A 113406-nucleotide genomic window follows, 5' to 3' on the forward strand; every position below is an offset into this window, starting at 1 on the left:
GGTGGCCGTACTCAGGAGATCAGCCGCTTGATCGGGCGTTCTCTTCGTGCGTGTATCGACTTGTCGGCATTGGGGGAGAACACCATTGCCATCGATTGTGATGTGCTGCAGGCCGACGGCGGGACTCGCACCGCCGCGATAACCGGTGCGTATGTAGCGCTCGCCGATGCGGTGACGTACCTGGCCGCGCACGGCAAGCTCGCCGATGATGAGCCACTGTCGTGTGCGATCGCCGCCGTGAGTGTTGGCGTGGTGGACGGCCGGGTGCGCGTAGACCTTCCCTACGAAGAGGATTCGCGCGCCGAGGTGGACATGAACGTGGTGGCCACCGACACCGGTACGTTGGTGGAGGTTCAGGGCACCGGTGAGGGCGCCACCTTCCCGCGTACGACGCTGGACAAGCTGCTTGACGCCGCCGTCGGTGCCGCCGAGGAACTGTTCGTTCTGCAGAAGGAAGCGCTGGCCCTGCCGTATCCGGGTGTCCTGCCGGAGGCGCCACAGAAGAAGGCGTTCGGTTCGAAGTAGGCGGGGGCCATGAAAATACTTGTCGCCAGCCGTAACCCGAAGAAGCTCGCGGAGTTACATCGGGTGCTCGAGTCGTCAGGGATTACCGGGGTCGAACTGGTTTCGCTCGCCGACGTGCCCGAATACGAGGAAGTGCCAGAGACGGGCGCCAGCTTTGAGGACAACGCGCTCATCAAGGCGCGTGAGGGCGCACAACAGACCGGATTGGCCTGCGTCGCTGACGATTCCGGGCTTGCGGTAGATGCGCTGAACTGGATGCCCGGTGTGCTGTCTGCGCGCTGGGCGGGGCGGCACGGAGATGACGCTGCCAACACCGCACTGTTGCTCGCGCAGCTCTCCGATGTGCCTGACGAGCGCCGCGGTGCGGCATTCGTATCGGCGTGTGCGCTGGTGACTCCGGACGGCGAAGAGGTCGTCGTAGAGGGGCGCTGGAAGGGCTCGGTCGCGCGCGAACCCGCAGGGCAGAACGGCTTCGGCTACGACCCGATCTTCGTGCCGCGCGGCGGTCTGCGGACCGCAGCGGAAATGACGCCCGAAGAGAAGGATGCGGTATCGCATCGCGGACGGGCGCTGGCGGCGCTGCTCCCGATGCTGCGCAACCTGGTCAACCTCGGCCGGACCGCGCCGTAGCCTCCCCGGGGAGCAGCCCCCGCATTAGGGGGCTGCTCGCGGGGGTCAGGGCAGCAGGATGACCTTTCCGCGGGCATGGCCCGTCTGGACGTACTCATGGGCCTGGCGCGCTTCGGCCAACGGATAGGTGCGATCGATGGTGACCTTGAGTTCGCCGTTGCCCGCAAGGCGAATCAGCTCAGGGCGGGCGGCCAGACGGATCTCCGTGCCCGCATCGGCACCGGGGCCACCGCCCAGTGCTTTGAAGCCATCGGTTGCGGCACGGCCGAATCCGGCGATCGTGGCGATACGGTCCTTGTCGGCAACGAGTGCCAACGAAACGTCGGCGGCTTCATCGGTGCCGACCAGATCGAGTGCTGCGTCGACGGAGCCGACTGCGCTGACACGGTCTTGCAGTCCGGGGCCGTATTCGACCGGGATCGCTCCGTAGCCACGAAGCTGTTCGTGGCGGGCCGCACTGGCGGTGGCGATCACGGTTGCACCGCGGGCCTTGGCGAGCTGGGTGGCCAACAGTCCCACGCCGCCCGCGGCACCGTGAATCAGAACGGTGTCCCCTTCGGTGACATTGGTGGCTTCCAATAGGTGCACCGCGGTCTGCCCGGTGAGCAGGAATCCGGCGGCCTCGTTGAAGGACAGACTCGCGGGCTTCTTGAACACCTGGTCTGCGGTGGTAACGATCTGGTTGGCGTAGCCACCGATCTGCCCGGCGGCGATGACGTCATCACCGGGTTGGAACTCGTCGACACCCGGGCCGACGGCGGCGACAGTTCCGGAGATCTCGAGGCCGAGGCGCATGGGGATTGCGGCCGGGTCGGTGCCGAAGGCTCCCGAATACAGCTTCCAGTCGATGGGATTAACGCCGGCGGCTTTGACGTCGATGAGCACTTGGCCGTCGGCGGGGCCATCGATCGGCACCTCGCGGAACTCGAGTACATCGGATGCGCCATAGGCCGTGGCGACAACTGCATGTGTGGTGGTCATACCGCTATCAAAGTCGCATCATCATGTCAGTATTCCTGACATTGGAGATTTCTTTCGGCTAGATGCCGAACTGCTTTTTGACCTGCTTGGTGCGGTAATGCTCGACGATGAAACCGAGCAGCGGGATCGTGCCCGCGAGCAGCGTGCCGGCGGTGCGCGGCCACGGCCAGCGCACCTTGATGGCCAGATCGGTGGTGAAGATCAGGTACACGAAGTAGATCCACCCGTGCACGATGCCGATCCAGCTCGGCGGATGCGGCACGTGCTCAATGTATTTGAGCCACATCTCCCAGCAGAGGGCGATCAGCCACACACCGGTGGTCCAGGCCAGGATCCGGTAGCGCCACAGCGCGCCACGGATTTTCTCGACCGGCGTGGTCACGGCGGGCGTCTGGGGTGTGGCTTCGGGCTCGGTCACGGGGCAGGCTTCCTATCTTCTTCGGCCAGAGCGGCGAGGTAGGCGTTGTAGTCGGTCAGTGTGCGGTCGGCGGGATCCGGCTTCGCGGCGGCGGGGCGCTCGGGAAGCAGGCCCTCCGGTATTTCGGTCACCCGGTCGCTGGGCGGCGGGGGCGGCCCCTCGTCCTCGTACTGCACGAAGCGGCGATAAGCCCAAATCACGAACGCCGCGAAAAGCGGCCACTGCAGGGCGTAGCCGAGGTTCTGGCCATCGCCGGTCACCGACTCGAATCGCTGGAACTGCCAGTAGGCCAGACCCAGGAACGCGAGCGCACTGACGCCGACCAGCACGATGAGTGCCGGTCTCCGACGCCGTGTAGTGGACACCTTCTGACGGTACCGCGTGAGGTGGGGGCGGGTGCCAACGCCCCTGGTCAGCGCTTCGGTCCGATGAACTCGTCGAGACGCGCGGTGGCGGCTTTGCGGTAGACGGAGATGACGTAAGCGGTCGATCGAGTCCAGGGGATGTCGAGGCTGTCGAGGGCTGCGGTGAAGAGGCCGAGGATGTCTTCCGAGCGGTTGGTGAAGTGATAGCGGATGCTGGCGACTCCGCGATCGTTGGCGACCACCCGACAGCCGTCGCTGTGAATCAGACCTCGGGCGAAATCCTCGGTGGCGTGATCGACGAGGTCCTGCTGCCAGGGCTCGAGGGCGATCTTGCGACTGTGCTTGCGGCCGGGGCCATGCTGAGGAAAGAGACAGGGCCAGTGTTTGGAGTACAGCGAAACATCGGCGCAACTGCCAACGCGGTCGACGATCGCCGCGTGCTGGCCGGGTATAAGTGCCTCTATTGCACTCCGGCACTCGGCGATTATCTCGGGGTATTTGGTGTCGCATGTGACTCTGAGGCGCCATGTTCGCGGTGAACGTGAGATGTAGCCGTCGCCGAGATACATGCCCAGGAGGTAGGCGTAGGGGCGCGCAGGGAGTGTGCTGTAGTCGTGCCTAGTGCATTCGTCGGAGCGTCGTACCTGTCGCGGGCCGCGACGCCACTGGCACACCGTGCGGCGCGGAATTCCTGTCTGCCGCGATATCGCGCAGTCGTTGAGTCCTGCCTCGATCAGGTGCTGTACCGACTGGTATTGCTGATGTGATCGCGTCATGTTGCCTCCCCGATTGCGGTTCAACTTATCGGCCACCACCGACAGAGTTAGGAGCCAATCTGACCTGTAGGATTGCTCTGCCACGCGGGCGTGATGAAATTGGCAGACATGCTGGCTTTAGGTGCCAGTGCTCGAAAGAGCGTGTGGGTTCGAGTCCCTCCGCCCGCACCAGAGATTCAGTGGGACCCGGTGCGCTCTCCGCGCGCCCGTAGACTTGAAATCGTGGTTCGCGCTGACGGTTTGCTTGATATCGACGATTGTCTGAATGCCGACGGAAACGTCGAACTGCCGCCCGGCACCACGTTGATATCCCTCATCGAGCGCAACATCAGGAACGTCGGGGACACCGTCGCCTATCGCTATCTGGACTTCACCACCTCCGAGGACGGCGCCCGTATCGAGCTCACGTGGTCGCAGCTCGGGGTGCGTCTGAACGCGGTAGCCGCGACGCTGCAGCGCCACATCGAACGTGGTGATCGGGTCGCCATTCTGGCTCCACAGGGTCTGGACTATGTCGTCGGATTCTTCTCGGCGATCAAGGCCGGCGCCATCGCGGTGCCGCTCTTCGCTCCCGAGTTGCCCGGCCACGCCGAGCGTCTGGATACCGCCCTCACGGACTGCAGGCCCACGGTGGTCCTGACGACCGCCAGCGCGCGCACGGTTGTCGAAGACTTCCTCAAGGAACAGGACACTCGCATCCTCGTCATCGACGAGATCCCCGATGAAGCGGGCGAGACCTTCGAGTACGTGCATCTTGTGGATGACGACATCTCGCATTTGCAGTACACCTCGGGTGCAACTCGACCTCCGGTCGGCGTGGAAATCACGCACCGCGCCGTCGGTGTCAATCTGACGCAGATGATCCTGTCGATCGATCTGCTGGATCGAAACACGCACGGCTGCAGCTGGTTACCGCTCTATCACGATATGGGCTTGTCCATGATCGGCTTTCCGACGGTCTATGGTGGTCACTCCACCCTCATGTCGCCGACGGCCTTCATCCGTCGGCCGCAACGCTGGATCAAGGCGCTCTCCGACGGCTGCAAGGAAGGCCGCGTCATCACCGCCGCCCCCAATTTCGCGTACGAGTACACCGCACAGCGCGGTGTGCCGAAGGACGGTGCGGACATCGACCTGGGCAACGTGGTGATGATCATCGGTTCCGAGCCGGTCAGCATCGATGCCATTCGCACCTTTGAAAAGGCCTTTGCGCCCTTCGGATTACCGTCGACCGCGTTCAAGCCCTCCTATGGCATTGCCGAGGCGGTCCTGTTTATTTCCAACATCGCGCCGGATGCCGAACCCTCCGTCGTGTACCTCGACCGTGCGCAGCTCGCCGAGGGCCGCGCGGTATCGACCGCTCCCGATGCGCCCAACACCACTGTCCATGTGTCCTGTGGCCAACTCGCCCGCAGCCTGTCGGGTGTGATCGTCGATCCAGAGACGAGGAACGAGCTTCCGGACGGTCATGTCGGCGAAATCTGGTTGCAGGGCAACAATGTTGGCCGCGGGTATTGGGGACGTCCGGAGGACAGTGCGAGGACGTTCCACGCCCGGCTCGGTGAGACGCTCGCCAAAAGCCATGCTGACAAGTCCAATGTGGACGGCGACTGGTTGCGCACCGGCGATATGGGTTTCTATCTCGACGGTGAGTTGTACGTCACCGGGCGCATGGTCGACCACGTCACTATCGATGGCCGGTCCTATTACCCGCAGGATATCGAGGCCACCGTCGCGGACGCGTCGCCCATCGTGCGCCGCGGATACGTCACCGCCTTCACCACCGACGATGGTCTGGTGGTTGTCGCCGAGCGTGCCTCGCGGACGGCCAAGGCTGACCCGCAGGAAGCCGCCGACGCGGTCCGCGAGGCGGTCCGCAGCCACTACGGCCTGGAGCTCTGCGACGTGCGCCTGCTCCCGGCGGGAGCCATCCCGCGCACCACCAGCGGAAAACTGGCGCGACGGGCTTGCCGCCGCCAGTACCTGGACGGCACCCTGGGTGTTCACGGGGATCTCAGCTAACTCATTTGCCTCATTTGTCCCACGTCAGCGAGCCCATTCGCCACGCCTTCGTCGGCCCGGTAGGTTTTCCGGGCCGGTGGCTACGACAGCTACTGGGCCAGGGGACACGCGCTAGCAATGTGATGGAGGTGTGCGATGACTGACCTGACGATCGAAGAGCTGTTCGCGCACAACGACGACGTGCAGAAATCCCGGGCGGTCAGGCTATTGGCCGCTAAGAATCTGGCGCCGTACATCACGCTCATGGAGCGCCACCTGGACCGCAGTGCGAAGGTTTCCGAACCCCAGCTGGTGGCCAAACTGGACCGGGATCTTCACGCGGTCGGCCTGGGGGAGCAGTCTGGACTCGCCCTCATCAAGAGCTGGGCAAGTGACGGCTGGTTGCACCGCGCGTCGGATGGCGCCGGTCCCGACGCCGAGAACGTCTGCTCGTTGACCGAGGACGCACGCAGTGCGCTGGCCTTCGTCCGGCGACTGCGTCGTGCCGACAGCGTCGCCACCGGCGGGTCCATCGCGGGCATCGCGGCGGGCCTCAAGCGGGTCGCGACTCAACTGGATGGCGACCCGTCGCGGCTGCGTGCCGATATCGAGGCTCAGATCGCCGAATTGCAGAGCTACGTGCACGCGATCGACGACGGATACCGTCCCGAGCCGGACATCGTTGATCTCGAGGATGAAACCCGTGCCATCGCCTATCAGATGGAGCAGGTGATCACCGACATCGTGCGCTACGGCAGCATGCAGAACGAGATCACCGCCGGACTCATCGACGCGGCGGAGGACTCCGATTCCGGGTTCCGCGACCGTGCACGACGGATGTTCGCCGACTACGACGCTCTGTTTGACTCCCGCGAACGCGCCTCGTACGCCGCCTTTACACGCACCATCCAGGACCCAGACCAACGTGCCGCCCTGCGCAGCGATATCGCCTGTGTCGCTGAGGGATTACCTGAGCTAGACCCGGGTTTGCGTGATGTCATGAAGAACTTCTTCAAGCTGGTTTCCCAGCAGATCGCGGAAGTCTCCCGCATCGAGCAGCGCTGTGCGCAACGTATCCGGCGATTCTTCGCCGCCGGCACCACGGAGCAGGCGCGTGGCCGTGCGCGGCAGCTCAACGATGCCCTGGCCTCCGGGCACGCGCTGCTCAAGGTGTCCACCGCGGATTCCCCGATTGACGCCGAACTACCAATTGGCCGCTCTGCGGCGGCGTCCATCGGTGCCCTGTCGTTCACCATCAAGGACACGGCGCCGCCGGTGCTGGCCCAGGAAGCGCCATCGGGCCCCTTGGACTTAAGTGGATTCTCGGCATTGGCGACCCAGGTGGACATGGCCGCACTGGCCGAGACGGTGAACAGAGCTGTTATCGGTGGCCCAGTTTCCCTGCCCGACATGATTTCTCATGTCGACGCACCGTATCTGGGTGACGTGATCGTGCTGTGGTCGCTGGCACTCAAGCAGGACAACACCCTTGATCGCGAGTCGGTCAAGGTGAAGTTCCGGTCCCTGGATGGACAAGACCGGGTGATGGAGGTACCTCAGTTGATGTTCCGTGAACCGGTGTTGGCAACCCTCGAAGAGGAGGGGGCGGCACTGTGACGACAACGCCCCTGGGAAACATCAACTTTGACGATCTGCCGGGTGTCGAGCCGGATGCCTCGGCACCCAGAACCGTCAAGGGACCACGGTTCGATGGCGACACCAGCGAGCTGACCGACAAGGCATGCTGGGCGTTGCAGAACCTGGTGGCCCGGCGCTATCTGAGCAAGGACGGCCAGCCGGAGTTGTGGGCATCGATGATGGAGCACCGCAAGGTGCTGGCCTCGCGTTTGTCCGAATTGGATCTGCGGCTACGAGTTTTCGACGATCTTGAGGTCGCCTACGCCGAACCGGCGCCCTTGGAGAACCCCAGCGCGTACGGCGCCCGGGTGTTGCGCCGCGAACCCCTGGGCACGTATGCCTCGATCGTTGCGCTGCACCTGGCCAAGATCGCGAGGACCGCGCACGACGAGCAGGTGCTGGTCAGCCGCGACGATATCCATGAGCTGTTCGCCAATGTCAGCCACGACATCGACCGCGATGAAGCGATGCTGCGCGACCGCGTCGACGAAGCCATCAAACGCCTGTCGAAGGCCGAGATCCTGCAGCGCACTCGCGATGACGAGCACAGCTACACCATCAGCCCCGTCATCAACGCGCTGATGTCCGCGCAGATGATCGAGGCGTTGCAACGCCAATACGAGCAGCTGCAGCGTGGCGGTACCGCCCCAGAAGACTCCACCGACGACGAAGAAGATGGCGACACCGATGACGATGAATGAGGGCCTGCCCGGCAGGCCGGGTGATGCAGCCACCCAGCAGTTTTGGCTGTCCCGATTGCAGGTCATCAACTGGGGTGTCTTCGACGGGTACCACACCATCGAGTTCAGCCGCCGCGGCACACTGATCACCGGCTCCTCCGGAAGCGGTAAATCTTCACTGCTGGACGCGATTTCGCTGGCGTTTCTGTCCTCGAACCGCCGTAACTTCAACGCGTCAAGCGATACCACTGCGGCCGGCTCGAGTATGGGCAAGCGCACCGTCGACAAGTATGTGCGCGGTCTGTGGGGTGAGCTGAAGAACCCGGGGGAGCGGCCAACGCAGATGTTCCTGCGCGGTAAGGGTGCGGCATGGTCGGCGATCGCGGTCACCTATTCAGGCACCGATGGTCGCGTGATCACCGGCCTCGTCCTCAAATGGCTTGCGCCGGGCTCAGATTCGGATTCCTCGAGCCGCTATTACCTGATCGACGCCGATGCCGATATTCGTGACCTGTGTAATGCCTGGGCGAGTAAGGGATATTCGGCCGCGGTTTTCGATGGCGCGGGCTGGCGTGGACACAAGAGCGAACGCTGGTATTTGGAACAGCTCTACGCCGCCGTTGGCATCCAAGGTTCCTCGGCAGCCCAGCAGCTCTTGGGTAAGGCAAAGTCGCTCAAAAGCGTTGGTGGCCTGGAACAGTTCGTCCGCGAGTACATGCTCGACGAGCCCGAGTCCATGGCCGCGATCTCCGAGGCCCTGGGGCAGATCACCCCGTTGGTGGACGCGCGTGCCGCACTGGCGGTCGCGCAGCGCCAGCGTCAGACGCTGGGCGATATCGAACAGATTCAGCAGACGTACGCCAGCGACGCGGCGCAGCTGGCCACCGTCGACGTGGTGGATCACCACACCGTCCGCGACTACGTTGATCAGCAGCGGCTGGCGCTGGCCGGTCCGGAGATCGATCTGTTGGACACTGAGATCACCCGGCTCGGCGGCGAATGCGACGAAATCCAGTCGCGCCAGGATATTCTCACCGGCGAGCGGGACAAGCTGCTCGGCCGGATCGCCGCCGCCGACAGTAATCTCGCACCGCTCAAGAGTGAACTCGCACATGCGCGGGCCCGGGCCGAGGAGGTGTCGCGCCGCCGTACCGCGTACGACAGCGCCCTGTGGGACCTCGGCCACGACGAAGACGTCGAATCCGCTGAGGAATTCGAAGCCATGCGGGTCGAGAGCCTGCGCGCAGTCACCCGGATCAATGCGGAACTCGAGGCGGGTCATGACGCCTATGTGATGGCGGCCGGCGCCTTGTCGACAGCGCGCGATCAGCTGCGGGCTGCTTCCTCCGAGCTCAAGCGCGTTGAACATGTCGGTACTTCGGTGCCTCCTGACGAGGACCGCATGCGTGGGGAAATCGCGGCGGCGCTGGGCCTTACCGCCAAGGAGCTGCCCTACGTCTGCGAATTGATGGATCTGCGCCCAGGCCAGGAACGGTGGCGCAGATCGGTGGAGAAGGTGCTGCGGTCTACCGGTCTGTGCCTGCTGGTGCCCGATCAGCACCACCGGCAGGTGCTGCGATACGTCAACGAGAACCCGATGCGCGGTTACCTGCAGATGGAGCGGGTGATCCCTTCCGGCGCGCCGCGGCGTGCCGAGCCGGGCACCCTCGCCGACTGTCTGCGCCTGACCAACCCCAATCACGAATGCGCCAGTGCTGCCATGAATCTGGTGGCGGCTGTGGGCGATTACGTGCTGGTTGATTCACCCGACGAGTTCAGCAAGCACCGCCGGGCGGTCACCGATCAGGGCCTGCGCAAGGACGGCGACCGGCGCGCGGTCAAGGATGACAGGCGCGAGCTGCGTGCCTCCCAGTACATCTATCAGGGCAACGCAGGCGATAAGCGGGCCGCGCTCTCCGATGATGTGGTCGAGGCGCAGCAGGCCGTTGGTGACGCCGAGAAGTTCATTGGCGAGATGGACACCAAGCGTGAGGAACTGCGCTCGGAGGTGGTGCGGTGGTCCAAGCTGCACAGCCAATACGAGTACTGGAGCCAGATCGATACCGATTCGGCCGAAGCCGCCGTGGCACGGCTTCAGGACCAGTACGACGCGATGCTGGAGGCCAACCCCGACCTCACCGGACTGCAGCAGCAGGCCGATTCCTATCTCGATGAGATCAAGAAACTCTCCGAACGTATCGGTGCGCTCAGAAGGCAAGAATCCGAACATGATTCGCGCCGCACGAGACTACTGGATCTGTTGGACAATTTGAACCCGCGCGAGGTGGGCGGGCACACCCGATCCGGTATCGAAGCCTATGTTCCGCAGCTGTCGTCAAGCCTGGATGTGCTGGAGCCGGACACCTACCGGTTGGAGCTGTGGCGTCAGATCGAGAAGGACCAGTCGGTGCTGCGGGAAAGTGTCACCCGTTCACGCAACGAGCTGAACCGGATCCTCAACGCCTACGACCGGGACTTCCCGGATTCGATTCCCAACGACAGTGAGAACTTCGACGAGAAGATCCACGATTACGTCGCCTTGTGCCGCCGAATCGACGAGCGCGACCTACCGGCTGCCTACGAACAGATGCTGCGACTCATCACCGAGCAGGCGCCCACCGCAGTCCTGCGGTTGCATCAGCTCGCCGAGGAGGAGGCGCACCGCATCACCGACCAGATCGACCGGGTCAATAGCGGTTTGGGCTCGGTGGAGTTCAACAGGGGAACCCGGTTGACCTTGCGTGCCGAGCCCAAGGCGCTTGAGGCGGTGGGCGAGCTCAACGAGCGGGCCCGGCGGATTTCGGGACGGGCCGTTGCGGTTTCCATGGGAGACGAGAAGGCCATCCACGACCAGTATCAGGACATCCTGCAACTGCGGAATCTACTGGCGGCGGAGACTCCCGAGGCCAGGCAATGGACGCGCGACGCGTTGGATGTGCGCAACCGCTTCGTGTTGTACTGCGAGGAGCGCGACGCCGCCACCGGCGAGGCGATTCGCACCTACAGCAATGCGGGTGCGAATTCCGGTGGCGAGCAAGAGAAGCTGATGGCGTTCTGCCTCGCCGGTGCGCTGAGCTTCAACCTCGCCAACCCCGAAACCGGGGACAATCGGCCGGTCTTTGCGCAGCTGATGCTCGACGAGGCATTCTCGAAGTCCGATCCGCAGTTCGCGCAGCAGGCGCTATCGGCGTTCCGTAAGTTCGGGTTCCAGTTGGTGATCGTTGCGACCGTGCAGAACACGACCACTATCCAGCCCTACATCGACAGCGTGGTCATGGTGTCCAAGCCCGACGGCCCGGGAGTTCGGCCGGTCGCCTCGACGCGCACGGTGCCTATCGGGGAGCTCGGTGACGTGCGGAAGGCAGTCAACGCCCGCTGATCGGTGGATCTTCAGCGGCCCACGAACTCGGCGGTGGTTCGGGTCAGGAAGGCCTGCACGCCTAGCGCCGCGTCCTCGGTGGTGAAGAGTTCCCGGATGGTGGGCACCAGCTGCGTCTCGGCAGCGGCTTCGCCCTCGCGTATCGCCGAGCGGGCGTTGCGCAGGGTGGCCTGCACTCCCAGCGGTGCCTGTCGCGAGATCGTCTGCGCGATGGCGATCGCCTTATCGACGTGCGCGCCGGCAGCCACGACCTCCTGCACGATTCCGATGCGGTGAGCCTCGGCGGCGTCGAAGGTGTCGGCCGTCAACATCCATCGCATCGCGTTACCCCAGCCAGCGGCTCGCGGGAAACGAATAGTGGCACCGCCGAACGGGTAAATCCCTCGATTGATTTCGAGCTGCGCGAAGGTCGCTGTCTCATCCGCGATCACAATATCGCCGGCGAGTGCGAGCTCGATGCCCAGTGTGAGGACCTTGCCATGTACCGCGACAACCAATGGCTTGGATAGTTGCGTGCCATCGACCTGCCATGGATTGATCCCGCCCTCGGGTGTCAGGGAGGCACCGCTTTGAATCTCTGCGGCCACACTCGCCAGGTCCAGACCGGCGGTGAACATCGTGCCCTCGCCGTACAGGACGGCAGCCCGTAGCTCCGCATCCGTCTCGAACTCGCCGAATGCCAGAGACAACTCCTGGAGCATGGTCTTATCGAACGCGTTGCGCTTGGCCGACCGGTTCAGGCCGATGACCAGGACATATCCGTCGCGACGGATGCTCAGGGTTTCGTACTCAGACATTGACTTCTCCGTGTCGGTAGCGGATTATGTAGAGCAGCATACATAGACCTGTGCGCCCCGGGAAGGACGATGATTGAGCACCCCGCGTGAACGAATGGTCGCCTCGGCCGCCCTGCTGATTCGTGAGCGCGGGGCACACGCGACGGCCATCTCCGATGTACTCGAACACAGCGGGGCGCCGCGCGGCTCGGCGTATCACTACTTTCCCGGCGGTCGCACTCAATTGCTGGGCGAAGCAGTGGATCTGGCGGGGGAGTACATCGCCGGGATGATCGACGCCACACCCTCAGGGGTGGAGGCCCTGGACAGGCTTGTCACGTCCTATCGGAAGCAATTGGTGCGCAGTGATTTCCGGGCTGGGTGTCCCGTTGTGGCAGTCGCGGTAGAGGCCGGAGACCCGGAGAGCCCTGCCAGTAATCAAAAGCTCATCGAACACTCGGCTGCGGTCTTCCAGCGTTGGATCGGCCTCATCGCCGAAAAGCTCGCCGCCGCCGGAGTTCCCCGCGAACGAGCCGACGAGCTGGCCATGCTGATGACAACCTCTTTGGAGGGGGCAATCATCGTCGCGCGATCCACTCACGACATCACACCAATCGATGTGGTGCATAAGCAATTACGCACGCTTATCGAGGAGGCTTTGTCATGAACACCACCAATTGGTTACCCACCGCCTGCATCCTGTGTGAGTGCAACTGCGGCATTGTGGTGCAGACCGAGGGGCGCACACTTGCCAAGATTCGCGGCGACAAGGACCACCCCGCGAGCAAGGGATACACCTGCAACAAGGCATTGCGCCTGGATCACTACCAGAACAATGCCGATCGACTGACCTCACCGATGCGCCGCCGACCCGACGGTACCTATGAGGAAATCGATTGGGATACGGCCATTGTCGAGATCGCCGAGGGCTTCAAGCACATCCGTGACAGCTATGGCGGAGACAAGATCTTTTATTACGGTGGGGGCGGTCAGGGCAATCACCTGGGTGGGGCCTATAGCGGTGCCTTCCTGAAGGCCATCGGATCCAAGTACCGCTCTAACGCGCTGGCACAGGAGAAGACGGGCGAGGCCTGGATCGACAAGAACTTGTACGGCGGGCACACCCGCGGTGAATTCGAGCACGCCGAGGTGTCAGTCTTCGTTGGTAAGAACCCCTGGATGTCGCAGAGCTTCCCGCGGGCGCGGGTGGTGCTCAACGAGATCGCCAAGGATCCGCAACGGTCGATGATCGTCATCGACCCGGTCATCACCGACACCGCCAAGATGGCCGACTTCCACCTGCGAGTGCGCCCCGGCGCCGACGCCTGGTGCCTTGCGGCACTGGCCGCGGTACTGGTGCAGGAAAATCTCTGTGACGAAGCTTTTCTCGCGGCACATGTCAACGGCACCGGGGAGGTTCGGGATGCCTTGCGTGCGGTACCGATCGACGACTATGCGCAGCGCTGCGGCGTGGCGGCAGACCTCATTCGCGCGGCGGCGCGCCGGATAGCCGCTGCCGAGAGCGTGGCGGTCTTCGAAGACCTCGGGATTCAGCAGGCGCCCAACAGCACGCTCAGTTCCTATCTGAACAAGATGCTATGGATCCTCACCGGGAGCTTCGCCAAACGCGGCGGACAACATCTGCACTCGTGGATGGCGCCGCTCATGGGTGGTTTCTTCGGCAACACCCCGGTGACAGGAGCTCGCATCATCGGGGGCCTGGTGCCGTCCAACGTCATTCCCGACGAGATCCTCACCGATCACCCTGACCGGTTCCGTGCGATGGTTGTTGAGAGCAGCAATCCCGCGCATTCCCTTGCAGATTCGGCCCGATGCAAGGAGGCCTTCCAGGCATTGGAGCTGCTCGTCGTCGTCGACGTGGCGATGACCGAAACGGCCCGCCTCGCTCACTATGTGCTGCCTGCCGCCACCCAGTTCGAGAAGGTGGAAGCAACATTCTTCAACCTGGAGTTCCCGCACAACACTTTTCAGCTGCGGCACCCGCTGCTGGAGCCCGAGCCAGGAACCCTGCCCGAGCCGGAGATCTGGGCGCGCTTGGTCCGGGCATTGGGAGTGGTCGACGACGCGGACTTGCAGCCGCTGCGTGATGCTGCCGCACAGGGTCGGGATGCCTATCTGCAGGCGTTCTTCGCGGTGCTGGCCAATCCGGTGCTCGGTCCGCTGGCTCCGTACGTCCTGTATGAAACCCTCGGCCCGACCCTGCCCAAGGGGCTGGAGGGTGCCGCCGCGCTGTGGGGTCTGGCGCAGAAGGCGATGATGACGTATCCGCAGGCGGTGGCACGGGCGGGCCACTCGGACGGCAACGCGCTCTTCGATGCCATATTGAACAGCCCATCGGGCGTGACCTTCACCGTTCACGAGTACGAAGATGACTTCGCGCTGATCACGCATGCGGATCGCAAGATTGCCCTCGCGATCCCCGAAATGCTGGACGAAATTAGAGGATTGGCCTCGCGGCCGGCGCAGCTGACCACTGCGGAGTTTCCGATTGTGTTGTCGGCGGGCGAGCGGCGGGCGTACACGGCCAACGACATCCTGCGTAATCCGTCCTGGCGTAAACGTGATCAACAGGGCGCACTGCGGATAAGCCAGGAGGATGCCCAACAGCTCGGCATAGCCGACGGTGACCGGGTGCGCATCTCCACCGCGGCGGGTAGCGCGGAGGCCACCGTCGAGATCAGCGACATGATGCAGGCAGGCCATGCCTCACTCCCGAACGGATTCGGCCTCGACTACACCGACGAGTCCGGTGAAACGCACGTGCCGGGTGTGGCACCGAACGTACTGACATCCTCTGCCTGGCGGGACGAGTACGCGGGAACCCCGTGGCATAAGCATGTTCCGGCGCGTTTGGAGACACTGACCGCTGCCCTCTAACGCACCCGAGTGAGATACCTCCGGACGGTCTCCTCGGATTCGGTCATGACGCCGATGTATCCGTCTGGGCGCACCAGGATGAAGGTCGACGCGGTGATGTCGTAATCGGCCGACGGCGTGATGAGCGCGACTCGCACGTCAGGGATATCGATGGCCCGGCCCTCCGCCGTGAGGAGGGTGAAGTGTGTACCTCGGAGCACGTCGAAGAGCCGATGGCCTTCCGGCAGTAGTGCATCGGGGGCCCGATCGCCGGCCCGTAACGCCCCGGGTGCGCGACGATCGTCGACGGCCAGTGAACTCTGCCGATACGCGATATCCATCTGATGGAGCTGTGGTGCAGGGTTATTCGACGGTTCGAAGTTGCGACGATGCAGATCGGTGCTCATCCCCAGTACCGATGCGGCTACCGGCATCCGCTCCTCTTCGTACGTGTCCAGCAGATGTTCGGGGGCGCCCGCGATGACTGCCGCCAGCTTCCAGCCCAAGTTGTAGGCATCCTGCACGCTGGTGTTCAGACCCTGGCCGCCCGCCGAGGAGTGCACATGAGCGGCATCACCGGCCAGAAACACCCGGCCCTCCCGGAACCTGTCCACCATCCGCGTATTTACCCGATACAGCGATATCCACCGGAGATCATGCAGCACAATGTCTTCGCGTCCGGACCGCTCGACCAGGAGAGCCTGCACCGCCTCAAGGGTCGGCGGGGGAACGTCGTCGGTGGCCATGCTCGCGACAAACTGGTAATGGTCACTGTTCGGCAGATTCCATAGCGAGAAGCGTTCCGATACCTGACCGCCCCGTGTGAGTACGTGACAGAACTCGCCGTCTAAGCCGTCGGCACGGACATCACCGATCAGTGTCCGTTCGCTTTCGAAGGTTTCTCCGGCGAAACCGACGCCGAGAACCTTGCGTACCGTGCTCCGCCCGCCGTCGGTACCGATGAGGTAAGAGGATCGTATCCGGTCGGGAGTCCCGTCCCGCATTACCGTGACTGTGACCCCGTCAATATTCTGGTCGAAGCCTGTTACTTCACAGTTGAATTCGACATCGCCGCCGAGTTCACGCAATCGGTTGAGCAGGATCTCATCGGTGCGCCATTGCGGCACCAACCAGAAGCCCGGATAGGGAATCCCCGGTCCCGACGAAATGTCCGAGCCCAGCATCTCCATCAGCGTGCGCTCGGCCACTATCTCGTGCCCGGCATAGATACGGAATGACGGCATCTTCATGCCACCGGACTGGATCGCATCGGCAACTCCCAGGTCGTCGAACACCTCCTGGGTGCGCGGCGACAAACCCTTGCCGCGAGAGCCCGGAAACAGGCCGGGCGCCTTCTCCAACACTCGGCACCCAATGCCGCGTCGCGATAACTCGCAGGCCAGCGTCAGGCCCGTGGGGCCCGCCCCTGCAATCACCACGGTCATGAAACTCCGCCCCGAACAAGCACGATCAGCACATCGTCGACGAGTCGACCGATGAAGGTGTCGTCCACCGTCGCTCTCATGGTCAGCCGATGTGTGAGCATTGCCTCGGCGACATCGTGGATCAGCTCGCGGTCGACATCGGCGCGCGCCTCGCCCCGCGAAACGGCTCGGGACAATGGCGCATCGAAAGGGGACAGGCCCGGATCGGTCAGGTGCCTGTTGATGGCGTCGGCCAACTCCGCGTCATGCTCCATGGCACGCATCAGGTCGGAGTACAGGGTCGGCGGTATCGACGCGGTCTTGCGGCGCAGCATGTCCAATGTTGCAATGAGGTCGCCCCGCAGCGAGCCGGTGTCGGGAACCTGGTCGTTGCAGTTCGCGTCGTGAGCATCGAGTGCGGATTTGACCAGTTCGGCCTTGTTGTTCCATCTGCGATAGATGGTCGTCTTGCTGGCATGCGCCTGTGCGGCAACGGAATCGATGGTGAAACGTTCGTATCCGTCAGCTACCAGCACCCGCAGGGCGGTATCGAGTATCGCTGCGGTGCGCGCTTCGCCTCGTGGCACCATGACATTAAGTGTACGTCAAGCGTACACTTAATGTCATTCCTTTAAGACTGCCTCGAAGGCCACTCGGTCACCCCGGAAGAGTGAGCGCACGCATTCGATCGGTCGTCCGTCGGTGTCGAGCGTGCGTCGGTGCAGAAGGAGCATGGGCATAGCTGTCGAGGTGTCCAGAAGTGATGCCTCGCGTGGTGATGCGAGCACCGTTTCGATGCGTTCGACGGCACTGCCGAACCCGACTCCCAGTTCGCGTATCGCCTCGTACAGCGAGGTGCCGGGATCGAAAGTGTTGCGCAATGAGCTGAACCGCGATTTGGGTAGATAGGTGCTCTCCAGTCCGAGCTTGGCACCATCGGCAAGCAGGACGCGTTCCAGGTGCATCACCGTCGAGGAGTTCCGGATGCCGAGATCCCGGCACAGGTCCGGGTCTCCGGTGATGTCCTCCCAGGTGACCAGCAGTCGCCCGGGAGTTCGGCCCTGGCTCTGGGCGCCCTCGGTGTATGACCGTAACGATAACGGCTGCATCAGCTTCGGTGCAGATACCACGGTTCCGCGGCCGCGCCGCTCGATGCGCCCTTCCACGAGCAGCTCGTGCAGCGCTTGACGGACGGTCTCGCGTGACACCTCGAATCGTTCGGCGAGATCGCGCTCGGGCGGAACCGAATCTCCTTCGTTCAGTGTCGAGAGAATGTGGTCGAGTTCGGTGCGTACGCGGTAGTGCTTGGGAAGTCGCACGTCAGAAGTCATACCGTGTCACCACCTTTCGGGCCAGTGCGAGTACGTGGGGAATGGAAAGCCCATTGGCTCCGGGAATCTTCGCTCCATCGTCGAACCGGCGCAGCCGGAGTGCATCGGGCCACCACGGGTGCTCACTCCATCGGCTATCTGCGCCGGCTCCGCCCTGGCTGGCCAGCGATGCCACGGATGCGGCGGACAGATGCGACGCGTAGTCGGAATCGGTCAGCGCGAGGTACCGCTTGGCCGCGACGTGCGAACCGGCAAGCCATCCAACCCGTTTCCCGAGGCGAGGGGTAAGCCATTCACGTGCGACAGAATCGTGTCGGTGGTCGCAGGCGGGGCCGAGGAGCGGGCTGTGCCCGATATCGTGCAGAACCGATGCGAGCAGCAGCTCATCGTCCGCGCGGTCGGCATGGGCGAGGTATCCGGCTTGCAGGGCATGGTCGAGCTCGTCGACGGCCTCCTCGTCCCATATCCCGCGCAGTGACATCAGCACTGCTTCGAGTTCGTCGACGGTGTCCACGGACTGAGCGTACGCCAAATTGGTCTATACCAATTGTTCATACGGTGTTCGCCTCCATGTTCTTGATTGGTCTAGACCAATGTAAGACGCTGGTGACATGCGAGTGGTTGTTATTGGTGGCGGGATTCTGGGAACGGCCCACGCGTGGGCTGCGGTTGAGCGTGGACACCACGTGGTGCAGCTGGAACGTGAACCCGAAGCCCGTGGGGCCACCGTCCGGAATTTCGGCCTGGTGTGGGTTTCCGGCAGGTCGCACCGAGAGCTGGAGGTCGCGCAACGGTCTCGGGATCTCTGGCAGGGGATTGCGAAATCGGTTCCGGGTACCGGCTTCCGGGCAATTGGATCGCTCACCTTGCTGCAGACCCAGGAAGAGGTGGCTGTCGCCGAAGAGGTGATGGCGCGCTCCGATGCCGGTGCGCGTGGATTCGCACTGCTCGACCCTGAGGCTGCCCAGCGACGTAACCCCGCACTGCGCGGAAAGTTCCTCGCCGGGCTGCATTGCGCTCGGGACGCTGCCGTCGAGTCGCGAGTGGCTCTACCGGCCATGCGGTTGCACCTCAAGGAGACGGGTCGGTACTCCTTCCTGTCCGGCGCGGAGGCCCGGTCGGTCGACACCACATCCGGCGGAGTCTCGGTTCGTGCTGATGACGGCGAGGTGCACCGCGCGGATGCGGCTGTCATGTGTGCCGGGGCGGCTCACGGCGGACTGGTGCGAGAGTTACTGGGTGACTTCCCGGTTCGCCGGGTACGGTTGCAGATGATGCAGACCGCCTCACTCGGTGAGGAGCTGACCACGGCGATCGCGGACGGGGACAGCCTGCGTTATTACCCTGCATTCGCCGGTGATGCGCTCGACGTCCTGAATGCCGTGCAGCTCCAGGAACCGACGGCCGCCGAGTACAAGATGCAGCTGCTGTGCGTACAAAGACTGCACGGCGGACTGACGATCGGGGACACCCACGAGTACACCGAACCCTTCGGCTTCGACGTTGACGAGGCTCCGTACCGGCACCTCATCAACAGGACCGAGGAACTGTTGGGGCGCAAGCTCCCTCCGGTGGTACGGCGGTGGGCGGGTGTCTACTCCCAATGCGCCGACCCAACCGAGATCGTCTACCGGCGCGAGGCGGCGCCGGGGTTGTGGGTGGTGACCGGCCCCGGCGGGCGCGGAATGACCCTCGGTCCGGCTATCGGTGCGGACACAGCTGACCTGATGAACCTTTAGTACAGACGACCCCAGGAGAGGGAAAACGATGTCCGATATTCCTATTCGTCTTGCGGTGCTCGACATGGCCGGCACTACGGTCGCCGATGGCGGATTGGTGCTCAAGGCATTCGAGACGGCCGCTACCGCCGGTGGTATCGAGGAGGTGGGTCCTGAACGTGATCGCGCCCGTCAGTACGTCATCGACACCATGGGGCAATCGAAGATCGCCGTATTCCGCCACCTACTCGGCGACGAGGAAAGGGCTCAACATGCGAACCGTACCTTCGAGGACGCGTACGACGGGCTCATCGGCGACGGTCATGCCAGGCCGATTGACGGTGCGGTGGAGGCCATTTCGACGCTCAGAAAAGCCGGCGTCAAAGTCGCGCTCACAACCGGCTTCAGCGCCTCTACCAAGGAGAAGCTACTTGCGGCGCTGGGATGGGCCGACATCGCAGACTTGACACTGGCGCCTTCGGAGGCCGGGAGGGGCAGGCCCTACCCGGACCTGGTGTTGACGTCGGTGCTTCGCCTGGAGGTCAATGATGTTCGCGAGGTCGCGGTCCTGGGTGACACCTCGAGCGATGTGTTGGCTGGTCATCGCGCCGGCGCACAGATTGTCGCCGGGACACTGACCGGCGCTCATGATGCCGCCCAGCTCAGTACCGCGCAGCCCACGCACATCGTGCACTCGGTGGGAGAGTTTGCCGACATCGTCCTGCATCGAATCTGAAAGAGCAGGACATGAAACATCTCCCGCTGATGCGGGTGCTGAGGTTCGTATCGACCGTGACAGTTGCCCTGACGGTAAGCGGCTGCGGCGGCACCGGTGGTGGGACTGGTCCGAACTCGGTCACCGTGTACAGCGCGGACGGGCTCGGCTCGTGGTACGAGATTCAATTCGAGAAATTCACCCAAAGTACGGGAATATCCGTGAATCTCGTGGAAGCCGGCTCTGCTGAGGTGGTTTCACGGGTCGCCAAGGAGAAGGCCAACCCGCAGGCCGACCTGCTGGTGACGTTGCCGCCCTTCATCCAGAAGGCGGCAAGAAGTGATCTACTCGTTGGCGCCGGGGTTGACGTCTCCGCGGTAGCCGAGAACAACCGAGACGCCGATGGTAGATACGTCGCGATTGTCGACAACTGTCTGACGTTCATCGCGAACCCTGCCGCGGACCTGAAAGATGCGCGGTGGAGCGACTTTCTGAGTCCTAGGTTCAAGGGCAAACTTCAGTATTCGACACCCGGGCAGGCCGGGGACGGGACCGCCATGTTGGTACTCCTGCAGCACCTCATGGGAGAGCAGGGCGCCGTCGACTATCTCAGAAAGCTGCAGCACAACAACGTCGGACCGTCCAGCTCCACAGGCAAGCTTCAGCCCAAGGTTAGTAATGCGGAACTTTGGGTGGCGAACGGGGACGTTCAGATGAACCTCGCATCGATCCGCGAAGACCGCTCGAACTTCTCCGTGTTCATCCCCGCGACCGATGATGGTTCCCGCTCAACGGTTTCCCTTCCGTATGTTGCCGGAATCACCAGGGGTGCCCCGCGACTGGAGAACGCGAAAAAGCTGCTCGACTACTTGCTGTCCGTGGGCGTTCAGCAGACCGTCTCTGGTGAGGCATTGGGGATGCCGGTACGTGCCGACGTACGACCCGAGACGGGACCCAACACGCCGGCGGAAGTCCTGGAGGGAGTGAACATCTGGCATCCGGACTGGAATCAGGTGCTCGACACCCTCGATGCGTCATTCATTGCCTACCAGAAAGCGACCGGGAGCTGATATGGACCGCAGTGCCGAATTCTCCTCGCCTAAAAGGTTTGTCGGCGATGTCCTCGCCGGGACTCCAGTCGAACCTGCCCCGCGTTCTGGCGCTGCCGCGGACGCACCGGCGATCGTCTTCGACCATGTCACCGTCACCTATGGCCGCGGTAAGAAGAGGTCCGAAGCGTTGCGAAACTTCAACCTGCGTATCGCCCGCGGTGAAACGGTGGCCCTTCTTGGACCCAGTGGATCGGGAAAGTCCACCGCGCTCAAGGCACTCGCCGGCTTCGTGCGGCCAACCTTCGGCACGGTCAGGTTGGATGGGCACGACGTGACGGACCTACCGCCCGCGAAACGAGGAATCGGCGTAGTTGTGCAGTCCTATGCACTGTTTCCTCACATGCGCGTGCGAGACAACGTTGCCTTCGGTTTGCGGGCACGTAGAACCAAATCCGGCCACATCGCGGCGCGTGTCGACGAGGCGCTGGCGATGGTGAGCATGTCCAGGTATGCCGACCGTTATCCCCGCGAGTTGTCCGGCGGTCAGCAGCAGCGCGTGGCCATTGCACGCGCGCTGGCAATCCGTCCCCGGGTGCTGCTTCTGGATGAACCGCTTGCCGCCCTGGATGCTCAGTTGCGTCAGTCGATGGTCGCCGAGCTGCAGCAGCTGCAAAAGACCTTGTCGGATACCGCCATGCTGTACGTCACCCACGACCAAAGCGAGGCATTGGCGTTGGCAGACCGGATTGCCGTCATGCGCAACGCGGAGCTTGTCGATGTCGATACCGCGCGCAACCTGTGGACCCGGCCGCCCTCCGATTTCACCGCGAACTTCCTCGGTGGCGCGAACCTGATCCCCTGCACCGTCGGACGGGTGTCGGGTGAGTCGGCATTGGTCTCGGTGGGGGACAAGGTGCTGAGCGCCACCGCACCAAAACCCGAGGTTGGCCGTGACCCCTGGGCGCCCGGAGCCAATGCGATGGTGTGCATACGCCCACACACACTTTCCGTGGTGGCCGCGGGCGAACCCGGTGCACTGCACGCACGCGTGGCCGCGCAGGTGTGGCGCGGAGCATCGACCAGGCTGTCGCTCGCGGTGAATGGATTTCCCGACCAGCTCATTGATGTGGACGTGCCGGGGCATGGCGACTTTCCACCGGATTCGGCTGTCGGCGTGAAGTTCCCGGAGCCGGCCGGAGTTCTCGTCACCATTCCGGGGGCGGCGAAATGACCGCGGTTCTGGAACGTGCCAATCCCACGGACGCAGCACCCGGTAGGGAGCCGCGACGGACCGTGCCCATGCTCTCGGCGCTGCCGCCGCTTCTCGTCATGATCGTCATCATCGTGTACCCGTTGCTGCGAGTGTTGTCGAATTCCGCTGACGGAGAGGGGAACAGCACGTGGATGGCGGTGCTGACCTCAACGCTGTTCCAGCGTGCTCTGGTGAGCACGGCGCAGATCGCGGTGCTCACCACCATCGGTTGCCTGGTGCTGGGGACTTTTATTGCCATCGTGCTGTCTTTCGTACCGTTTCCGGGGTCGGAACTGGTCGGACGACTGATCGACACCGTCCTGGCGCTTCCGTCCTTTCTGATCACCCTCGCCTTCACCTTTCTGTACGGCACCGCGGGTGCGGTCAACGCTGTCGTCGCGGGTATCTCCGGAGGAGCGCGTCCGCTGGATTTCCTATCCAGTCCCACCGGAGTGATCCTGGCCGAGATCACCTTCTTCACGCCGTTTGTGGTGCGCCCCTTGCTGGCCGCTTTCGCGACAGTCCCACGTGAACAGTTGGATGTTGCCGCGAGCCTCGGGGCATCACCGTGGCGGGTGCTGCGCACGGTACTGATGCCCGAAGCCTGGCCGGCCCTGATGGCAGGCGGCAGCTTGGTGCTACTTCTGGCGCTCAATGAGTTCGGGATCGTCCTATTCACAGGTGCCAAGGAAGTCGTGACACTGCCGGTCCTGATCTACACCCGGGGCATCGTCACCTTCGATCTGCCGGGCGCGGCAGTCATCGCGACCGTTCAGGTAGCGCTGTCACTTGCGTTGTACGGCCTCTACCGGATCATCTTCTCGCGCATGGTTTCCGGGCGGACTGCGCTTCATCCCAAGGGGGCATGACATGCTGCTGTGGACCAAGCGGAGCAGGATTATCCTGTGGGCGGTCTTCGTTGCCGCGGTCACCGTGATCTTCCTGGCGCCGATTGCTACCGTGGTGCTTGCCGGATTCGCCGGCGCGTGGACTGGCCCGTTACCCTCGCAGCTCGGGTTAGAGCGATTCGGGAAGGCGCTCGGCGGTGACGATCTCGCCAGTTTGGCCGTCAGTCTGCAGACGGCCCTTATCGCGAGTGCATTCGCGTTGGTGCTCGGAACCTGGGCCGCATTGAGTGTGCGTGAGGTGCCCCCATGGTTTCGGAGAGCCATGGATGTCGTCTTCCACCTACCGATAGCAATTCCCTCAGTGGCCATCGGTCTGGGATTGCTGATTGCTTTCAACGAACGCCCCTTCTTGCTCGGGGGAACGAAATGGATTGTGATCCTTGCGCATACCGCACTTGTGTTGGCCTTTGCCTTCAGTTCTGTTGCGGCGGCGCTGGAACGTCTTGATCCGGCCTACCGCCAAGTGGCGGAGTCGTTGGGCGCGGGGCCAGGCCGGGTACTGGCGAAGGTGACGCTGCCGCTGCTGATGCCGTCACTGAGTGCTGCTGCCGGACTGGCGATCGCGCTGTCCATGGGGGAGTTGGGCGCCACGGTGATGGTGTACCCGGCCACATGGCGAACCCTGCCGGTGACCATCTTCGGTCTCTCGGACCGTGGACAAGTGTTCTCGGCGGCTGCATCCACGACGCTGCTGCTGCTGGTGACGCTGCTTGCGTTGCTCGTGGTCGGCCGGATCCGCGGGAAAGTGACGCGGGTTGAGTGATCGCACGCGCGCTAATAACGCACAGTTTGTGCGGTAATATGCTCGGGTGCGGTGGCCGGGCATTTGTCTGGGGAGTGCCCGACCACCGTTCACCGCCGAAGGGGGGAGGGTGGACGGGCACGCACGTTCTGCGGCCACCAGAACCAGCGTCCCATCAGTGCGGCTATGGCCGGCGTCATGAACGAGCGCACTATCAAGGTGTCGAAGAGCAGGCCGAGCCCGATGGTGGTACCGACCTGGGCCATGACCCGTAGGTCACTGATCGCGAATGACATCATCGTGAAGGCGAACACCAGACCGGCGGAGGTCACCACGCTGCCGGTGCCGCCCATCGACCGGATGATGCCTGTCTTCAACCCCGCCGCACGTTCCTCAAGGAAGCGGGACACCAGAAGCAGGTTGTAGTCAGATCCCACCGCCAACAGGATGATCACCGACATCCCTAGGATCATCCAATGTAGTTCGAGCCCAATGACGTGTTGCCACAGCAGGACCGACAGTCCGAATGATGCGGCGAGTGAAAGCAAGACGGTGCCCACGATCACCAAGGCGGCCATGGCTGCGCGCGTGATGATCAGCATGATGATGAAGATCAGGCAGAGCGCTGAAACGGCGGCGATGATTAGGTCGTAGGTCGAGCCTTCCTTCATGTCTTTGTAGGTTGCCGCGGTGCCCCCTAAGTAGATCTTCGAGGTTTCCAGCGGTGTGCCCTTGATGGCTTCGAAGGCGGCGTCCTTGATCTGGGAGATGCGTGAGATGCCCTCGGGGGTGGCGGGGTCGCCTTGGTGGGAGATAATGAAGCGCACGGCTGTGCCGTCGGGTGAGACGAACATTTTCAGGCCCCGTTTGAATTCAGGATTGTCGAACACCTCGGGCGGTAGGTAGAACGAGTCGTCATTCTTGGATTCGTCGAATGCGCGGCCCATCGCGTTCGAGTTCTGTTGTTGGGCGTCCTGCAGTTGCTGTTGCCCCCTTTGGGTTGCGTAGTTGGTCAGCGCTCGTTCGAGATCTGCTTGCTGGCTGGGTATTTGAGGGGGAGTCAGCGCATCCAGCTGGCGCTGAACGGCATTGAGCTTGTCCATGCTGGCCGTGATGCCCCCCATCTGGTCGGTGAGATCGTCGATACTGTCGATGGCATCGAATAGTCCTCGAAGTGCGGCGCAAAAGGGGATGTCGAAACAGTGTGGCTCCCAATAGAAGTAGTTGCGTATTGGTCGCAGAATGTCGTCGAGGTTGGCGATCTTGTCACGCAGACCGTTCATTAGCGGCGTCATCGCGGCATAAGCTTTGTTCTGCTCGGCCTGCGTGGCAGCGGTCTGCTGCTGAAGTGCCACCTGTTGGCGCAGACGGTCGATTCCCTGGGAGATGCCATCGGCCTGGGCCAGGAGGTCTGCAGTGCGGTCCTTCGAATATGACCGAGTCAGCTGTTCGCTGCCTTGGTTGCCGAGCTGGTACGGAATCGAAGTGTGCTCGATCGGGGTGCCCAGTGGCCGGGTGATGGTCTGCACCCGGGCGATGCCCGGCAGATGGAACACGGCTCTCGCGATCCGTTCGACGATGAGCATGTCCGCAGAGTTACGCAGGTCGCGATTCGCTTGTACCATCAGTAATTCCGGATTCAAGCGGGCAGGGGACATGTGACGTTCTATCGCGGCGTAACCCGCGTTAGCTTCCATATCGGTCGGCATGTACTTGCGGTCGTCATAGCTGGTCTTGTAGGTAGGTAGCGCCAGCAACCCGATCAGTGCCACCACGATGGACACCGCCAGGATCGGGCCGGGCCAGCGCACGATGGCAGTACCCACTCGGCGCCAGCCGTGAGTGCTCAACGTGCGCTTGGGGTCCAGCAGTCCGAAGCGGCTTGCCGCCGCGATCACCGCCGGCGCCAAGGTGAGCGCGGCCATGGTGACCGCGAGCATCCCGATCGCCAAGGGCACACCCATGGTCTGGAAATAGGGCAAGCGAGTGAAACTGAGGCAGAGTGTCGCTCCGGCAACGGTCAGGCCCGAGCCCAGGATTACGTGCGAGGTGCCCCGGTACATGGTGTAGAAGGCGGTTTCGCGGTCCTCGCCGGCTTGACGCGCTTCGTGGTAACGCCCAAGGAGGAAGATCACGTAGTCGGTGGCCGCGGCGATCGCGAGCAGGGTGAGCAGATTGACCGCGAAGGTCGAGAGCCCGATCACGCCGTGGTAGCCGAGGAACGCCACTATGCCTCGCGCGGCGGCCAGCTCGAGTAGGACCAACACAATGGTGGTGGCAACGGCGACGATCGAGCGGTACACGAGGAGCAACGTCACCACGATGACCCCAATGGTCACCGCGGTGACCAGCTGCAGGCTCTTGTCGCCGACGCGCTGCTGATCGGAGAGTAGCGCCGCCTGCCCGGTGACATAAACCTTCAATCCGGCTGGCGGAGAAGCGGCTGCCACTGCGTCTTTCACCGCCTGAGCCGACTCGTTGGCCAACGCCTCGCCCTGGTTGCCGGCAAGATAAAGCTGCACATAGGCAGCCTTGCCATCTGCACTCTGCACACCGGCGGACGTCAGGGGATCGCCCCAGAAGTTCTGCACGTGCTGGACATGCTTGGTGTCTGCTTCGAGTTTCGTGACCAGACCGTCGTAATACTTATGGGCCTCGATCCCGAGGGGGTTGTCCCCCTCCAGGACAATCATTGCCGAGCTGTTGGAGTCCGACTCTTTGAAGACGTTGCCGATGAGCTTCATGGCTTGAAGTGACGGCGCGTCGTCGGGAGTCAGGGACACCGACTGCTTTTCGCCGACCACTTCCAATTGGGGCACAACGACGTTCAGGATGACGGTCAATGCCAGCCAGCCCAGCAGCACCGGCACACAGAATACGCGGAGGATCCGGGGAATGACCGGGTGTCTATCGGTCTGGTGGTCGCTCATGCGGACTTCACTAGGCAGAAGGTCTGGGCGTTTACACCCTGAGATGTGTTCTCCGCCTTGACCTGGTCGTTGACAACGACGCGGCAGCTGATGTTGTCCCCGTCCCCTTGCGCCACCACGGTGGCGGTAGCCGATGTGGCGGTGGTTGTGAGCCTGACAGACCAGGGAAGTGGGGCGTCGCGAACAATCTGTGGGTTGGCCTGAAGGTCGAGGTAGTTGATGGTCGCCACGGCGCCTTCCTTTCCGAAGACCTCGTAGGTAACGGTTTTGGGATTGAACGGCTCAGCGTCTTCGGCCAGGCCCGCGCCCGGCCTGGTGATCTCGTTGTTCGTGCCGAAGATTCCGCGTGCCCGATAGACCACCAACCCTCCCAGTGCGAGAACGACCACGATGAGGAGAGGAATCCATGCCCGCCGCAGTACCAGGCCCGCGCCCTTGGTCAGCACGCTCGTACCGCCCGCGACATCAGATTCTTCCGGCATGAAATCCCAAGGCCACCAGTCGCAATCGCCAACGATGCCCATCTCCTTTTTGATACGTCGATGATCCCAATCCCTTCGTCTGGCGAGCGAAGCCGTGAGGCTCGAAAATAACGCAGAGCCTGTGCGTTATTGCAACGTACAGGCTGCCGGGTGGACACGCAACACACAGGCTGTGCGTTATCCGACGGCTTGGCGTTATGGTCGAGCGGTGTCCAAGACGTCGTTTCAGCGTGCGCGCAGCGAGGAGCAGAAGCAGGAACGTGCATCTGCGCTGCTTGACGCCGCGAGGTCGTTGGCATCCGAGACCGGTGTCGCGTCGGTGACGTTGACGGCGATGGCTGACCGGGCGGGTATCCACCACTCGGCGGTGCGCCGCTATTACACCTCGTTCAAGGAGGTGCTTCTCTTACTGGGAGAGGAAGGCTGGCGACGTTGGGCGACAGGGGTTTGCGATTCGCTGGACGCGACCGATCAAGTGCCTCCGGCGCAGATCGCGACGATCATGGCAGAGCATTTCGCCCGCGATCCATTGTTCTGCGATCTCCAGGTGAATCTGCCGCTGCACTTGGAACGCGAGGTTGAGGTGGAGCAGGTCGCCGCGTTCAGACGGGTCGCGTACGAGTCGGTCCGCTCGGTGGCACAGGCGATTCAGCGGGCATGTCGGCTATTCGACGAGGAGTCGGCTTTTGACGCTATCGCCGCCGCATGTTCCCTTGCGGCCATGTTTTGGCAAAATGCCCACCCCCCAAAGAAAGTCGCCGAAGCCATCGGGGACGATGTCTTGTCGCCCAACTGGAATATGGATTTCCTGCCAGCATTGACTCGAGTGCTGGCGGCCACATGTGTCGGGCTGGCGATTCGCGCGGTCGACGGTCGTTAACGAGGGAGCTCCTCTGAGGCATGGCGTTACGGATCCAGATACATGTGGCGAGGTCATAGTCAGCATGCGCGCGCTGTTCGGGTCGATCGACATCCTCGAATTGGCGGGTGCCGTCTCAAACAACTCGACCGGCGGGAACTGACCCGCTGGTCTCAGGGGCCGGTCAGTCCTTCGCTGTTCGTCGCATGGTGAAAGCCCATGCCGTGCATGATCGTTGTCACCTCATCCTCGAACAGCGTGTCAACGTCCTTGACGAGCTGGCCCAACGTTCCGAAGATCTCGCTGGTTAGGAACCCAGTGAGGGAGGTCCATGCTGTTAGGACGACTCCGACCATGACCGGGTCTGCCGCGTCCGCGTTGGTGTAGAGCTTTAGTAGCAGCGGGCCGGGGGCCACTGGGCGTATTGCGGTTTGAGCCGTTGTGGCTGCTCCAGCTTCAATGGCCTGGAGGTAGGCGGCGCTGAATATCAGGATCGGGCGTACTGCGGCGGGCCCGGTATCAAGCGGCTCGGCCCGATAGCCCGGGATAGGAGTTCCGGCAATGAGTGCAAAGTCTCCGGAATGAGCTAAAGCCCACTGGCGATAGGCTTCGCAGACCGCGCGTGTCTGCGCCCGAGGGTCAGTGGAGACGTACTCCTGTGCTTGCATCATCGAATCCGCGAGCTCATTGAACGCGTCGATGCATAGTGCAGTGATCAACGCCGACTGTGTCTCGAAGTAACGAAAGAGTGCACCTGGCGCCATCCCCATCTGCCTGGCAATTCCGCGCAGAGACAGCCCTCCGGTCCCAGAGCTAGCTAGCTGTTGCCGGGCTAGAGATTTGATTTCGTCGAGCGTCTGCTGACGCAGCCGAGCGCGCCTAGTCGCAGGAGGGTTCGCGCTTCTTGGCGGCGTCGAACTCATTGGTCATACCCCAACTGATGTGGAGAGTGCGTCGCAAGCAGTGCGAGCGCCGAAGAAGTCAGCTTGATAAATCCTATTCGGGCCCTAGTGCGCTCCAGAGCCCTCTCCCCCTGCGATATCACAGAGACGTCGTATACATCAGCCGCCGTCACGTGCCTCAGGATCGTGTCCAGCATTAACGTTTTGGCCCGCTTGGCAGCCACCACCGCGATATCTGGCGACAACTCACGGAGGTCCAGCATACCCGTGAGCAGGGACGGTTCTGGACTCTTGCTCCTGCGGCACTGAAGGTTGCGGGCTCAAAGCCATATCTCCACAGCGGTTTGGCCACCTTTGATGCGTCCCTGTATGGCGTAACAGACATCACAGTGCACGCATATCTATTTATGAGTGATAGTTCTTATGTGAACAGTGATCACCTAAATCAGGGGGCAGTCGACTATGTACTGACGACCACGCGTGTGGTCCGAAAAAGACTCGACCTCGACCGTCCGGTCGGCCGGGAAATCATCGAGGATGCCATCAGCGTTGCGGTGCAGGCCCCTACTGCCGATGACCTGCCCCGCTGGCACTGGTATGTCGTCGATGACCCCGAGGTCAAAGTCCGGCTCAAAAAGGTTCAGCAAGAAGAGGAACTGCAGTCTGCGTCGCCCAAGTATCGCGGTGACGCTGTGGCTGCCTATCGCGAGATGGTTGAATCGATCGGCGCGACGAGCAGGCTAGAGACCAGGATCTCTGGCGTGCAGCGCCTGGTAGAGAACCTCGACCGAATCCCAGTCATCGTCGTTGTGGCACTTCAGAATCCAGTCCCACTGGACGAGATTCCCGACACCGAAATCAACGGCCCAACTATGCTGCTCAGTTCGATCCTGCCTGCGGCGTGGAGCTTCCATCTCGCCCTGCGCGCTCGAGGGCTTGTCTCGGCCTGGACGTCATACTTGCTCAACACCCCAGAGTGCGTCGCGCGGGTTCGCGACTTGCTAGGCATGGCCCCCGACCACCACCCCGTGGGCACTTTCCCCGTGGGTTATCCCCTTGGTGGCACCGACTTTCCCTCCGCCGGACGCGGCACCGATGGCGTCATCCACTGGAACACACATGGCCCCGCACGATAAACCTGCACCTTGCTGAAGCAGCGTAGTGATCCGTATCTCGTTCTATGACAGAAAGATTGGTTGTGAAAAACGACCTCAACGAGGTAAGGCGCACCCGCGGTGCGACGAATTTTCCGTCAACTGACCAACTTTTTTAAGGAGTATTGTGACGACACCTGATTTTCGGCGTCTCGGAGGCTTGGAATGGACGAGACGAACGCGAGGTACCTTGACGCGTGCAGAGCGCTTCAAGCTCAGCATCGCCGTCATGCGACAAACAGCCCAAGTTGTCGCGGGACGGATGCGGTTGGCGCAGGGCAAGCTGCCGGCGGGCGCCGAGGATATTGATGTGCGCGAGTTCGTGCCACCAGATTCGCGGCTCGCACGCGAGGTGGAGGCGGCGTGCGCCGAGCAGCCCGAGCTGCTTATCGGCCATTCATATCGGGCCTGGATTTATGGCCTCGCGCTGGCTGCGGTAGACCGCGCCCCGCTTGACCGCGAGTTGTTTTACTGCGCTGCTCTGGTACACGACTGGGGTATCGCGGTTCCTGTGCCAGGGGAGGACTTCGTTATCCGAGGAGCGGACCGCGCGTTGGAGTGCGCCCGGAACGCTGAGCTAGATCCCCTTTCGGCGGACCTGATCGCCGATGGAATCTGCGGGCATGAAACGCCTGGAGCGACGATCGAACATGACGGCGCGATTGCCTATTACGTGCAACACGGAGCGATGGTTGATGTCGTGGGAATACGCGCGTGGGACATCGCGCCCCGCAACATCGAGAACGTTTTGCAGCGCCACCCGCGTGAAGCCGACTTCAAACGCCAAGCCCAAAAGCTGGTGAAGAACGAAGCTATCGCAGTTCCCAAGGGCCGTTTCGGATTACTCGACCGCTACGGGATGACCCGCTCAATTGCGTTGGCGCCGTTCGAAAGCTGACCGGTGATGCCGCGTTCATAGGCCATAACGCCGTAGGCGCTCCGCGGTAACGGTCACAGAGCAGGCAGCGACGCGGGACAGCGAAGCTATCGCGACGCAACCGTCTGGTTTGTTCTGCCACTAAACGATGGGGCCTGATTCACGGAGTGGAGTTTTCAGTCGACTGAGGTGCTCGGCGCCGCGATGCGTGCGGGTGAGGTGACATCAATAGAACTGGTCGAAGAGGCGATCGCCCTTATTGGGCGGGACGGCAAAGTGATCAACTCGGTCTGTATTCCAGATTTTGACTACGGCGCTACCAACAACCCATGGGACTACGACCGCATGGCTCTGGCCGAAGCCATCGGGGACGATGTCTTGTCGCCCAACTGGAATATGGATTTCCTGCCGGCATTGACTCGAGTGCTGGCGGCCACATGTGTCGGGCTGGCGATTCGCGCGGTCGACGGTTTGTGAAAACCAGTGCAGGCGTGACTACTGGTACAGGTAAACGCTTTCGGCGGCGCAGGGCGGCCGGTCCTTGCCGTCGATCTCGTACTTGATGCCATACGTCGCCTCGACGGTGCCCTTATCGCGCAACTTGGCTGACAGTAACGTGACATGGCCGCGCACCCGTGCTCCCACGTGCAGGGGCGCGGGGAACCGCACTTTGTTCACGCCGTAGTTGAGCACGGCGTCATATGACGCGATCTCAAGCACCTCGTCCAGGAATGCCGGGGCGAGTGCGAGCGTGAGGTATCCGTGCACGATGGTCCCGCCGAACGGGCCGGCCTTGGCGCGTTCGGTATCGGTGTGAATCCACTGCCTGTCACCTGTCGCATCCGCGAACTCGTTGACCTGCTCCTGGGTGATCTGAACCCAACTGCTGGTACCCAATTCGACTCTGCCCAGGGACAGCAGCTCCTGTGGTGTCGCCAGCTTGGTGGACATACCGCGCACTCCTTTTCGGGTCGTGGTGCCTGATCGCATTACCGACTTCTCATGCCGGCTGGACCCTTCTTACCCGAGATCGCATGCCTGCCACGGGACAATGCCGAAATCCGGCAGCTCGGTACATGCGGGTAATGTTTGCCGACATGAGGTGGTCGGTGCCGCTGGTGGTCGCGTTGCTGCTCGGGGTGGTGGCCTGCCAACGTGGGGTCGACGGCGAGGCGACGGCCGATCGGGCATCTGTATCGGCGGGACCCATCCAGCCCGCTCAGCTCGATCAGCTGCTCACTCCCGCGCAATCGTTGAGCGTGACGCCGGGAAAGCCGCTGTTCGAGACCGATATGCAGTCGGTTCTGTGGATCGGTGCCGATCCTGCCGAATGCCAGGGGGTCGTCGGATATGGCCGCCATCCGCTTTTCCCCACGAACTACACGGGGCGCGAAGCGCGGACGCAGACCGATAACCAGTACCCGAACCAGCACCAACTCCTCGAGGTGTCGGCTACCTACCCCGGTGATTTCCAGGCGTCGAGATTCCTCGAGTCGGTGCGCACCACCGTCTCCAAATGTCAGCTTTCGGTCGCTGCCTGGGGGGATGATCAGAAACGCAGTACGGTCACGCCCGGCCCGGTGGTCGCTGGTTCGCCGGACATGGTCCGCTGGTCGACGAATCTGGATGGCGATCAATGGATTTGCGAGTTCACCGTGATCGCCAAGGCGAACGTGATCTCGCAGCTGGTCACCTGCTCAGCGGATCGATCGATCGACAACAAGGCGTTGTCGGACGAGCGACTCCAGAAGATCGAGGAGCTGCTCAACTCGAAGGTCTGAGCGCCGATCAGGACGCTTCGCGCGCCGCGATGTCCTGGGCGAGCAAGTTCTCGGCCCGTTCGATGATGGCATCGACGGTGAAGTCGAAGTTGGCGTCAGAGATCGTCGCGATCGAATGCCCGCGGGATGCCAGATCATGCAGGGTGGGGGCCAGCGAGGCGTTGGGCACCACGCTGCGAGCCTCGCCGGATGCGGGCATGACAGTGTCCATGTGCTCAAGCACCACGATGCCCCGGATATGCAGCGACAACGAGAAGTACACATCTAACGCGTTATCCGGGCTGAATCCGACGCCGATCAGGGTTTGGACAAGCGATTCCAGGTTTTGAATGCTGGCCTGCAATGCCTCTGCGCTGAGCTCGCTGGTGCGCATCAAGATGAGCTCGACGAGCACCGGACGTTCCCGGAACGCCTGCCGCATTCGGCGGGTATGACTGCGCAGGGCGTCCTGCCAGGTTTCGTCGCCAACGAAGGGTGCGGCGAAGTGATACTGCTTGGTGGCGCGGTCGGTCATCGCGTCGAGAAGCTCGCCCTTTTTGCGGAAGTACCAGTAGATACTGGTCACACCGACATCGAGATGCTTCGCTAGCAGCGGCATGCTCAGCCCACAGATCCCAATTTCCTCGGCAAGCTCGAATGCTCCGGCGATGATGTCCTCGGCGGTGATGGAGCCGCGGCGCCGTCGTTCCCGCTTAGGGCTTTGGGTGCTGGTCGTCCTGGCCTCGCGGCCGACACCGGCATGTCGCATGTGTAATCCTCGTCGTGCCCCCGTTGCGTCGATCTGCCCCGCCCTACGGACAAACGCCCTGATAGCAAGTTGGCAGGATACCGCAGAGACCTGGGTGGGCGGTCGGCTCCCCGTCGTGCACAGTTCGCTGAGGCAGGGACGGCCGATCCGCCTCAGAGATTTGCGCGGGGGAGTTTCCGGTGGTGGTGGCGCCGCGCAGTGCGACCGCGACGTGTCGCCGATCTGGTAATACCTCTGTGCGGTACGGCGACGTGCAGGCACCATTGACATTCGCAGCTGGCGGCATCGAGAAGGGTGTGGCGATGGCAATCGACAGGGATATCGACAGCGATATCGAAGAGGAACCGGCGGTGGAGGAGACCGCTGTGCAGAAGCCAGGGAAGAGGCACTGGTGGGCGCGGCAGTACACCTTCACCGGTACCGCAGTGGGCCTGGTCTTTCTCTGGCTGTCTATGACTCCTTCGTTGCTTCCGCGTGGACCGCTGTTCCAGGCGCTGGTCAGTGGGGGCTCGGGTGCTATCGGGTACGCGCTGGGTGTGCTGGCGGTGTGGTTGGTGCGGTACATGCGGTCGCAGGATTCGAGTCCTAAGGCGCCGCGCATCGCGTGGTGGATTCTCATCGTCGTGGGGATCATCGGTACCGCCCTGATGATCGTGTGGTTCCACTTTTGGCAGGACCGCGTGCGCGACCTCATGGGTGTGCCGCGGCTGAGTTTCTGGGCGCACCCGCAGACCGCTGCGATGTCCATCCTCGTTTTGTTCATCCTGGTCGAGATTGGCCAGCAGATCCGCCATCTGATTCTGTTTCTCATCGAACGGCTCAATCGTGTGGCCCCCAAACGTGTCTCGGCTGTGGTTGCGGTCACACTGGTTGTTGTTCTTGCGATGGCACTCATCAACGGAGTCGTCGTCAGGGTCGCGATGGATTTCTTGAACAACACCTTCTCGGCGGTGAACAACGAGGAGAACCCGGACAATCCGGCGCCCACGACGGCGTTGCGCTCGGGTGGGCCGGGCTCGTTGGTTTCCTGGGCTTCGCTGGGTAACCAGGGGCGTGCCTTCATCGGAGGCGGTGCCACCACACAAGAGCTCTCGGCGTTCAACAAGGCTCCGGCCACCGAGCCGATCCGGGCATATGCGGGTATGGAATCGGCCGACAGCATCAAGGCCACGGCCGAGCTGGCGGCCAGTGAGCTGGAACGTGAGGGAGGCCTGCACCGCAAGGTGGTCGCGGTGGCTACCACCACAGGAACCGGCTGGATCAATGAAGCCGAGGCAGACGCCCTCGAGTACATGTACAACGGCGACACCGCCATCGTCAGCATGCAGTACTCGTTTCTGCCCAGCTGGCTCTCGTTCCTGGTGGACAAGGAGAACGCGCGCCAGGCGGGACAAGCGTTGTTCGAAGCCGTCTCGGCACGGGTCCGCGCGATGCCAGAGGGGATGCGGCCCAAGCTCGTGGTGTTCGGGGAGAGCCTCGGGTCGTTCGGCGGTGAGGCACCGTTCCTGTCGGTCAACAACATCGTGGCCCGCACCGACGGTGCGCTGTTCTCCGGCCCGACCTTCAACAACACGATGTGGCTGGAAGCCACCCACAACCGCGACGACGGCTCTCCGGAAGTGCTACCCATTTACGACAACGGAAGAAACGTCCGATTCGCTTCGCGCCCAGAAGATCTCAAACGGCCCGCCGATCTGTGGGGTCGCCCGCGCATTGTCTATCTGCAGCACGCGTCGGATCCGATCGCGTGGTGGAACTCCGACCTCATCCTGAGCAAGCCCGACTGGCTGCGCGAACCTCGCGGCTACGACGTGTTGCCCAGCATGGAGTGGATTCCGTTTGTCACCTTCTTGCAGGTGTCCGCCGATATGGCCGTGGCGGTCGATGTTCCCGACGGGCATGGCCATGTCTACGTCAGAGCCGTGGCCGATGCCTGGGCGGCGATTCTGCAGCCTCCGGGCTGGACGCCGGAGAAGACCGAACGGCTGCGGCCGCTGTTGCGCTCGGGGGAGTAGCGGACCGCGCCTGGGCGGCGGCTGTTCCGTACGGTGGGCTGGGTGAGCCACACCCTGGGGTCGAGCAACTACGTGAGCACCGCCGACGGGCGTGCGTTGCATTACATGGTCGCCGGAACCGGTGACCCGACAGTGGTCTTCGAGTCGGGAATGGGATTTTCGCGGTCGGCATGGGGGCTTGTGCAACCCCTTGTCGCCCAGCGTTTTCGGTCAGTGGTGTATGACCGTGCGAACTTGGGGCGCAGCGACGACGATGATCAACCGCGCACACTGGAGCGCATCACCGGGGACCTGGATGCACTGCTGACGGCGCTCGGTTCGGGTCCGTACATCCTGGTCGGCCACAGTTACGGCGGAACCATCGCACTGGCGTCGACCGCTGCCGATCCGTCACGCATCGCGGGGATCATTCTCGTCGATCACTCCGACGAGAACCTGGATTCGTACTTCCGGCCGACCTCACTCGGCCTCCAGATCCTCGGCACCATGCATCGCGCGGCGCTCGATGCGCTGGGGCGGGTGGGTCTGCTGTCGCACATCGTCCGCCGCATGATGCCGCGGATGCCGCGCGATGTCGTCGACGATATGACGGCCGAAGATCTCACGTGGCGGGCCGGGCGGGCCGCCAACGAGGAGGACCGGCGCTTTGTGGCAGGGCTGACGGGGTTGCGTGATAACCCGCCGATGGTCAACGGCATCCCTGTCACCGTCATATCGGGAGCCCGCGCCGAGTTTCTCAACGAGGAGACGCGGTCGGAGCTGAACGCTGCCCACCAATTAACCGCGCATCGGCTGGGAGCGCGCCACGTCGTGGCCCGCAAATCCGGGCATCAGATAGTCCTCACCGAACCGCGATTGATCGCCGACGAGGTATTTCGGATGGCGGGGGCATAGACCCTCTGTGTCGTATGTGACAAGCGTGGCTGCCGTGTTTGTTGAGGTAGCTGTCGTAATCTGAGGCTTGAGTTCTTCAAAGTTCTCGGAACGGCCTTGCGAGGTAACAGTGGTGTCCATATCCCGTAGGGATGTCCTCAAATACGCCGCGGTCATGCCGGCCGCAGTGGCGCTGGGTGGTGCCGCCTCGGCCGTGGCCGTCCCCCGCGCGAATGCGGCTTCACTGGGAACACTCATCGATTACGCCGGCGGTGTCCCGACTCCCGAATCGATCAAGGCAGCCGGGCACTTGGGTGCTATTCGGTACGTATCAGATCCGCGCAGCCCGGGGCTTTCAGCGGGCAAACCCATCAAGCTCGCCGAGGCCCGCGATCTCTATCGGGCCGGCTTGAAGATCGTCTCCAACTACCAGTACGGAAAGCAGGACACCGCCGACTGGCTGGGCGGCCAGGAGGCCGGGATCAAGCACGCGCAGCGTGGTTGGCAGCTGCACGTCGCGGCCGGCGGCTCCTACAACGTGCCGATATACGTCTCCATCGACGACAACCCGACGCCCGAGCAGTACAAGAATCAGGTGGCGCCGTATCTGAGGGCCTGGGAATCAGTGGTCGGCCATGCCCGCACCGGGCTGTATGGCAACTCCAAGACCATTGATTGGGCGCTGCAGGACGGGCTGTGCTCGTATTTCTGGCAGCACAACTGGGGAAGTCCCAAGGGCTTCGTTCACCCTGAGGCGCACCTGCATCAGTTCGAGATCGACAAGCGACAAGTTGGTGGAATCGGTGTCGATCTCAACGACATTCTCAAGCCCAGTTTCGGGCAGTGGGTCTGAGCGCATACCGCATCAGGGGCGGGCGCGTGGATGGTCGTGCCCTGCGGGCCATGGCGTGTACATGTCGGGACACCAGGCACTGCTACGAGGTCGGTCATGACGGGAGACATCGCGCCGTGAGCAGCGGGGATGATTGCGTTTCTTGATGTTTCGGCTACAGCCTCGCGGTTGAGCACGCCGATGCCCCGCACGACTGCCTAGTTGATCGAGGGCTCGGGGCACCCGATGAAGTGGTCGGGTGCCCCGATTTCCCGATATGCCCACGGTGTGCGCCGCCCTCGGCCGTTCGGGTCGGCTCGATGCCATGGACCGTAGATTTCAGCCCATGGCGCGCGGGGTGGGCCGTGCGCTGGCGAGGCAGATGCCGACGGATCGGCGGCCTCCCGCACGCCCGCATGTGGCATGGCTTCGGGTGTGTGGATGCGTAGCTGGACAAACATCACCAGTCTCACCCGTCACAGAAGTCGGCGCTGCGCCGCAATGCCAGCAAACTTGTGGCACGTGTCCTGTATTTCTGAGGCCACGACGACCTCTTTGTGGCCGTGGTGCGCGACACGCGCGAACACGTTCGGCGGTATCGGAATCTAACATAACGATTCGATAACAATCGATGTCTGATCTGCGATGTTATACCTACTCGACCGTAACCACCTGCATGCAGCGCGTTTGATTCGGCGGTCAGTAGCCAGCGTGCGGCCTGCTGTTACGTAAGCGGTGGTTACTCTCGCGTAGAACTCGGCAGTAACTATTACGCCAGAAGAAATCGTCACCCCTCTTATGACACTCTTAAATCCAGACCTGCGGTGATGGTGCCTATGAACGTGCCTCAACGCTCCCGATCGACAAGGACGACGACACGGGCGCGGCTGGATTCATGACTGATGGAAAGACGGGTAGCGGCGACGTGACGATCAACGAATACGACAAGGTGACCAGCTCTGAGGACCCCGACGCGAACAGTGCGGTCGATCCCGGTCCCAGCGCGGGTCCCGCGCTGATCGACCGCCTGGAGTCCGGTGAGCCCTACGCAGTGGCCTTCGGCGGCCAGGGCAGCGACTGGCTGGACTCGCTCGCGGAGCTGGCGGCCTCGGCCGGTATCGAATCGGAGCTCGCCACCCTTGCCGGCGAGGCCGAGCTGCGCCTGGAGCCCGTCGCCAAGGAACTCGTGGTGGTGCGCCCGGTCGGCTTCACGCCGCTGACCTGGGTGCGTGCGCTGACCGCTGAGGAGCCGGTACCCGCCGCTGCCCAGCTGACCTCGGCCGCGGTCTCCATGCCCGGCGTGCTGCTGGCCCAGCTTGCCGCCGTCCGCGCGCTGAAGATCCAGGGCCTGGATGTGGCCCAGCTTCCGCCTGTCGCCGTCATCGGGCACTCGCAGGGCGTGCTCGCCGTCGAGGCGCTCAAGGCGCACGGCGATCGCGATGTCGAGCTGCTGGCCATCGCCCAGCTCGTGGGTGCCGCGGCCACCTTGGTCGCGCGCCGCCGCGGCATTGTGGTGCGCGGTAACCGCACCCCGATGGTGTCGGTGACCAATGTCGACCCCGAGCGCATCAAGGCGCTCCTCGACGAGTTCGCCCAGGATGTCCGTACCGTTCAGCCGCCCGCGCTGTCCATCCGCAACGGTCGCCGCTCCGTTGTCATCACCGGCACCCCCGATCAGCTGTCGCGTTTCGAGCTCTACTGCGAGCAGATCGCCGATCGCGAGGCCGCTGAGCGTAAGGACAAGGTGCGCGGAGGCGCGGTGTTCAGCCCTGTCTTCGACCCGGTCAACGTGGAGGTGGGCTTCCACACTCCGCGTCTGGCCGACGGTGTCGAGATCGCCGGCCGCTGGGCGGCCGCCGCGGGACTGGACGTCGAGCTGACCAAGGCACTGACCGAGGCCATTCTCGTCACCCCGGTGGACTGGGTGAACGAGGTGAACCACGTCGCCGACGCCGGCGCCCGTTGGATCCTGGATCTTGGTCCCGGAGACCTGCTGACCCGGCTGACCGCGCCGGTGATCCGTGGCCTGGGGATCGGGATTGTGCCCACCGCCACGCGCGGGGGTCAGCGCAACCTGTTCATGCACGGCGCGGTTCCCGAGGTTGCCCGGGCCTGGACCAGCTTCGCGCCCACGGTGGTGTCGCTGCCCGATGGTTCGGTCAAGCTTTCCACTAAGTTCACCCGTCTCACCGGACGTTCGCCCATCCTGTTGGCGGGCATGACGCCGACAACGGTTGACGCCAAAATTGTTGCGGCCGCCGCGAACGCGGGTCACTGGTCCGAGCTTGCCGGTGGTGGGCAGGTCACCGAGGAGATCTTCAGCGGCCGCATCGAAGAGCTGACCTCCCTGCTCGAACCCGGTCGCCAGATCCAGTTCAATTCACTGTTCCTGGATCCCTACCTGTGGAAGTTGCAGGTGGGCTCGAAGCGCTTGGTGCAGAAGGCCCGTCAGGCCGGTGCCCCGATCGACGGTGTCGTGGTGACCGCAGGCATTCCCGAGCTGGAAGAAGCCGTCGCACTCATCGACGAACTCACCGACATCGGCTTCGCCCATATCGTGTTCAAGCCGGGCACGGTTGAGCAGATCCGCTCGGTGGTGCGTATCGCCGCCGAGGTGCCCACCCGACCGATCATCATGCACGTCGAGGGTGGCCGCGCCGGAGGGCACCACTCCTGGGAAGACCTGGATGACCTGCTGCTGGCCACGTATTCGGAGCTGCGCTCGCGTTCCAACATCACCGTCTGTGTCGGTGGTGGAATCGGAACTCCCGAGCAAGCTGCCGAATACCTCAGTGGCCGTTGGGCGTTGAAGTTCGGTTTCCCGTTGATGCCGGTCGACGGCATTCTCGTCGGTACTGCGGCCATGGCCACGCTGGAGGCCACCACCTCGCCGTCGGTCAAGCAGATGCTTGTCGAGACCCAGGGCACACCTGAATGGGTTCCCGCCGGAAAAGCCCAGGGCGGCATGGCCTCCGGGCGCAGCCAGCTGGGCGCCGACATCCACGAGATCGACAACGCGGCCTCGCGCTGCGGCCGCCTACTCGACGATGTTGCCGGTGATGCCGACGCGGTGGCCAAGCGTCGCGACGAGATCATCGCCGCGATGGAGCTGACTGCCAAGCAGTACTTCGGCGATGCGGCCGAAATGACGTATGCGCAGTGGCTGAACCGCTATGTGGAGCTGTCCATCGGTGACGGCGACAGCACCGCCGATACCGCCGTGGCGCACTCGCCGTGGCTGGACATCACGTGGCGCGATCGCTTCGAGCAGATGCTCAAGCGCGCAGAGGCGCGGTTGCACCCCAAGGAATCCGGTCCCGTCGAGACGCTGTTCGCCGACGAGGCGCTGCTGGAACGCCCTGCCGATGCCATCGCGGCACTGCTGCGGCGCTACCCCGAGGCGGCGGGCATCAAGCTGCACCCGGCTGACGTCCCCTTCTTCGTCGCGCTGTGCAAGACACTGGGTAAGCCCGTCAACTTCGTACCCGTCATCGACAAGGATGTGCGTCGTTGGTGGCGCAGCGACTCCCTGTGGCAGGCCCACGACGCGCGCTACACCGCTGAGCAGGTATGCATCATCCCCGGCACCGCTGCGGTGGCCGGGATCACCCGGGTCGACGAGCCGGTGGGCGAGCTGCTCAACCGTTTCGAGCAGACCGCGATCGACGAGGTCGTGGCAACCGGTGCCGAACCGTTGCCGGTGCGCTCGCGGCTGCGTCGCCGCTGGGATGTCGAGGGCCCATTGGCGACCGTCCTGGATGCCCCAGATGTGCTGTGGTCCGGGCGAATTGCCGTCAACCCGGTGCATCGGATCGCCCCGGATGGTGCCTGGCAGGTCTTCGAGGACCGCACCGCGTCGCACCCGTCGACCGGTGCACGCCTGGAGGTCACCGGCGACGACTCGGTGCGTCTGAGCGTGCCGCTGTCCGGCATCTGGGTCGACATCGATCTGACCTTGCCTGCCACCACTCGCGACGGTGGTACCCCGGTGGTCACCACTGAAGCTGCGGGCGCCGCCATGCGGACCGTGCTCGCGGTTGCCGCCGGTGCCGAGGATCCGGCCGGCCTTCCGCTGGTGGAAAACGGCACGGCACATGTTGTCGCACAGTGGGATCCGGAGCGCGTTGCCGACCACACCGGCGTTACCGCCGTCCTTCCGGCGCCGCTGGCGCCCGGGTCGTCGACCGTGCCCGACGCGCTGGTTGGCCTGTGCTGGCCCGCGGTGTTCGCCGTGATCGGTGATGCCAAGACCGCGGACGGTACGGGCGTCATCGAGGGTCTGCTCTCGCTGGTGCACCTGGACCATGCCGCCCACCTGATCGCCGCTCTCCCCGCTGAAGCAGCCGAACTGTCTGTTACTGCAACGGCTTCTGTGGCGACCGACACCGAGGTCGGCCGGGTTGTACCGGTTGACGTGACCGTGGCGGCAGCAGATGGCACCGTGTTGGCGACGCTGCAGGAGCGCTTTGCGATTCTGGGCCGCAACGGGGCGGCCGAACTCACCGACCCGGTCCGTGCCGGTGGTGCGCTCTCCGAGCACGAGGCGGACACCACTCGTCGCCGCCGTCGTGACGCAAAGATTTTCGCGCCCACCGACATGCGGGCGTTCGCGGTGGTTTCGGGCGACCACAACCCGATCCATACCGATAAGTCGGCCGCGCTGCTGGCCGGACTGGGATCACCGATCGTGCATGGCATGTGGCTTTCGGCCGCCGCGCAGCACGTGGTCACCTCGGCCGACGGCTCCAGCACTCCGCCGCGCACGCTGGTCGGTTGGACCTCGCGGTTCCTGGGGATGGTGCAGCCGGGAGACGAGGTTGACGTTCGGGTTGACCGTGTCGGAATCGATTCCGGCGCAGAGGTTGTAGAGATCCAAGCCAAGGTCGGCAGCGACCTGGTGATGTCTGCGACCGCTCGGCTCGCAGCCCCCAAGACGGTGTACGCCTTCCCGGGGCAGGGCATCCAGCACAAGGGCATGGGTATGGACGTGCGTTCACGTTCCAAGGCCGCCCGCAAGGTCTGGGACAACGCCGACAAGTTCACCCGCGAGCGTCTCGGCTTCTCCGTGCTGCATGTGGTCAAGGACAACCCGACGAGCCTCATCGCCGGTGGCGTTCACTACCAGCACCCCGAGGGCGTGCTGTACCTGACGCAGTTCACCCAGGTGGCGATGGCCACTCTGGCCACCGCGCAGATCGCCGAGATGAAGGAATCCGGTTCGTTCGTCGAGGATGCGATCACGTGTGGTCACTCCGTCGGCGAGTACACCGCGCTGGCGACCGTCAGTGGCGTCATTCCGCAGGATGGTCTGCTCGAGGTGGTGTTCCACCGCGGGTCGGCGATGCACGACATCGTGCCGCGAGATGAGCAGGGGCGCAGCAACTACCGCCTCGCCGCGATCCGCCCGTCGCAGATCGGGCTGGAGGACGCCGATGTCAGCGCGTTCGTCGCGGGGATCGCCGAACACAGCGGAGAATTCCTGCAGATCGTGAACTTCAACCTGCGTGGCTCGCAGTACGCCATCGCCGGAACAGTGCGCGGCCTGGAGCTGCTGGAGGCCGAGGTCGAGAAGCGTCGCGAAGAGTTCGGTGGCCGGCGCTCCTTCATCATGGTGCCGGGCATCGACGTGCCGTTCCACTCCGAGGTGCTGCGGGTCGGCGTTGCCGAATTCCGCCGTTCGCTGGAGCGGGTGCTGCCCATGGACGGCGACCCGAACCTGATCATCGGGAAGTACATCCCGAACCTGGTGCCCAAACCGTTCACCCTGGATCGTGAATTCATCCAGGAGATCCGGGATCTGGTTCCCGCCGAACCGCTCGACGAGGTGCTGGCCGATTACGACACCTGGCGCAACGAGAAGCCGGTGTTGTTGTGCCGCAAGGTGCTTATCGAGCTGCTCGCCTGGCAGTTCGCCAGCCCGGTGCGGTGGATCGAGACCCAGGATCTGCTCTTCACCGAGGAGGCCGCCGGCGGCCTTGGTGTGGAGCGCTTCGTTGAGGTGGGCGTGAAGTCCATGCCGACCGTCGCCGGTCTGGCCAACAACACCCTGAAACTGCCCGAGTACAGCCACAGTTCGATCGAGGTGCTCAACGTCGAGCGCGATCACGCGGTGCTGTTCGGAACGGACAGCGATCCCGAGCCCGAGCCTGAAATCGAGGAGCCCGCGGAAAGCACCGCGGCCGCGGCGTCTGCCGAGGCTGCACCGGCCGCAGCGCCTGCCGCTCCTGCGGCGCCGTCGGGCGGCCCGCGTCCGGAGGACATCGGCTTCGACGCCTCCGATGCGACGCTTGCGTTGATCGCGCTCTCGACGAAGATGCGCATCGATCAGATCGAGCCGGTGGACTCCATCGAGAGCCTCACCGACGGTGCGTCCTCGCGTCGTAACCAGCTGCTGGTCGACCTGGGCTCCGAGCTGAACCTGAGCGCTATCGACGGTGCCGCCGAGGCGGACCTGTCCGGATTGCGGGTACAGGTCACCAAACTGGCGCGTACCTACAAGCCGTTCGGCCCGGTGCTTTCGGACTCGATCAACGATCAGCTCAAGACGGTCTTCGGCCCCTCGGGTAAGCGTCCGGCCGCCATCGCCGAGCGGATCACCAAGACTTGGGAACTGGGTCCGGGCTGGGTCAAGCACGTGACGGTCGAGTTGGCGCTGGGCACCCGTGAGGGCACCAGCGTCCGTGGTGGCGACCTCGGCGGCCTGGCACCGAGCACGCTGGCGGACGGTAATGCCGTCGATGCCGCGATCGACGCCGGTGTTGCGGCAGTGGCCGCGCGCCGTGGCGTCGGGGTATCTCTGCCCTCGGCCGGTGGAGGCGGCGGTGCGACCGTCGACGCTGCCGCGCTGAGCGAGTTCACCGACCAGATCACCGGTCGCGACGGCGTTCTCGCCTCGGCTGCACGTCTGGTGCTCGACCAGCTGGGTCTGTCGGCCCCGATCGCCACCTCGGACGGTGCGACCGATACCGAGCTCATCGAGCTGGTTTCGGCCGAATTGGGTTCGGACTGGCCGCGTTTGGTGGCACCGAGCTTCGACGGCAAGAAGGCCGTGGTGTTCGACGACCGCTGGGCCAGCGCCCGCGAGGATCTGGCGCGCCTGTGGATCACCGAGGAAGGTGAGATCGACAGCCAGTGGGCACAGTTGGCCGAAAGCTTCGAAGGTGCCGGGCATGCCGTTGGCGCTCAGGCCAATTGGTGGCAGGGCAAGTCGCTGGCACAGGGCCGTAACGTGCACGCTTCGCTGTACGGGCGGATCGCCGCCGGCGCCGAGAGCCCCGAGCAGGGCAAGTGGGGCGGCGAGGTCGCGGTGGTGACGGGTGCTTCCAAGGGCTCGATCGCGGCATCCGTGGTCGCGGCGCTGCTGTCCGGTGGCGCGACGGTCGTCGCCACCACCTCGCGTCTTGACGAGGACCGGCTGGCGTTCTACCGCAACCTGTACCGCGAAAGCGCGCGGTTCGGCGCCAAGCTGTGGGTGGTACCGGCCAACATGGCCTCGTACGCCGATATCGACGCGTTGGTGCAGTGGGTGGGCACCGAGCAGTCCGAAAGCCTTGGGCCGATGTCGATCCACCTCAAGGACGCGCAGACCCCGACGCTGTTGTTCCCGTTCGCCGCACCGAAGGTGGTCGGGGACCTGTCGGAAGCCGGTTCGCGTGCCGAGATGGAGATGAAGGTGCTGTTGTGGGCCGGGCAGCGGCTCATCGGTGGCTTGTCGGCCATTGGCGCGGAGCGCGATATCGCCTCGCGTCTGCATGTGGTGCTGCCGGGTTCGCCGAACCGCGGCATGTTCGGTGGCGACGGCGCATACGGCGAGTCCAAGGCGGCGCTCGATGCACTGGTCACCCGCTGGAAGGCGGAGTCGTCGTGGGCGTCGCGAGTCAGCCTGGCGCACGCGCTGATCGGCTGGACCCGGGGCACCGGGCTGATGGGTCACAACGACGCCATCGTCACCGCCGTCGAAGAGGCGGGTGTCACCACGTACTCCACCGCGGACATGGCATCCATGCTGCTGGCGCTGTGCTCACCTGAAGCACGCGTGCAGGCCGCACAGACACCGGTCGAGAAGGACCTCACCGGTGGGCTGGCCGAGGTCGAACTCGACATGGCCGAGCTAGCCGCCAAGGCCCGCGAGGACATGGAGGCCAAGGCGAAGGCCGAGGCCGCCGCGTCCGCCGAGGAGGAGGACGACCCGAACCTCATTGCGGCACTGCCGTCTCCGCCGCGCGGTTACACCTCGACGCTGCCTCCGGAATGGGCCGACCTCGATGTCGACCCGGCCGATCTGGTGGTCATCGTCGGCGGTGGCGAGCTGGGCCCGCTGGGCTCCTCGCGTACCCGCTACGAGATGGAGGTCGACGACGAACTGTCGGCCGCCGGCGTGCTGGAACTCGCGTGGACCACCGGACTGGTCAAGTGGGAGGACGATCCCGAGGCCGGTTGGTACGACACCGAATCCGGTGAACTGGTGCCGGAATCGGAGTTGGTGGAGCGTTACCACGACAAGGTGGTCGCCAACATCGGTGTCCGCGAGTTCGTCGACGACGGCGCGATCGACCCCGATCACGCTTCGCCACTGCTGGTTTCGGTGTTCCTGGACAAGGACTTCACCTTCACGGTGTCGACCGAGGCCGAGGCTCGCGAGTTCGTGAAGTGGGACCCCGAGCACACGGTGATCGAGCCGTTGGCGGATGGCAGCGACTGGCAGGTGACCCGCAAGTCGGGTACCGAGGTTCGGGTGCCGCGCAAGACCAAGCTGTCGCGGACCGTGGGTGCCCAGATTCCGACCGGTTTCGATCCCACCGTCTGGGGCATCACCCCGGACATGGTCAGTTCCATCGACCGGGTGGCGCTGTGGAACATGGTCGCGACGGTGGATGCGTTCTTGTCGGCGGGCTTCACCCCGACCGAGCTGATGCGCTGGGTGCACCCGAGCCAGGTGGCCAACACCCAGGGCACCGGTATGGGCGGCATGACCTCGATGCAGACCATGTACCACGGAAACCTGCTGGGCCGTAACAAGCCGAACGACATCCTGCAGGAAGTGCTGCCGAACGTCGTTGCCGCGCATGTGGTGCAGTCCTACGTCGGTTCCTACGGCTCGATGATCCACCCGGTGGCCGCGTGCGCCACCGCGGCGGTGTCCGTCGAGGAAGGCGTCGACAAGATCCGCCTCGGCAAGGCACATCTGGCACTGGCCGGTGGGTTCGATGACCTGACGCTGGAGGCCATCATCGGCTTCGGCGACATGGCCGCGACCGCCGACACCGAGATGATGCGGGCCAAGGGCATTGCGGACAAGCGGTTCTCGCGGGCCAATGACCGTCGTCGCCTCGGGTTCGTCGAGGCGCAGGGCGGCGGCAGCGTGCTGCTGGCACGCGGTGATCTGGCGCTCAAGATGGGTCTGCCGGTGCTCGCGGTGGTCGCGTACGCGCAGTCGTTCGGTGACGGTGTGCACACCTCCATCCCGGCTCCGGGTCTGGGCGCGCTCGCGGCCGGACGCGGTGGCAGGGATTCGGATCTGGCGCGCTCGCTGAACAAGCTGGGCGTCACCGCCGATGACATCGCCGTGATCTCCAAGCACGACACGTCAACGCTCGCCAACGATCCCAACGAGACCGAGCTGCATGAGCGGCTCGCCGCCTCGCTGGGGCGCTCGGATGGTGCGCCGCTGTTCGTCATCTCGCAGAAGAACCTGACCGGCCACGCCAAGGGCGGCGCTGCGGTGTTCCAGATGCTTGGCCTGTGCCAGGTGCTGCGCGACGGCGTCATTCCGCCGAACCGCAGCCTGGACTGTGTGGACGATGAACTGGCCACCAGCCAGCACTTCGTGTGGCTGCGCGAGTCGCTGCCGCTCAAGGAGAAGCTGCCGTTGAAGGCGGGTCTGGTGACAAGCCTGGGCTTCGGTCACGTGTCGGGTCTGGTCGCGCTGGTGCATCCGCAGGCGTTCATCGCCTCGCTGCGTCCGGAGGATCGTGAAGACTACGAGAAGCGCTCGCGTGGGCGTGTTCTCGCCGGACAGCGTCGCCTGGCCTCCGCCATGGCCGGCGGCCGCCCGATGTACGAGCGGCCGGACGGACGTCGCTTCGACCATGACCACGATGAGTCGGAGAAGCGCCAGGAAGCGTCGATGCTGCTTGATCCAGGTTCGCGCCTGAGTGAGGACGAGGTCTACCACCGGTGATTGTCGGTATCGGGATCGACCTGGTCACCATCTCCGAGTTCGGAGAGCAACTAGCGAGTCCCGGAACGGCTTTCGGGTCCGCGTTCACGCCGGGGGAGCGGCGCGACGCGGCCTCGAAGACTGGTGGAGAGGCGCGCTACTTGGCTGCCCGCTGGGCCGCTAAGGAAGCCGTCATCAAGGCGTGGTCGGGGTCGCGGTACTCGCAGCGGCCGGTGTTACCGGAGAACATCCACCGGGACATCGAGGTCGTGACGGACACCTGGGGCCGCCCCCGTATACGGCTTTCCGGGGCGATCGCCGAGTACCTCGCGGATATGACGGTGCATGTGACTCTGACGCATGACGGCGACACCGCGGCGGCATTCGTCGTTCTGGAACAGGAAGGCGAATCGCCTTCCTAGCGTCGAGTGTGCGGATACAGCTGGTTTTCGCGCAGATATCGACTTGATTCGCACACTCGCCCCGGCCGGATATGGATTCGGTCTGTTAAGAAGTGCCTATGCCGGTTCCGGAATTCGTCATCGAGTTGCGTCGACACATCGGACATGCGCCGCTGTGGTTACCGGGCGTGACCGCTGTGGTCATTCGGGATGAACAAGTGCTGCTGGTCAAGCGGGCCGACAATGGCGCCTGGACGGCGGTAACCGGAATCGTCGACCCCGGCGAGAATCCGGCCGACTGCGCCGTCCGGGAAGTGCTGGAAGAGGCGGGCATTCGCGCGATACCCCGGCGGCTGGTGTGGGTGCATGTGACCCGGCCGATGGTTCATGTCAATGGGGATCACGCTCAGTACTTGGACCACGTGTTCCGAATGGACTGGGTTGCCGGATCACCCTTTCCCGCGGACGGCGAGAACGATGCCGCGCAGTGGTTCGATATCGCCGCGATGCCGGACATGACGGTGGATATGCGCCGCCGGATCGAACTCGCGGCGGACACCGACAGCGCCGCCACGGTTTTCGATATCACTGACCCGCAGGACTAGGAGAGCGGTGCATGCTCTGTTGAGGCGGCCGGGGCGATGAGAAATGTCGCGGCAAGTCCCAGCGCGAGGAACGCCGCGGCTAGGTAACTGCCCAACTCGACTCCATGGGCCATCGCCTGGCGCGCGGCATCGGCGACGGCCTCGGTGTGGGGTTGACGCGCGAACCCGTCGATGGCAGCACCCGCACTGCGGACGACCGCACGGGTGAGCGCATCGGATTGATCGGCTGGCACCCCGGTGGACGCGAGAGTGCTGCTGAGCCGTGCGCTGATAGCGCTGAAGAAGGCCGTCGTCAGCACGGCGATCCCGAGGGCCGAGCCCAGCTGCCGGAACACGCTTTGCATGCCGGAGCCTTGACCGGAGCTACGTTCGGGTACATCGGCGAGCACCACGTTGGTCACCTGAGCGGTGGCGAATCCGATGCCGATCCCATACACGAACAGCGCCGCAGCGATGGCCCACCAGGTGCTGTCGGGCCGGGCGATGTAGCCGAGCGCCGCCAACCCCACTGCCTCCAGCGCCAGCCCGATGCGCACCAATCCCAACGCCGAGATACGTGACGTCATAGCGAAACTGGCGCCGCTGGCGACGAAACTGCCGAGTGCAATGGGTACCAAAGCCAATCCCGCCTCAACGGCGCTGTATCCCAACGCGAACTGCAGCCACAGCGGAAGGACGGCCACGATGCCGAATTCGCCCATCCCGATGATCAGCGTGGCGATATTGCCGTTGCGGAACGAGCCGATGGAGAAGAGCCGCACGTCCATCAGTGCGGTGGTCGGCTGCGCGGGATCGATATCGCGGGTCAGAGTGACCTGGCGGATGACAAAGGCGATGAGGGACAACGCTGCCAGGACGAGTGCGACGAAAACCGGTGATACGTCGAGCGTCCAGCGCATGCCGAGCACCTCGAAGGGTTCGGTGCTGCGGACCCACCCGTAGGTGCGACCGTCAATCAGACCGAAGGCGAGCAACCCCAGCCCGAGGATCGAGAACACCGCCCCGGCGACATCCACGCGTGCCTGAGTGCGCGGTGAGCGTGGGATGAACGCCAGTGCGCCGATACAGATCACCGCGACAAGCGGGATATTGATGCCGAAAGCCCAACGCCACGAGGCGTGTTCGGCGAGCCATCCGCCGAGCAGCGGACCCAGGGCCGTCGCGGCTCCGATGGTCGACCCCCAGACGGCGAACGCCTGGCCCCGGGCCTTTCCGGTGAACTGCGCATTGAGCAGTGCAAGCGACGTCGGCAGGATCAGCGCGGCCCCGGCACCTTGCAGGAAGCGGGCCAGTATCAACCAGCTTCCGGTGGTGGCCATACCGGCCAGCAAGCTCGTCACACCGAAAATCACTACCCCGGTAAGGAAGACGCGGCGGGCGCCGAGAATGTCAGAGAATCGTCCGACAAGCAGCAGCAGCGCCGCGAAGACGATTGCGTATGACTCCTGTACCCACTGCGCCTGTGCCGACGTGACGCCGAGGTCGCGCACGATCGAGGGGATGATGACGTTGACAATCGTCGTATCGACGACGATCAGCGCCACTCCCAATGCGATGGCGGCCAAGCCCAGCCACTTGCGGGCACCCTCTGGCACGGACGTCCTCAACGGCCTGAGGCTTCAGAATCGCTCTGATCCCATGCCGCAACGGGCAAGGTCAGATAGACGCCGGCAGTCTGTTCGTCCTCGATGACGTTTCGTACCGCGTCGTGGATTGCCTCGGCGCGACGCTGACGGTCCTGCGCTCGGTCGCTGAACCACTTCGACTTCACCTCGACGAGTACGTCGATGTCGAAACGGTCGAAGGGGCCGACCTCATGGAACCGGATCAGGACGTCACCGGGTTGTAGATGGTGGTCATAAGGTTCGTCCGTGCATTGCACCGCCAATGAGACCGCGTCGGGAAGGACTTCGGCGAGCCGTGCGCGAGTGCCATCTGTGACTGCGCGACCGCAGGTGATGTCGATCAGTGGCATCTGGTCTACACGGAGAGGTCGCGGCGCAGCTTCGCGACGTGTCCGGTGGCTTTCACGTTGTACTGCGCCACCTCGATCTTGCCCTTTTCGTCCACGACGAAGGTGGATCGGATGACGCCCTCGACGATCTTTCCGTACAGCTTCTTCTCGCCGAAGGCGCCGTATGCGGTCAGCGTCGTCTTATCGGGGTCGGACAACAGCGGGAAGTTCACGGCATCGCGTTCGCGGAACTTGGCGAGTTTCTCGGGCTTGTCGGGGGAGATGCCGATGACGTCGAGGCCCGCCTCGTTGAGCTGGGCGAGGCTGTCACGGAAGTCGCAGGCCTGTTTGGTGCAGCCGGGCGTCATGGCGGCCGGGTAGAAGTAGATGATGACCTTGCGGCCCTTGTAGGAGGACAGCGACACCTTCTTGCCATCGGCGTCGAGCAAGGTGAACGCCGGGGCCTTGTCGCCAACTTCGAGCCGCTTGGTTTCCGCCATGACCGATGCCTTTCTGTTGACCCGTACAGTTGTTGCCCTAGGGTAGTTGCTTGAGTTTCAACCGCGGACGTGGAGGAGTACACGTGGCCAGGGATCCCGAGGCAATCAAGGCCGATATCGATAAGGCCCGCGATCAGCTCGCGGCGACTGTCGACACCCTGAGTGACCGCGCAAATCCGCAGCGTCTGGCCGAAGACGCCAAGGCCTCGGTGCTGGCGACTCTCAATAAGCCAGCCATCAAATTCACCATTCTCGGTGTCGGCGCAGTAGTTGCCGCACTGGTGGCGCGCAAGGTTGTGCGCAAGTTCCGTCGCGACTGATTGCGCCCCACTCAGGCCGTAAAGCTGGCTCCGTCAATCACGAACCGGTACCGCACATCGCTCTTGAGGACCCGCGCGTAAGCCTCGTTGATCTGGGGTGCCTCGATCTTCTCGACCAGCGCCGCGATGCCCTTGTCTGCGCAGAAATCGAGCATTTCCTGGGTCTCGGAGATTCCGCCGATTGGTGAGCCCGCCCAGCGACGGCGTCCGAAGACCAGCGGTGAAGGCTTGAAGTTGATCGGATCCTCTGGCAAGCCCAGCTGTACCAGCGTCCCGTCCTTGTCGAGGAGCCACAGGAGGCCTTCGACATCGATCCCGTCGGAGACCGTGTTGAGGATCAGATCGAACGAAGACGCGAGCTTTGTGAAGGTGGCCGGGTCGCTAGTCGCGTAGTAATGGTCTGCGCCGAGGCTCAGGCCGTCCGCCTGTTTGCGCAGTGACTGGCTCAGCACCGTCACTTCAGCGCCTAGCGCGTGGGCGATCTGCACACCCATATGGCCGAGGCCACCAAGGCCAATGATGCCGACACGAGTTCCGGGTCCGGCCCTCCAATGATGTAGCGGGGAGTACATGGTGATTCCGGCGCACAGCAGCGGGGCGGCCTGATCGAGGGGAAGGGCATCCGGGATCTTCAATGCGAACCCTTCATCCACCACGATGAGATCGCTGTACCCGCCGTAGGTCGGCCGGCCGTCCTTGCCCACCGCGTTGTACGTGCCGATGAAGCCGCCCTCGCCGTTGCAGAACTGCTCTTCGCCTGATTTACAGTTGGCGCACTCACCGCAGGAGCCGACCATGCAGCCGACACCGGCGCGGTCGCCAACCTTGAACTTCTCGACCTCCGGGCCGACCTGGGTCACCACGCCGGCGATCTCGTGTCCGGGTACCACCGGGAAGCTGGCGGGACCCCAATGATTACTTACCGTGTGGATGTCACTGTGGCAGATTCCGGCCCAAACGATATCGATGACAATGTCTTTCGGGCCGGGTTCGCGCCGTTCGACCACAGTCGGGCGGAGTGGCTCCGTCGGCGAGTAGGCGGCGTAGGCAGGCACAGACAAAGTCACGAGGGGCTCCTCAAATCATGGTTCTGTGTGAATATGAGAAGCCTAGGAACTGGAGTGCACTCCAGGTCAAGCCGAAGGCGCGCAGGCTTAGAACTCGAAACGCAGGATGCGCGCGGAACGTCTCATCGACGGGCTGTATCGCGCCAGCCGTGACGATATCTGCAGCCACTTCGGAAAGAGTTCCACCTCGGGGGCGTCCACCAGGCTGAACTCTTCAACGAACCGCAGCTTCGGGTTCCAGCGCTCCGGGGTACGCGGATCGTCATAACCTTCGAACCCGCGCAGCTGATTGACCTTCTTGAACATCTTCTGTGGAAACAGCTTTGAGATCCACACGCCCACCACCATGCGGCCGTAGTCGTTGAATGCGAGCTGTCCGCTGGGAAAGTGATCGGTGACGGCTCGCATCGTGGCGATGATCTGCTCCTTGGTCAGGAACGCGAAGAACCCGTCGGCGACCACCATCGCCGGACGGTCCGAGGGTATTGCCTCGATCCACGTCGGGTCGTTGACCGACACCCCGATGGTGTGCTCACCGGTCCCCGGGGGCATGACTTCATCACGCAGCCTGGCCATCCCGGGCAGATCGACGCTGTACCAATCGACGGTAGGTGGCGGTTGGATGCGTCGATATCCGTCGTCGAGACCCGCTCCGAGATCGACCACCACCGCGTTGGGGTGCTTGACGATGAACCTCCGCACGCGATCATCGAGAAGTTTTGCGCGTAAAGAGGATTGGCATACCACGGGGGCTATTACCCCCAGTGCATCGAAGTCGTAGTCGATCGCGGCGACAGCGGCTGTCGCTCCCGGATCCGGAAGGATCGGTCGCTGCCAGCCGTCATTGACGGCCCGTGCCTTCAGGGTGAGAAAGGCGGTCTCTTCCTCCGGGGTGATTCCGCTGGTGTCGATGCCCATGCCGTCGACTATACAAGCGTGTAGCCAATTGTCCAGCCGTGTAATATGCGGCGATGGAGACCGTGGACCCCGACGACCTCACAGCCCGTGCCCGCATCCGTGATGCCGCGCTGCATGAGTTCGGTGAGAGGGGGTACGACGGTGCGACCATTCGAGGCATCGCCGCGCGAGCGGGGGTCTCCTCCGGGTTGTTGCGGCATCACTTCGGGTCCAAGCAGGAACTGCGCGAGGCATGCGATGAATACCTCGTCAAGACGATGCGGAACATCAACGAGCAGGTCCGGACAAACGTGGAACACGGTGATGTGCACTATGTTTCGGCGCGCATTCCGATCGGCCAATACCAGGACTACATCACCAGGGCTTTGGTCGACGGCTCCGCGGGCCAGGTGTTCGACGAGATGGTCGCAATGACCGAGGGCTGGCTGGCCAGTGCCGACCAGAATCGTGTGTTTCCGGCCGATATCGACGTCAAGTCCCGTGCCACCGTCATCACCGCGATGGCCCTGGCGGTGCCACTGCTTCAGCAACATGTTTCGCGTGGGCTTGGTGTTGATGTCGGTTCGCCCGAGGGCGAGCTGAAAATGGCGGCCACGCTCGTCGATATCTACGCCAACCCTCTGTTGACCCCTGAGCAGGCAAATTCGGCTCGTGAGGATCTCGCGCGCAGAATGGGATAGCTGTATTTATCGCGCAATATTCGCTGCAGGCATCGCACTTGCCCCACTACCTGGTTACTCTATGTGCGTGCGAAGTTTCCGCGCGCGGCTGGAGTTTCGATGATTGTTGTCGCTGGTCTGAGGGTAGATGCGACCGTGGCCAAAGCTGCGGCGATGCTGCTGTACGTCGTCGGATTCGCGTTCACGGTGTTCTTCGGCATCGATAGTGTGCGGCTTGCCGTGGTGTTTCTTGTCGGGATCGCAGCGACGGCACTGCACTACTGGCCGGACCGTGACAAGTTCGACCGGATCTCGATAGCGGTTGCGGTCGGCCTGATGCTCGCCTTTGCGCTCGACGCATGGTCGACCTGGGTTATCGACGGGACGCTGGTGCCGGGTATCGGAATCGGCGTGGCGCGCCTGTTGGCATGGCTGCTCTCGGTTGCCGGCATCCTGGCGTTTCCGCGCCGGCTCATCGACAGGGATGCCGACGGCTAGGCCCCGGTTCGTTCCAGCCGTGATGGCCGCGTCAGCAGGTACGCGAGCACCCCGGCCGTGCGGGGCGAGCGCGCCTTCGACCACCTGAACAACAGCCCGCGCAGCAGCGGTGCCGGTGACCACCAGAACCATTTGCCCAGCAGGCCCGCCACCGCAGGCACGACGAACGTCCTGACGATGAGCGTGTCGATGATCAACCCGACCCCGATGGCGGTGCCCACCTGCTCGATACTCAAAACGTCACTGGAAAGCATGGCGAACATGGTGATACCGAAGACGATCCCCGCCGTCGTGACCACCCCGCCCGTGCCGCCGAAAGCGCGGATCATTCCCGTGCGCAGTCCGGCGCCGTCCAGGAAGATCTCTTCACGCATGCGCATGGTGAACAGCAGGTTGTAGTCGGCGCCTACCGCGACCAACGCGATAAGGGCGATCGAGGGAACCGACCAGTGCAGGTCGCGTCCCAACATGTCATGCCAGATCAGGGTGGTGATTCCCAGCGCCGAGGCGTAGGAGATGACCACGGTGCCGATGACCACCGCTGCTGCCACCGGGCTGCGCAGCATCACCAGCACGATGAGGAAGACCAGCGCCAGCGCCACGGCCGCCAGTAGTAAGAAGTCGTCGCTGACATATCCGCGCAATTCGGCTGTGCCGGTGCCGAATCCAGCAATGTTCACGGTGCTACCGGCGAGGGTGCCCTCCTTGGTGGCCTCGCTCACCGCGAGGGTGATCTGCGGAGACCGGTGGGCGCCGTCCGCGCCGAACACTTTGCCGTCCCCGAACACCAGCATGCGGGTCGAGCGGCCGTCTGGGGCGAAGTACAGCCCGGCGGCGCGCTGGAAGCGCGGGTCCTGCCAGGCCCGCTGGGGTAGGTAAAAACCTCCCTCGCCGCTGCTGCGGAAATCCTCGCGCATGGCGCGCAGGTATTCGGTCAGCCCGGAGAACATGGTGCGTGTCTCGCCGACCGCCTTGGTCAGTTGATCGGTGATCGTGCTGAGCTGCGCCACCGTCGCTCGCATGTTCTTGACCGAGTCCACCGCCCCGGAGAAGGATTTCTGCATTCCCTGGGCGCCGGTACCGAACTTGGCAGTGCTGGCCGTCAGCGATGCGGTTGCCGCCACCACGGAATCCATCGGTTCGACCGCCTTGAGAACCAGCGAGCAGATGCCGTCGTTGGCACAGTTGGGGTTGCCGTTGGTGAAGTTCCGTAAAGGCTCCATGTAACCGGAGACCTGGGACACGTTGTCCTGCAGTGCTTTCATTCCCGAGTGCATGTCTCCGACGCCGCCGTTGAGTTCGCCCAACCCGCTCACGCCGCCCGCGAGACCGTTCTGCAGTTGCGCGATCGCCTTGGAGAATTGGCCCAGCGTTGCCGAGAGCTGGTCCACGGCTCCAAGACGTTGGCTCATCTGGGTGGTTCCGTCGTCCAGCTGATCGGCGATGATTCCCGCTTGTTCGGTCAATGCCGCCTGCTCGGGGATGGCACCTGCCGGGCGCGAGGCCGACTGGACCATCCGAATGCCGGGAATCTCCATGAGCTTCTTGGTGACTCGCTCGATACCGATGACTCCCGCCGGGTTACGCAAATCATGGTCGGATTCGATCGAAACGATCTCCGGCAGCAATCGGTTCGGCGGGAAATGCCTGTCCATCGCCTGGTAGCCCCGGTTGGCGTGTGTGGAAAGCGGCTGCGAGGCAAGCTCATCGAAGCCAAGGCGCAGGCCGGCCACAGGAATGGCGCACACCATGAGCACTAGCGCCGAGCCGACGAGGACGGGCCCTGGCCAACGCGCGACCATCGTGCCCACTCTGCGCCACCGGCGTCCCGGCTGCCCGCGCAGTGGACGAGGCTGGGCCAACCCGCGGCGCCCGGCCAGCCCGATGAGCGCGGGAAGCAGCGTCAGCGACGCCGCCATGCCGGTGAGTATTCCTATGGCACAAGGTAATCCGGCGCTGCGCAGCATGCCTACCTGGGCGAACATGAGGCAGGAGAGGGCGGCGGCGATGGTCAGCCCGGAGGCCGCGATGACCGGCGCCACGCTGCGGTTGGCGACTTCCAGTGACTGCTCATGCCCGAGCCCCGAACGCCGCTGTTCGTGATAACGCCCGAGTAGGAAGATGCCGTAATCGGTCGCCGCGCCGAGCACCAGGGCGGCCAGCAGTGCGACCGAGAAGATGGAGACCTCGATGAGATTGCGTTCTCCGAGGAAGGCGACGATCGAGCGCGCCACCCCCAGGCCCATGCCCACGGTGATCAGAGGAATGGCAGCGGTGATGGCAGATCGGTAGACGGCGAAGAGCAGTACTGCGATGAGCACCACGGTGACGCCGGTGATCATCAGCATCTGGGTATCGATGGACGTGAGCTCGTCGGCGATGGTCGCGCCGGGCCCGGTGACCCAGGGGTGCATCCCAACTGGTGCCGGTTCGTCGGCGACGATCTTCCGGACCGCGTCCAGGGACGCGTTGGCCTGCGCACCGCCGAGTTCCCCGGTCACGCGCAGCATGGTGTACGCCGCTTTTCCGTCCGGGCTGATTGCGCCTTCGGCGGTCAGCGGGTCCGCCCACAGGTCCATCGCCGAATCCAGATGGGCGGTGTCTGCGCGTAGCTTCGCAAGGAGCCGATCGTGATACTGGTGCTCGACGGGCCCCAATTGGTGGTCGCTCTCGAGGACCAGGTAGTTGAGGTTCCCGCCGTCGCCGTCCTGGAACTGCCTGCCCATCACGGCGCCCGCGGTATTCACCGGGGCGCTTTGTGGCAGGAACCCGCGCGCGTGGTTATGTGCCGTGCTTTCCACCTGCGGCACAAGCAGATTGCCTGCCGCTGCGGCGAGTACCCAAATCCCGATGACGAGAAACGCGTATCGGCTGCAGAACCTTGCGATGGCTTCCCACATGCATGCCGACGCTACGGAGAGGCGGTGGGGCCGTCGTCGTGCTGTGGGCGAGACTTGCTCTCCTACCGTGGTAGGAGACGCGAATCCGCGCGAAGCATGATGTGTGACGTCCTGACCGCCTCTACGCTGGCGCTATGGATTGGTTCCGGGAGACTGCGTTGCAGCGCCGTGCTCTGGTGCCGTATGAATTTCCGTGGGCTGTGCCGCTGGTCATGTACAGCAGCACGCTGCTCATCGTGGGTTGCTCTGTCCTGCAGCGAGGTTTCACCCGTCCGTGGCTGCTGGCCTTAGCGGCCCTGCTCGCGTTGACCCCGATACTGTCGTTCATCATCGCTGGTCGCAAGCTGAACGCGTTCTGGACCGTGGCGTTCGCGCTGGCGGGGGTTGGGCTATTTCTCACCTGGCCGGCCAATGTCGTCGATGGTGCGCCCTTCCTGCTGATGTTCACGCTCGGGGAAGTGGGAGCCATCGCGTCGGTGCGCGCTGGTCTTCTCGCGGTTGGCGCCTGTGTGGCACTGCTCGTGGCGGCCGAACAGCTGCATCACCTTGGGACCTTCTCGCTATACATGGTGTTCTTTGTGCTCTGCGGGTGGTTGATCGGGCGCATCATGCAACTACAACAACGCCTGCTTTTACAGGAACGCGCACAGCAGGTGCGCATGCTGGAGCAGGCAGCTTCCGATGAACGACGCCGCATCGCACGTGAAATCCATGACGTGATAGCGCATTCCCTGTCCGTGACGATGCTTCATCTGACCGGGGCGCGGCGGGCATTGCAGGAGGATCACGATGTCGATGATGCCGTCGCCGGATTGCTCGATGCCGAACGTCTTGGGCGTCAGGCGATGTCGGATATCCGCGGCACGGTGGGGTTGTTGAGCACTGGACCCGGCGGAACCGAGCCGATGCGGCTGTCTCCAGAACCCGGCATCTCCGATATACCTGATCTGGTCGCTGATTTCACGGCGGCGGGGATGGCAGTGGAATCGCATATCTACGGGTCGGGTGAGTCCGTCAGCGCTGGAGTGGGTTTGGCGCTGTACCGCGTGGCTCAGGAATCTTTGGCCAATATCGCCAAGCATTCGCCAAGGTCGTCGGCGGCGGTTCTCCTTGATATCAACGGGTCGGCGGCCAGTTTGACCGTGAGTAACGACCTGGCTGCGGGATTACCCCACGATGTGTGCTCGGGAGGCGGGCTCGCAGGCATGCGGCAGCGCATTGAGATGCTCGGCGGCGAATTCCGTGCCGGACGGGCGGAGGACGGCTGGACAGTTTCGGCCAGCGTCCCATTGGAAACCGATGGGGCTCCGTGCCGCGTGCGGCGAAAGGTGTTATGGCGTCATGACTGATACCGAAGTGGGCGTGCTGCTGGTCGACGATCAGGAATTGGTGCGCACAGGACTGCGCCGGATTTTGCGTCGCAAGGACGGATTCGCGATTGTCGGGGAGTGCGCGGATGGCAGTGAGGTAGCAGCGGCGGTCACCCAGGCGCGGCCCGATGTGGTGATCATGGATCTGCGTATGAAGCAGATGAGCGGTATCGAGGCGATCCGATTGCTGCACGCCTCCGAGGGGCCGCCGGCATTGGCACTGACTACATTTGACGACGACGAGCTGCTCTCCGGTGCGCTGCGTGCCGGCGCCGCCGGGTTCATTCTCAAAGATTCTCCGGCAGAAGAGCTGGTCCGCGCCGTGCATGCGGTCGCCCGTGGTGAGGCATATCTGGATCCGTCGGTAACCTCGCGGGTTCTCAGTGCCTATCGACGCGCGCCCGCCGCCAGCACCGGTGCCGCCGAGGACAAACTCACCGTGCGGGAGCTGGATGTGTTGGCGCTCATCGCATCCGGTGCGAACAACTCCGAAATCGCTGAGCAGCTGGTGATATCCGAGGTGACGGTCAAGAGCCACATTGGCCGAATTTTCGTCAAACTCGATCTGCGAGATAGGGCCGCGGCCATCGTGTACGCCTACGACCACGGCATCGTGACGCCCAAATAGGGTTACTGGGTCTCTTTTACGCGAAGCCCCTCGATGGCTTCGTGCAATTCTTCAAGCTCACGGCGCAGATAGTCGCGGGTGGCGACCTCGCCCACCGCGAGCCGCAGTGCCGCCAGCTCCCGAGCCAGATATTCGGTATCGGCCTTGGTTTGTTCAGCGCGCCTGCGGTCCTCTTCCAGCGACACCCGGTCGCGGTTCTCCTGGCGGTTCTGGGCCAGCAGGATCAGGGGCGCGGCGTAGGCGGCCTGGGTGGAGAAAGCAAGGTTGAGCAGGATGAAGGGATAGGGATCCCATTGGAAGCCCACCGCGAAGAGGTTCAGGATGATCCAGACGATGACGAACACCGTCTGCATGGCGAGATAACGTCCCGTGCCCAGGAACCGGGCGATGTTCTCGCTGACCCGGCCGACTGCCTCGACATCGAGGCCGAGCGACAGACGCCGGGAGGTCCGTGGAGTATCGAGCCGCTGCCGCGCCGATGCGTCGCTCACGAACGGTTACCTCCCGTCACGCTCTCGGGTTCGTCGGCGCGCCAGCCGTCGGGCATCAAGTGATCCAGTACGTCGTCGACCGTAACGGCGCCGAGCAAGTGGTTCTCCCTGTCGATCACGGGACCGCACACCAGGTTGTACGCGGCGAAGTAACGGGTGACCTCGGCCAACGGCGCCTCGGCATCCAGGTAGGGCAGATCGGTATCGAGAATGCCGCCGACCATCGCATAGGGGGGCTCACGCAGCAGCCGCTGCAGGTGGACGCATCCGAGATAGCGCCCGGTGGGTGTCGCAGTGGGTGGCCGGACCACGAAGATCAGCGAGGACAGCGCGGGGGTCAGATCCGGATCACGCACGCGGGCAAGGGCTTCTGCCACCGTGGTGTTGGGGCTCAGGATCACCGGTTCCGGGGTCATCATGCCGCCGGCAGTGTTGGGGGAGTGGGTCAGCAGCCGTCGGACGGGCTCGGAGTCCTCCGGATCCATCAGCGCCAGAAGCGATTCGGCCTCTGCGGGCGGCAGTTCGCCCAGCAGGTCGGCGGCGTCGTCGGGGTCCATGGCCTCCAGCACGTCGGCGGCGCGCTCGTCTTCCAGCTTGGTGAGCACCTCGGCCTGATCATCCTCGGGAAGCTCCTGGAGGATGTCGGCCAGCCGCTCGTCGTCGAAGGCGCCCAGCACCTCGTCACGCCGTTTAGGTGGAAGCTCACGGATGGCATCGGCCACCTCGACGGGACGCATGCCCTCGAACTGGAGCATGAGCTGGGCCACGCCTTGTCCGGGCAGGTTGAGCGCCGACGGCGTCAATCCGTGGATGTGGTTCCATCCGGTGACCTGTACGCCGCTACGCCGGCCCAGTCGTCGTGGGCTGCGCACGGCCACCCGGGTGACCACCCAGTCGCGGGTGCGGGTCTGCTCAAGGCCCAGATCAACCACGACGAGGTCGACACCTTCGAACTGTTCGAGCTCGGGGTCATCGGTGCGCACCGTGGTGTCCAGTACTTGCCCGAGCACCAGCGCCTCGCTGGGGCGCTGTTCGAAACGGCGCAGTGAGACGTTTCCTGTGTTCAGCGTTACCGATCCGGGCTCGATGGCGGTGACGCGCAGCATGGGCACGAATATTCTTCGGCGCGTAAGCATTTCAACGACCAGGCCGATGACCCGCGGCTGTTTTCGGGCAACGCCAATCGCGATCACGACATCGCGCACCCGTCCGATCGACTCGCCGTCCGGGCCGAGAACCACCAGGCCTGAGAGCCTGGCTGCGAACACCTTGCTCACTGCGGCCATGGTGCAAGGTTAGGGGGTAGGCCTTGCGGCGCCCTGCGCCGGTGTCGTGAGTTGGGTGCCTAGGTGCCGATTCCGCCGTACATGAGGGCGATGACGGCGGCCGAGAATCGCTCACTGTCCTGCACCTCGCCGCCCCGTGAGGCGTGCAGACCGGTGGCCAGAATCATCCCGGTCACAGCTCGGGCGGTGTACTCCGTATCGAGATCGGCACGCAGATAGCCTTTTTCGACCCCGTGACGCAGGTAGGCCTCGGTCAGTTGGTCACTTGTGGAGAGCATTCCGAAGACGCGCTCGCGTAGCTCGTTGTCGACCGAGCCCGCTTCCAGCAGAAGCAGCGGCAACTGGGGGTTGTCCCGGAACAGGTCCGCGAGCGCGGCACCGATACGCACCGACTGCTGGCGGTACTGCTCGATATCGTCGGCCAGCCCCGCGGCGTTTTCCGCGCCGATCGCCTGAAAGATCTGTTCGGTGACGTCGTCGATGACATGCTCGATGATGTCCCGCTTGCTCTTGAAGTACCGGTAGAAGGTCCCATGGCCGATCCCGATCCGCCCGGCGATATCCGCGACGCCGGTCGCGTGGTAGCCCTGCTCGGAGAAGCACGCGAACGCCGCGTCCAGAATCTCTTGCCGCATCTCGAGCTTCTTGCGCTCGGCGCGACTGAGTGTGGACGGGCTGGACGTCATAAGCGGCGATCCTACCGACCTTGACACTTGTCGAGAATGACATATCATTCCGAAACTGACAAGCCATTCCGTTGGAGGTTGATGTGAGTCGTTATCCGAAGATTGAGCTGCCAGGCGCGGTGGTCGTCATCACCGGTGGAGCCAGGGGAATCGGTGCTGCCACCGCGCGTCTTTTCGCCGATAAGGGGGCCGATGTCTGGATCGGCGATGTCGATGACGTGGTCGCCAAAGAGACCGCGGACACGATTCCGCGTGCACAGTCGGGCGTCCTCGATGTCACCAAGCCCGAGTCCTGGGCCGCGTTTCTTGATCGGGTGCGCGCCGAGTCGGGCCCGATCGACATCCTGATCAACAACGCGGGCGTGATGCCGCTGGGCGGATTTGTCGAAGAGAACGAACGCACCACCGATCTGATTCTCGATGTGAACGTGCGCGGTCCGCTCAACGGTGCGCGGGCCGCGTTGCCCGAGATGGTGGCGCGGGGGCGTGGGCACATCGTCAACGTGGCGTCCATGGCAGGCAAGCTGGCCGTCCCCGGCATGGTCACCTACAACGCGTCCAAGTTCGGTGCGGTCGGGCTTTCCGTGGCGCTCCGTAAGGAGTACGCAGACAGCGGCGTCAGCATCAGCTCGGTGCTGCCGAGCGCGGTCCGCACCGAGTTGGCCTCGGGCGCGCCGCTGGGCAAGGGGATGCCGACCGTCGATCCCGAGGATGTGGCGGCCGCGATCGTGCGCAGTGTCGACACTCGTCGCGCGCAGATCTCGGTGCCGGGCTGGCTCGCGTTCGGGTGGGGGCTGGTGGATCTGTTTGTACCCGAACCACTTGAGCGACTTGGCCGCCGGCTCATCGACGACCGTCGCGCATTGACCTCACTGGACCTGAACGCCCGCGGCGCGTACATCGAACGCATCGAGCGGCAGAGCAAGGAGCACCAGAAGTGAGCGAACGGCGCAGTCCCAGAGTTGTTGTCGTCGGCGCCGGCATGGCCGGAATCGCGGTGGGGCACAAACTCATAGAGGCTGGTTTCGATGATTTCACCATCCTGGAGAAGGGCGATGACGTCGGTGGCGTCTGGTATTGGAACCGATATCCGGGGCTGACCTGCGATGTGCCCTCCCAGGCCTATCAGTACCCCTTTGCGCCACGCACGGACTGGCCACGGCTCTTCGCCACCGGTCCAGAGATTCAGGCGTATCACCGCACGGTCGCCGAGGATCTGGGCGTCATGTCTCATATTCGGTGTGGGCAGGAGGTCACCGCCGCAGAGTTCACCGGTACGGGCTGGCGGGTTACCACCGCGGCGGGGGAGGTGCTGGAATGCGATTTTCTGATTGCCGCCACCGGCGTGCTGCACCACCCGAACATCCCCGACATCCCAGGGCTCGACAGCTTCCGCGGCAAGGTGGTGCACACCGCGCGGTGGGATGACTCGGTGCAGCTGGAAGGAAAGCGTGTCGCCGCGATTGGAACGGGCTCTACTGGGGTGCAAGTGGTTTCGGCGATGCAGCCCATCGTCGAGCAGGTGACCTCATTCATCCGGACACCGCAATGGGTGCTGTGGGCACCGATGGCGATGCGGCAGCCGAAGTTCGTCTCCAAGCTGCTGGAGGCGTTGCCCACCGAACGCATCGTGCGATTCAGTGCGTTGACGGGCACCGACGCGTTGGTGAACATCGTGACCCGGCCCAGCTGGGGTCGGCGGCTGGTGCAGCAGTACGCGCGGGCGTGCCTGCACCTGATCCGCGACAAGGAGTTGCGTCAAAAACTGACCCCGGATTACGAGCCGTTGTGCAAGCGGCAGGTCTTGTCCGGGTCGTTCCATCGCGCTGTCCAGAAGCCGAATGTCGAGATCGTCACCGACCGCATCGACAGGGTCACGCCAAGCGGCATTGTGACGGTCGACGGTGCCGAGCGCGAATTCGACGTGATTGTGCTGGCCACCGGATTTCAGGCGCACAACTACATGCGGCCGATGAATCTGGTTGGCAAAGAAGGATATTCGATTGATGAGGCATGGGAAAAGGGGCCCAAGGCGTACCGGATGACCGCCATCCCCGGCTTCCCGAACTTCTTCACCGTGCTCGGCCCCAACTCGCCGACCGGATCGATCTGGCTTCAGCACACGGCCGAGCGCACCGCCGAATACATCATCAGCTGGCTACATCGCTTCGCCCGTGGCGAGATCACCACGGTTGAAGTGAGCCGCGAGGCGACCGATGAGTTCAACATCCAGGCGCGTGAGGCGATGAAACCCACGGTGTGGGCGACCGGGTGCAACTCCTGGTATCTCACCGAAGACGGATCGGTAGACCTGTGGCCCTTCGATCGAAAGACCATGGAGCGCATGCTCGCCTCACCCGAGGAGAGTCACTACATCGTGCAGTGACGCGCGTTAGCGCAGATTGAACGTCGACGGATCGGGGCCGATGCGACCGTCGGCCGCGTCGAGCCCGGTGATGCGCTCCACCTCGTCGGTGCCGAGTTCGAATCCGAACACATCGAAGTTGGCCGCGATGCGCGCCGGCGTCACCGACTTGGGAATGACGACGTTGCCCAGCTGAAGATGCCAACGCAGGATCACCTGCGCTGCGCTCACCCCGTGGCCCTCGGCGATGGCGCCAATGGTCGGGTTATCCAGGATCGTGCCCTGGCCAAGTGGCGACCAGGCCTCGGTGAGAATGCCGTACTCGGCGTGGAAGGCGCGCAGCTCGGGCTGGGTGAACCGGGGATGCAGCTCGATCTGGTTGAGAGCAGGCACTTCTCCGGTTTCATCGATCAGCCGCTGGAGATTCTCGACGGTGAAATTGCTGACCCCGATGGCCTTGGCTCGGCCGTCGGCCTGGATCCGCTGCAGAGCCTTGAAGCTGGCCACGTACTCGTCGAGTTCAGGCACCGGCCAGTGGATCAGGTACAGGTCCACATAATCGGTCCCCAGCCGCTCCAGGGAGGCGTCAAACGCGCGTAGCGCGCTGTCATAGCCCTGATCGGCATTCCACAGCTTGGTGGTCAGGAAGACATCCCCACGGGGAACCCCGGACTGCGCGATGGCGCGTCCTGTGCCCTCCTCGTTCTCGTACACCTTCGCGGTGTCGATGCTCCGGTATCCGACCTGCAGGGCGGTCGATACCGCCGCCTCGGCTTCGTCACTGGGCACTTGCCAGACGCCATAGCCGAGCTGGGGAATCGTGGTACCGGAATTGAGCGTCACGTTGGGGACTATCTGGGGAACCGTCACGGTCAACCCAACGCGGGGCGTCGCGGAGTATTCCCGGGGGGCTCGGGGGTAAATGAAACGCCCCGCTCCCGATGCTGGGAGTGGGGCGTTTCTGGTGGTGCGCCGTCAGGGGCTCGAACCCCGGACCCGCTGATTAAGAGTCAGCGAGTGCAGTAGAATTGATCTGCGGATACCCCTTATATACGCAGGTCAAGCCCAATGCTGAATACTATAGTGCAACATAGTATGCATACCTTTAGCTACAGCTAAGCTACAGCGGCAGGTGCTCGCAACGCATTTGCCGACTCGTTACGACAACGACGGAGATCCAGCCATGCGATGCCCGACCCCTCAACTCAAGGGCTATCCCGATAAGGCCGCAGCCGCCGATGAGCTGACGCGTCGCTACAGGACCCCACCGAAGGCCGTAAAGCCGTACGAATGTGACTGTGGAGAGTGGCACCTGACACCACGCCAGCGCGCGGGACGTGGCGAAGGTAAGCCGTACAAGCGCGGGGATGGTATGTGGGTCTGCGCGGTGACCGTGCCGGGTGCAGATGGCAAACAGAGGCGAAAAACGGTCTCAGCGAAGGACCGCGGTACTGCGCTAGATCGGCGCAAAAAGCTGCTGGAGGACATCGCCAAGGGGAACATCATCCAGTCGCCCAAGATCACAGTCGGCCAATGGCTCGATCACTGGCTTGAAACTATCCACAAGCCGAACGTGAAGCCAAAGACCTACCGCTACTACGAATCGGGGATTCGCCTTCTGATCAAGCCGCACATCGGCCAGAAGCAGCTCGCCAAGCTGACACCCGAGGATGTTCGCGCGGTAATCAAGAAGATCAACGAAACGGGCTCGACACGGAACGCGGTCAAGGCGCACCAGATTCTTCAGAAGGCGCTCAAGGGTGCGATCAACGAAGGGGTGCTTGAGCGCAACGTCGCCACGATGGTCAAGAAGCCCAGCCATGTGACTGCGGAGATTCAACCGTTTACTGCGCCCGAGGCCAAGCACATCATGCGGACCGCGATCGACTTGAATGACCCTCTGGCGGATCGTTGGAGTTTCGCGTTCCTGACGGTGGCGCGCCCGAGCGAACTAAACGGCCTTGAGTGGAGCCGGGTCGACTTCGACAACAAAGTCTTGGATCTGTCCTGGCAGTTACAAGAGCTGACGAATAAGAGGCACGGGTGCGGAGAGCCCAACGAAGATGGCGCATACCCCTGCAAGCGAAAGCGCGCGGCTTGGTGCCCAGCGGCGGAGTACGACTTCCAACCCGGCTTCGAGTACCGCCCCTGCCACGGCACACAGGTGTGGACACGCCCTAAGACGGCTGCGGGTAAACGTACTCTTCCGCTCATCAAGCCACTGGAAACTATGTTGCGCTTGCGATTAGAGCGTCAGAAGCCCGGACATCTAGACCTGGTCTGGGCTCATGATGACGGTCGGCCGTATGGCCCCACGGAGATGAATGAGCGATGGCACGCGCTCATGGTGGCTGCCGGATTCGAGTTTGATGAATCCGGTACCGACTGTAATGAAATTGAGATCGAATCTGGAGACTCGGAAATCCCAGATTTGCCTAGCAGAATGCTCTATGCGGCAAGGCACACTGCCGCAACGCTTTTGATGGAACTCAAGGTTCCAGAAGATGTGCGGATGGCGATTATGGGTCAGAGTTCTGTTGTCGCGCATCGCGGTTACGTCCACGTGGACCAGAGGCTGACAAAGGCAGCATTGTCAAAACTGACCAAGTTGTTGAATCCAGCGCTACATTGAGTCCCACGCGGGGGCTGTCAATTGGCAGGCTGCGCGCCGTAAAGCATCGTTGCCACGGCTGTGGGGCGCTTGTGGCGTATGGAACAGGGGATGATCTTGTTTGTAGCCATATACCCCTCTGTCGGTGAGGTCGTATATCACCACGTCGGGCCACACGCGATGGTGTACATCGGTCAGCTGGTTCAGCTTGTCACGGGATCGGTGGTGGTGATCCCCTGTCGGCGCGTCAACGCCGCGCAGCTCGCGGTTCAGTTCTACACGCTTCGACACGAGGACGTATGGATAGAAACCGATGATGGCCTACTAACCCATGTGTCGGTGCCTATCGATTTGTCATGGCAGGAGCGTCCCTGCGCCGCTCCGATCGACATGAGAAATGGACCGAAGCGGCAACCAGGCGGTATTCGTCTACTCTGCTGAGCCTGCTACTGGTTGGGTGTTCTGCCCTTGGTCCGACGAGTCGCCTTCTTCGGGGCTTCGGGCTCCGGCTTAGTCTTGGAGCCCAATACTTTTGGGGCACTCTCAGCGTCCCCGTTGTCATCATTTTCGCTCGCTTTGATCATCTCGCGCAAGAGCGACAGCATGAGACCGAGTTGAGCGTCACCCAATTTTTCGGCGCCAGGGGGCAGCATGGCCGCCAGTCGTGAGACGTCTTCTTCGACGGGTAGGCCGACAGATCGGGCTATCGACAGCAATATGACATCGAGCTTCACGTTGAGCGCGCGAGCCATACCTTCTATCGATGCGGGTTCTGGGAACTCCTTGACCTTGATCCCATTGGTGATCTGGTTCCAGCGTTGCGCCTTCACGACTCCGCCGCTGGCCTCCTCTAGGTCCTTGTATGTCCGATCACCCTTGAGCGTGAGTATCAGGTCTTGGAGAGTCAACCCATCCTCATCGCTACTCGCGTTGGTTATAGGCATCTTGTCTTCCGATCGTCGGTGGTCACTAGTAGTTAGCGGCCCTATCAGCTCTATTTGATCTTGAAATTACCGGTAATGCAACTAGTAGCTCGTGGTTGCTGAACTTTACAACATCACTGCTCAGCGCGCAGGGCTTCGTTAGTCCACCCGCGTGGCGGGCTAGTAGATTCGCTAGACACGGCATATCAGTGGTTGACAGAGCGATAGCTAGTAGTTGATGATCTACGCATCCCGTTCACCTACTAGTCACCACATCGTTATGAGGTGGCGCTGAAGGGCTGTGAAAACGTGGCGCACGATGTCAGATCTGTCGAGGTCAAGAACTTACAGCTGCTGCGCAGCCTGGTTGGTCCTGAGCCTGAGAAGCTGATGACGGCCCGTAACCTGGCTCAAAGGATCGGCAAGCACCCGTCTTTCATCGGCCACCTCCTCAGCGGCGACCCCGATCGTTGCCGAACCTTCTCTATCGAAGTGGCGCAGGCGATTTCGGTGTCTCTCGGCGTGAAGATGTCGAATCTTTTTCAGCCCGCCTCGTCAATTACCAGACAACGACGTACCAACCAGCAGGCGAGCTGATGTCCGATCTGATCACGGGTGAGATCAACGTCGGAATGGAACCGATATTCGTACCCAAGAAGGTCGCCGCTGCGGCGCTGGGTGAGATCTCCCTGAACAAGCTCAATGAACTCATTAGGACAGGTCGTATCAATCCCCGAGTGTTAGACGGACGCGTGATGTTCACACCCGAAGAGTTGCGGAGATTTGCTGCCGAGCTTCCCTCCTGGGAGCCCCCAGAGAGTCGGGGGCACTGATGGCGCTGAAACTCGGTTCACTATTTTCGGGCGCCGGAGGCCTGGATCTTGGTGTCGCATCCATCTTCGACGCTGAGACCGTCTGGGTCTGCGAATTCAACAAAGACGCTCAGAAGGTGCTCGTGGCCCGATTTCCGGGTTTACCCAACTTGATCGACGTGACCACCGTGGACTGGACGACGGTAGAGGGTGTTGACATCCTGTGCGGCGGTTTCCCATGTCAGGACGTGAGTTGCGCGGGTGTTCGCAAGGGGCTTACCGAGGGGACGCGCTCGGGCCTCTGGTCGTACTTCGCCGAGGCCATCTCTGTGCTTCGCCCGAAGTTCGTCGTCATCGAGAACGTGAGGGGACTGCTCAGTGCAACCGCCAATCGCAACATGGAACCCAACGACTCAGACCTGGGAGAAGACGCAGGACAACCTGCACTCAACGCAGCCGGAGCCGTTCTCGGAGACCTGGCCGGACTCGGGTACAACGCGAGCTGGAGGACTGTACCCGCGTCATGGTTCGGCCCCCCGCATCAGCGCGAGCGAGTCTTCATCCTTGCCTATCGCGCCGACCTCACGGCGGCAGAAGTCGAAGAAGCAATCCGATCCGAATCAGGGGTCCATCCTGGACTAATCGTCGAGTCTGGCGATCTACTTCCAACGCCGACCGCTGGCTACTACACCCGTGGGTCTAAGCATCTGATGCTGCCGTACGTCGCGCAATACGCGACGGGTCATGATCCTGTGCCTGATCGGCCAGATCTCAAGGGGCGTCCTGATCCGCTGCTACCCACGCCTATTGCGCTCCAGAACAACACCCACAACAGCGCGGGAAAACCACTGCTGACTGGTCTGGTCAAAGAGCTGTTCCCGACACCGCGCGCGAGTGACGGCAATAGCGGTGCGTGCCATCACGGCACGGGCGGGCCTGATCTTCGCACCGCCATCGATGACACGTTCGCGCTGATGCCCACGCCGATGGCCACCGATGGTGACCGCAAGGGTTATCACCCAGATCGTCGGCGCAGTTTCGGCATTGGCGCGTCGATTGTCCAGATGGTCGACCTCGCGGTTGCCTACAACGAGCCGGAATGGCATCAGTACGACCCTGCCGTCAAGCGTTGGGAGACACTTTTCCGGCCCGCACCCTATCCCGTGGTGCCCGGCAACGGGTCGCCCCAGCTCAACCCGCGGTTCTCCGAGTGGATGATGGGCTGGCCGCTGGATTGGGTCAACATCGAAGGACTCTCACGGCGCGCGCAACTGCGCATCTGCGGCAATGGAGTTGTACCGCAACAGGCTGCCGGCGCGCTGCGCTGGATGCTGGCCGACCTGCTGGCTGAGCTGAATACGGCGATGGCGGCATGAGCACCGTCGATCAGTACATACCCGCGGCCGAACTACTGGAGCCACTGGGGTTGACCTGGAGCGAGCCGACCAACCTTTTCGAGCTGCTGACTGCCAACGACGAGGGCAAGGATCTCGCTGCGATCGACCGGGCCGACCTCAAGGCATACCAGGTCGCCACCGCTGAGATGGAGATGGTCAGCATCCTTCCGACCTTCGTCCACGACCAGCTCAAAGCGATCGTGATTCCCGACCGAATCGTGTACTACCGCCACAACTTCTACCTGATGGGCATCGAGACGGGCGCAGAGTGCCACCGCTCGATGATCGCACTCATGGCGTTGGCCGCGCGAGGCAAGAGCTACGACTCCGGGGCTAAGAAGCGCATCAAGGGTCTACCGCTGGACATTGACCGCGGGCTGATCGTGCACATCCCCGAGGGTGCCAAGAAGGCCACCGTGCACTGGGTCAACTTGCTACGCGGATGGGGCGATGTGTCGCTGGCACACAAGCTGTCTGAGCTACATAAGCGCACCATCAAGGATTACATCGCGCCTGTCAGGCGTCCCGATGATCGGCCCAAAAGCACGCAGGCGTACCGCCGTCGCGGCCAGTTTGACAACTTTTCCAACAGGACACGCAAGCGGTTCGACGTACTCGCGGCACGCGCGAAGGACATCGAAGAGCTGCGCGACCTGTACATGCGAGCGCACAAGAACATCGCGCTCACCCCCAGCTTCAAAGAGGCATGCAAACGACGGCTAGCGGAGCTGTCGGCCTCCTAGAAGGGCATCACAACAACGACACCAACGAATGGAAGGAATGAGATGTCATCCAAGGAAATGACTTTCGGCGACTACGCGTCCTGGCTGATGTTGGCCATGACCGGGCCGATCGTCGCGGCGGCGTACCTGATCCGAGTGGGGGCGTTCTGATGGACACCAACTACCCGACATACCCCAGCGGCACCATCGCGTACTGGGTATGCCCACGCAACGACAACCATGTCTCAGTACTACTGCGAGACGCCAACGGCTGGAACCTTTCCGGCGTCGCTGAGCGTGGCAATTTCACCATGTTCATGGAGCCTCAGAAGTTGGGTCTTGCGCTATTGGCTGGCCATTCGATCCCGGTCATCAGCGACCAGGACTTCCACGAGCTCCAGCAGGGACCCAAGCCGATGGTCGTGACCATCGTGCACATTCCCACCGCGCCGTTGATTACCGACGAGGATGAGGAGGTGGCCGACCATGCGTGAGTATCCAACGGGCTCAATGGTGTTCACCATCTGCCCGGACAACGACAACCACGCCGTCTTCGGTCTGCGCGCTGAGGACGGCTGGTATCTCATGCAGGTCACCGAATCGAGCACGCTGAAGATCACCCAGGAGCCGTCCACCGACGAGGAGATAATGGGCGACCTGGATATGACGTGGATCGTCTGCCGCGATCCGTCGATGACAATCATCGGGCCGGACAAGACACGGCCGGATGAGTGCCCCAGTGGCAGCATCATTTTCAGTCGCATGGATGATCACCCGTTCGCGATCGTCGCTGGCCTGAAAACGCTGGACGGCTGGGAATTCGCGCGCATCAACCCAGAAGGCAAGTTTGAGGCGATGGCGTTCATCCATCACCTGCTGACTCACCACTTGGGAATGAGCGTCGGACTACCGCAGGATGAAAACGTCTTCGGTAGCGACAGTGTTGACCCGCGGTACGTGATCGGCGGTGACTGGACAATCGTCCACGTCCCCACGGTCGTCACCACCCCGGTATCAAAGGCGGCGGAGAACTGATGGACCTGATCGTGGTGGACCTGGAGACCACAGGCCTTGACACCGATGTTCACTCGATCCTGGAGGTGGCGGCGGTCAACGTCGCCACCGGCCAGGAACTCTACTTTGTGCCCCACATCAAGCCTGATCAGATGATGTTGGCCGACCCGGAAGCGTTGCGTATCAACAGGTATTACGAGCGTGGCGTGTTCCGCAAGATGCTCAAGAGTCCAGCTGACAACGTCCAAGCCTATCGCGAGCTATTCGGCATGCTGAAAGACAACAGGCTCGGCGGCGCTAACCCGCGGTTCGACGCCGACATGCTGGTCAGGGCGGCAGGCTACGCGGAGTCTTGGCACTACCGGCTGGCCGATGTGTGCGCGTACGTCAGTGGCGCGCTGGGATTCGACCCGAGCGACATTCGCGGTCTGCACGACGTGTGCGTATCGCTATCAGTGGACACGGGCACTGAACACAGCGCCCTAGACGACGCCAGGGCGACCGCGGCATGCTTCCGGGCCGCCGCGCTGGGACCTCGGAGTCGATGATGGGAAAACTCAAAGAGTGGTTCGGCCAACTCATGCAACAGCTTCCGTCGCAAGACATGGAGGCGCGCGTAGAGATCGACAACTGGCTGACCGCGGGCAACAACCTGATCGTGGAGGCCGGAGCGCAGGACCATCAGTTGTTCCTTCGTATGAACGGGAGCGACTGGCCGTTGCGCTCCGGCACGTACGCACTGGTGACCAGTCAGGGGCGACGCCTATTGCTGTCAACGCACTGGGACGAAGTTGACGACTGGGCGGTCTACGTCGGCACCGAGACGGTAGACCAGCACGACACACCCCCGGTGTGGGACGTGAAGTTCCGCATCGTCCCGTTTCACCGAGTTAGGGACCCGCTAGTCATCATCGCCCTAGAAGACGGGGAGTCCTTGACGGACATTGAGGAGATCGCATGACACTCGCACTGGTAACCGACGACATGACGACCGGCGTGCTGAAAACGACTGACGGCGAGCGTAAATCGCGCACTAAGCTCTACTGGAAGCGTCGGCGTGAGGCGCTGTCAGCGGTCGCGCTGGAGCGCCTGGCGGACCTCGGCATCGAGTTCCCGGTGGTCGCAGGAACGATGACCATCCCCGAGGTCTGCGACTATTTCAGTATCAGCCGATCGACGCTGACTAACATCGCGCGTCAGTACTACGAAGAGCTGATCGAGGCTGGATACATGCCCGGTAGCGTGACGCAGCCGACGCGCTACAGCGAGTTAGCCCTGGCGCACGTCGCGATGATCTTGCGGCCTAGCACATCTGACCAGGCGATGATCATTCAGAAGGCGCTCGGTATCTACCGCGCACCGCGCGGAGCCGTCAAGGTGCACAACCAGAGCGGCGCTCACGTCAAGGTCTGCGGTCGCGTGCTTGATGAGGCGTACAAGCTCGTCAGCGAGATTCGTGAGGATGACCCCGAGGAGGTCTGGAAAGCGCTGGAGAAGCGCAATCGCCATGAGCTGCAAGTACTCACGGTAGCGCTGGCGGCGCTCGTGCCGAATGACCGCGGTGGACTGCGCGCCTGGCTGGCTGAGATCGGCTTGGGCATCCACTCGGACGCACAGAACAAGGCAGCGGTCGGACTGGCCAGCCTGGTCCCGAGTCGTCAGCAGGTGTCTGAGTGAACGAAGTCCCAGCTCGTCGCCGGGCCGTCTACGACGGTGACGCGCGCGAGGTCGCCAACACCCCACAACTGCTGGGACCGTGCTCTCGCGGCATCTTCTGGCGACCCGTGTCAGCGGCGTACGACAGCGAAAGTGATAACACGACAGTCGTATTCGCGCCAGTGCCGCGCGACGAGGTGATGGCCATCGCACGCGAGCAGATCATGAATCAGGCTCAAGCGCTTGCTGACCTGTCGGACGCTGGCCTATACAAGGGGGAGTTTCGATGAGTGATCAGTTCACCAACGACATCCCGCGTGACGGCTGGGGCCGACCGAAGATCAAGCAGCCAGACGGCAAGCTCAAGGCTTACCGCCGGACCACCAAGTTCATCAACGTACTCGAAGACACCTACAACCTGGAGAAGTGGAAGCTGCGCCAGGTGGCGCTCGGGTTGGGGCAGCGTGAAGATCTGGTGCTGGCCGCCGCGTCGTGCACGCAGGATGACAAGGGGACGCTCAACGATGTAGCGCACAAGGCGATGGAGCACGCGCGATCATCGTCCAAGTCGACCACCGGGACGGCGCTGCACAAGCTGTGCGAGCGTGTGGACCGCGGAGAGCCATTGGGTTCCATCCCGTCGGCGTTCGTCGGGGACATTGAGGCTTATGAGAAGTGCCGCGATGCAAACGGTCTGAAATACAAGCAGATTGAGATGATGCGCGTCCTGCATGACTGGCAGGTCGCCGGCACCCCAGACCGCGTGGGCGAGTACCAGGGGAAGTACTACATCATCGACGTCAAGACGGGTGACATCACCTGGTCTGAGCGTGAGATCTCGATGCAGCTCGGCGCGTACTCGCGCAGCACGGCATACACCGCCGACGGCGACCAGGTTGACGGCTTTGAGATCGACCAGGACCGCGCCATCGTCATTCATCTGCCATCCGGTGAGGGCAAGTGCGAGCTGCACTGGGTGGACATCTCGCGCGGCTGGAAGGCGTGCCAGCTCGCCAAGCAGGTCTGGGACTGGCGTAGCGAGAGCGGTCTGTTTGTCCCCATCAGTGAGGACGATCCGCTGATCCCGCTCGCGCTGGCCTGCACCAGCGTGGAAGAACTTCGCGACCTCTGGCAGACCGCCTACGAGGAGGACGCGATTGACGATGCGTTCAAGGTCGTCGTCAAACGGCGCCTGACCGAACTCGGCGCGGCGTAATCAAAACACAACGACACCATCAACGGAAGGTATGAAATGAGCTGGCAGATGTGGACGTTCATTGTCCTGGCGTCTATCGCGGTCCCGATCATCGGGGTCGGTCTGTGGATGCTGCGCAAATCCGGCAGCGTCGGCCCCAAGCCCGAGAAGGATGGGTCCAATGACTATGACTACACGTACAAGCTGCGCGACTGGGAGAACCAGGCCGACCGCGTAGCCGAGAACCGCGGTACGTCGAAGATGACGATCATCGTCGGCACTGCCATTCTCGCGCTAGCGGCGGTCATCCTGGCCTTCGGATGCTTCACGATTGTCGCGACTCGCAGCGTCGGCATCGTGACCATCTTTGGAAAGCCCTCCGGCACAACGCTCCAGAACGGCCTACACCCTAAGCTTCCGTGGTCGAACGTGACTGAGATGGACGGCGCGATTCAAAACGACGTGTTCAACGGCGACCACCGCGTGAAGATTCGCCTCGGCAACAACTCCACCGCTGACGCTGATGTCAACGTGCGCTGGCAGATCAAGGCTGACGCCGCCGATGTGCTCTTCGTCCAGTACAAGACGTTCGACAACGTGAAGTCTAACCTCGTCACACGCTCGCTCCAGTCCGCCATGAATGAGACCTTCGCGTCATTCGATCCCCTCACACCCAAGAACGCCACCAATGGCGCTGACCTGGGCACTTTGTCGCGGGAGGTCCAGAAGCGTCTCAACGACAAGATCAGTGCGCAAATCGACGTACTTGAGGTCAACGTGCCGATCATCGACTACGACCAGCAGACCGAAGACAAGATCAACCAGTTCAACGCCGAGAAGGCCAACACCGCGGTGGCCGAGCAGGCTAAGCAGACGGCACAAGCGCAGGCCGACGCCAATAAGATCCTGGCGTCGTCGGTGTCCAATGATCCGAACGTCATCATCATGTACTGCATCCAGAAGTCGCTGGAGAAGGGTCAGCCTACCGCGGGCTGCTGGCCGATCAACGGCGCGATCCCGACGGTGCCTGTCCGATGATCACCCTTGACGAGTACCAGCGCCGGGCGGCGGAAACGGCGATATACCCAGGCGCCGGCGAGGCGGACAACGCCAACGGATTGGCCTACATCGCACTAGGTCTCGCTGGTGAGGCTGGTGAGATCGCGAACAAGGCCAAGAAGGTATTGCGCGACGACGGTGGTGTGATCACCGATGATGCGCGGCTGCGCATCATTTTCGAGCTGGGTGACGTGCTCTGGTACGTCGCCCAGACGGCGACACAGCTCGGCGCTGATCTTGAGTCGATCGCGGGTCTCAACATTGCCAAGCTGGCTTCGCGTTCTGAACGCGGCACGCTGCAAGGGTCCGGTGATTCGCGATGAAGAAAAAGCGGCTGCTGCGCCTGGTCGCCAGCGAGCGCGAGCGCGCCGACAAGGCGGCGAAAGGTGTTGGCATCGCCGACGCTGCGCGCGAACAGGAGCGTAAGCACCACGCGGAGACCCGCGAGAGGCTACAACGGACGCTAGCGCTGACACGTAAGAGTGAGCGCGCGGTGGCATTCCTGACGCTTCCTGCATTCGGTTCCATCTCACACTGCCCGATGTGTGACGAGAAGCTTGAGGATATTCAGGTTCACCTCGTCGGATGGGTCGAACCGGAAACGCCATTCACGAAGTCCTACACGGCACATGGGTCCCCCTTCATGGCTGGTGGCGCGTACGGGCCAAACGGCTTCGTGAGGTATTCCGAATGGCTCGGGGCCGCCGAGAGCGTGGACCAGGACGCCGACACGCCAACGCATCTGGTCTATCAGTGCGGCTGCGGGTACATCTTCCGCACTAAGACACGCGAGGGCGCACCGAAGGCGGTCATCACATGACCACACACAAGCGCTACGGCTACAGAGACAGGTATGACCGAGTGACCGGAGACAACGCACAGACGCGACGCCTGAATGCGCAGATAGCCATGATCAGGCGCGCGCGTGAGAGGGGTTTTCACATCACAGAGGTCGAGGCCAACCTAGCGGGCTTGCAGTTCAAGCCGCTCGACACCAAGCCGTAACCGGCTGCGCCGGAACGGGATACGTGCGCCGCGCGTATCAACTACCAGGAATGAAAGGATCAACCAATGAGTGATGACCTGTTCGACGGTCCGGGCTCGGCCGATGTCATCAACTGGGAGGACCTGGAGAAGCGCTTGTTGCTTGTCCAGCCACTTGAGCTGAAGGTGGGAGTGCCGACCAAGAACTATGGCCCGAAGGATGCCATCGAGGCCAACGTTCACGTGCTGGACGGCCCGGAGGCTGGTTCGGTGTACCGCAACGGGTACGTCTTCCCGCTGGTGCTGCAAGGTCAGATCAAGGGCAACATCGGAACTGGCCGTTTCAACCTCGGTCGCCTCGGCAAGGGTGTACCCAAGCCCGGGCAGAAGCCACCCTGGACGCTGAGCGAGCCGACGGACGACGAGAAGGCACTGGCGCGAAAGTATCTCGCGAGCGACAAGTTCCAGCAGAACACGGCCGCACCGGCTGCCGCGGGGGCCGCGCCTGCGGATGACCCGTGGTCGAACAACAGCGCGGAACCACCGTTCTGATAAGCGGCCGAGGCTAGAAGCGGATCAACCCCCCCGCCCCGATCTGCTCGTCTCGGCAGGCGCGCCCCGCTCCCGATCCCGACCATAGTGATTGGTTTCAGGTCCCAATCGCTGGCGGTCGGGGCGGGGCGCGCCATCCAAAACTATTGACATACAACGACAAACCAACGCGGAGAATGAGATGAAGACACTTGAGATCAACATCGACCTCATGCAGAAGGTCCACGACAAGATCATGGAAGAGCCAAGGGCGCATGATCAGACGTTGTGGGCGACGGTGGTCAATGACCCCAACTTGATCAAGAAGCGCCGAAGCGGTCGTCTCGTGGTGGAGTGTCCAACCGCGGCCTGTGTAGCCGGATGGGCCTGCCAGATCGTCGGTGACATCGGTGTAGTCAATGCCCACTCGCTGCGCTTCGTCGATGTCGGGTCACCAGTGGAGATCGACTACGTGATCCCCAAGGGTGGTCGTGGTGAGGTGTTCATCGGGGACCGCGCGGGCGAGCTGCTGGGGCTGACGCACGATCAGGCTTCGGTGCTGTTCCATGAAGACAACAATCGGCGGATGGTGCTGTCGATGCTGTCGCGGACGATCGCCCACAAGAAAGCGCACCCCGATCAGAACGTTCTCATCGGCCCGCGCGGCAAGCACTACGTGCCATGAGCGCACCAGCGCCCACCTGTAAGTGCGGTCACGACGATGACACGCACGTGGCTGGATTCGGCCAGTGCTTGGGCTGCACGAACTGCTCAGACATCCCACACAACGCGAAGTCTGGGCACGTCTACCGCCGCTGCCTGTGCACCGAGTTCAAACGCGACGACGAAAGCGCAATCCAGACAGAGCGGCTGATGGGAATGCAGGGATGAGCGCTAAGACCGCTCGTGCGCGTGAGATCGCCAGCGAGATACGCACGGACGCCGAGAAGGATGTCAAGGACTTCGATGGTCGCGAGCTGACGGGGCGACTGGTCGGCGAGATCAACGGCAACACCAACGGTCTCATCGTCGGCCTGGCCAATTGCGTTGAGGTGCTGGCCGACGAGATCGAGCGGCTTGAGAATCAGGCGGCGATCTCACCGACCCCTCGGCGAGGGTGGTGACCGATGTTCGCCTACTCCACGTGCGTCTCATGCAACACGCTCATGATCGTCACGGACGACGACCAGCGTCAGCACCCGGAGTGCGCAGAGAACGCGCCAGCGCCGACCTTGACGCGCGTGGAGCTGCTGACCGAGGAGTTGCGCGCGGCGGTCTATCTGGGCGACCAGCATGAGGTTGAGGCGCGCATAGAGGCTGAGCTGAAAACGATCGATGACCAGCCTCCAGCGCTGGGGCTTTCGGCACTTTTCTACGCCACCGAGTACGGCTGGCCCGTGTTCCCACTGGAGGTGGGCGGGAAGCGGCCGGCGATCGCGAAAAAGGACGGCGGGAACGGATTCAAGGATGCGACGACCGACCCTGAGCGCATCAAGAAGTTCTGGACCAAACACCCGCTATGCAACATCGGCATACCGACCGGCATCCACTTCGATGTGATCGATGTGGACGTGCCGGATGGTTGGTTGTCGTTGCGCGACATGCTCAATGAGGATCGCGTACCGGATGTTCATGGCCGCGTGGCCACCTCATCTGGTGGCGTGCACCTACTCATCGAACCCACTGGCGACGGCAACTCAGCACGCATTGCACCCGGTATCGACTACCGCGGCGTGGGTGGCTATGTCGTCGCGCCGCCATCACGAATAGATCCCCAGCACCGCTGGTCGTGGACGGTCAAGCCGTCACCGAAAGTAAAGGGAGAGAAGAAAGAATGAATGAATCAACGAACACTCACGAAGATCCCATCGTCAAGCAGGTCAACCCGGAGGTCATGCTGGACATCTGGCTTGACGGCTTCGCGAGTGGCGTGGCCACGCTCATCATGAACGCCGCTGAGGGACACGAGAATGAGCTTCCCGAGGAGTCGCAGACGAATATGGTCCAGAAGATCATCCGCGACATCACTAATGATCCCGCGGCGATGGAGACCGCGCGTCAGAAGATCTACGCGCGCCTACTGGGCCATCCGCAGTACGGCACCACCACGCTCACGATCGTCAAACCCGACTAGATCGCTATGTCAACTACCGGGCAACGAATCAACAATCACAACAACGAAATCGGAGAGAATGATGAAGCACTGGATCTACAAATTCCTGGGCATTCGGCTACCGGAGTACGACGAGACGCCCGCCTACACGGCGACGGTCAAGCTTCTTGGATTCGACCCGGAGACGCTGGTCTGGGTGGTGGCGGCATGAGTCTGTTACCGAGCACTGAGGAAGAGCTGGAGTGGGTGCAGCGGATCGGGGCGACGTTGGACGCGATGGTCGCGGAGCATCGCTCGATGCGCGAGGAGCATGGCGGTACGCCGCCGCTCAAGATGCTGTCCGATCTGCTGAAAATCACGGTCAAGACCTTCGGTACCGATGAGTTCCTGAGGATGGAAGATCTGATCGACCTCTTCATGATGGCGATGGATCGCCTTGCGCAACAGGAGATGGCGTAGTCATGAATGGGGGAGAGTTCACAGCCGCAATCGCCGAGAAGATCGACACATGGCTCAAAGAGGTAAGCGAGGAACTCGATGAGATGATCGGCGACCACATCGAGCTGATTGGTCAGATAACACCGAATCGGAACGTAGCACTGGTCAGCATCGCATCGCGGTTCGCCACGATGCATGAGAACCCCGAGCAGGGCGAGATCAATGAGCTGTGCAGTCTGCTGGTACTCGCCATCGACCGCCTGGCGCAACAGCGGCAGGCGTCATGACGCACCCGTTCACGCCCGTACAAGAGGCCGAAGCGATCGCCTGGTACGCGAAAGTTGGTGCGGAGCTTGATGTCATGCTCGCTTCGCAGCCGGAAACCGGGCCACTCCCCGCGAAGTTCATCGCCGGAGTGATGGCCATCGGGGCGTCGATGCGACCGGAGCTGACGATGGAAAGCCTGATCGACCTACTGGTTGTCGCGGTGGATCGTCTTGCGCAGCAGCGAGGCGCATCCGATGGCTAGACCGTCTCACACCGTCTACAGCTTCCCCGGGGAGCCTGAAGTGCAGTTCATGGGCATCTGCCATGACTGCAATCAGGCGCAGCCGTTCCTGAATGCGCGGTCACGTGATGAGTGGGTGGACGACCACCGTGCCTCTCACGGTCACCAGGTCACGAAAACAGTTGAGGTGCATACCGGATTGGCCCGTGTCGAATGCACGATGAATTTTCAGGGAGAGGTGATGAGACGATGAACCAAGGGCCAAGCAACAAGCGCTGGCTGCGGAAACTGTTGCGGCGTGAGCCTCATCAGCTCATATACAACAGTCATGGTGAGCTGTATCTGAAACGCTGGTACGTCATTCCGCGCAACCCGCTGCTGAATGTCTATGTCCACCAGTTTATTCACAGCGACGACGACCGCGCGCCACATGACCACCCATGGTGGTTCGTGTCGTGGGTGCTCAAGGGGCACTACTTCGAGCACACCGACACTGGCGTGATCCGGCGCGAGCGTTGGTCGTGGGCGTTCCGGCGGGCAGTCCATCGGCACATCGTGAAGCTGGACACCGTCACGGTACAGGATCGATACGAGGATGGCTCATGGGCGAGAAGTGCGAGTGTGCAAGATGTTCCAGCCTGGACGCTGCTCATCACCGGCCGGCGCGTGCGCCAGTGGGGATTCTGGTGCCCGACGCGGTACATGGTGGGACTGGAGCCGTATAACCCAGCGGCACGCTTCGTCCCGTGGCAGGACTTCGGCGCGGGTGGGTGCGGTGAGTAGCCCATGCCTGGTACATCACGTGGCCGTGGCCGCGGCCATCGCTATCCCGATCGCATCACTGGCGTACGTCGCGCTGTTCTGGGAGCCACCGCCACGGATACTCCCCAACTTCAGTGGCATCTATGCGAGAGGTGCGACAAGCCATTTAGACATCCCAACATCAGAGCAAGGCTCTGCTACCTCTGCAACGAATCACAACGAAAGGTATACGGAGACAGTGAAAACAACCATTGAGCGCCTACGCGTTGAACGTGAAGGTGTTGTGAACTACCTGCGAAGCCTAGATGCCGAGATTAAGCGCGAGGAAATGTCAGGCATGCCGCTCGAACCGAGCGAGCCCTTCGCGGTCGTCGCGTTCATCAAGGTTCGCGAGGATGACCAACAGCCATTGAACTACGCGGCCATTCGCAACGGCGACAGGTGGGTGCTCACGCAGGACTCACGTTCCAACTACCCACAGCGCTCGCGCACGTGGGATGAACTCATGCGATGGATCGGGCAGGACGAATGGCCGACCGTCCGTGTGCTGGCCGAGAAACACGACAACCCGGTGAGCAGTGATCAGATCGTCAACTATCACGTGGACGGTCAGGTCTCTGACATCGATGGATGGCTGAGTAAACGTGACAACCAACTAAGGAGCCAACAGCTATGAAAATGAAGCGCGCCTTGCTGATTCAGGCGATAGATGATGCGCTCAAGGCCCACGAGGACGACAAAGCCCGGCACTCGCGCGAGGTCAAGGAATGGAACACGAGACGAGAGGGGCGCTGGTATGCGCAGTCTCAGCCGCGCTGGAGAGCGCTGCGCGACATGATCACTCAGAAGATCCGTCACAACGAGACGATCACGAGCGCGGAGATCGAGCGAGCTATGGGTACCAGCAATCTCCGTGATCACGCCTGGTACAAGGACAAGGTGCCGCTCAACGATGCTGTTCCGCGCGTGCGGCCCGTAGACGTTGTCAGCCTGACTGCACTCCGGCGCACGCTCGAAGCGATCGCCGACGACGAGGTGAGTAGCGCGCAACTGGAACGACTGGGTTTCCGCAAGTTGTACGACGTGTTCAGGGCCGCGGCTGGCGTCTGATGTTCGTGCTGCGAATGTGGTGGCACTCGTTTCGCGGTCACCGCGTACTCGGCGAGACAGTCGGGCGCGGTGGCCGCGCGGCGTTCAAGTGCTCGTGTGGACGCGTGTGGGACCTATAGTGCGCCCGCGTGGCGCACAATGAGAGGCAATCACAACACACCCCGAGGAGTGCCATGGGTTCGGAAACCGAGCTGATCAGCATGATCGAGACAACAATTACCGGGCACTGGCCAGACAAAGAGCAGGACATCGAGGGGGTGCCGACGCTGAGAACGGTTGCCACGGACATCGCCCGCACGGTTCTCTATGCGGCTTTCCCGCAGCGCGTGCTAAACGGCTCAGACCCGAGCACACCGATCGACTGGGATGAGGCCATGCGCGGCGGCATCACCGTCGTGGACGAGTCGCCCACCGTCAAATACGTGCACACCATCCACGCGCCGCAATCGATCGTGGATCGCCTGATCGCCGGTGAGGACATGCTGGAGATGACGCGCGAAGAGTTCTTTGACGCCCCCGGTGAATGGACAGCGCTGGGTGTGGACGCCGACACGGCACAGCGTTTCGCGGCCATTGGGTCGGCGGCCGAAGATGGCCCGTGGATCTAGTCCGTGACGGCGATGAGTGACGAAAACAATGACGAGACGGTAACGCCACCGCCCGAAGACAATGGCGGTCAGGTCATCTCATTCAAAGAGCGCATGCGCGGATTCCGCGGAAGCGACACCGGGCCACCACCGGCACCACGGCGCGCGACGCCTGTCGAATTCATCGGTGACGATCGCTACGGTCGCGCCGCGATGGAAAAGGAGCTGGCGATCCTGGCGGCGACGCCAGAGGGTGCGCGCAACCAACAGCTCAATGACTCAACATTCAGCCTCGCGGGCCTGGTGCGCGCCGGAAGGATCGACGAACAGACGGCCATCAACAACCTGGTGAGCACGGCGCGGTCGATCGGCCTGGCCGAAAGCGAGATCATGCCGACGATCCGATCGGCGTTCCGCGGCAGTGACGCCAAGGTCGGCGCGCGGCAGGTGCCCGAGCGCGAGGAGATACCAGCGGCATTCACCATCGACCCGAGCGACCCGCCGAGCGACCCGGGCGACCCTGCTGGCGTGCCGGATGTCGGGGCGGCCGAGATCAGCGACGACGAGGCAGAGCGGCTACTGGCGCACCGTAGACGCGTCCAGCAGTCCGCATACGACCTCCGCGTGTCAGACGAAGGCCGAGCGCTCTACGCGGCCCAGCAGGCACATGAGCTAGGCCAAACAGCGCCAGATCCAGTGTCGCTGACCGATTTCTTGAGCATTCCCGACGAGGACGCCGTCTATCGCATCGGAGAGCTGCTACCGGTGGGTGGCCGCGCGCTACTGGCAGCCCAGTACAAGGCCGGCAAGACGACGATGATGGCCAACCTACTGCGCTCGCTGGCCGATGGTGTGTCATTCCTCGGGAAGTTCACGACGACTCAGGTTGAGCGGGTCACGGTGATCGATACCGAGCTAGATGAGCGCATGTTTCGCAGATGGCTACGCGCGCAGGGTATTCAGAACACCGAACGTGTGCAGGTGCTCCCGATGAAGGGTCATCTTGCGACGTTCAACATCATCGACCCGAGCACCCGTGCATCCTGGGCGGCCAAGCTGCATGGGTCGGACTTCATCATCCTGGACTGCCTGCGGCCTTGTCTGGACGCTCTGGGGCTCTCAGAGGACAAGGACGCCGGTAAGTATCTGGTCGCCTGGGATGCGTTCGTGGCCGAGACCGGGGCCGACGAGTCGATCGTGGTGCATCACATGGGCCACAGTGCTGAGCGCAGCCGCGGCGATTCCCGGCTGCTCGATTGGCCGGATGTGCTCTGGAAGATCGTGCGTGAGCAGGCCGAGGAGGGAGAGGACCCGGCAGCCGATGGGGGTAAGCGGTTCTTCTCGGCGCACGGTCGAGACGTGGCGGTCGCCGAGGGTTTGCTGGAGTACCTGCCGGAGACGGGCGGGCTGCTGCTGCATGAGGGTGGCCGGGCGGCGACGAAAGCGCGCGACGGGCTGCCGCTGGTGGTCCAGATCCTCTCTGATCCCGAGTTCATCGGCGGCCTTGGCATGCGAGCGCTGACGGCCAAACTCGGCGAGAGTGGCGTCGGATTCCATGCCGCGCGCAAGATCATCAAGACCGCGATCGAGGAGTCGGTCATCCTTGTCGGTGAGGGTGCCCGTAACGCCAAGGTCATGACATTGAACCCATCAGCGGCGAGGTGGTCATGACCCTACGCAGATGCTTCGACTGTTTCAGTGTTTCAGTCAGTGAAACAGTCGAGTTGAAACAGTCAGCACGGTGTGTGACTGGCGACTGTTTCAGAAACCCTAAAGGGTTTCTGAACACAGGTCGCGAAACAGTCACCCCGTCCACCGTATGGCTGACCGGCCCGAAACAGTGGATGAAACCCATCCGCGACGGATTGGGCGGTCTCGCGTTCACGTTGGGTGGCCTCGTTGTGGCAGCCCAATCAAACGCTGGGACATCAAACATCAACCGGCGTGTGATTGAGCGTCGGGAGTCGCAACAACGCTCCAGGGAGGTTCTGGGATGCCTGATGCAGTGAATCCGTCGATCGGCGCGAAAGCGCCCCCGCCGTTCGTGTCGTTCTTCGTGCCGGGGAAGTCTGCACCGCAAGGTTCAAAGCGACATGTCGGCAGGGGGCACATGGTGGAAAGCTCGAAGGACCTGAAGCCGTGGCGTTCCGATGTCGCGGTCTTCGCGCAGCAGGCCATGGCTGGCCGACCCATCTACGTCGAGACGGCGTTAGCTATGGAACTGACCTTTGTCCTCCCGCGCCCGCTGTCGCTGCCGAAAACTAAGCCGACTCCACCGGCCATCAAGAAGCCCGACACCGACAAGCTGGAGAGGGCCATTCTGGACGCGTTGACGCATGTGGTCTACGACGACGACTCGCGTGTGATCGACCTCCACGGCCGAAAACGAACCGCCGAGATCGGTGAGACGCCAGGTGTGTCGATCTTCATCGCGCCCGCGACGGAATGGAACTGGCGATGATCGGCGTGACATTCGGGGCGCTCCAGCCCGGTCAGTGCGCACTCTGCGGAAAGGGCTACTCGCTGGGCGCGCGGGTGACGTACCGGAACCATGACGAAGAGCCAGTGCATGTCTCGTGTGCGGAGCTGGCCGATGCCGAGTAGAGAATTCGAGGCGGCCTACGAGGGTCACTGTTTCGACTGCGGCGAGATGATCGCAGTCGGTCAGGATGTCATCTATGACGATGATGGCGACCTGGTGCATGCCGGGTGTTACAACGACCCAACGTCGTTTGACCCCAACGGTGATGACGAGGTGCGCCACGTCAAGTTTGTCGCGGTCAAAGAGTGCGACGACCGAAAACCCTGCGAGGCTTGTCATCTCGTGCATGCCGGGGAGTGCTTCTGATGGACTGGACATTCTTCTGGTTTGAGTTCGCGCATAACCTCGTCGTCGGGTTCACTGCGATCAGCCTCTATCGAGTGCTCATGTGGTGGGTTGGTCGATCCCGATGACCGATCAAGACGTACTGGAGGCTCTGGAGTTCGCACCCGATCATGGGCCTTGTGAGTGCGTCAAATGCGGGCTGAATGAAGATCAGCCCGAGCATGAGGGGCGCTGCGGCAAGCCAGCCAAGTATCGCGTCGAGATGCACATGATCGACAAGTGCACTCAGCCCGGGCTCACGCCGAGTGGCGGCACGATCTTCTTCGTCTGTGCGCGCTGCATGCTGATCGGTGAGCGCGTCGCGGCGCGGATTGCCGCGGCCAATCAACGATTGATCAAGGAACGCGACTTCGTGCTGATGTGCACCACATGCCAACGGCCGCTAAATGATCCACACAACATCATGGAGGTTGAACCACTCGATGAGTGAGGTACGCCGTTGTAGGGCTGGCCGACTGTGCGACGGCTACGAAGTAGTCGCCGGGCAGCGTCGTGCCGCCGAAGTGACGGGCGAGGCGTATCTATGCGAGGCGTGCCAGCTCAAGACGCGAAAACTAATCCGCCGCATGCCCAATGACTGGTGCAAGCTGAAACTGACGATAGGGGAGAAGCGAGCGCGCGGCCAGGCCGAGGACATCAGCCGCAGACCCAAACCCGGCTCAAAGGTGCTGATCAACGTGGACACCGCCGAGCTGATGGGTGAGATCGTCGATGTCTGCGACCGCTCTATACGGCTGGCACTAGGCAGGGGTGAGCGCAAGCGCTACCGTGGTGACGCGGTGGTCGGTCAGTCCTCGGCCGACAGATACGACTTCCGGGTGGTGCTCAAAGCTGTTGACGTGGTGACCAAGAACATTGACGTGCTGGCGTCCTCGCAAGAGGGAACCATGTTGGCTCTCAAGGTGTTCGACCTCGGTTATCGCGTCCGACGGCATCTCGGCGAGACACTGTACCGAGAGAAGCAACACCTACCGTGTCCCGTGTGCGGCGAGCTGGCGCTGGTCAAAGAGGTGCAGGACAAACGTCAAAGTGTCAGCTCAGCCAACCAAGAGGACATCACGCCTGAGGTCATCCGCTGCCTGGCGTGCAACGGTGGGCCCAACCAGGACGGCACATGGACTGAGGCCGAGTACAAGTGGCTCCAGTCGATGGTTCTCACAGATCAGGAGGAGCACGAGATGCTGAAATGGCTACTTGCGGAGGCGGAATGGCAGCGCGACGTATGCGCCTGGCTGGCCGTCGAACGGCAGTGGTACCTAGAGCTGGCGTGCGCTACTACCGGAATGCCGTGGGAACGCTTCCTGACCGCGCTGGAGGGTACGGCCGACCGATGAGCACCAACGTCCACGTCTACCGAGAGTCACGCGAGGTTAGGAACAAGCGCATCGCGATCATCGCGATCGACCTGCTGACGCGAGTGGTCGCCGGTGACATCGAGGACCCAGCTGCGGCGCTCGCGCGATTCCATCAGGCACGCGTTGATGAGCACGTGTACTGGACGCAGCCGAGCATGATGCCGTACGACCCTGATCAGTGGTTGACGGCCAATGAGATGGCCGAGATCGCTGACGTACTGCCGAGCACGGTTCAGCAATGGAACTACCGCGGTTACATAACAAGTTCCGAGGCGCACGACGGAACCAAGCTGTACAACGTCGGCGAGGTGAATCGCTACCTCGCGCGCAGACGACCGCGCGAAGCCTGATCTATACTGATCAGGCACCTTTCCGCAAAGGTGTCGTTGTTGTGATGGACGAAGGCCCTCGGACCCCTCCGGGGGCCTTCGTTGTATGTCGGGCGCGCCATCAACTACCGGGCAACACAATGTCCACTACACGTCGTATCATGAGCAACTGACAGACCCATCCCAAAATCCGGTCCAGGCCTTCCGTCGGAGGCGATTTTGAATCCATCAGTGCTGATCAATGGGGTCGAGTTCGTACCGTCCGACACGCCGACGCAATCGCATATCGGCGTCGCGATCACGACGCGGAACCGTCCCGAAGTCCTCGCCACAACACTTGAGCATGTCCGGCGCTTTACGCCGGGTGCGACGGTGGTTGTCGTTGACGACGCATCCACGCAGCCAGGCTTAGGTATCACCTACCGATTCGCTGAGCGTGCTGGCGTCGCCGCGGCCAAGAACAAGTGCATTGAGCTGCTGGTTGATGCTGGCTGTACCGAGCTGTTTCTTCTTGATGACGACTGCTATCCGATCAAGCAGGGCTGGACAGATCTCTACATCGATAACCCAGAGCCCCACCTGTGCTATCTGTTCAAGACGCTTGACGCGAACGGTAAACCCGTGGGCACGCCGGAGACCATCTATGAAGACGGTCGGACGCGCGCATTCAATCACCCAATGGGGTGTCTCATCTACCTGAACCACAGTGTCATCGAGCGCTGTGGTGGCATGCGAACCATCTTCGGCGTATGGGGTCATGAGCACGTCGAGTACAGCCTTCGCATCAACAACACCGGCCTGACTACCAATGCATTTCAGGATGCCGCGGGTTCAGCCGAGTTCATCTATTCGATGGATGAGCACTGGCACAAGCATCCCGAATTCAAGCGCAGCGTCAACGATCGTGAGCGCCAGACGCAGATCGAGCGCAACGATCATCTGCTGGCCGAGCTGCGCGAGACCACGCACGGATTCGTCCCATACCGTCAACTGGGCAATGAAGTCATCACCACCATGTTGACGAAAGTGGTTGATCCACAGCGTAAGAACGCTTCCAAGTTGGTGTCAGCCGACTTTCAGGCCTGGCGCAAGTCGATCAGAGGTGCGAGGTCGATCATTCTGGCCGACGAACCCTATGAGCACGACGGAGGCGCAGGGGCGTCTGTGGAGTCGGGTCTGAATCCATACCTCCAGCGCTGGATAGTCTGCTATCGCTATCTGCGCGACCACGAGAGCGCGTGGGTATGGATGACCGATGGCACCGACGTCGAGATGTTGCGCGAGCCCTGGGGCTTGATGCGTGAGGGTGCGCTGTATGTCGGGCATGAGCCAACCGTCTTGGACATCCCCTGGATGCGCCAGAATCATCCGCCATATCAGCAGTGGATAGCCGAGAATGGTGGCGCTCAACTACTCAACGCAGGCGTCGTAGGTGGTGATCACGCGACGCTGCTGGACTTCTGCGCCGACATGGTGCGTGAGATCTTCCGCGTGGGGCCGAGCAAGGTCAAGGGTGATATGGCGGCATTCAATTACGTTGCACGCTCGCCCAAATGGCGTGAGCAGATCGTTTGGGGCAGTCAGTGGCTCACCACATTCAAGGCCAACGAGCGCAACGACTGGAGCGTCTGGAAGCACAAATGATGACTCTCGATGAGATCGCGCAGAAGCATGGCACAGACAAGTCGTCGCTGAATCACAATTACACGGCGATCTACGAGCCACTGCTAGAGCCATTGCGCGACAAGCCCATAACGCTACTGGAGCTGGGCTGGGGTGGCCACGAGGACCCAGACTGTGGTGGCAACAGCGCCCGGACGTGGGCTGAGTACTTCCCACATCCTGGCGCTGAGATCATTGTGGTCGAGCTGGAATCCAAGAACGTCCAGCCTGATGACGACGAGCGCATCACGCTCTGGCAGGGTTCGCAGGATGATCAGGGGATGATAGATCAGCTAGCCGCGGTCTATGGGCCATTCGATGTGATCATAGATGATGCAAGTCATCTGTCATCCAAGACGATTCGCTCATTTGAGCTACTGTTTCGCCACGTCTCACCGGGTGGCATCTATGTCGTGGAGGACACGCACGCGTCCTACCATGAGCACTATTACGGGTCCATGGAAGCCAACGAGAACCCCGAAAAGCGCAGGCGCGATGGCGAGTTCACGATGATGCAGTTCTTTCAGCGGTTGACCGATGAGGTCAACTACCGCGGTCGCACAGAGCTTGATCTATTCCCCTCCCGCTACGCGTGGAACGTGCCTGTCGAGTCCATCGCGTTCTACTTCAACATGCTGGTTGCGAAGCGGCGATGAACATCCAAATTGGGGTTGTCGCGCATCAGGATCGAATGCTTCAGGCCGAGGGCATGATCGGGGCTGTTGACGCGAACGTGGTCGCGTACGACGATGGCGATCTCGGTTGCGAGGGTAACCATCGTCGTGTGTGGTCGATGCTGACCGCGTATGATTCTGACTGGAGTGTCGTACTTGAAGACGACGCGCAGCCTGTCGAAGGATTTCGCGCACAACTGGAATCAGCTTTGGCGGTTGCGCCCACGCCGATCGTCTCGCTGTATCTGGGCAAGGGCAGGCCCGAGTTCGCGCAGACCAGCATTCGTACGATCGCTCGCGCGCTGTCACCGGAGACGCCGGCCGCCCCGTGCTGGCTCACTGGTCATGTACTGCTGCACGCGGTGGGTGTGGCCATCCGTACACCGCTAGTACGGAGCATGCTGGAGCATCTGGCACAGCCTCCCGCAGTGTTCATGGCACAGGACCACGCGATAGAACACTGGGCCAGCGCAATAGGGCATCGCATCGGATATACCTGGCCTAGCTTGGTGAATCATGCTGATACACCTACGGTTATCGATGAGCATCCCGATGGGGTACCCCGTGGGCCACGCATAGTTGACGGGGCCATAGTGGTCACCCCGCGTAGGGGGTGGCGGGTTGGCACACGCGAGCACTGGTCAAGCGATGAGGTCAAGCTGACCCTGAGGAGACCGCATGTACATCGCTGATCCGTATCCCTCTGATCATGGTGGATCATCCGAGTTCGCAGGCGGTGGCAGGCAGAGGGTGTACATCACTGCTGACCACACTGTACTGATCGATGGCGTGCAGGTGCCGGGGCTCATTGCCGAGGGTGGGGTGACGGTACACCTAGGTAGTACCGATACCAACACGCTCAACACCTTGACCCTCACGCTCTTGGTCTCGGACATAGAGATCGATGACGTTGTGGTTGACGACGTTACGGTTCTCGAACGGGTCACCGAAGACATCAACGACGCATCACAAGACTGAGATGGCGTGGGCGGGTGACGGTCGAGGCACTGGGACCAACGTTCCGGCGTCTGTACGCCGCGCTGTGCGCATCAGAGACAACGATGAGTGTCAGTTGCGCTACGACGGATGCACGGGTGTCTACGAAGAGCTGGACCACAAAGACGGTGTGGCCCAACGGGGCATCGATAGGCGCATGACCCTCACCGTGGACGAACTCCAGTGCGTATGCAGCCCATGCCACAAGAAGAAGACGGCTAAGCAAGCGGCTCAAGGTCGTACCCGCAAGCGGTACCGGGACCCAGAGCCACACCCAGGACGCAACCGATAGCTCACGCGGGCGCAGAGGGGCTGGGGAGGGGAGCCCCCTGGGCCCCCGGAAATCCCCGGTTGGCATAGGCGCTGGGGCTCCGCCTGGGTCTGGACCTTTTCGACCCCGGCTGAAACATGCGGCCTATCCGCAGCTAGGGCACTGTTTCGCGACTGTTTCAGTGCCAACTCTGACCGAAACGGTCGCGCGAAACGCGCACAGAAAGAGCAGGCACCCATGGCTGGAATAGGCCCACGTCCCAAGGACCCGGATCGGCTCGCAGGACACGGCGCGCGCCGTGGTCGGGACAACGTAATGCGCATCATCCCGGCAAAGCCTGTTGAACAGCCCCCGCTACCGCAGTTCGACCTTGAGGTCAGCGTGGAGGGTGAGATCGTCGCGCAGCGGTTCAAGTGGCCCGCGCGGACGGTCGAGTGGTGGCAGATGTGGAAGGAATCGCCGCTGTCGAAGGAGTTCACTTCGACGGATTGGTCGGAGCTGCTTGATACCGCGGTGCTGCACGCCCGGTACTGGACTGGCGACGTGAAGGTGGCCGCCGAACTGCGGTTGCGCGTTGCCAAGTTCGGCGCGACGCCGGAAGACCGCGCTCGTCTGCGCATTCAGTTCGCCGCGGCCAATGAGGCCGATAAGAAGGCCAGCCAGCCGAGCGGGAAGTCCGATGGCGGGTCCAAAGGGCGGTACGGGCCGCTGGGGTCGACGGGCTAATTGCCCTGGAAGCCAACGGTCCCCGGTGAGCGTCCCACGCTCGGCTGGGCCGTACTCGACTGGATAACCGAGTACCTCCAAGTCGTTGACGGCCCCAGCCTGGGTGAGCCGCTGATCTTCACGCCGGAACAGGCGCATTTCGTCGCCCGACTCTATGAAGTGGACCCGCTGTTCAAGCCTGGGACCGCGATCGTCGGCCGGGCGATGAACAACGGCCGGCTGATCCGCCGCGCGGTGCTTTCCCGGCCCAAGGGTTGGGGTAAGTCGCCGCTGGTGGCCGCGTTGTGCATCGTCGAGGCAATCGGCGATGTGGTCATGGACGGCTGGGACGCCGATGGCCAACCCGTAGGACGCCCCTGGGTCGATCTCGGCATCAAGCCGAAGGTCCAAATCATAGCCGTCTCAGAGGATCAGACCGCCAACACCTGGGATCCCTGCCTGGACATGGTGCGCAGCAGTGATCGGCTGCTCGATGACTACGACGTTGACCCGATGGAAACGTTCATCACTGTTCCGCGTGGCCGAATTGAGGCCGTCACGTCAGCCGGAATCAGCCGTGAAGGTTTCCGGCCCGTCTTCACCGCCATGGATCAGACCGAGAGCTGGACCGAGACCAACGGCGGCCTACGGCTGGCAGGGACCATCCGACGCAACCTCGGTAAGGTCAACGGCTGCTCTGTCGAGACCCCAAACGCGTTCCTACCTGGTGAGAACACCGTCGCCGAGCGCTCATGGAAGACCTACCAGGCGCAGCTCATCCGCGCGGAGCGCCCACAGGGTGAGGGCCGGGTGCCCGGTGGCCTCTACTACGACCACCGCGAAGCGCCACCGGAAACCGACCCGTCCGACTACGACTCGCTGCGCGAGGGGCTGCGGGTGTCGTACGGCGAGTCAGCCGATGACAACGGCGGATGGGTCAACCTTGATCGCATCATCCAGGAATATTGGGATGACGACACCGACCCGCAGGACGCGCGCCGGTACTACCTGAATCAGATCACTCACGCCTCGGATCAGTGGATCAGCCAGATCGAGTGGAGCGCGATTCGCGTTGGCGACGAGGACAAGCCAGACCCAAACCCCATCAAGCCAGGCGACTTCATCGCGGTTGGATTCGACGGCTCACGCGGCCGTCAGCGCGGAAAAGCTGACGCCACAGCGCTGATCGGATGCCGCATTCACGATGGCCGACTGTTCACAATCGGCATCTGGCAGGCCGAGAAACACGAAAAGAACTGGGTACCCCCGGTTCACGAGGTGGACGCGGCGGTGCGGAAGACGTTCGCAGACTTCCGAGTCATCGCGTTCAACGCCGATCCAACCGGCTGGACTGAGCAAGTTGTGGCATGGGAAAAGGACTTCGGGCGACGGCTTAAGGTCAAGTGCTCCGTCAAGAATCCAATGATGGCCTGGCCGAAGGGCAAGGGCGTCAACGTAGTCGAGCACGTCGAGATCTTCCGTCACGCCGTCGTCACCTCCGGTCAGGATGCCGACGCGGAGGACTCCGTCATCACGGTCAGTCACGGCGGAGACCTCGCGCTGACGCAACACATTCTCAACGCACGAAAACGCGCCGCCAGCCGCGGCTACCTGATCCACAAGGCATATCCAGAGTCCCCCAACAAGATTGACGCCGCATACGCGGCAGTCATGGCGTACAAGGGGCGGCTCGACTGCTACGCGCAAGGCATCGGTGTACGCGTCAACTCATCTAGCCAGGGAAGGATGGTAGTGCTCGGATGACCACTGCAATCGCGCTGCCGTCGCTTCAGTTGTCGAAGGACGAACAAGCCGTACTGATGGATCTGACCACTCAGCTCCAGAAGCACCAGGGCGAAAACCTGATCAAAGAGCAGTATTACGAGGCTAAGCGCCGAATGGAAGATCTCAAGATCGCCATTCCACCAACACTTTCCAACCTGATGTGCTGTGTCGGCTGGCCCGCCGTCGCCGTTGACAGCTTGGTCGAGCGGCTGAACTTTGAGGGCTGGTCATACGAGGGTGACGGCGAGGACCGCGATCCGCTGGGTCTCGATGAGATCTTCCTGGAGAACGATCTCGATGTCGAGTCTGATGTCAACCACACAGACGGCTTGATGTACGGAACATCCTTTGTGGCAGTGTCTTCCGGACTCGATGACGAGCCCGAAGTAGTCGTGACGGTCGAGTCGCCGCGGAATATGACCGCGATCTACGACCCACGGACCCGGCGTGCCACCTCGGCGTTCCTCCAGATCGTTGACCGTGAGCAGCGTGTGGTCGGCGGGCGGCTGATTCTGCCGAACGAAATCATCGCCCTGGAATGCGTCCCGATGGAACTCAGCGCCGCGGGCGTGGGCAACATGCGCGTGGTTGACCGCAACAAGCACAACCTAGAGCGCGTGCTGGTCGCCCAGATGATCAACCGGCCGCGGTCAGGTGCGCGTGGCCGCAATGGCCACTCCGAAATCACCGAAACGCTTATCTCGCACACACAGTCGGGCATGCGAACCCTAGCCAACATGGAAGTGGCGCGCGAGTACCTGGCATCGCCACAGCGCGCGGTGCTCGGCGCGAAGGAATCGTTCTTTGTCGGCGAGGACGGTAAGCCAGTTCCGGCGTGGAAGTCCTACATCGGCCGCATGATCGCGTTGGAGCGCGACGAGTACGGGGAGATCCCGGACATCAAGGAATTCAAGGGCGCCAGCCTGGAATCGTTCTTCGGCCAGATGCGCACGCTCAGCCAGCTCGTCTCGTCTGAAATAGCAGTACCTGCAAACTATCTGGGATTCGAGACAGACAACCCGCCGTCTGCCGACGCAATCCGGTCACTAGAGGGCCGCCACGTCAAGCGCGCAGAGCAGCGCCAGAAGACATTCGGCCGCGGCTGGTCGGAGACCGCGCGGCTGTGCGTGATGGTCCGTGAGGGCAAGAAGTTCAACGAACTGCCCGACGAGATTCGCAAGGTGCGCCCGCAGTGGCGCGACGCCGCGACACCAACCTTCGCCGCCACATCCGACGCGGTGACCAAACTCATCGACAAGGGCGTCTACACCCCAACCTCGCGCGTCACCCGCGACAAGCTGGGCATCAGCCGGGCCGATCAACGACAGATGGAGATCGACGATAAGAAGACGACGGTCACAAACCTCGTCGCGTCGGTCCGTCAAGGTGTCGAGAATGCACGCCAGGACAGCCAGGTAGCGTCCCTGGCTGACCGTAGAGCGGCATCTGTTGGCCAGCCTGGTTGAGCAGGCTCAAGCCCTCCAGAGCGTCCTGGGTGACCTTTCGACGCTGTCCACCAAAGACCTTGTGGGCCTGTACAGGAAACTCGAAAGCGACGGTGCTACCGCTGCCGACCTGCTGAACGCATTCAAGGCAGTCTTTCCCGAGGTAGTACAGCCCTACGTCGAGGCCGCATCCGAGGTCGCCAATCAGTGGTACGGCGAGCTGGCACCCGATGAGCCGTACACACCCAAGGCGGTAGCCGCGATCGACGCGGTGTCGCAAGACCGCATGATGAACTCCCTTGAATGGGCGTTCCGCGCCGCTGGCACCGCCCATCCGCTGACCAGGCTGACGGGTTCGGCACAGCGCATGGTGTTCGACGGCGCGCGCGCGACGATTCTGCGCAACGCCGATACCGAGAAAGTCAAATACTCGCGGTTGGCGTCGCCGGGAGCGTGCGAGTTCTGCCGAGTGATGGCCACCCGCGGAGCGGTCTACCGCAGCGCTCACGCGGCGCAAGCGGGTCATGACAACTGCCATTGCGTGCCAGCCGTCGCCCGCGGAAAGCTCAAGTTCCAGCGTCCGGGGTACTACCAGGACTGGGACGCCGAGTACATCGAAACGGTCAAGCAGCTCGAAGCTGAGCAGATCAAGCCGACGCTCAACGCGGTCCTGTCGAAAATGCGGGCCAACGAACTCGCCGCGTCAGGCAGCGGGCCAACACTGGTAGCGATGTCTACCAAGAAGTCACCGGCACCGGCGGACCTCGCCAAGTGGCTTGACGCTGAGAAACAGCACCAGGCGGACGTGACCGCGTGGCTGGATGCCGAGAAGGTAGTCACCAAGAAGAAGGCCAAGGCCGCAGCGCAGGCCAAGTACGTCGCCAAGAAGAAGGCGACTGCCGAATGGCTCGCGGCCGAGCAGCAGTACCAGACCGACGCGACGGCGTGGCTCGCCGCTGAGAAGGACTTCACCAAGAAGAAGGCCAAGGCCGCAGCGCAGGCCAAGTATGTGGCCAACAAGAAGGCCGCCGCCAATACCGTCGCGTGGCTCAAGGCCGAGCAGGTCTACAACGAACAGCAGACATTCCTTGAGATGGCAGCCGAGGCAGCCAAGGCATCCGCGAAGGTCACCGCAATGGCCAACGCGGCCGCGAACGTCGATCTCAAGAAGGCGGCCAAAGCACTCGCGGCGGCCAAGCATGCGGCCAAAAAGAAGGGCGACACCGCCAAGTACAACGCACTGGCCAAGATGACGCCCGTGGAGTACGCGCAATCCAAGGGCGGCAACACATCCAAGGCCACGACGACGGCCACCGCCAAGGTCACCACGCCAGAGACAGCGCCGACCGCCGGAGTCGGCACTGTATCCACCGCGACCAAGCCGAAGGTCGTCGTTGGCGAGCTGACGGATTCACCGAACGTGCTCGCCAGCACCGGTCAGGTACTCGGCACGCACGGCGCCACGGTGTACACCGACTCGCAGTCTCAGAAGTGGCTGGTCAAGGGTCCCAAGAATCCGAACGATCAATTTCTGGTCACGCTGGATGCGGCATCTGCTGAGCTGCAGGCGAAGTCGGGCTTGACGACACCAGCGATGTACATCATGACGGTAGGCGGTAAGCGCCAGTCCGTCCAGTACATGTTCCCTGGCAGCAAGAGCGCCTTCCCATCTGGGGTTGATCTGTCCACAATCAGTGAAGCCGATCTGTTGACCATCCAGAAGCATCACGCGCTCGACTGGTTAATGGGTAACCACGACAGCCATGCTGGACAGTTCATTCGCACTGGTGGCGGCGAGATCGTCGGCATCGACAAGGGTCAAGCGTTCAAGTATTTCAGCGGTGACACGCTGGACTGGAACTACCACCCCAACGTCAAGCACGGCACGCCAGAACCCATCTACAACACGCTGTTTCGGCAGTACGCCGAAGGCAAGCCCGGTAAGTTGCTCAATCCCTCGGGCGACGAACTGGCGAGCTATATCCAAGGCCTGCAATCGATCCCAGACAAGGAGATCCGCAATCTATTCCGGCCCTATGCCGAAGGTGCAGTCAAACAGGGAAAGCTGTTGGCCGAGGCGAACGGCAACATTGCGACGAACAATGTTGACGCGTTCCTGGATGCAGTTGTTGCCCGAAAGAACAGTCTCGCAACTGATCTGAGCTCCTACTACATCAAGGCAGTCGAGAAGCGTCTGACGAACACCAAAGTCAAGGGCGAGGTCATTACCGTGCCCCCGGGGTTGAACATAACCCAGGGCGATTTCCTGCCACCGTCTCCGATACCGACCGGGCCGACTCCGATCCTAGACGGGGACGTGCTGAAGAAGGCGGGCAAGGCGCTCGCGTCGGCCAAGTACGTGGCGAAGAAGAAGGGCGACACCGCCAACTTCGCCCAACTGTCGAAGATGACCCCCGCGCAGTACTGGCAGATGAAGAACGGTAACGCGACACCAGCTGCGGCGCAGCCCGTTACAAACAAGCCGACGAAGTCGGCCAAGATGCTCGAATGGGAACAGGAGTTCCTTAAGAAGGCCGGCTCTGGCGGGTTCTTCCAGCCCGTCAAGGCGTACGCGGTCGAGAAGGGTATCAAGCTCTCCGAGGCGATCCCCGAATTCGACAAAGAGTTCGGCATCGCGGCGCTCACTACCGATCAGTTGGCGAACCTGCTGGGCTACTACGACGTTGGGGTTCAGACCAAATGGCTCGGCAAGTACGGTGACGCACTCGGCGACGACATGGCCAAGAAGGCGCTGGACAAGCTCAAAGCCCAGGGTAACTCCAAGATCAAAGAACCGCCGAAACCTGTCGTCATCAAACAGGGTACGAAGTACACACCCGAACATGAGCAGCCCGCTGGCGAGCTGACCAAGCTCGGCAAGACGGTTATCGCCGACTCCAAGGCTCCCGTCGGGTCTGCCGACAACCCGCACGTTTTCGATGCCAGCGGCAAGGCAGTTGAGTGGCAGCAGTTCGGCTCGCTGATGTCGCCACAGAATGCCTCGGCTTGGAAATCCAACCAGCACAGCGCCATCAAGTCGTACACCGGCAGCGGCTACAGCACAATGAACGCGCACGCTCGCGAAGACAAGGTGCCGTCAGCCAAAACCAAGGCGCTCGATTCGGCGTTCTACGAGCACAATCCGTTTGAGGAGCACATCGTGCTCAGCCGCGGTACGCACGCTGTCGAGTTCAACGATGAGAACAGTCTGGGAATGAAGTTCAGTTTCGGCGCTGACATCGACGCGCTCAAGGTGCTGGAGGGTGAGACGTACGTGTCCAAATCCTTCCTGTCCACGTCGATCACCACCACACCGGCATTCCACAACCCGGTTCGCGTGCTCTACAAGATGAAGCCCGGTCAGCGCGGCATCTTCGTCTCAGGCACACCGGATGGAATGGATCAACTGACCTCCGTCGGAACGCATGAGCGCGAGGTTATCCTTCCCCGTAATCAGAAGATGAAGGTGCTGGAAGTGCGCAAGTCAACCGGATCGTCACAGTTCAAGGTTGACGTGATCGTGGAGGTGGTGGATCAACCTGTCTAATCCCATCCCCACACGCTGGTTGCCCAACGGCGTATACGACATCATCAGCGCCGAGCTGGGTACGTTCTATGACCAGCCGGATTATCCCGGCGCGCGCACTGGCGCTGGACGCTACGTGGACCTGTTCCAGGACCCAGGGCTGGAACACCCAGTCGGGCGACTCTGGACAAACGACGAAGACGCTTGTGGTCTGCTGCACGTGGCAGATGGCGACGAGATGCTTTACGCGTACGTCGCCCTGTCAATTCGTCGCGAGCTGCAGCAGGGGAGTGCCGCGAAAGACGCCTTCGAGCAGATGCGTGCAGAGTGGAATGAAGACGGCACGTTAACGACGACGAATCTCGCGGACATCGAAGATTCTTCGATCGAACTTAACGCCAATATCTAACTCTTAGAACAGAGTTCGGCCCCTAACAAATAGTTAGGGGCCTTTTTCATGCCCAAAATCGCTATCTAACAAGCGATCTGGGCGTCTCAGACTTCCGCTCACACCCGAGCGGATCGCCCGAAACGGGCGCCCCTCTATGCGAAACGCAGGAGAGATCTCACATGTCAGAAGAAGCCGGAACCCCCACGCCCAACTCGATGCCCGGAGCGGCCGAGACCGCGGCTGGTCAGCAGCCAGACGCGACGGGGGAGAGCATCGACGAGCTGGAAACGTCGTATGACGAACAGCTCGCGGCGCTAGAGGGCGAACGCGACCAGTGGCGCGACCAGGCTCGTAAGAACGAGGCTCGCGCAAAGACTAACGCGGCCAAGGCGAAGGAACATGATCAGCACTTCGCCGAGTACAAAGCCGCTTTCGATCGCGAACAGCAGAAGAAGGAAAGCGAGAAGACACCTGATCAGCGCGTTCTAGATCAGGCGGCGCAGGATCGGGCTCGTGCCGAGAAGGCCGAGGCTGACAAGGCCGAGGCAGACGCTCGCCTTCTGAGATACCAACTGGCCGACGGAATTCCACCGTTTGCGCTGCCACTGATCACGGCGACTTCTGAGGAAGAGATCACCGCCGAGGTCGAGGACCTAAAGGCCAAGCTCACTGCCTACGTCACCGAGGTGACCAATAGCCAGTCGCGCCGGCCAGCCCCCGATCCGGCGTTTGGGCGCGGTGGTGCCGCTGGAGCAACTCCAGAAGAGCAATTCGCCGCAGCGCTCAGAGGCGTGATTTAGCAACCACTTTCATTTGAAAGGAGGTCACACCCATGGCTGGTGTGGACATCAACCGGACTACAAACGGGGTGCTTCTGCCCCCGGCTGTGTCCCAGCAGATCTGGCAGAACGTCCAGCAGGCTTCGATCATTCAGCAGCTCGTGCCGCAGATTGATCTTCCCGCTGGTGGCCTGTCCATCCCGATTATCACGGGAGATCCCCAGGCCGAGTGGGTCGATGAGACCGACGAGAAGCCGGTTAGCCGCGGATCGCTGAGTTCCAAGAACATCAAGGGCTACACGCTTGCCGTGATCGTCCCGTTCTCGAACCAGTTCAAGCGCGACCTTCCGGGCCTGTATAACGCCCTTGTCAGTCGCCTTCCGCGTGTCCTGGCCAAGAAGTTCGACCGTACGTGCCTGGGGTTCGATCCCTCGCCCGGTACCGGATTCGACACTCTCGCGGCTGCACCGACCGCTTCGATCGCAACCAACGTTTATGACGGTTACGTCGATGCGTTGGAATCGGTCGCCGCGGTGGAGGGCTCCGACGTAGAGCGCTGGGTCCTCACTTCTCAGGCCGAGATCGCAGCGCTCGGCGCCAAGGACACTATGGGCCGTCCGATCTTCATCGACTCGGTTACCCGCGAGGGCCGCGTTGAGCGTGAGATCCTGGCGCGCCCCGTCTCCAAGACGCCACACGCCTACAAGGCCGGTTCGCCGTCCACCGTGGGCTTCGGTGGCGAGTGGTCCACCGCAATGTGGGGCTACGTGGAGGGCCTGTCCATCGACATCTCCAGCCAGGCGAGCTTGACTGACGGTGCCGAAACGCTGAACCTATGGCAGCGCAACATGTTCGCGGTCCGTGTCGAGTTTGAAGTCGGCTTCGCTGTTCGCGACGTGAACCGCTTCGTCCGCATCACGGGCGCCAACGCCGCCTCGGGCAGCTAGTCAGGAGGGAGCGGACAGTGGCCGCCGTTGCAATCACCAGAGGCGAGATTCAGGCACATCTACCGGGTGCGCCCGATGAAGTGGTTGACCGTCTCATCGCTGGCACGATTGCGCGAGCGGCCCTGTTCGCGCCCTGTATTTCCTCTGCTGAATTCCCACCCGGCAAGGCGGCCGCCGCCAAGGACATCCTGATTGATGTCATCGTGCGCGCCGCAGAGTCGGGGAGTGGCGTACAGAGCAACATCATGGCTGGCCCGTACCAGGTCAGCTCTGATACCTCCAAGCCGCGACGCCGGCGCTTCGAGACCGACGAGATCCGTGATCTCAAAGCCCTCTGTGGCATCAAGTCCGGCGGTGCGTTCACCATCACCCCGACCTATGACGCTCGGGATGCGTATACCGAGGACGTGACGCCGGAATGACGATCGTGGCGGCGATCCCTACCAACCTGCTGGGGGCGCTGCACCGGTACGACCCGACCGCGGTCAACGCGGAGAATGCGCCAGTTCGCACATGGACGCCACCGAAGGATCAGCTCGGCATTCTGTTTTGGTTTCAGGCGGCCGCGCCCCCTGGTGGCGCTGGGGACCCCGAATACATCAAGGATCGATCAGTCGATCGGGTTGAGCTGTACATCCCACCCGTGCTCGTTGACATCGACGGCAACGCGATGGACGACCCCTGCTCGATGGATGTCATCGACCTACCCGACAAGAACTCACTGCGCGGTGTGCGACCCGGACGCTCGGGGATTCTCCAGGCGCTCGACGCCGACCGAATCGTGTGGACCCGCTACGAGGTTCAGGGTTGGCCGCGCGACTACACCAATGGCTTTCACCTCTGGCAACCCGGCAAGGTTGTCGACCTAGAAAGGGTCACCTGATGTTTCGCGCTTACCTCAAGAACGGCGAGTACGTCGACTTCCCCGAAGGCGGCAAGGCCGAGTGGGAGACCGAAGAGGTCACCAACAACCTGGTCGTCAGCACCGAGACTCGGGTGGCCATTTTCAACGGCGACCAGTGGACGCACGTAATCGAGGACCGTGAGAGCGATGGCGACTAGCCGAGTTCGCATCGTCCACAAGGTGAACGGTTACTTCAAGATTCGTGGTGCGTCGGGTGTGCGAAGCGACCTGGAACGCCGCGCGTCGGCGATCGCCGCGGGTGCCAACGCTGAGGCGGGCACGGACGGATTCAAGACCAGCAGCATCCAGGGTGTCAAGCGCCCTCAAGGTCGCTGGCGTACAACCGTCATACCCACGAACTTCAAGGCCATTCGGCACAACGCTCGACACAATACGTTGGTGAAGCGGCTCCATGGCTGAGCTGATCGTTCCCAAACCATCTGTAGCGCTCGCGGTTCAAGCATTGATCGCGGGACTACCCCAGACTGGCCTGACCGGAGTCTTCGTTTCCTCCAAGAAACCAGGCACCGCAACGGGTCATCGCATCCTGCCGGGCAAGTTCATCCGCGTAACGCGGCTGAACCCGGGCGGGATGCTCAATCGCGTTACCGACCAGGCACATCTGCTGTTCGAGTGCTGGGACGATAGCGGAGAAGGGGAGAAGCTGGCCAACGCGGCGCGTGGGGTGTTGCGCGCTGCTAGTGGCCAAACGATCGCTGGCGGATTCGTGCGTTGTGCCGGTGACGACAACGGGCCCGTGGAATTCCCCGATCCCGACGTACCGAGTCACGACCGCTATCAGTTCACGGTCGACCTGCTCATCTCCACCAACTAGCCCGAAACGGGTGCCCCCTCAGGTCCGGTCCAAGTTCCGACCACTTCTCAGTAGAAGGGGACCAATTATGGCCAATTCCAAGAACATTTGGGCGGCAACTCTCCACGAGGACGGCGGTAGCTTCTACCGTGCCCCTCTCGGGACGCCGCTGCCCGATGACGCCCTTGATGCGCTTGACGCTGCATTCAAGGACCACGGCTGGATGGGTGACGACGGGTTCAAGGTAAGCCCCAAGCGTGACACCACCAAGCACAAGGCATTTGGTGGGTCAACGGTCAAGACGACCCAGGACAACTACGAATGCACCGTTACCGCCACGATTTACGAGCAGAACATTGTGACGCTCAAGACCGTCTTCGGTGACGACAACGTGACCGTGAGCTACGCGAGTGGTCACGCCAAGTACCGCGTCGAATGGTCGGATGCTCAGCTGCCCCGCAGCTCGTTCATCCAGCGCTACATCGACGGACGGAAGACCGCGCTCAATGTGATCGAAGAAGGCCAGATCGTAGAGATCGAAGACATCGAGTATGTCCACGATCAACTGGTCAAGTTCACGGTCAACATTGACGTGTACAAGCCGGAATCTGGTAACCCCGGCGTCTACTCGCTGATCGACGACCCCGACGCGACTGGCTCGGGCTCCTAGGTCGAAAGTCTCACCCCGGCAATGGTTGTACCTCTGGACCGGACCGCCCTTGCCGGGGTGGGGCCGTCCGGTCAACATCTCTCGAATTGAAAGGTTCGGTCCATCATGGCATTTCGTATCACCCCCGCATCTGAGGCAAAGGTCGAATTTGAGGTGCCGATGAAAGACGGCTCCGTGCTGGCTTTCGCATTGCCGCACATGAACTTCATGGATGAAGACCTAGCCCGGAAGATGAAGGAAAACCTCACCGCGCTAGACGAGCCCGTCCCAGTGCTGGATGCCGAGGGTAATCCGGTTCTCGACGACGAGGGAAACCCGGAAACCGAGGTGCCGCGCCGGACCATGCACGAGACCACCCGAGACTCAGCGCGGGCCATGCTCAGCGCCGTACTCGACGAGTCGCTATGCGACCGGCTGATGACCCTCACGGTCGGTGAGCTTGACCAGATTCTTGCTCACTGGGCCAAGGAATCTCAGAAGCCCGTCGGCCAGGATGGCGAGACGCGCGACAACGGTGAGCCCGGGGTGAACCTGGGGGAATCTTCCGCCTCCTTGAACTCCTAGACGAGTGGGGGGAGGCGATCCAAGCCGATCTATTGGATCGTCAGCTTCACCGCCGGGACATCGGCTCGTCGCTGATGTCCTGGCAGGAGTTTCGCGTGTTCCTGGAGAACCTGGGCGACAAATCGGCTCTGTTCCGTGCGCGCCACCCACGCACGTGGGCATGGGACCTGAACGTCGACCTGCTGTGCGCCATCCTTTTCACGCTCCAGGGTGCGAACTGGCAGCGCGCGGGTGGCCGTGGTGCGAAGCCCAAGCAAGTCAAGCGACCCAGCGATGAGGGCCCATCGATCGACCCGACTGTCCCCATGGCCGTGCGCAAGCAGCGGCATGACGACGAGATCGCTCGTCGCCGCGCGATGCGAGACAAGAAGCGCGGCAGGAAATCACAGATGATCCCGAGAGGAGTGAGCGTTGGCTAAAGGCGTAGAGCTGGCTGTAGGTTACGTCTCCCTCGTCGCGGAGACGCGTGATCTCCAGAAGGGCATCACCCGCGCGCTGAATGCTGCCGGTAACGACGCTGGAGCCGCTGGCCGGCGCATGGGCCGCGATATGGGGCAGGGTGCCTCCGCGTCATTCGGCGACTTCATGAAGAAGGGACTCGCGACCGCGGGCATCGCTGGCGGATTGGCGTCGGTGACCGCTGGCTTCACTGCGGCCGTCAAGTCGGGCCTGGAATTTGAGCGCAACCTCAACACGATGCGGGGCGTCTCCAGTGCCAGCGCCGCCGAGATGGCGCAGATCAGCGCCAAGGCAAGAGAACTCGGCCGCGATGTAACCCTTTCGGGCACTTCGGCGCAGAGTGCCGCCGCAGCGATGACCGAATTGGTCAAGGGCGGCTTGAACGTCAAACAGGCCATGGAAGCCGCGCGCGGCACGGTGCAGCTCGCGGCGGCTGCGCAGGTAGACGCGGCGACCGCCGCGACGATTCAAGCTCGCACGCTCCAGACATTCCACCTGGACGCCAGCCGTGCCGCGGATGCCGCCGACGTACTGGCCAATACCGCCAATGCATCCACCGGTGAGATCACCGACTTCGCCTATGGCATGCAGGCTGGTGGTGCGGTCGCCGCTCAGTTCGGGCTCACGATGGAAGACACCGCCACGGCGCTGGGCATCTTCGCGAACAATGGCATCGTTGGCTCGGACGCCGGAACGATGCTCAAGGCAACGCTGCTGGCTATCACCGATTCAAGTAAGCCCGCACAGCAGGCGATCGAAGAGCTTGGGCTGACGCTCTACGACCAGGACAAACGGTTCGTCGGTATTCGATCTCTGATGGATCAACTGAGTCAAGCGTCAAATCGCATGAGTCAGCAGGACTTCCAGTGGGCGACCAACAAGCTATTTGGGTCTGACGCCGCGCGCATCGCAGGCATGAACACTACCGCCGCTGCATTTGACAAAATGTATGCAGCGGTCACGCGGCAAGGAGGCGCAGCGCAACTCGCAGCAGCGCAGAATCAAGGATTGCCAGGTGTTTTCGAGCGCCTCAAGAACACACTGGACGATGCGAAGCTGGCCCTGTATGACGTGGTTGATGGACCGCTTGCGCAGGTTGGCAACTGGGCCAACAGCACTCTCGGAGATCTGTTGGACGCCCTCAAGGGTGACACCAGTAGCGGCGTCTTCTCGGACATCACCAAAGAGGTCAAGCAGGCATGGCCGGATATTCAGAAGTTCGGCAAGGCGCTAGCGGAAGTCCTCCAAACGCTCGGCAGCGCGGCGTGGACCGGGTTCGTTGAAGCGCTCAAGATCGCCGGAGATGTCATCGGATTCGTCGCGCCGCTGCTGAGTACGGTCGCGAGCGCATTGGACGGCCAAGAGTCCCTGGTGACTGCGGTCGCTGTTGCGTGGATGGCGTGGAGGTTTATCCCCACGCTCCTAGACCGGCTCCCCGGCCCGCTGGGCAATCTGCGGCAGACCTTACCCGGTGTCGTCACTGGCATGCGCAGCTTCCGTGAAGAGATGCAGCTACAGCGCAGTCTCGGGGCCGCGCAGGGTGTCCAGTTGAACGGCATGAACGCGGCCCTTGCCACCATGCAGGCGCGGTATTCGGTGCTTGGTCGCATGGGTGAGGCGTACCGCTTGGGTGTCGATGGTGCCGAACGGTTCGGGCGTACAGCCGGTGTAGCACGTGCCGCAACCACTGGATTGTCCACCGCAGCAGGCGGGCTCATGTCCGCGCTCGGTGGTCCATGGGGATTGGCACTTGGCGGTGCATCGGTCGCGCTGGGGCTTCTTGCCGCGAAGCACCAAGAGGCTGCCGACAAGGCTGCGCAACAGCGTCAGGAAGAAGAAGCGCTACGGGCCACGCTTGACAAGTCCACTGGGCGAATCACTGAGCAGACGCGTGAACAGGTCGCGACGAAGTTTCAGGAGATCAACACCGATCAGCGCGCACGCAGCTATGGCCTAGATCCCACACAACTTCTCGACGCAGCCCTGGGAACTGGTGACCCCAACGCGTACAACGACATCCGTAAGAAGGCTGCCGACATCATCGGCGAGCAGGTCAGCGACAAGGGGATGCGAACCAGAAGCGCGATGATCGATATTCGTAACGCGGGTATCACCAATGAAGAACTGACGCAGGCACTTCTGCGCGAGGGCACTGCGTGGGATGACGTTAACAAGAAGCTCGGCGACTATCAGTCAAACCAGAAAAGCATCAACAAGGACTACCAAAAGGGTGTTGAGGGGCTTCAGGGCTTCATCGACATCATGCCCGATGTACGTGAGTCGTTTATCACGATGACGCAGAACATCAATGAGCAGCGCAACTCCATTGGGGATATGTCACAGAAACAGCGTGACCTCCAGTCCATGCTCGAAGGTACCTGGCGTGCAACCGAAGAAGGTGTGAAGCGTTTCAAGGAGCTTGGCGCATCCATTGTCCAAGTGCCAGATAGCAAGTCGGTTGTCGTCACCGCGTTGACCGAAGACGCTCAGAACAAACTCAAGAGTCTCGGTTACGACGTTCAGAAAATGAAGGACGGCAATTTCAAGGTTGTCGCAGAGACCGACGACGCGAAGCGCCGAATTGCAGAGCTGATCGAGAAAATCAACCAGCCCCACACCATGACAATTCAGGCGCAGATGACCGGTCTGGGCGCAATTCTTCCTGGACCCATGGGGTCTGTAGCGGGTGCCTTGCAGCAGCTTCCAAAGAAGAAGGATGGCGGCGCGGTCTATGGCCCCGGTAGCGGAAAGTCCGACGACGTGCTCATGTGGGGTTCGCAGGGTGAGCACATGCTCACCGCTGACGACGTGGACAACATGGGCGGCCACCGAGGCGTGTTCCAGCTCCGTAGAGCGGCAGCGCAGGGCATGCTTCCGGGGTTCAAGGATGGCGGACCTATTGACCTGGAAGACCTCTTCGGCGGCGACCTAGGTCCGGGTCTAGCGGACGAAGCAGGCTTGCAGAGCAAGACAATTCTCATCAACCGCGCCATTTCGATGCTGTTCGGTGATCGCATTCGGGAGATCGGCGGCATGCGCTCCGACTCGATGCCGTACCACCCGTCCGGGCGCGCACTCGACATCATGATTCCCGATTCCAGTACACCTGAGGGTAAGCAACTCGGTGACGACATCCGTCGGCATCTACTGGAGAATGCCAGTGCCTATGGCCTGGAAGATGTGATATGGCAACAGAACTGGACGGGCGCTAACGGTCAGTCGAATCGGATGGACGATCGCGGTGGCCCGACCGCAAACCACATGGATCACGTGCACGCTACGTCGATCGGTGGCGGTAAGCCGCGCAAGAACACTCGATTCACCTTGCCCGCCAAGGTGCGACGCCAGCTCACCGAGCAGTACATGGCCAACGGCGGCACGGGTACCCCCAATGCGTCGGCCCTGATGGCGCAGATCATGGGTAATGGCGGCATCCCGACTGGCCGCGAAAATGGCGTGAGAGCCCTGGCTGCCGGTGACATGAACGATCGCGGCACCGACCGCAGCGAGGGGTACATTCCTGCCGCTGCCGGTGGTACCGGCACCGCGGGTACCAGTTTCGCCGCTGGGCTGCTCAACATGGGTGCCGAGGCTGTCAACGGGCTCATCGATCAGGCCGCGTCAGCGGCGGCCACGGCAGCATCAGCGGCCGCCACAGTCGGCAGCTTCGGCGCTGGTGGTCAGGCCGCAGGTCCGGCCGCGGCAGCGGCCATCGGTCTCGGCGCGAACGCGGCCAAGCGTGGCGTGAGCTGGGGCTTCCAGATGGCCGGTATCGGAGTGGACGCTCTTGTCGAGCAGTTGTTCCCATTCGGCGCTCCGCGCTGGCTCGGCTACGACTACACGGGCTTTGTGCCGCAGCTCCAGAATCAGGGCGCGGCGACTACGACGCTGGAAAAGGCCGAGGCGCAGAAGTCCGCGGTCGATCCCGGTACCAAGGAACACGGCGAGGGCCTAGGCGCGGCACCTGGCCCCGAGCTGCCGGGTGCACCCGTCCAGGCCGGTCAGATGCCGGGCTCTGGCGCACCCGGTGCGCAGACTCAGCCACAACCTGGCGCACTGCCGGGTGTGGGTGGCGGCCAAGGTCCGTTGCCTCCGCCACCCGCTGGCTCAAACCCATTCGGCACGAAGACTGGCCCCGGTCCGGCCGCACAGCCACCGACGATGGATGGCCCGCCCACAGCGACCCCGCAGCAGCAGAGCCCGAACTCACCCATGGGTCCGGAATGGCTCAAGATGATGGGCATTTTCGACGCCGGCGGCATGCTGCCCCCGGGTGGCATGGCCATCAACTTGTCGAAGTCGCCTGAGCCTGTTCTGACTGGCCGCCAGTGGGCCGATGTGAGCAGCGCGGCCGCGCGGCAGCCGCTTGAGCCAGGCGCGCTACAGGGCAACGACTACAGCATCAAGGTCGACAGCATCAACGTCAAGGACGTGGACGAATTGATGGGTCAGCTCAACGACAAGCAGAAGCTCCAGATGATGCGGTACGCGGGGCGGCCATGAGTAGCAATCCGTTCATCATCCAGCCCGATCGATATGAGTCGCAGATCCTTTCGATGTGGATTAGCGGTGACGGCCGCCGGTTCCACACGCACGGCGAGGTCGAAGGCCATGAGGGCGTCTGGAATGCCAAGGGCCAGGTACAGGGCATCTATGACGCCCCGGTCAAGACCACCTGGAAGGCGGGCGCGTTCCAGGATGGCGCGACGCAGAAGGGCAAGAAGGTCCTGCATCGCGACCTCACCCTTGGATTCCATTGCATCGAAACCCTCGGTCGCACCATGGAAGAGAACGAATCAGACTTCCGCAAGATCTTCGCCTACGAAGAAGATGAGTGGGACGACGACCCGGAGCCGATCACGCTCGGCGTCGAGACTGAGAAGTCGGGCGTGCGCATGCTCGACGTGTTGATGTATGAGAATCCGGTCATCGAGTCGGAGCTTGATCCGATCAAGCAACAGTACCTCAATCTGATTCTGAAACTGCGTGCAGGCCAACCCATGTGGTACGAGAACCCGGTTATCACCGAGTTCTCGGATGGCGGTACCGACGCGACGGGGTTCATCGAGATCGAGAACCCGACCGATCAGCCCATGCGGCACAAGTGGATTCTGACGCGCGCTGAGTGGGAGATCCCGGACTTCAGTTGGCGCGGCAAGAAGTACGCGCGCAAGCCTGGTGGTGCCTACCGCGCTCGGGTGCTGTCGATCCCGCCGATCACCGCCGTGCAGGGTGGCGCGGTCATCAGTCTGAACAAGCAGGACTTGATGATTCGCGATGCGCACTACACCAACATGTTGCCGCTGATGAATGGCCGTCATTTCATGCACGTCATCCCGCCATACACCCCGAAGCAGCAGATTCCGATCAGCTTCAAGAACGCCCCCGCTGGAGGTGCGATGGCTCAGCTGGTACAGCCGCGCCTCTGGTCGCGGCCGTGGGGTCTTGAGTGAGCGTCAACGACGCCACCGCCGTACTCGACTACGAACCCATTCAGCTCGACTTCGACAACCTAGACCTGCGCGCGCAGTGCGAGGCGATCTGGGACGAGACGATCAAGCAAGAGCGCGCCGAGGTCAGACTTCGCCGTCAGCCTCCGGTCGTTCGCATCTTCGACGGTGAATGGGAACTACATCACGTCCTGGCCACCGAGTACCGAGCCGAATTCTCGTTTATCTCCAACGACTCTGGTCCTGGCCAGACAGACATCCCGTTCACGTCAGAAGTGGCGCAGTGGATTCATGACATGCAGGGCCGCATGGATCGCGGAGAGAAGCGCAACGTCCACATCACCGTGGACTATTGCGGTGCGCGCTGGTCAGGGCGTCTCGACAAGGCAACGCTCAAGTCAGACGAGGATGGCGATCAAACACTAAGCGTCACTTGGCTTCACGACTACGAGAACCTGAAATGGTATAGCGTTTGGAGCAATCCATTCTTGCCTGCGGCGTTCCAGGCACCGCGCGCGTTCATCCTTGCGGGTCCAGTCCCTTGGATTCTGAAAATGAGCCTGTTCCTGCAATTTTTTCGGGAACACAACCCGCTCATCACAATTCCCGACGATCCGCTGAATCTAGCGAGCTGGTTCAGCGGGCTCGACCAGTCCACCTGGAGCATTGTTGTCAAGCCAACCTCATTCTTCGAGGCAATGGCCAGCGGTGCCGTCTGGGGCATGGTGTCGTCGCGTTGGGCCAACTGGCACGACATGGCCAAGATCATGCTCGAAGACGCCGAATACAGCGTTGTGTGCCGCCGCTGGCTAGAGGGTGACCCCGAGCCGTGGCCGGGTGCCAAGCTGCGCAGCGGGACCCTGGTCATCGACATCGTCGATAAGTCCGGCGTGATGATCGGAACATCGCACGGCGGCTCGATGTTCGATGGACTATTCCGCACCGCAGCCGAATTTGCGGACGACTTCATTGACTCGACCGATGATCTGATCGCCGATAATGACATCCCCGAGGACTACTTCATCCCCGGCTTGCGGCTGACCCGCAAAGAGATGCCGTACGTCATCTACCGCGACGGCGACCAATCACCCATCCAGACATCAGAATTCACGGTCTCGCCCGCAAAGGGCATTCAGGTGAACGTCGGTGGACACTCGATGCCTGGCGTCAATGAGGCCATCAGTGCATCTATCCAGGCTGGCTTCGACATTCTCGGCGGTATCGCCCAGATCGGGTCCCTCGGCGGCACTGTGGACACGCTGGTCAAGCCGCTGTACGAAGACACGGTTTTGGCCTGGTGGAGCGTCAAATCGACTCAGCGGGCGCAGAATTCGGGCTGGTCTCGATACTTCGAGTACTTCCAGGATGGCGCAAATAAGGCGTACACCATCGCAGCTCTGATGGTGCTCCGTGCCGGCTTCTGGGCGACGAAGACAACCATCAGTTGCAAGGTGTCGGTGGTGGACGGTGCGCCGTTCATGGTGGGCGACAGCGGCCTTGGTCACTTCTTCCTGGACGATCGCGTAGGTATCGCTCTACGCAACGACACCCGGAACCGAATCCAGATGGATCGGTGTCGGCGCATAGACCTCAAGTGGGACGAAGAGACCCCACCCGAGTGGCAATTAACCATCGGCGACGAGCGCGCGCTACAGGACCCGGCACAGCGGGCCTGGGGCAAGATCGAGTCCATCGTCGCCGCCCTGCGAGATCTGGGAGTGTACTAGGTGACGATGCCCGCGATGAATCCCAACTTTGGGATGAACGGTGCCAACGCTCAAGACTACGAGTTCTCCAAAGGCTTTCCCACGCGCGAGAATTGCGACCTTGAGAACCCGCGCGAGATGTTCCTATGGATGCTCGTGGCGCTGCCTGGTGTCGTCGGCGCTCAGCTCGTGATGCCCATCGGCTACAACATGGCTGTCTCTGAGCACCTATACGAATGCGGCGCGGGCCTGGTGCGCGAACCGGTCAAGAAGTGGATTCCACCCAAGGCCAACGGACCGCACTGGATGACCTCACCGGGGCAGTGGGTGCCGCTGGAAACGCCTGTCGAGGAGGAGCATCCAGCCGACGTGGCGATCAACAAGCTGTCGCGCCTACAGCAGGCCGAACTACTTGAGCGCCTGCTCAAGAAGCGGGAGACGGGCGAGCTGTGACCCAGCCCGATCAGCTCAACCCCGAGCAGGCGGCCAATTACGACAGCCTGGCCGCGTGGGCGGAGATGACCGAGATCGACTGGCGCAACAAGTACAACGCGCCCTATCAGACGGCGCTGGATCAGTTCACGGGCGGGTTCTTCGGCGGCCTTCCGACGGGTATGCCACACAGCCTGGCGATGCTAACGGCTTTGATTCGCAAACTGATCGGCAACCCGTTTGCGATATTCCCGTCTGCCGAGGAGGCACTGGACGCGCTGTTTCAGATTCCCATCATCGGTGATCTGCTGTCGATCGTCTTCCGTGGGACGATTCCGCGTTCTTGGATTTCTGATGTCATCGAAGACCTGATCAGCGGCGCTGGCCAGTTCCTCAACGCGCTGAGCGTGAGTGGCAACCCATTCCTCCAGTGGGACCCCACCAAGCCCGGCTGGCAGTCGGGCGGGTCAGCCAAGATGACCGCCAACGGAACCCAGCAGTCGGCACGCTCGGAGATATTCAATGTGGTTCCCGGACAGATACTTGAGCTACCCGCGGGCACGATGTGGTCGAGCCTGACCGCCACACCGGGGACGAATCCCATCAAGGTTGGCTTCGCAACCTGGGACGCGAACAAGAACCCGTTGCCCGATGTGATCACTGGTCAATTGCAACCCCCCGCAGCTAACGGCATCTGGCAGGCCATGCCGTCTCAGCCCTGGAAAGTCGAGAGCGGAGTGGCGTACGCCGCGCCGCTCCTCATGCTCGATTCCGGTGCGACTTCGGGGGATGTGTGGTTCTCAAATGTGTTGCCACACATGACAAATAAGATCAATCCGCTGGATCTGCAAAGTATCCTAGAGGGTGGAAACAACATTGGCGAAGACATCCAAAACACCTGGAATAGCTTCTGGAATGGCGTGTTTGGTGGCAACGCCATCGGCAAGACGCCGGATGATGTGAAAGCTGCTGCTGGACATGTCACATCGGTAGCCAGCGACGCCAATGCGAATGCCCAGTTCGCGGCATCGATGGTCATTCGGCCTCGGCGCAGTCCTCGCTGGATCTCGACCGGAACTCACGATGACGTTTCGTTCCCAATCATTTCAGCCCAGTCGATGTTTACCCCCGCTCTGAATGACATCACCTACATCCCCATCACGCCAGACACGGATCGGGTCTATAAGGCGCTGAAGTTCGGGCTCGTCGGCTCGGCAATGACCAATTGCTATGTCGGCGTCTACAAAATAGAGACAGACGGAACACTTACCCTGGCAGTGAATCTCGGCGATAAGAAGTCGAGCCTGACCGCATCCAAGGTGCAGACATTCGCTATCCCTGGCGGTGTTGGAGTCGGTCGCGGTGAAACCGTGTTCATCGCGGTACGACAGGTTGGTGGCACTGCTGGCCAAATGTTCACCACCCCTTCTTTGCTTCAGGTGACAGAGGTTGTGCAGCCATTGCCGACCTACCCCACAGAGAAGAACAACACAGGCAGCGGGCTTCCCGCGTCTATCTCGGGCGCGATCGTTCGGTCCGAGTCCGCGCCGGCCTGGGGTGCACTCGGTGAGACGCTTCTGGATTCACCGTGGACGGACTTCTCAACACCGGGCACGCATTCCTTCCTGATTCCCACCGATGCTCGCTACATCTACATCATTGGGTCTAGTGCTGGTGGCGGCGGTGGCGGTGGTGACGGTGGTTGGAACAAGCCGGGTGAAGGTGGACGCCGCGGGCTGTGGGCGGCGGTAAGTCTAGAGCGCGGTGTTGGCATCCCCTGGGATG

Annotated in this window: 117 protein-coding genes and 2 tRNA genes (2 of these 119 cut by a window edge); 93 read left to right on the top strand and 26 right to left on the bottom strand. The window is 62.5% G+C overall.

Annotation, left to right across the window (positions count from 1 at the left end; translation table 11 throughout):
• On the top strand, positions 1–525 hold the 3' portion of the coding sequence (gene rph / locus AOT83_RS04150) for a ribonuclease PH (protein WP_030094934.1). The gene continues 255 nt to the left of window position 1, outside the view; 525 of the gene's 780 nt are visible here — the last part of the coding sequence; the start codon falls outside the window, past its left edge; the stop codon is at positions 523–525.
• Between the two features lie 9 nt (positions 526–534).
• Positions 535–1155 carry an RdgB/HAM1 family non-canonical purine NTP pyrophosphatase gene (rdgB, locus tag AOT83_RS04155; protein WP_030094935.1) on the top strand — a complete coding sequence of 207 codons (621 nt, stop codon included), beginning with the start codon at positions 535–537 and terminating at the stop codon, positions 1153–1155.
• A gap of 45 nt (positions 1156–1200) precedes the next feature.
• On the opposite strand, the gene AOT83_RS04160 is transcribed toward rdgB, so the two are convergent.
• From AOT83_RS04160 to AOT83_RS04175, 4 genes are read right to left on the bottom strand one after another with little or no spacing between them, the layout of a single operon-like run.
• Positions 1201–2136 carry an NADP-dependent oxidoreductase gene (locus AOT83_RS04160; protein ID WP_057965114.1) on the bottom strand — a complete coding sequence of 312 codons (936 nt, stop codon included), beginning with the start codon at positions 2134–2136 and terminating at the stop codon, positions 1201–1203.
• A 58-nt stretch (positions 2137–2194) separates the two neighbouring features.
• Positions 2195–2554 carry a DUF3817 domain-containing protein gene (locus tag AOT83_RS04165; protein WP_057965113.1) on the bottom strand — a complete coding sequence of 120 codons (360 nt, stop codon included), beginning with the start codon at positions 2552–2554 and terminating at the stop codon, positions 2195–2197.
• Complete coding sequence (locus tag AOT83_RS04170) at positions 2551–2919, bottom strand: hypothetical protein (RefSeq protein ID WP_075907736.1); 369 nt, start codon at positions 2917–2919, stop codon at positions 2551–2553. The genes AOT83_RS04165 and AOT83_RS04170 overlap by 4 nt, the downstream gene beginning before the upstream one ends.
• A gap of 47 nt (positions 2920–2966) precedes the next feature.
• Positions 2967–3695, bottom strand: a complete 729-nt coding sequence (locus tag AOT83_RS04175; protein WP_057965184.1) for a hypothetical protein — start codon at positions 3693–3695, stop codon at positions 2967–2969.
• Between the two features lie 84 nt (positions 3696–3779).
• On the opposite strand from AOT83_RS04175, the gene AOT83_RS04180 reads away from it, so the two are divergent.
• The 5 genes from AOT83_RS04180 to AOT83_RS04200 all read left to right on the top strand — a co-directional run bounded on the left by AOT83_RS04180 (position 3780) and on the right by AOT83_RS04200 (position 11393).
• Positions 3780–3866, top strand: a tRNA-Leu gene (locus tag AOT83_RS04180).
• A gap of 51 nt (positions 3867–3917) precedes the next feature.
• Entirely contained in the window at positions 3918–5717 is a 1800-nt protein-coding gene (locus tag AOT83_RS04185; RefSeq protein ID WP_057965183.1) for a fatty acyl-AMP ligase, read from the top strand.
• 135 nt (positions 5718–5852) lie between these two features.
• A complete protein-coding gene (locus tag AOT83_RS04190; protein WP_057965112.1) occupies positions 5853–7313 on the top strand; it encodes a DUF3375 domain-containing protein in 1461 nt (486 codons plus the stop codon).
• Entirely contained in the window at positions 7310–8035 is a 726-nt protein-coding gene (locus AOT83_RS04195) for a DUF4194 domain-containing protein (protein ID WP_057965111.1), read from the top strand. Before AOT83_RS04190 ends, AOT83_RS04195 begins: the two co-directional genes overlap by 4 nt.
• Positions 8028–11393: an ATP-binding protein gene (locus tag AOT83_RS04200; RefSeq protein ID WP_057965110.1), complete on the top strand. Its 3366-nt coding sequence runs from the start codon at positions 8028–8030 to the stop codon at positions 11391–11393. Before AOT83_RS04195 ends, AOT83_RS04200 begins: the two co-directional genes overlap by 8 nt.
• Positions 11394–11404: 11 nt before the next feature.
• Here the strand turns inward: AOT83_RS04200 and AOT83_RS04205 are convergent, their stop codons facing one another.
• Positions 11405–12190: a crotonase/enoyl-CoA hydratase family protein gene (locus AOT83_RS04205; protein ID WP_057965109.1), complete on the bottom strand. Its 786-nt coding sequence runs from the start codon at positions 12188–12190 to the stop codon at positions 11405–11407.
• A 73-nt stretch (positions 12191–12263) separates the two neighbouring features.
• Between AOT83_RS04205 and AOT83_RS04210 the strand changes: the two genes are divergently transcribed.
• Both AOT83_RS04210 and AOT83_RS04215 read left to right on the top strand, forming a co-directional pair.
• Positions 12264–12836, top strand: coding sequence for a TetR/AcrR family transcriptional regulator (locus AOT83_RS04210; protein ID WP_030094945.1), 573 nt, complete (start codon positions 12264–12266; stop codon positions 12834–12836).
• Positions 12833–15067: a molybdopterin-dependent oxidoreductase gene (locus AOT83_RS04215; protein WP_057965108.1), complete on the top strand. Its 2235-nt coding sequence runs from the start codon at positions 12833–12835 to the stop codon at positions 15065–15067. Before AOT83_RS04210 ends, AOT83_RS04215 begins: the two co-directional genes overlap by 4 nt.
• On the opposite strand, the gene AOT83_RS04220 is transcribed toward AOT83_RS04215, so the two are convergent.
• From AOT83_RS04220 to AOT83_RS04235, 4 genes are read right to left on the bottom strand one after another with little or no spacing between them, the layout of a single operon-like run.
• On the bottom strand, positions 15064–16491 hold the full coding sequence (locus tag AOT83_RS04220; protein WP_057965107.1) for an FAD-dependent monooxygenase: 1428 nt from the start codon (positions 16489–16491) through the stop codon (positions 15064–15066). The genes AOT83_RS04215 and AOT83_RS04220 overlap by 4 nt on opposite strands.
• Positions 16488–17060, bottom strand: coding sequence for a TetR/AcrR family transcriptional regulator (locus tag AOT83_RS04225; protein WP_057965106.1), 573 nt, complete (start codon positions 17058–17060; stop codon positions 16488–16490). Before AOT83_RS04225 ends, AOT83_RS04220 begins: the two co-directional genes overlap by 4 nt.
• A 33-nt stretch (positions 17061–17093) precedes the next feature.
• Positions 17094–17801, bottom strand: a complete 708-nt coding sequence (locus AOT83_RS04230; RefSeq protein WP_057965105.1) for a GntR family transcriptional regulator — start codon at positions 17799–17801, stop codon at positions 17094–17096.
• On the bottom strand, positions 17791–18282 hold the full coding sequence (locus AOT83_RS04235; protein WP_057965182.1) for a hypothetical protein: 492 nt from the start codon (positions 18280–18282) through the stop codon (positions 17791–17793). Before AOT83_RS04235 ends, AOT83_RS04230 begins: the two co-directional genes overlap by 11 nt.
• Positions 18283–18412: 130 nt before the next feature.
• On the opposite strand from AOT83_RS04235, the gene AOT83_RS04240 reads away from it, so the two are divergent.
• The 6 genes from AOT83_RS04240 to AOT83_RS04265 are packed head-to-tail and all read left to right on the top strand — an operon-like array spanning position 18413 to position 24209.
• Entirely contained in the window at positions 18413–19540 is a 1128-nt protein-coding gene (locus AOT83_RS04240) for a TIGR03364 family FAD-dependent oxidoreductase (RefSeq protein WP_057965104.1), read from the top strand.
• A gap of 28 nt (positions 19541–19568) precedes the next feature.
• A complete protein-coding gene (locus AOT83_RS04245; protein ID WP_057965103.1) occupies positions 19569–20255 on the top strand; it encodes a phosphonatase-like hydrolase in 687 nt (228 codons plus the stop codon).
• A 29-nt stretch (positions 20256–20284) separates the two neighbouring features.
• Positions 20285–21304 (top strand): 2-aminoethylphosphonate ABC transporter substrate-binding protein, encoded by a 1020-nt coding sequence (locus AOT83_RS04250; RefSeq protein WP_057965181.1) that lies wholly within the window; start codon positions 20285–20287, stop codon positions 21302–21304.
• A gap of 1 nt (position 21305) precedes the next feature.
• Positions 21306–22517, top strand: coding sequence for an ABC transporter ATP-binding protein (locus AOT83_RS04255; protein WP_057965102.1), 1212 nt, complete (start codon positions 21306–21308; stop codon positions 22515–22517).
• Positions 22514–23407 carry a 2-aminoethylphosphonate ABC transporter permease subunit gene (locus tag AOT83_RS04260; protein WP_075907733.1) on the top strand — a complete coding sequence of 298 codons (894 nt, stop codon included), beginning with the start codon at positions 22514–22516 and terminating at the stop codon, positions 23405–23407. Before AOT83_RS04255 ends, AOT83_RS04260 begins: the two co-directional genes overlap by 4 nt.
• A gap of 1 nt (position 23408) precedes the next feature.
• Entirely contained in the window at positions 23409–24209 is an 801-nt protein-coding gene (locus AOT83_RS04265) for an ABC transporter permease subunit (RefSeq protein ID WP_030094956.1), read from the top strand.
• A gap of 89 nt (positions 24210–24298) precedes the next feature.
• Here the strand turns inward: AOT83_RS04265 and AOT83_RS04270 are convergent, their stop codons facing one another.
• Positions 24299–27118, bottom strand: a complete 2820-nt coding sequence (locus AOT83_RS04270; RefSeq protein ID WP_057965101.1) for an RND family transporter — start codon at positions 27116–27118, stop codon at positions 24299–24301.
• A complete protein-coding gene (locus tag AOT83_RS04275) occupies positions 27115–27600 on the bottom strand; it encodes an MmpS family transport accessory protein (protein WP_044104581.1) in 486 nt (161 codons plus the stop codon). The genes AOT83_RS04270 and AOT83_RS04275 overlap by 4 nt, the downstream gene beginning before the upstream one ends.
• Positions 27601–27808: 208 nt before the next feature.
• Here AOT83_RS04275 and AOT83_RS04280 point away from each other — a divergent pair, with 208 nt between their 5' ends.
• The gene (locus tag AOT83_RS04280) at positions 27809–28480 is read left to right on the top strand and encodes a TetR family transcriptional regulator (protein WP_030094959.1); all 672 of its coding nucleotides are present in this window, start codon (positions 27809–27811) and stop codon (positions 28478–28480) included.
• Between the two features lie 152 nt (positions 28481–28632).
• Here AOT83_RS04280 and AOT83_RS04285 read toward each other — a convergent pair whose 3' ends face one another.
• Positions 28633–29382 carry a TetR/AcrR family transcriptional regulator gene (locus AOT83_RS04285; RefSeq protein ID WP_044104298.1) on the bottom strand — a complete coding sequence of 250 codons (750 nt, stop codon included), beginning with the start codon at positions 29380–29382 and terminating at the stop codon, positions 28633–28635.
• A gap of 404 nt (positions 29383–29786) precedes the next feature.
• Here AOT83_RS04285 and AOT83_RS04295 point away from each other — a divergent pair, with 404 nt between their 5' ends.
• The 3 genes from AOT83_RS04295 to AOT83_RS04305 all read left to right on the top strand — a co-directional run bounded on the left by AOT83_RS04295 (position 29787) and on the right by AOT83_RS04305 (position 31869).
• Positions 29787–30497 (top strand): nitroreductase family protein, encoded by a 711-nt coding sequence (locus AOT83_RS04295; RefSeq protein WP_057965100.1) that lies wholly within the window; start codon positions 29787–29789, stop codon positions 30495–30497.
• Positions 30498–30744: 247 nt separating this feature from the next.
• Positions 30745–31413, top strand: coding sequence for a hypothetical protein (locus AOT83_RS04300; protein ID WP_131726916.1), 669 nt, complete (start codon positions 30745–30747; stop codon positions 31411–31413).
• 168 nt (positions 31414–31581) lie between these two features.
• Positions 31582–31869 carry a hypothetical protein gene (locus AOT83_RS04305; protein WP_030094964.1) on the top strand — a complete coding sequence of 96 codons (288 nt, stop codon included), beginning with the start codon at positions 31582–31584 and terminating at the stop codon, positions 31867–31869.
• An 18-nt stretch (positions 31870–31887) separates the two neighbouring features.
• Here AOT83_RS04305 and AOT83_RS04310 read toward each other — a convergent pair whose 3' ends face one another.
• Entirely contained in the window at positions 31888–32343 is a 456-nt protein-coding gene (locus AOT83_RS04310; RefSeq protein WP_057965099.1) for a MaoC family dehydratase, read from the bottom strand.
• Positions 32344–32477: 134 nt separating this feature from the next.
• Here AOT83_RS04310 and AOT83_RS04315 point away from each other — a divergent pair, with 134 nt between their 5' ends.
• Complete coding sequence (locus tag AOT83_RS04315; RefSeq protein ID WP_057965098.1) at positions 32478–33173, top strand: sensor domain-containing protein; 696 nt, start codon at positions 32478–32480, stop codon at positions 33171–33173.
• A 7-nt stretch (positions 33174–33180) separates the two neighbouring features.
• On the opposite strand, the gene AOT83_RS04320 is transcribed toward AOT83_RS04315, so the two are convergent.
• Positions 33181–33921, bottom strand: a complete 741-nt coding sequence (locus AOT83_RS04320; protein WP_030094967.1) for a TetR family transcriptional regulator — start codon at positions 33919–33921, stop codon at positions 33181–33183.
• 263 nt (positions 33922–34184) lie between these two features.
• On the opposite strand from AOT83_RS04320, the gene AOT83_RS04325 reads away from it, so the two are divergent.
• The 6 genes from AOT83_RS04325 (at position 34185) to AOT83_RS04350 (ending at position 48806) form a co-directional block, all read left to right on the top strand.
• The gene (locus AOT83_RS04325) at positions 34185–35936 is read left to right on the top strand and encodes an alpha/beta-hydrolase family protein (RefSeq protein WP_109394439.1); all 1752 of its coding nucleotides are present in this window, start codon (positions 34185–34187) and stop codon (positions 35934–35936) included.
• A 72-nt stretch (positions 35937–36008) separates the two neighbouring features.
• Positions 36009–36830, top strand: coding sequence for an alpha/beta hydrolase (locus tag AOT83_RS04330; RefSeq protein ID WP_030094969.1), 822 nt, complete (start codon positions 36009–36011; stop codon positions 36828–36830).
• 109 nt (positions 36831–36939) lie between these two features.
• Entirely contained in the window at positions 36940–37662 is a 723-nt protein-coding gene (locus AOT83_RS04335; protein ID WP_030094970.1) for a glycoside hydrolase domain-containing protein, read from the top strand.
• A 904-nt stretch (positions 37663–38566) separates the two neighbouring features.
• Complete coding sequence (locus AOT83_RS04340; RefSeq protein ID WP_057965178.1) at positions 38567–47821, top strand: type I polyketide synthase; 9255 nt, start codon at positions 38567–38569, stop codon at positions 47819–47821.
• Positions 47818–48222: a holo-ACP synthase gene (locus tag AOT83_RS04345; protein ID WP_057965097.1), complete on the top strand. Its 405-nt coding sequence runs from the start codon at positions 47818–47820 to the stop codon at positions 48220–48222. The genes AOT83_RS04340 and AOT83_RS04345 overlap by 4 nt, the downstream gene beginning before the upstream one ends.
• Positions 48223–48320: 98 nt before the next feature.
• Positions 48321–48806: an NUDIX domain-containing protein gene (locus AOT83_RS04350; RefSeq protein ID WP_030094973.1), complete on the top strand. Its 486-nt coding sequence runs from the start codon at positions 48321–48323 to the stop codon at positions 48804–48806.
• On the opposite strand, the gene AOT83_RS04355 is transcribed toward AOT83_RS04350, so the two are convergent.
• The 3 genes from AOT83_RS04355 to bcp are packed head-to-tail and all read right to left on the bottom strand — an operon-like array spanning position 48803 to position 51260.
• Complete coding sequence (locus AOT83_RS04355; protein WP_057965096.1) at positions 48803–50401, bottom strand: DHA2 family efflux MFS transporter permease subunit; 1599 nt, start codon at positions 50399–50401, stop codon at positions 48803–48805. The genes AOT83_RS04350 and AOT83_RS04355 overlap by 4 nt on opposite strands.
• 8 nt (positions 50402–50409) lie before the next feature.
• On the bottom strand, positions 50410–50781 hold the full coding sequence (locus AOT83_RS04360; protein ID WP_057965095.1) for a hypothetical protein: 372 nt from the start codon (positions 50779–50781) through the stop codon (positions 50410–50412).
• A 5-nt stretch (positions 50782–50786) separates the two neighbouring features.
• Positions 50787–51260: a thioredoxin-dependent thiol peroxidase gene (bcp, locus tag AOT83_RS04365; RefSeq protein WP_030094976.1), complete on the bottom strand. Its 474-nt coding sequence runs from the start codon at positions 51258–51260 to the stop codon at positions 50787–50789.
• Between the two features lie 83 nt (positions 51261–51343).
• On the opposite strand from bcp, the gene AOT83_RS04370 reads away from it, so the two are divergent.
• Positions 51344–51580 carry a DUF3618 domain-containing protein gene (locus tag AOT83_RS04370; protein WP_030094977.1) on the top strand — a complete coding sequence of 79 codons (237 nt, stop codon included), beginning with the start codon at positions 51344–51346 and terminating at the stop codon, positions 51578–51580.
• 11 nt (positions 51581–51591) lie between these two features.
• Here AOT83_RS04370 and AOT83_RS04375 read toward each other — a convergent pair whose 3' ends face one another.
• Together AOT83_RS04375 and AOT83_RS04380 are read right to left on the bottom strand one after the other, a co-directional pair.
• On the bottom strand, positions 51592–52647 hold the full coding sequence (locus AOT83_RS04375; protein WP_030094978.1) for an NAD(P)-dependent alcohol dehydrogenase: 1056 nt from the start codon (positions 52645–52647) through the stop codon (positions 51592–51594).
• Positions 52648–52734: 87 nt separating this feature from the next.
• On the bottom strand, positions 52735–53565 hold the full coding sequence (locus AOT83_RS04380) for a class I SAM-dependent methyltransferase (protein ID WP_030094979.1): 831 nt from the start codon (positions 53563–53565) through the stop codon (positions 52735–52737).
• 53 nt (positions 53566–53618) lie between these two features.
• Between AOT83_RS04380 and AOT83_RS04385 the strand changes: the two genes are divergently transcribed.
• Together AOT83_RS04385 and AOT83_RS04390 are read left to right on the top strand one after the other, a co-directional pair.
• Entirely contained in the window at positions 53619–54245 is a 627-nt protein-coding gene (locus AOT83_RS04385) for a helix-turn-helix domain-containing protein (RefSeq protein WP_030094980.1), read from the top strand.
• 99 nt (positions 54246–54344) lie between these two features.
• Positions 54345–54722, top strand: coding sequence for a hypothetical protein (locus AOT83_RS04390; RefSeq protein ID WP_057965094.1), 378 nt, complete (start codon positions 54345–54347; stop codon positions 54720–54722).
• Here the strand turns inward: AOT83_RS04390 and AOT83_RS04395 are convergent.
• Positions 54719–57622 (bottom strand): RND family transporter, encoded by a 2904-nt coding sequence (locus AOT83_RS04395; RefSeq protein ID WP_057965093.1) that lies wholly within the window; start codon positions 57620–57622, stop codon positions 54719–54721. The genes AOT83_RS04390 and AOT83_RS04395 overlap by 4 nt on opposite strands.
• 134 nt (positions 57623–57756) lie before the next feature.
• On the opposite strand from AOT83_RS04395, the gene AOT83_RS04400 reads away from it, so the two are divergent.
• Both AOT83_RS04400 and AOT83_RS04405 read left to right on the top strand, forming a co-directional pair.
• Positions 57757–58971 (top strand): histidine kinase, encoded by a 1215-nt coding sequence (locus AOT83_RS04400; protein ID WP_030094983.1) that lies wholly within the window; start codon positions 57757–57759, stop codon positions 58969–58971.
• Entirely contained in the window at positions 58964–59620 is a 657-nt protein-coding gene (locus tag AOT83_RS04405) for a response regulator transcription factor (RefSeq protein ID WP_030094984.1), read from the top strand. The genes AOT83_RS04400 and AOT83_RS04405 overlap by 8 nt, the downstream gene beginning before the upstream one ends.
• A gap of 2 nt (positions 59621–59622) precedes the next feature.
• Here the strand turns inward: AOT83_RS04405 and AOT83_RS04410 are convergent, their stop codons facing one another.
• From AOT83_RS04410 to AOT83_RS04420, 3 genes are read right to left on the bottom strand one after another with little or no spacing between them, the layout of a single operon-like run.
• Positions 59623–60111 (bottom strand): DUF1003 domain-containing protein, encoded by a 489-nt coding sequence (locus AOT83_RS04410; protein WP_030094985.1) that lies wholly within the window; start codon positions 60109–60111, stop codon positions 59623–59625.
• Positions 60108–61397, bottom strand: coding sequence for a CBS domain-containing protein (locus AOT83_RS04415; RefSeq protein WP_057965092.1), 1290 nt, complete (start codon positions 61395–61397; stop codon positions 60108–60110). Before AOT83_RS04415 ends, AOT83_RS04410 begins: the two co-directional genes overlap by 4 nt.
• A gap of 59 nt (positions 61398–61456) precedes the next feature.
• Positions 61457–62083, bottom strand: a complete 627-nt coding sequence (locus AOT83_RS04420; protein ID WP_046253032.1) for a TetR/AcrR family transcriptional regulator — start codon at positions 62081–62083, stop codon at positions 61457–61459.
• A gap of 83 nt (positions 62084–62166) precedes the next feature.
• On the opposite strand from AOT83_RS04420, the gene AOT83_RS04425 reads away from it, so the two are divergent.
• A complete protein-coding gene (locus tag AOT83_RS04425; protein WP_030094988.1) occupies positions 62167–63024 on the top strand; it encodes an SDR family oxidoreductase in 858 nt (285 codons plus the stop codon).
• The gene (locus AOT83_RS04430) at positions 63021–64469 is read left to right on the top strand and encodes an NAD(P)/FAD-dependent oxidoreductase (RefSeq protein WP_057965091.1); all 1449 of its coding nucleotides are present in this window, start codon (positions 63021–63023) and stop codon (positions 64467–64469) included. The genes AOT83_RS04425 and AOT83_RS04430 overlap by 4 nt, the downstream gene beginning before the upstream one ends.
• A gap of 6 nt (positions 64470–64475) precedes the next feature.
• On the opposite strand, the gene AOT83_RS04435 is transcribed toward AOT83_RS04430, so the two are convergent.
• Both AOT83_RS04435 and AOT83_RS27770 read right to left on the bottom strand, forming a co-directional pair.
• A complete protein-coding gene (locus AOT83_RS04435; protein ID WP_057965090.1) occupies positions 64476–65291 on the bottom strand; it encodes an aldo/keto reductase in 816 nt (271 codons plus the stop codon).
• Between the two features lie 122 nt (positions 65292–65413).
• Positions 65414–65504, bottom strand: a tRNA-Ser gene (locus tag AOT83_RS27770).
• Positions 65505–65580: 76 nt separating this feature from the next.
• Here AOT83_RS27770 and AOT83_RS04440 point away from each other — a divergent pair.
• Positions 65581–67080: a site-specific integrase gene (locus AOT83_RS04440; protein WP_240488003.1), complete on the top strand. Its 1500-nt coding sequence runs from the start codon at positions 65581–65583 to the stop codon at positions 67078–67080.
• A 425-nt stretch (positions 67081–67505) separates the two neighbouring features.
• On the opposite strand, the gene AOT83_RS04450 is transcribed toward AOT83_RS04440, so the two are convergent.
• On the bottom strand, positions 67506–68003 hold the full coding sequence (locus tag AOT83_RS04450; protein WP_057965087.1) for a hypothetical protein: 498 nt from the start codon (positions 68001–68003) through the stop codon (positions 67506–67508).
• A gap of 264 nt (positions 68004–68267) precedes the next feature.
• Here AOT83_RS04450 and AOT83_RS04455 point away from each other — a divergent pair, with 264 nt between their 5' ends.
• From AOT83_RS04455 to AOT83_RS04745, 59 genes are all read left to right on the top strand, one after another.
• Entirely contained in the window at positions 68268–68579 is a 312-nt protein-coding gene (locus AOT83_RS04455) for a helix-turn-helix transcriptional regulator (protein ID WP_057979736.1), read from the top strand.
• On the top strand, positions 68579–68815 hold the full coding sequence (locus tag AOT83_RS04460) for a helix-turn-helix domain-containing protein (protein ID WP_240483010.1): 237 nt from the start codon (positions 68579–68581) through the stop codon (positions 68813–68815). Before AOT83_RS04455 ends, AOT83_RS04460 begins: the two co-directional genes overlap by 1 nt.
• Positions 68815–70170, top strand: coding sequence for a DNA (cytosine-5-)-methyltransferase (gene dcm, locus AOT83_RS26650; protein WP_082628277.1), 1356 nt, complete (start codon positions 68815–68817; stop codon positions 70168–70170). Before AOT83_RS04460 ends, dcm begins: the two co-directional genes overlap by 1 nt.
• The gene (locus tag AOT83_RS04470; protein WP_057965085.1) at positions 70167–70934 is read left to right on the top strand and encodes a hypothetical protein; all 768 of its coding nucleotides are present in this window, start codon (positions 70167–70169) and stop codon (positions 70932–70934) included. Before dcm ends, AOT83_RS04470 begins: the two co-directional genes overlap by 4 nt.
• Positions 70935–71083: 149 nt before the next feature.
• Positions 71084–71407, top strand: coding sequence for a hypothetical protein (locus tag AOT83_RS04475; RefSeq protein ID WP_057965084.1), 324 nt, complete (start codon positions 71084–71086; stop codon positions 71405–71407).
• Positions 71400–71948: a hypothetical protein gene (locus AOT83_RS04480; RefSeq protein ID WP_057965083.1), complete on the top strand. Its 549-nt coding sequence runs from the start codon at positions 71400–71402 to the stop codon at positions 71946–71948. The genes AOT83_RS04475 and AOT83_RS04480 overlap by 8 nt, the downstream gene beginning before the upstream one ends.
• Positions 71948–72475, top strand: a complete 528-nt coding sequence (locus AOT83_RS04485; protein WP_057965082.1) for an exonuclease domain-containing protein — start codon at positions 71948–71950, stop codon at positions 72473–72475. The genes AOT83_RS04480 and AOT83_RS04485 overlap by 1 nt, the downstream gene beginning before the upstream one ends.
• On the top strand, positions 72475–72888 hold the full coding sequence (locus AOT83_RS04490) for a hypothetical protein (RefSeq protein ID WP_057965081.1): 414 nt from the start codon (positions 72475–72477) through the stop codon (positions 72886–72888). The genes AOT83_RS04485 and AOT83_RS04490 overlap by 1 nt, the downstream gene beginning before the upstream one ends.
• Positions 72885–73604, top strand: coding sequence for a hypothetical protein (locus tag AOT83_RS04495; protein ID WP_057965080.1), 720 nt, complete (start codon positions 72885–72887; stop codon positions 73602–73604). The genes AOT83_RS04490 and AOT83_RS04495 overlap by 4 nt, the downstream gene beginning before the upstream one ends.
• Complete coding sequence (locus AOT83_RS04500; RefSeq protein ID WP_057965079.1) at positions 73601–73873, top strand: hypothetical protein; 273 nt, start codon at positions 73601–73603, stop codon at positions 73871–73873. Before AOT83_RS04495 ends, AOT83_RS04500 begins: the two co-directional genes overlap by 4 nt.
• Positions 73870–74799, top strand: coding sequence for a hypothetical protein (locus AOT83_RS04505; RefSeq protein ID WP_057965078.1), 930 nt, complete (start codon positions 73870–73872; stop codon positions 74797–74799). The genes AOT83_RS04500 and AOT83_RS04505 overlap by 4 nt, the downstream gene beginning before the upstream one ends.
• A 36-nt stretch (positions 74800–74835) precedes the next feature.
• On the top strand, positions 74836–75816 hold the full coding sequence (locus AOT83_RS04510; protein ID WP_240483008.1) for an SPFH domain-containing protein: 981 nt from the start codon (positions 74836–74838) through the stop codon (positions 75814–75816).
• On the top strand, positions 75813–76160 hold the full coding sequence (locus AOT83_RS04515) for a nucleoside triphosphate pyrophosphohydrolase family protein (RefSeq protein ID WP_198530379.1): 348 nt from the start codon (positions 75813–75815) through the stop codon (positions 76158–76160). Before AOT83_RS04510 ends, AOT83_RS04515 begins: the two co-directional genes overlap by 4 nt.
• Complete coding sequence (locus AOT83_RS04520) at positions 76157–76657, top strand: hypothetical protein (RefSeq protein ID WP_057965077.1); 501 nt, start codon at positions 76157–76159, stop codon at positions 76655–76657. The genes AOT83_RS04515 and AOT83_RS04520 overlap by 4 nt, the downstream gene beginning before the upstream one ends.
• Positions 76654–76842: a hypothetical protein gene (locus tag AOT83_RS04525; protein WP_057965076.1), complete on the top strand. Its 189-nt coding sequence runs from the start codon at positions 76654–76656 to the stop codon at positions 76840–76842. The genes AOT83_RS04520 and AOT83_RS04525 overlap by 4 nt, the downstream gene beginning before the upstream one ends.
• A 66-nt stretch (positions 76843–76908) precedes the next feature.
• Positions 76909–77373 carry a hypothetical protein gene (locus AOT83_RS04530; RefSeq protein ID WP_057965075.1) on the top strand — a complete coding sequence of 155 codons (465 nt, stop codon included), beginning with the start codon at positions 76909–76911 and terminating at the stop codon, positions 77371–77373.
• Between the two features lie 181 nt (positions 77374–77554).
• The gene (locus AOT83_RS04535) at positions 77555–78037 is read left to right on the top strand and encodes a hypothetical protein (RefSeq protein ID WP_057965074.1); all 483 of its coding nucleotides are present in this window, start codon (positions 77555–77557) and stop codon (positions 78035–78037) included.
• 202 nt (positions 78038–78239) lie between these two features.
• On the top strand, positions 78240–78476 hold the full coding sequence (locus tag AOT83_RS04545) for a hypothetical protein (RefSeq protein WP_057965073.1): 237 nt from the start codon (positions 78240–78242) through the stop codon (positions 78474–78476).
• A 42-nt stretch (positions 78477–78518) separates the two neighbouring features.
• Positions 78519–79190: a bifunctional DNA primase/polymerase gene (locus AOT83_RS04550; protein ID WP_157858365.1), complete on the top strand. Its 672-nt coding sequence runs from the start codon at positions 78519–78521 to the stop codon at positions 79188–79190.
• Positions 79187–79486 carry a hypothetical protein gene (locus tag AOT83_RS04555; protein ID WP_057965071.1) on the top strand — a complete coding sequence of 100 codons (300 nt, stop codon included), beginning with the start codon at positions 79187–79189 and terminating at the stop codon, positions 79484–79486. The genes AOT83_RS04550 and AOT83_RS04555 overlap by 4 nt, the downstream gene beginning before the upstream one ends.
• Positions 79487–79547: 61 nt before the next feature.
• Positions 79548–79676: a hypothetical protein gene (locus AOT83_RS28320; protein ID WP_276203388.1), complete on the top strand. Its 129-nt coding sequence runs from the start codon at positions 79548–79550 to the stop codon at positions 79674–79676.
• Positions 79673–79924, top strand: a complete 252-nt coding sequence (locus tag AOT83_RS04560) for a hypothetical protein (RefSeq protein WP_057965070.1) — start codon at positions 79673–79675, stop codon at positions 79922–79924. The genes AOT83_RS28320 and AOT83_RS04560 overlap by 4 nt, the downstream gene beginning before the upstream one ends.
• Positions 79925–79926: 2 nt before the next feature.
• Positions 79927–80190 (top strand): hypothetical protein, encoded by a 264-nt coding sequence (locus AOT83_RS04565; protein WP_057965069.1) that lies wholly within the window; start codon positions 79927–79929, stop codon positions 80188–80190.
• Entirely contained in the window at positions 80187–80432 is a 246-nt protein-coding gene (locus AOT83_RS04570; protein WP_057965068.1) for a hypothetical protein, read from the top strand. The genes AOT83_RS04565 and AOT83_RS04570 overlap by 4 nt, the downstream gene beginning before the upstream one ends.
• Before the next feature lie 228 nt (positions 80433–80660).
• A complete protein-coding gene (locus AOT83_RS04580; RefSeq protein WP_057965066.1) occupies positions 80661–81194 on the top strand; it encodes a hypothetical protein in 534 nt (177 codons plus the stop codon).
• Positions 81195–81510: 316 nt separating this feature from the next.
• Positions 81511–81849, top strand: a complete 339-nt coding sequence (locus AOT83_RS04585; RefSeq protein WP_131726912.1) for a hypothetical protein — start codon at positions 81511–81513, stop codon at positions 81847–81849.
• Entirely contained in the window at positions 81846–82283 is a 438-nt protein-coding gene (locus AOT83_RS04590; RefSeq protein WP_131726911.1) for a hypothetical protein, read from the top strand. Before AOT83_RS04585 ends, AOT83_RS04590 begins: the two co-directional genes overlap by 4 nt.
• A 173-nt stretch (positions 82284–82456) precedes the next feature.
• Positions 82457–82891: a hypothetical protein gene (locus AOT83_RS04595; RefSeq protein ID WP_057965063.1), complete on the top strand. Its 435-nt coding sequence runs from the start codon at positions 82457–82459 to the stop codon at positions 82889–82891.
• A gap of 12 nt (positions 82892–82903) precedes the next feature.
• On the top strand, positions 82904–84541 hold the full coding sequence (locus AOT83_RS04600) for an AAA family ATPase (RefSeq protein ID WP_057965062.1): 1638 nt from the start codon (positions 82904–82906) through the stop codon (positions 84539–84541).
• A 322-nt stretch (positions 84542–84863) separates the two neighbouring features.
• Entirely contained in the window at positions 84864–85331 is a 468-nt protein-coding gene (locus tag AOT83_RS04605; RefSeq protein WP_057965061.1) for a RusA family crossover junction endodeoxyribonuclease, read from the top strand.
• Positions 85328–85474 carry a hypothetical protein gene (locus AOT83_RS27775; protein WP_157858364.1) on the top strand — a complete coding sequence of 49 codons (147 nt, stop codon included), beginning with the start codon at positions 85328–85330 and terminating at the stop codon, positions 85472–85474. The genes AOT83_RS04605 and AOT83_RS27775 overlap by 4 nt, the downstream gene beginning before the upstream one ends.
• Positions 85464–85718: a hypothetical protein gene (locus AOT83_RS04610; RefSeq protein WP_057965060.1), complete on the top strand. Its 255-nt coding sequence runs from the start codon at positions 85464–85466 to the stop codon at positions 85716–85718. The genes AOT83_RS27775 and AOT83_RS04610 overlap by 11 nt, the downstream gene beginning before the upstream one ends.
• A gap of 103 nt (positions 85719–85821) precedes the next feature.
• Entirely contained in the window at positions 85822–86187 is a 366-nt protein-coding gene (locus AOT83_RS04615) for a hypothetical protein (protein WP_074244098.1), read from the top strand.
• A complete protein-coding gene (locus AOT83_RS04620) occupies positions 86180–87091 on the top strand; it encodes a hypothetical protein (RefSeq protein ID WP_057979733.1) in 912 nt (303 codons plus the stop codon). The genes AOT83_RS04615 and AOT83_RS04620 overlap by 8 nt, the downstream gene beginning before the upstream one ends.
• Positions 87088–87462: a hypothetical protein gene (locus tag AOT83_RS04625; RefSeq protein ID WP_057965057.1), complete on the top strand. Its 375-nt coding sequence runs from the start codon at positions 87088–87090 to the stop codon at positions 87460–87462. Before AOT83_RS04620 ends, AOT83_RS04625 begins: the two co-directional genes overlap by 4 nt.
• A gap of 210 nt (positions 87463–87672) precedes the next feature.
• Positions 87673–89085: a glycosyltransferase family A protein gene (locus AOT83_RS04630; protein ID WP_057965056.1), complete on the top strand. Its 1413-nt coding sequence runs from the start codon at positions 87673–87675 to the stop codon at positions 89083–89085.
• A complete protein-coding gene (locus AOT83_RS04635) occupies positions 89082–89759 on the top strand; it encodes a class I SAM-dependent methyltransferase (protein ID WP_131726909.1) in 678 nt (225 codons plus the stop codon). The genes AOT83_RS04630 and AOT83_RS04635 overlap by 4 nt, the downstream gene beginning before the upstream one ends.
• Positions 89756–90469 carry a hypothetical protein gene (locus tag AOT83_RS04640; protein ID WP_057965054.1) on the top strand — a complete coding sequence of 238 codons (714 nt, stop codon included), beginning with the start codon at positions 89756–89758 and terminating at the stop codon, positions 90467–90469. The genes AOT83_RS04635 and AOT83_RS04640 overlap by 4 nt, the downstream gene beginning before the upstream one ends.
• Positions 90456–90755 carry a hypothetical protein gene (locus AOT83_RS04645; RefSeq protein ID WP_057965053.1) on the top strand — a complete coding sequence of 100 codons (300 nt, stop codon included), beginning with the start codon at positions 90456–90458 and terminating at the stop codon, positions 90753–90755. The genes AOT83_RS04640 and AOT83_RS04645 overlap by 14 nt, the downstream gene beginning before the upstream one ends.
• Positions 90756–91281: 526 nt before the next feature.
• A complete protein-coding gene (locus AOT83_RS28100) occupies positions 91282–91770 on the top strand; it encodes a hypothetical protein (RefSeq protein WP_057965052.1) in 489 nt (162 codons plus the stop codon).
• Positions 91771–93513 carry a hypothetical protein gene (locus AOT83_RS04655; protein WP_057965051.1) on the top strand — a complete coding sequence of 581 codons (1743 nt, stop codon included), beginning with the start codon at positions 91771–91773 and terminating at the stop codon, positions 93511–93513.
• Positions 93510–95000, top strand: coding sequence for a phage portal protein (locus tag AOT83_RS04660; protein WP_057965050.1), 1491 nt, complete (start codon positions 93510–93512; stop codon positions 94998–95000). The genes AOT83_RS04655 and AOT83_RS04660 overlap by 4 nt, the downstream gene beginning before the upstream one ends.
• Positions 94984–98526 (top strand): ADP-ribosyltransferase, encoded by a 3543-nt coding sequence (locus AOT83_RS04665; protein WP_057965049.1) that lies wholly within the window; start codon positions 94984–94986, stop codon positions 98524–98526. The genes AOT83_RS04660 and AOT83_RS04665 overlap by 17 nt, the downstream gene beginning before the upstream one ends.
• A gap of 19 nt (positions 98527–98545) precedes the next feature.
• A complete protein-coding gene (locus tag AOT83_RS04670; protein WP_057965048.1) occupies positions 98546–98914 on the top strand; it encodes a hypothetical protein in 369 nt (122 codons plus the stop codon).
• Positions 98915–99075: 161 nt separating this feature from the next.
• On the top strand, positions 99076–99696 hold the full coding sequence (locus AOT83_RS04675) for a hypothetical protein (protein ID WP_057965047.1): 621 nt from the start codon (positions 99076–99078) through the stop codon (positions 99694–99696).
• A gap of 32 nt (positions 99697–99728) precedes the next feature.
• Complete coding sequence (locus AOT83_RS04680; protein ID WP_057965046.1) at positions 99729–100622, top strand: phage major capsid protein; 894 nt, start codon at positions 99729–99731, stop codon at positions 100620–100622.
• 17 nt (positions 100623–100639) lie between these two features.
• Positions 100640–101044: a hypothetical protein gene (locus tag AOT83_RS04685; protein ID WP_057965045.1), complete on the top strand. Its 405-nt coding sequence runs from the start codon at positions 100640–100642 to the stop codon at positions 101042–101044.
• Positions 101041–101505: a hypothetical protein gene (locus AOT83_RS04690; RefSeq protein ID WP_057965044.1), complete on the top strand. Its 465-nt coding sequence runs from the start codon at positions 101041–101043 to the stop codon at positions 101503–101505. Before AOT83_RS04685 ends, AOT83_RS04690 begins: the two co-directional genes overlap by 4 nt.
• On the top strand, positions 101505–101684 hold the full coding sequence (locus tag AOT83_RS04695; protein ID WP_057965043.1) for a hypothetical protein: 180 nt from the start codon (positions 101505–101507) through the stop codon (positions 101682–101684). Before AOT83_RS04690 ends, AOT83_RS04695 begins: the two co-directional genes overlap by 1 nt.
• Positions 101674–101946 carry a hypothetical protein gene (locus tag AOT83_RS04700; protein WP_057965042.1) on the top strand — a complete coding sequence of 91 codons (273 nt, stop codon included), beginning with the start codon at positions 101674–101676 and terminating at the stop codon, positions 101944–101946. Before AOT83_RS04695 ends, AOT83_RS04700 begins: the two co-directional genes overlap by 11 nt.
• On the top strand, positions 101939–102361 hold the full coding sequence (locus AOT83_RS04705) for a hypothetical protein (protein ID WP_057965041.1): 423 nt from the start codon (positions 101939–101941) through the stop codon (positions 102359–102361). The genes AOT83_RS04700 and AOT83_RS04705 overlap by 8 nt, the downstream gene beginning before the upstream one ends.
• 67 nt (positions 102362–102428) lie before the next feature.
• Positions 102429–103010, top strand: a complete 582-nt coding sequence (locus AOT83_RS04710; protein ID WP_046253079.1) for a hypothetical protein — start codon at positions 102429–102431, stop codon at positions 103008–103010.
• 105 nt (positions 103011–103115) lie between these two features.
• Positions 103116–103574: a hypothetical protein gene (locus tag AOT83_RS04715; protein ID WP_057965040.1), complete on the top strand. Its 459-nt coding sequence runs from the start codon at positions 103116–103118 to the stop codon at positions 103572–103574.
• A gap of 32 nt (positions 103575–103606) precedes the next feature.
• The gene (locus AOT83_RS04720) at positions 103607–103993 is read left to right on the top strand and encodes a hypothetical protein (RefSeq protein ID WP_057965039.1); all 387 of its coding nucleotides are present in this window, start codon (positions 103607–103609) and stop codon (positions 103991–103993) included.
• Positions 103986–108536, top strand: a complete 4551-nt coding sequence (locus AOT83_RS04725) for a phage tail tape measure protein (protein WP_131726908.1) — start codon at positions 103986–103988, stop codon at positions 108534–108536. The genes AOT83_RS04720 and AOT83_RS04725 overlap by 8 nt, the downstream gene beginning before the upstream one ends.
• Positions 108533–109486 carry a hypothetical protein gene (locus AOT83_RS04730; protein ID WP_057965037.1) on the top strand — a complete coding sequence of 318 codons (954 nt, stop codon included), beginning with the start codon at positions 108533–108535 and terminating at the stop codon, positions 109484–109486. The genes AOT83_RS04725 and AOT83_RS04730 overlap by 4 nt, the downstream gene beginning before the upstream one ends.
• Positions 109483–111210 carry a hypothetical protein gene (locus AOT83_RS04735; protein ID WP_198530378.1) on the top strand — a complete coding sequence of 576 codons (1728 nt, stop codon included), beginning with the start codon at positions 109483–109485 and terminating at the stop codon, positions 111208–111210. The genes AOT83_RS04730 and AOT83_RS04735 overlap by 4 nt, the downstream gene beginning before the upstream one ends.
• Before the next feature lie 15 nt (positions 111211–111225).
• Positions 111226–111642: a DUF2744 domain-containing protein gene (locus AOT83_RS04740; protein ID WP_198530377.1), complete on the top strand. Its 417-nt coding sequence runs from the start codon at positions 111226–111228 to the stop codon at positions 111640–111642.
• Positions 111639–113406, top strand: the 5' portion of a protein-coding gene (locus tag AOT83_RS04745) for a hypothetical protein (protein WP_240483006.1). The gene runs 368 nt beyond the window's last position; only the first 1768 of its 2136 coding nucleotides appear in the window; it begins with the start codon at positions 111639–111641; the stop codon falls past the right edge of the window. The genes AOT83_RS04740 and AOT83_RS04745 overlap by 4 nt, the downstream gene beginning before the upstream one ends.

The sequence above is a fragment of the Mycobacteroides sp. H001 genome, from assembly GCF_001440005.1.
GTDB classification, from domain to species: Bacteria; Actinomycetota; Actinomycetes; order Mycobacteriales; family Mycobacteriaceae; genus Mycobacterium; species Mycobacterium gwanakae.

What these genes read in the sequence shown, in the direction of transcription:
- rdgB (WP_030094935.1), top strand. Translation starts at nt 535, where the DNA reads ATGAAAATACTTGTCGCCAGCCGTAACCCGAAGAAGCTCGCGGAGTTA.
- AOT83_RS04160 (WP_057965114.1), bottom strand. Translation starts at nt 2,136, where the DNA reads ATGACCACCACACATGCAGTTGTCGCCACGGCCTATGGCGCATCCGAT.
- AOT83_RS04175 (WP_057965184.1), bottom strand. Translation starts at nt 3,695, where the DNA reads ATGACGCGATCACATCAGCAATACCAGTCGGTACAGCACCTGATCGAG.
- AOT83_RS04190 (WP_057965112.1), top strand. Translation starts at nt 5,853, where the DNA reads ATGACTGACCTGACGATCGAAGAGCTGTTCGCGCACAACGACGACGTG.
- AOT83_RS04200 (WP_057965110.1), top strand. Translation starts at nt 8,028, where the DNA reads ATGAATGAGGGCCTGCCCGGCAGGCCGGGTGATGCAGCCACCCAGCAG.
- AOT83_RS04205 (WP_057965109.1), bottom strand. Translation starts at nt 12,190, where the DNA reads ATGTCTGAGTACGAAACCCTGAGCATCCGTCGCGACGGATATGTCCTG.
- AOT83_RS04215 (WP_057965108.1), top strand. Translation starts at nt 12,833, where the DNA reads ATGAACACCACCAATTGGTTACCCACCGCCTGCATCCTGTGTGAGTGC.
- AOT83_RS04220 (WP_057965107.1), bottom strand. Translation starts at nt 16,491, where the DNA reads ATGACCGTGGTGATTGCAGGGGCGGGCCCCACGGGCCTGACGCTGGCC.
- AOT83_RS04225 (WP_057965106.1), bottom strand. Translation starts at nt 17,060, where the DNA reads ATGGTGCCACGAGGCGAAGCGCGCACCGCAGCGATACTCGATACCGCC.
- AOT83_RS04230 (WP_057965105.1), bottom strand. Translation starts at nt 17,801, where the DNA reads ATGACTTCTGACGTGCGACTTCCCAAGCACTACCGCGTACGCACCGAA.
- AOT83_RS04235 (WP_057965182.1), bottom strand. Translation starts at nt 18,282, where the DNA reads ATGTCACTGCGCGGGATATGGGACGAGGAGGCCGTCGACGAGCTCGAC.
- AOT83_RS04240 (WP_057965104.1), top strand. Translation starts at nt 18,413, where the DNA reads ATGCGAGTGGTTGTTATTGGTGGCGGGATTCTGGGAACGGCCCACGCG.
- AOT83_RS04245 (WP_057965103.1), top strand. Translation starts at nt 19,569, where the DNA reads ATGTCCGATATTCCTATTCGTCTTGCGGTGCTCGACATGGCCGGCACT.
- AOT83_RS04250 (WP_057965181.1), top strand. Translation starts at nt 20,285, where the DNA reads ATGCGGGTGCTGAGGTTCGTATCGACCGTGACAGTTGCCCTGACGGTA.
- AOT83_RS04255 (WP_057965102.1), top strand. Translation starts at nt 21,306, where the DNA reads ATGGACCGCAGTGCCGAATTCTCCTCGCCTAAAAGGTTTGTCGGCGAT.
- AOT83_RS04260 (WP_075907733.1), top strand. Translation starts at nt 22,514, where the DNA reads ATGACCGCGGTTCTGGAACGTGCCAATCCCACGGACGCAGCACCCGGT.
- AOT83_RS04265 (WP_030094956.1), top strand. Translation starts at nt 23,409, where the DNA reads ATGCTGCTGTGGACCAAGCGGAGCAGGATTATCCTGTGGGCGGTCTTC.
- AOT83_RS04270 (WP_057965101.1), bottom strand. Translation starts at nt 27,118, where the DNA reads ATGAGCGACCACCAGACCGATAGACACCCGGTCATTCCCCGGATCCTC.
- AOT83_RS04275 (WP_044104581.1), bottom strand. Translation starts at nt 27,600, where the DNA reads ATGCCGGAAGAATCTGATGTCGCGGGCGGTACGAGCGTGCTGACCAAG.
- AOT83_RS04285 (WP_044104298.1), bottom strand. Translation starts at nt 29,382, where the DNA reads ATGAGTTCGACGCCGCCAAGAAGCGCGAACCCTCCTGCGACTAGGCGC.
- AOT83_RS04300 (WP_131726916.1), top strand. Translation starts at nt 30,745, where the DNA reads ATGCGACAAACAGCCCAAGTTGTCGCGGGACGGATGCGGTTGGCGCAG.
- AOT83_RS04310 (WP_057965099.1), bottom strand. Translation starts at nt 32,343, where the DNA reads ATGTCCACCAAGCTGGCGACACCACAGGAGCTGCTGTCCCTGGGCAGA.
- AOT83_RS04315 (WP_057965098.1), top strand. Translation starts at nt 32,478, where the DNA reads ATGTTTGCCGACATGAGGTGGTCGGTGCCGCTGGTGGTCGCGTTGCTG.
- AOT83_RS04320 (WP_030094967.1), bottom strand. Translation starts at nt 33,921, where the DNA reads ATGCGACATGCCGGTGTCGGCCGCGAGGCCAGGACGACCAGCACCCAA.
- AOT83_RS04350 (WP_030094973.1), top strand. Translation starts at nt 48,321, where the DNA reads ATGCCGGTTCCGGAATTCGTCATCGAGTTGCGTCGACACATCGGACAT.
- AOT83_RS04360 (WP_057965095.1), bottom strand. Translation starts at nt 50,781, where the DNA reads ATGCCACTGATCGACATCACCTGCGGTCGCGCAGTCACAGATGGCACT.
- bcp (WP_030094976.1), bottom strand. Translation starts at nt 51,260, where the DNA reads ATGGCGGAAACCAAGCGGCTCGAAGTTGGCGACAAGGCCCCGGCGTTC.
- AOT83_RS04380 (WP_030094979.1), bottom strand. Translation starts at nt 53,565, where the DNA reads ATGGGCATCGACACCAGCGGAATCACCCCGGAGGAAGAGACCGCCTTT.
- AOT83_RS04385 (WP_030094980.1), top strand. Translation starts at nt 53,619, where the DNA reads ATGGAGACCGTGGACCCCGACGACCTCACAGCCCGTGCCCGCATCCGT.
- AOT83_RS04390 (WP_057965094.1), top strand. Translation starts at nt 54,345, where the DNA reads ATGATTGTTGTCGCTGGTCTGAGGGTAGATGCGACCGTGGCCAAAGCT.
- AOT83_RS04395 (WP_057965093.1), bottom strand. Translation starts at nt 57,622, where the DNA reads ATGTGGGAAGCCATCGCAAGGTTCTGCAGCCGATACGCGTTTCTCGTC.
- AOT83_RS04400 (WP_030094983.1), top strand. Translation starts at nt 57,757, where the DNA reads ATGGATTGGTTCCGGGAGACTGCGTTGCAGCGCCGTGCTCTGGTGCCG.
- AOT83_RS04405 (WP_030094984.1), top strand. Translation starts at nt 58,964, where the DNA reads ATGACTGATACCGAAGTGGGCGTGCTGCTGGTCGACGATCAGGAATTG.
- AOT83_RS04415 (WP_057965092.1), bottom strand. Translation starts at nt 61,397, where the DNA reads ATGGCCGCAGTGAGCAAGGTGTTCGCAGCCAGGCTCTCAGGCCTGGTG.
- AOT83_RS04420 (WP_046253032.1), bottom strand. Translation starts at nt 62,083, where the DNA reads ATGACGTCCAGCCCGTCCACACTCAGTCGCGCCGAGCGCAAGAAGCTC.
- AOT83_RS04450 (WP_057965087.1), bottom strand. Translation starts at nt 68,003, where the DNA reads ATGCCTATAACCAACGCGAGTAGCGATGAGGATGGGTTGACTCTCCAA.
- AOT83_RS04460 (WP_240483010.1), top strand. Translation starts at nt 68,579, where the DNA reads ATGTCCGATCTGATCACGGGTGAGATCAACGTCGGAATGGAACCGATA.
- dcm (WP_082628277.1), top strand. Translation starts at nt 68,815, where the DNA reads ATGGCGCTGAAACTCGGTTCACTATTTTCGGGCGCCGGAGGCCTGGAT.
- AOT83_RS04470 (WP_057965085.1), top strand. Translation starts at nt 70,167, where the DNA reads ATGAGCACCGTCGATCAGTACATACCCGCGGCCGAACTACTGGAGCCA.
- AOT83_RS04475 (WP_057965084.1), top strand. Translation starts at nt 71,084, where the DNA reads ATGGACACCAACTACCCGACATACCCCAGCGGCACCATCGCGTACTGG.
- AOT83_RS04480 (WP_057965083.1), top strand. Translation starts at nt 71,400, where the DNA reads ATGCGTGAGTATCCAACGGGCTCAATGGTGTTCACCATCTGCCCGGAC.
- AOT83_RS04485 (WP_057965082.1), top strand. Translation starts at nt 71,948, where the DNA reads ATGGACCTGATCGTGGTGGACCTGGAGACCACAGGCCTTGACACCGAT.
- AOT83_RS04490 (WP_057965081.1), top strand. Translation starts at nt 72,475, where the DNA reads ATGGGAAAACTCAAAGAGTGGTTCGGCCAACTCATGCAACAGCTTCCG.
- AOT83_RS04495 (WP_057965080.1), top strand. Translation starts at nt 72,885, where the DNA reads ATGACACTCGCACTGGTAACCGACGACATGACGACCGGCGTGCTGAAA.
- AOT83_RS04505 (WP_057965078.1), top strand. Translation starts at nt 73,870, where the DNA reads ATGAGTGATCAGTTCACCAACGACATCCCGCGTGACGGCTGGGGCCGA.
- AOT83_RS04510 (WP_240483008.1), top strand. Translation starts at nt 74,836, where the DNA reads ATGAGCTGGCAGATGTGGACGTTCATTGTCCTGGCGTCTATCGCGGTC.
- AOT83_RS04515 (WP_198530379.1), top strand. Translation starts at nt 75,813, where the DNA reads ATGATCACCCTTGACGAGTACCAGCGCCGGGCGGCGGAAACGGCGATA.
- AOT83_RS04520 (WP_057965077.1), top strand. Translation starts at nt 76,157, where the DNA reads ATGAAGAAAAAGCGGCTGCTGCGCCTGGTCGCCAGCGAGCGCGAGCGC.
- AOT83_RS04525 (WP_057965076.1), top strand. Translation starts at nt 76,654, where the DNA reads ATGACCACACACAAGCGCTACGGCTACAGAGACAGGTATGACCGAGTG.
- AOT83_RS04530 (WP_057965075.1), top strand. Translation starts at nt 76,909, where the DNA reads ATGAGTGATGACCTGTTCGACGGTCCGGGCTCGGCCGATGTCATCAAC.
- AOT83_RS04535 (WP_057965074.1), top strand. Translation starts at nt 77,555, where the DNA reads ATGAAGACACTTGAGATCAACATCGACCTCATGCAGAAGGTCCACGAC.
- AOT83_RS04545 (WP_057965073.1), top strand. Translation starts at nt 78,240, where the DNA reads ATGAGCGCTAAGACCGCTCGTGCGCGTGAGATCGCCAGCGAGATACGC.
- AOT83_RS04550 (WP_157858365.1), top strand. Translation starts at nt 78,519, where the DNA reads ATGATCGTCACGGACGACGACCAGCGTCAGCACCCGGAGTGCGCAGAG.
- AOT83_RS04555 (WP_057965071.1), top strand. Translation starts at nt 79,187, where the DNA reads ATGAATGAATCAACGAACACTCACGAAGATCCCATCGTCAAGCAGGTC.
- AOT83_RS28320 (WP_276203388.1), top strand. Translation starts at nt 79,548, where the DNA reads ATGAAGCACTGGATCTACAAATTCCTGGGCATTCGGCTACCGGAGTAC.
- AOT83_RS04560 (WP_057965070.1), top strand. Translation starts at nt 79,673, where the DNA reads ATGAGTCTGTTACCGAGCACTGAGGAAGAGCTGGAGTGGGTGCAGCGG.
- AOT83_RS04565 (WP_057965069.1), top strand. Translation starts at nt 79,927, where the DNA reads ATGAATGGGGGAGAGTTCACAGCCGCAATCGCCGAGAAGATCGACACA.
- AOT83_RS04570 (WP_057965068.1), top strand. Translation starts at nt 80,187, where the DNA reads ATGACGCACCCGTTCACGCCCGTACAAGAGGCCGAAGCGATCGCCTGG.
- AOT83_RS04580 (WP_057965066.1), top strand. Translation starts at nt 80,661, where the DNA reads ATGAACCAAGGGCCAAGCAACAAGCGCTGGCTGCGGAAACTGTTGCGG.
- AOT83_RS04585 (WP_131726912.1), top strand. Translation starts at nt 81,511, where the DNA reads ATGCCGCTCGAACCGAGCGAGCCCTTCGCGGTCGTCGCGTTCATCAAG.
- AOT83_RS04590 (WP_131726911.1), top strand. Translation starts at nt 81,846, where the DNA reads ATGAAAATGAAGCGCGCCTTGCTGATTCAGGCGATAGATGATGCGCTC.
- AOT83_RS04595 (WP_057965063.1), top strand. Translation starts at nt 82,457, where the DNA reads ATGGGTTCGGAAACCGAGCTGATCAGCATGATCGAGACAACAATTACC.
- AOT83_RS04600 (WP_057965062.1), top strand. Translation starts at nt 82,904, where the DNA reads ATGAGTGACGAAAACAATGACGAGACGGTAACGCCACCGCCCGAAGAC.
- AOT83_RS04605 (WP_057965061.1), top strand. Translation starts at nt 84,864, where the DNA reads ATGCCTGATGCAGTGAATCCGTCGATCGGCGCGAAAGCGCCCCCGCCG.
- AOT83_RS27775 (WP_157858364.1), top strand. Translation starts at nt 85,328, where the DNA reads ATGATCGGCGTGACATTCGGGGCGCTCCAGCCCGGTCAGTGCGCACTC.
- AOT83_RS04610 (WP_057965060.1), top strand. Translation starts at nt 85,464, where the DNA reads ATGCCGAGTAGAGAATTCGAGGCGGCCTACGAGGGTCACTGTTTCGAC.
- AOT83_RS04615 (WP_074244098.1), top strand. Translation starts at nt 85,822, where the DNA reads ATGACCGATCAAGACGTACTGGAGGCTCTGGAGTTCGCACCCGATCAT.
- AOT83_RS04620 (WP_057979733.1), top strand. Translation starts at nt 86,180, where the DNA reads ATGAGTGAGGTACGCCGTTGTAGGGCTGGCCGACTGTGCGACGGCTAC.
- AOT83_RS04625 (WP_057965057.1), top strand. Translation starts at nt 87,088, where the DNA reads ATGAGCACCAACGTCCACGTCTACCGAGAGTCACGCGAGGTTAGGAAC.
- AOT83_RS04635 (WP_131726909.1), top strand. Translation starts at nt 89,082, where the DNA reads ATGATGACTCTCGATGAGATCGCGCAGAAGCATGGCACAGACAAGTCG.
- AOT83_RS04640 (WP_057965054.1), top strand. Translation starts at nt 89,756, where the DNA reads ATGAACATCCAAATTGGGGTTGTCGCGCATCAGGATCGAATGCTTCAG.
- AOT83_RS04645 (WP_057965053.1), top strand. Translation starts at nt 90,456, where the DNA reads ATGTACATCGCTGATCCGTATCCCTCTGATCATGGTGGATCATCCGAG.
- AOT83_RS28100 (WP_057965052.1), top strand. Translation starts at nt 91,282, where the DNA reads ATGGCTGGAATAGGCCCACGTCCCAAGGACCCGGATCGGCTCGCAGGA.
- AOT83_RS04660 (WP_057965050.1), top strand. Translation starts at nt 93,510, where the DNA reads ATGACCACTGCAATCGCGCTGCCGTCGCTTCAGTTGTCGAAGGACGAA.
- AOT83_RS04675 (WP_057965047.1), top strand. Translation starts at nt 99,076, where the DNA reads ATGTCAGAAGAAGCCGGAACCCCCACGCCCAACTCGATGCCCGGAGCG.
- AOT83_RS04680 (WP_057965046.1), top strand. Translation starts at nt 99,729, where the DNA reads ATGGCTGGTGTGGACATCAACCGGACTACAAACGGGGTGCTTCTGCCC.
- AOT83_RS04690 (WP_057965044.1), top strand. Translation starts at nt 101,041, where the DNA reads ATGACGATCGTGGCGGCGATCCCTACCAACCTGCTGGGGGCGCTGCAC.
- AOT83_RS04695 (WP_057965043.1), top strand. Translation starts at nt 101,505, where the DNA reads ATGTTTCGCGCTTACCTCAAGAACGGCGAGTACGTCGACTTCCCCGAA.
- AOT83_RS04700 (WP_057965042.1), top strand. Translation starts at nt 101,674, where the DNA reads ATGGCGACTAGCCGAGTTCGCATCGTCCACAAGGTGAACGGTTACTTC.
- AOT83_RS04705 (WP_057965041.1), top strand. Translation starts at nt 101,939, where the DNA reads ATGGCTGAGCTGATCGTTCCCAAACCATCTGTAGCGCTCGCGGTTCAA.
- AOT83_RS04710 (WP_046253079.1), top strand. Translation starts at nt 102,429, where the DNA reads ATGGCCAATTCCAAGAACATTTGGGCGGCAACTCTCCACGAGGACGGC.
- AOT83_RS04715 (WP_057965040.1), top strand. Translation starts at nt 103,116, where the DNA reads ATGGCATTTCGTATCACCCCCGCATCTGAGGCAAAGGTCGAATTTGAG.
- AOT83_RS04730 (WP_057965037.1), top strand. Translation starts at nt 108,533, where the DNA reads ATGAGTAGCAATCCGTTCATCATCCAGCCCGATCGATATGAGTCGCAG.
- AOT83_RS04740 (WP_198530377.1), top strand. Translation starts at nt 111,226, where the DNA reads ATGAATCCCAACTTTGGGATGAACGGTGCCAACGCTCAAGACTACGAG.